Origin of the sequence: Streptomyces sp. AJS327 (genome assembly GCF_013450295.1) — a bacterium.
In the GTDB taxonomy this organism is placed as follows: Bacteria; Actinomycetota; Actinomycetes; order Streptomycetales; family Streptomycetaceae; genus Streptomyces.
Genome location: NZ_SKBR01000003.1, coordinates 288,358 through 403,700 on the forward strand (window position 1 = coordinate 288,358; position 115,343 = coordinate 403,700).

At 72.8% G+C, this 115,343-nt stretch carries 86 protein-coding genes, 1 pseudogene and 1 riboswitch (1 of these 88 running past the window's edge); of the genes and pseudogenes, 33 read left to right on the forward strand and 54 right to left on the reverse strand.

Features of this window, described 5'->3' with window-relative positions; translation table 11 throughout:
• Nucleotides 1-104 precede the first annotated feature (104 nt).
• The 5 genes from E0L36_RS18630 to E0L36_RS18650 all read right to left on the reverse strand — a co-directional run bounded on the left by E0L36_RS18630 (nucleotide 105) and on the right by E0L36_RS18650 (nucleotide 9,836).
• On the reverse strand, nucleotides 105-1,253 hold the full coding sequence (locus E0L36_RS18630) for an anti-sigma factor (RefSeq protein WP_180930265.1): 1,149 nt from the start codon (nucleotides 1,251-1,253) through the stop codon (nucleotides 105-107).
• Nucleotides 1,250-1,981, reverse strand: coding sequence for an RNA polymerase sigma factor SigM (gene sigM / locus E0L36_RS18635; protein WP_308416831.1), 732 nt, complete (start codon nucleotides 1,979-1,981; stop codon nucleotides 1,250-1,252). Before sigM ends, E0L36_RS18630 begins: the two co-directional genes overlap by 4 nt.
• Nucleotides 1,982-2,045: 64 nt before the next feature.
• Entirely contained in the window at nucleotides 2,046-4,073 is a 2,028-nt protein-coding gene (locus E0L36_RS18640) for a hypothetical protein (RefSeq protein WP_374705572.1), read from the reverse strand.
• Between the two features lie 325 nt (nucleotides 4,074-4,398).
• The gene (gene murJ, locus E0L36_RS18645) at nucleotides 4,399-6,972 is read right to left on the reverse strand and encodes a murein biosynthesis integral membrane protein MurJ (RefSeq protein WP_180930267.1); all 2,574 of its coding nucleotides are present in this window, start codon (nucleotides 6,970-6,972) and stop codon (nucleotides 4,399-4,401) included.
• 35 nt (nucleotides 6,973-7,007) lie between these two features.
• Nucleotides 7,008-9,836 carry a DUF6049 family protein gene (locus E0L36_RS18650; RefSeq protein ID WP_180930268.1) on the reverse strand — a complete coding sequence of 943 codons (2,829 nt, stop codon included), beginning with the start codon at nucleotides 9,834-9,836 and terminating at the stop codon, nucleotides 7,008-7,010.
• 198 nt (nucleotides 9,837-10,034) lie between these two features.
• On the opposite strand from E0L36_RS18650, the gene E0L36_RS18655 reads away from it, so the two are divergent.
• On the forward strand, nucleotides 10,035-11,543 hold the full coding sequence (locus E0L36_RS18655; protein ID WP_219636986.1) for a CCA tRNA nucleotidyltransferase: 1,509 nt from the start codon (nucleotides 10,035-10,037) through the stop codon (nucleotides 11,541-11,543).
• A 68-nt stretch (nucleotides 11,544-11,611) separates the two neighbouring features.
• Here the strand turns inward: E0L36_RS18655 and E0L36_RS18660 are convergent, their stop codons facing one another.
• From E0L36_RS18660 to E0L36_RS18670, 3 genes are all read right to left on the reverse strand, one after another.
• The gene (locus E0L36_RS18660; RefSeq protein ID WP_180930269.1) at nucleotides 11,612-12,943 is read right to left on the reverse strand and encodes an MFS transporter; all 1,332 of its coding nucleotides are present in this window, start codon (nucleotides 12,941-12,943) and stop codon (nucleotides 11,612-11,614) included.
• 49 nt (nucleotides 12,944-12,992) lie between these two features.
• Nucleotides 12,993-14,501 carry a glycosyltransferase family 87 protein gene (locus E0L36_RS18665; protein ID WP_180930270.1) on the reverse strand — a complete coding sequence of 503 codons (1,509 nt, stop codon included), beginning with the start codon at nucleotides 14,499-14,501 and terminating at the stop codon, nucleotides 12,993-12,995.
• A gap of 190 nt (nucleotides 14,502-14,691) precedes the next feature.
• Complete coding sequence (locus E0L36_RS18670) at nucleotides 14,692-17,406, reverse strand: transglycosylase domain-containing protein (protein WP_180930271.1); 2,715 nt, start codon at nucleotides 17,404-17,406, stop codon at nucleotides 14,692-14,694.
• A gap of 507 nt (nucleotides 17,407-17,913) precedes the next feature.
• Here E0L36_RS18670 and E0L36_RS18675 point away from each other — a divergent pair.
• Together E0L36_RS18675 and E0L36_RS18680 are read left to right on the forward strand one after the other, a co-directional pair.
• Nucleotides 17,914-18,636, forward strand: coding sequence for a PadR family transcriptional regulator (locus E0L36_RS18675; protein ID WP_180930272.1), 723 nt, complete (start codon nucleotides 17,914-17,916; stop codon nucleotides 18,634-18,636).
• 50 nt (nucleotides 18,637-18,686) lie between these two features.
• The gene (locus E0L36_RS18680; RefSeq protein ID WP_180930273.1) at nucleotides 18,687-19,769 is read left to right on the forward strand and encodes an inositol-3-phosphate synthase; all 1,083 of its coding nucleotides are present in this window, start codon (nucleotides 18,687-18,689) and stop codon (nucleotides 19,767-19,769) included.
• A gap of 238 nt (nucleotides 19,770-20,007) precedes the next feature.
• Here E0L36_RS18680 and E0L36_RS18685 read toward each other — a convergent pair whose 3' ends face one another.
• The 3 genes from E0L36_RS18685 to E0L36_RS18695 all read right to left on the reverse strand — a co-directional run bounded on the left by E0L36_RS18685 (nucleotide 20,008) and on the right by E0L36_RS18695 (nucleotide 22,917).
• Complete coding sequence (locus E0L36_RS18685) at nucleotides 20,008-21,039, reverse strand: alanine racemase (RefSeq protein ID WP_180930274.1); 1,032 nt, start codon at nucleotides 21,037-21,039, stop codon at nucleotides 20,008-20,010.
• Nucleotides 21,040-21,123: 84 nt separating this feature from the next.
• Nucleotides 21,124-22,242 carry a peptidoglycan bridge formation glycyltransferase FemA/FemB family protein gene (locus E0L36_RS18690; protein WP_180930275.1) on the reverse strand — a complete coding sequence of 373 codons (1,119 nt, stop codon included), beginning with the start codon at nucleotides 22,240-22,242 and terminating at the stop codon, nucleotides 21,124-21,126.
• Between the two features lie 327 nt (nucleotides 22,243-22,569).
• Entirely contained in the window at nucleotides 22,570-22,917 is a 348-nt protein-coding gene (locus E0L36_RS18695) for a hypothetical protein (protein ID WP_258016330.1), read from the reverse strand.
• Nucleotides 22,918-23,272: 355 nt separating this feature from the next.
• On the opposite strand from E0L36_RS18695, the gene rpsF reads away from it, so the two are divergent.
• From rpsF to rplI, 4 genes are all read left to right on the forward strand, one after another.
• Nucleotides 23,273-23,563 carry a 30S ribosomal protein S6 gene (gene rpsF / locus E0L36_RS18700; protein ID WP_180930276.1) on the forward strand — a complete coding sequence of 97 codons (291 nt, stop codon included), beginning with the start codon at nucleotides 23,273-23,275 and terminating at the stop codon, nucleotides 23,561-23,563.
• Between the two features lie 122 nt (nucleotides 23,564-23,685).
• Entirely contained in the window at nucleotides 23,686-24,258 is a 573-nt protein-coding gene (locus E0L36_RS18705) for a single-stranded DNA-binding protein (RefSeq protein WP_180930277.1), read from the forward strand.
• 46 nt (nucleotides 24,259-24,304) lie between these two features.
• Nucleotides 24,305-24,541: a 30S ribosomal protein S18 gene (gene rpsR, locus E0L36_RS18710; RefSeq protein ID WP_003978893.1), complete on the forward strand. Its 237-nt coding sequence runs from the start codon at nucleotides 24,305-24,307 to the stop codon at nucleotides 24,539-24,541.
• 16 nt (nucleotides 24,542-24,557) lie between these two features.
• Complete coding sequence (gene rplI, locus E0L36_RS18715; RefSeq protein ID WP_180930278.1) at nucleotides 24,558-25,004, forward strand: 50S ribosomal protein L9; 447 nt, start codon at nucleotides 24,558-24,560, stop codon at nucleotides 25,002-25,004.
• 158 nt (nucleotides 25,005-25,162) lie between these two features.
• Here the strand turns inward: rplI and E0L36_RS18720 are convergent, their stop codons facing one another.
• A complete protein-coding gene (locus tag E0L36_RS18720; RefSeq protein ID WP_180930279.1) occupies nucleotides 25,163-26,491 on the reverse strand; it encodes an MATE family efflux transporter in 1,329 nt (442 codons plus the stop codon).
• Nucleotides 26,492-27,377: 886 nt separating this feature from the next.
• On the opposite strand from E0L36_RS18720, the gene E0L36_RS18725 reads away from it, so the two are divergent.
• Nucleotides 27,378-31,148 (forward strand): replicative DNA helicase, encoded by a 3,771-nt coding sequence (locus E0L36_RS18725; RefSeq protein ID WP_219636889.1) that lies wholly within the window; start codon nucleotides 27,378-27,380, stop codon nucleotides 31,146-31,148.
• 54 nt (nucleotides 31,149-31,202) lie between these two features.
• Here the strand turns inward: E0L36_RS18725 and E0L36_RS18730 are convergent, their stop codons facing one another.
• The gene (locus E0L36_RS18730) at nucleotides 31,203-31,769 is read right to left on the reverse strand and encodes an ABATE domain-containing protein (RefSeq protein WP_180930281.1); all 567 of its coding nucleotides are present in this window, start codon (nucleotides 31,767-31,769) and stop codon (nucleotides 31,203-31,205) included.
• 82 nt (nucleotides 31,770-31,851) lie between these two features.
• Between E0L36_RS18730 and E0L36_RS18735 the strand changes: the two genes are divergently transcribed.
• The 3 genes from E0L36_RS18735 to E0L36_RS18745 all read left to right on the forward strand — a co-directional run bounded on the left by E0L36_RS18735 (nucleotide 31,852) and on the right by E0L36_RS18745 (nucleotide 34,214).
• Nucleotides 31,852-32,538, forward strand: coding sequence for a haloacid dehalogenase type II (locus E0L36_RS18735; RefSeq protein WP_180930282.1), 687 nt, complete (start codon nucleotides 31,852-31,854; stop codon nucleotides 32,536-32,538).
• A 162-nt stretch (nucleotides 32,539-32,700) separates the two neighbouring features.
• Entirely contained in the window at nucleotides 32,701-32,844 is a 144-nt protein-coding gene (locus E0L36_RS18740) for a hypothetical protein (RefSeq protein ID WP_180930283.1), read from the forward strand.
• Nucleotides 32,841-34,214: an MFS transporter gene (locus E0L36_RS18745; RefSeq protein WP_180930284.1), complete on the forward strand. Its 1,374-nt coding sequence runs from the start codon at nucleotides 32,841-32,843 to the stop codon at nucleotides 34,212-34,214. Before E0L36_RS18740 ends, E0L36_RS18745 begins: the two co-directional genes overlap by 4 nt.
• 221 nt (nucleotides 34,215-34,435) lie before the next feature.
• On the opposite strand, the gene E0L36_RS18750 is transcribed toward E0L36_RS18745, so the two are convergent.
• Both E0L36_RS18750 and E0L36_RS18755 read right to left on the reverse strand, forming a co-directional pair.
• Nucleotides 34,436-35,314 carry a MerR family transcriptional regulator gene (locus tag E0L36_RS18750; RefSeq protein WP_180930285.1) on the reverse strand — a complete coding sequence of 293 codons (879 nt, stop codon included), beginning with the start codon at nucleotides 35,312-35,314 and terminating at the stop codon, nucleotides 34,436-34,438.
• Nucleotides 35,315-35,472: 158 nt separating this feature from the next.
• Nucleotides 35,473-35,964, reverse strand: a complete 492-nt coding sequence (locus tag E0L36_RS18755; RefSeq protein WP_180930286.1) for a VOC family protein — start codon at nucleotides 35,962-35,964, stop codon at nucleotides 35,473-35,475.
• A 256-nt stretch (nucleotides 35,965-36,220) separates the two neighbouring features.
• Between E0L36_RS18755 and E0L36_RS18760 the strand changes: the two genes are divergently transcribed.
• The 3 genes from E0L36_RS18760 (at nucleotide 36,221) to E0L36_RS27790 (ending at nucleotide 40,652) form a co-directional block, all read left to right on the forward strand.
• On the forward strand, nucleotides 36,221-36,619 hold the full coding sequence (locus E0L36_RS18760) for a PadR family transcriptional regulator (RefSeq protein ID WP_374705557.1): 399 nt from the start codon (nucleotides 36,221-36,223) through the stop codon (nucleotides 36,617-36,619).
• Nucleotides 36,616-37,326 carry a hypothetical protein gene (locus E0L36_RS28290; RefSeq protein ID WP_180930287.1) on the forward strand — a complete coding sequence of 237 codons (711 nt, stop codon included), beginning with the start codon at nucleotides 36,616-36,618 and terminating at the stop codon, nucleotides 37,324-37,326. The genes E0L36_RS18760 and E0L36_RS28290 overlap by 4 nt, the downstream gene beginning before the upstream one ends.
• Before the next feature lie 554 nt (nucleotides 37,327-37,880).
• Entirely contained in the window at nucleotides 37,881-40,652 is a 2,772-nt protein-coding gene (locus tag E0L36_RS27790; RefSeq protein WP_180930288.1) for a serine/threonine-protein kinase, read from the forward strand.
• Between the two features lie 85 nt (nucleotides 40,653-40,737).
• Here E0L36_RS27790 and E0L36_RS18775 read toward each other — a convergent pair whose 3' ends face one another.
• From E0L36_RS18775 to E0L36_RS18815, 9 genes are all read right to left on the reverse strand, one after another.
• Nucleotides 40,738-41,919 (reverse strand): GNAT family N-acetyltransferase, encoded by a 1,182-nt coding sequence (locus tag E0L36_RS18775; RefSeq protein ID WP_180930289.1) that lies wholly within the window; start codon nucleotides 41,917-41,919, stop codon nucleotides 40,738-40,740.
• The gene (locus tag E0L36_RS18780; RefSeq protein ID WP_180930290.1) at nucleotides 41,912-43,426 is read right to left on the reverse strand and encodes an MFS transporter; all 1,515 of its coding nucleotides are present in this window, start codon (nucleotides 43,424-43,426) and stop codon (nucleotides 41,912-41,914) included. The genes E0L36_RS18775 and E0L36_RS18780 overlap by 8 nt, the downstream gene beginning before the upstream one ends.
• A complete protein-coding gene (locus tag E0L36_RS18785) occupies nucleotides 43,423-44,658 on the reverse strand; it encodes an ATP-grasp domain-containing protein (protein ID WP_180930291.1) in 1,236 nt (411 codons plus the stop codon). The genes E0L36_RS18780 and E0L36_RS18785 overlap by 4 nt, the downstream gene beginning before the upstream one ends.
• Nucleotides 44,658-48,032 carry a non-ribosomal peptide synthetase gene (locus tag E0L36_RS18790; RefSeq protein WP_180930292.1) on the reverse strand — a complete coding sequence of 1,125 codons (3,375 nt, stop codon included), beginning with the start codon at nucleotides 48,030-48,032 and terminating at the stop codon, nucleotides 44,658-44,660. Before E0L36_RS18790 ends, E0L36_RS18785 begins: the two co-directional genes overlap by 1 nt.
• Nucleotides 48,033-48,171: 139 nt before the next feature.
• Entirely contained in the window at nucleotides 48,172-49,203 is a 1,032-nt protein-coding gene (locus E0L36_RS18795) for a hypothetical protein (protein WP_180930293.1), read from the reverse strand.
• Nucleotides 49,204-49,473: 270 nt separating this feature from the next.
• Nucleotides 49,474-50,592 carry an NAD(P)/FAD-dependent oxidoreductase gene (locus E0L36_RS18800; RefSeq protein ID WP_180930294.1) on the reverse strand — a complete coding sequence of 373 codons (1,119 nt, stop codon included), beginning with the start codon at nucleotides 50,590-50,592 and terminating at the stop codon, nucleotides 49,474-49,476.
• 254 nt (nucleotides 50,593-50,846) lie between these two features.
• Nucleotides 50,847-51,725, reverse strand: coding sequence for an RNA polymerase sigma-70 factor (locus E0L36_RS18805; RefSeq protein ID WP_180930295.1), 879 nt, complete (start codon nucleotides 51,723-51,725; stop codon nucleotides 50,847-50,849).
• Nucleotides 51,726-52,359: 634 nt separating this feature from the next.
• Nucleotides 52,360-52,548, reverse strand: coding sequence for a hypothetical protein (locus tag E0L36_RS18810; protein ID WP_180930296.1), 189 nt, complete (start codon nucleotides 52,546-52,548; stop codon nucleotides 52,360-52,362).
• A 448-nt stretch (nucleotides 52,549-52,996) separates the two neighbouring features.
• Nucleotides 52,997-53,482 carry a GNAT family N-acetyltransferase gene (locus E0L36_RS18815; RefSeq protein WP_258016331.1) on the reverse strand — a complete coding sequence of 162 codons (486 nt, stop codon included), beginning with the start codon at nucleotides 53,480-53,482 and terminating at the stop codon, nucleotides 52,997-52,999.
• Between the two features lie 322 nt (nucleotides 53,483-53,804).
• Between E0L36_RS18815 and E0L36_RS18820 the strand changes: the two genes are divergently transcribed.
• The 3 genes from E0L36_RS18820 (at nucleotide 53,805) to E0L36_RS28535 (ending at nucleotide 58,642) form a co-directional block, all read left to right on the forward strand.
• Complete coding sequence (locus E0L36_RS18820) at nucleotides 53,805-54,482, forward strand: HAD family phosphatase (protein ID WP_180930297.1); 678 nt, start codon at nucleotides 53,805-53,807, stop codon at nucleotides 54,480-54,482.
• Nucleotides 54,483-54,680: 198 nt separating this feature from the next.
• Nucleotides 54,681-56,399, forward strand: coding sequence for a globin domain-containing protein (locus E0L36_RS18825; protein ID WP_180930298.1), 1,719 nt, complete (start codon nucleotides 54,681-54,683; stop codon nucleotides 56,397-56,399).
• Between the two features lie 29 nt (nucleotides 56,400-56,428).
• Nucleotides 56,429-58,642 carry a pyridoxamine 5'-phosphate oxidase family protein gene (locus tag E0L36_RS28535; protein WP_374705558.1) on the forward strand — a complete coding sequence of 738 codons (2,214 nt, stop codon included), beginning with the start codon at nucleotides 56,429-56,431 and terminating at the stop codon, nucleotides 58,640-58,642.
• Nucleotides 58,643-58,672: 30 nt separating this feature from the next.
• Here E0L36_RS28535 and E0L36_RS18835 read toward each other — a convergent pair whose 3' ends face one another.
• The 3 genes from E0L36_RS18835 to thiC all read right to left on the reverse strand — a co-directional run bounded on the left by E0L36_RS18835 (nucleotide 58,673) and on the right by thiC (nucleotide 62,396).
• On the reverse strand, nucleotides 58,673-59,275 hold the full coding sequence (locus E0L36_RS18835; protein ID WP_180930299.1) for an NUDIX domain-containing protein: 603 nt from the start codon (nucleotides 59,273-59,275) through the stop codon (nucleotides 58,673-58,675).
• A gap of 573 nt (nucleotides 59,276-59,848) precedes the next feature.
• Nucleotides 59,849-60,193: a hypothetical protein gene (locus tag E0L36_RS18840; protein ID WP_180930300.1), complete on the reverse strand. Its 345-nt coding sequence runs from the start codon at nucleotides 60,191-60,193 to the stop codon at nucleotides 59,849-59,851.
• Between the two features lie 268 nt (nucleotides 60,194-60,461).
• A complete protein-coding gene (thiC, locus tag E0L36_RS18845) occupies nucleotides 60,462-62,396 on the reverse strand; it encodes a phosphomethylpyrimidine synthase ThiC (protein WP_258016332.1) in 1,935 nt (644 codons plus the stop codon).
• Nucleotides 62,389-62,528, reverse strand: a riboswitch (TPP riboswitch). Its footprint overlaps the gene before it by 8 nt.
• Before the next feature lie 768 nt (nucleotides 62,529-63,296).
• Here thiC and E0L36_RS18855 point away from each other — a divergent pair.
• Nucleotides 63,297-64,733 (forward strand): YibE/F family protein, encoded by a 1,437-nt coding sequence (locus E0L36_RS18855; RefSeq protein ID WP_180930800.1) that lies wholly within the window; start codon nucleotides 63,297-63,299, stop codon nucleotides 64,731-64,733.
• Here E0L36_RS18855 and E0L36_RS18860 read toward each other — a convergent pair.
• Together E0L36_RS18860 and E0L36_RS18865 are read right to left on the reverse strand one after the other, a co-directional pair.
• A complete protein-coding gene (locus E0L36_RS18860; protein WP_180930301.1) occupies nucleotides 64,696-64,926 on the reverse strand; it encodes a DUF5326 family protein in 231 nt (76 codons plus the stop codon). The two genes, E0L36_RS18855 and E0L36_RS18860, sit on opposite strands and share 38 nt — an antisense overlap.
• Nucleotides 64,927-65,459: 533 nt before the next feature.
• Entirely contained in the window at nucleotides 65,460-65,777 is a 318-nt protein-coding gene (locus E0L36_RS18865; protein ID WP_180930302.1) for a cupin domain-containing protein, read from the reverse strand.
• Between the two features lie 50 nt (nucleotides 65,778-65,827).
• On the opposite strand from E0L36_RS18865, the gene E0L36_RS18870 reads away from it, so the two are divergent.
• Entirely contained in the window at nucleotides 65,828-66,205 is a 378-nt protein-coding gene (locus E0L36_RS18870; protein WP_180930303.1) for a phage holin family protein, read from the forward strand.
• 381 nt (nucleotides 66,206-66,586) lie between these two features.
• On the opposite strand, the gene E0L36_RS18875 is transcribed toward E0L36_RS18870, so the two are convergent.
• Nucleotides 66,587-67,186 (reverse strand): TIGR03086 family metal-binding protein, encoded by a 600-nt coding sequence (locus E0L36_RS18875; RefSeq protein ID WP_180930304.1) that lies wholly within the window; start codon nucleotides 67,184-67,186, stop codon nucleotides 66,587-66,589.
• A gap of 72 nt (nucleotides 67,187-67,258) precedes the next feature.
• Entirely contained in the window at nucleotides 67,259-67,693 is a 435-nt protein-coding gene (locus E0L36_RS18880; RefSeq protein ID WP_180930305.1) for a hypothetical protein, read from the reverse strand.
• A 107-nt stretch (nucleotides 67,694-67,800) separates the two neighbouring features.
• Between E0L36_RS18880 and fabI the strand changes: the two genes are divergently transcribed.
• Nucleotides 67,801-68,580, forward strand: a complete 780-nt coding sequence (gene fabI / locus E0L36_RS18885) for an enoyl-ACP reductase FabI (protein ID WP_180930306.1) — start codon at nucleotides 67,801-67,803, stop codon at nucleotides 68,578-68,580.
• A gap of 138 nt (nucleotides 68,581-68,718) precedes the next feature.
• Here the strand turns inward: fabI and E0L36_RS18890 are convergent, their stop codons facing one another.
• From E0L36_RS18890 to E0L36_RS18905, 4 genes are all read right to left on the reverse strand, one after another.
• Entirely contained in the window at nucleotides 68,719-69,144 is a 426-nt protein-coding gene (locus E0L36_RS18890) for a hypothetical protein (protein WP_180930307.1), read from the reverse strand.
• Between the two features lie 67 nt (nucleotides 69,145-69,211).
• Complete coding sequence (locus E0L36_RS18895; protein ID WP_180930308.1) at nucleotides 69,212-69,721, reverse strand: hypothetical protein; 510 nt, start codon at nucleotides 69,719-69,721, stop codon at nucleotides 69,212-69,214.
• Nucleotides 69,688-70,119 (reverse strand): hypothetical protein, encoded by a 432-nt coding sequence (locus E0L36_RS18900; RefSeq protein ID WP_180930309.1) that lies wholly within the window; start codon nucleotides 70,117-70,119, stop codon nucleotides 69,688-69,690. Before E0L36_RS18900 ends, E0L36_RS18895 begins: the two co-directional genes overlap by 34 nt.
• 838 nt (nucleotides 70,120-70,957) lie before the next feature.
• Nucleotides 70,958-72,064, reverse strand: coding sequence for a YafY family protein (locus E0L36_RS18905; RefSeq protein ID WP_180930310.1), 1,107 nt, complete (start codon nucleotides 72,062-72,064; stop codon nucleotides 70,958-70,960).
• A gap of 103 nt (nucleotides 72,065-72,167) precedes the next feature.
• Between E0L36_RS18905 and E0L36_RS18910 the strand changes: the two genes are divergently transcribed.
• A complete protein-coding gene (locus E0L36_RS18910; protein WP_180930311.1) occupies nucleotides 72,168-72,722 on the forward strand; it encodes a DUF3224 domain-containing protein in 555 nt (184 codons plus the stop codon).
• 109 nt (nucleotides 72,723-72,831) lie between these two features.
• Here E0L36_RS18910 and E0L36_RS18915 read toward each other — a convergent pair whose 3' ends face one another.
• Together E0L36_RS18915 and htpX are read right to left on the reverse strand one after the other, a co-directional pair.
• Complete coding sequence (locus tag E0L36_RS18915; protein WP_180930312.1) at nucleotides 72,832-73,419, reverse strand: hypothetical protein; 588 nt, start codon at nucleotides 73,417-73,419, stop codon at nucleotides 72,832-72,834.
• 162 nt (nucleotides 73,420-73,581) lie between these two features.
• Nucleotides 73,582-74,475: a zinc metalloprotease HtpX gene (gene htpX / locus E0L36_RS18920; protein WP_180930313.1), complete on the reverse strand. Its 894-nt coding sequence runs from the start codon at nucleotides 74,473-74,475 to the stop codon at nucleotides 73,582-73,584.
• 677 nt (nucleotides 74,476-75,152) lie between these two features.
• On the opposite strand from htpX, the gene E0L36_RS18925 reads away from it, so the two are divergent.
• Nucleotides 75,153-76,253: an HAD hydrolase family protein gene (locus E0L36_RS18925; RefSeq protein ID WP_180930314.1), complete on the forward strand. Its 1,101-nt coding sequence runs from the start codon at nucleotides 75,153-75,155 to the stop codon at nucleotides 76,251-76,253.
• A gap of 102 nt (nucleotides 76,254-76,355) precedes the next feature.
• Here the strand turns inward: E0L36_RS18925 and cydD are convergent, their stop codons facing one another.
• The 4 genes from cydD to hisC all read right to left on the reverse strand — a co-directional run bounded on the left by cydD (nucleotide 76,356) and on the right by hisC (nucleotide 84,570).
• Nucleotides 76,356-80,120, reverse strand: coding sequence for a thiol reductant ABC exporter subunit CydD (gene cydD / locus E0L36_RS18930; protein WP_180930315.1), 3,765 nt, complete (start codon nucleotides 80,118-80,120; stop codon nucleotides 76,356-76,358).
• 10 nt (nucleotides 80,121-80,130) lie between these two features.
• Nucleotides 80,131-81,291, reverse strand: a complete 1,161-nt coding sequence (gene cydB / locus E0L36_RS18935; protein ID WP_180930316.1) for a cytochrome d ubiquinol oxidase subunit II — start codon at nucleotides 81,289-81,291, stop codon at nucleotides 80,131-80,133.
• 40 nt (nucleotides 81,292-81,331) lie between these two features.
• Nucleotides 81,332-82,849, reverse strand: coding sequence for a cytochrome ubiquinol oxidase subunit I (locus E0L36_RS18940; protein ID WP_180930317.1), 1,518 nt, complete (start codon nucleotides 82,847-82,849; stop codon nucleotides 81,332-81,334).
• Between the two features lie 626 nt (nucleotides 82,850-83,475).
• Nucleotides 83,476-84,570 (reverse strand): histidinol-phosphate transaminase, encoded by a 1,095-nt coding sequence (hisC, locus tag E0L36_RS18945; RefSeq protein ID WP_180930318.1) that lies wholly within the window; start codon nucleotides 84,568-84,570, stop codon nucleotides 83,476-83,478.
• Nucleotides 84,571-85,541: 971 nt separating this feature from the next.
• Between hisC and E0L36_RS18950 the strand changes: the two genes are divergently transcribed.
• The 5 genes from E0L36_RS18950 to E0L36_RS18970 all read left to right on the forward strand — a co-directional run bounded on the left by E0L36_RS18950 (nucleotide 85,542) and on the right by E0L36_RS18970 (nucleotide 92,581).
• On the forward strand, nucleotides 85,542-86,675 hold the full coding sequence (locus E0L36_RS18950; protein WP_180930319.1) for a LacI family DNA-binding transcriptional regulator: 1,134 nt from the start codon (nucleotides 85,542-85,544) through the stop codon (nucleotides 86,673-86,675).
• A 1,257-nt stretch (nucleotides 86,676-87,932) separates the two neighbouring features.
• The gene (locus E0L36_RS27800; RefSeq protein ID WP_308416833.1) at nucleotides 87,933-89,066 is read left to right on the forward strand and encodes a metallophosphoesterase; all 1,134 of its coding nucleotides are present in this window, start codon (nucleotides 87,933-87,935) and stop codon (nucleotides 89,064-89,066) included.
• Between the two features lie 207 nt (nucleotides 89,067-89,273).
• Nucleotides 89,274-90,452 carry a hypothetical protein gene (locus E0L36_RS18960; RefSeq protein ID WP_180930320.1) on the forward strand — a complete coding sequence of 393 codons (1,179 nt, stop codon included), beginning with the start codon at nucleotides 89,274-89,276 and terminating at the stop codon, nucleotides 90,450-90,452.
• Between the two features lie 359 nt (nucleotides 90,453-90,811).
• Complete coding sequence (locus E0L36_RS18965) at nucleotides 90,812-92,005, forward strand: hypothetical protein (RefSeq protein WP_180930321.1); 1,194 nt, start codon at nucleotides 90,812-90,814, stop codon at nucleotides 92,003-92,005.
• 48 nt (nucleotides 92,006-92,053) lie between these two features.
• Nucleotides 92,054-92,581, forward strand: a complete 528-nt coding sequence (locus tag E0L36_RS18970) for a DinB family protein (protein WP_180930322.1) — start codon at nucleotides 92,054-92,056, stop codon at nucleotides 92,579-92,581.
• 65 nt (nucleotides 92,582-92,646) lie between these two features.
• Here the strand turns inward: E0L36_RS18970 and E0L36_RS18975 are convergent, their stop codons facing one another.
• The gene (locus tag E0L36_RS18975; RefSeq protein ID WP_180930323.1) at nucleotides 92,647-94,011 is read right to left on the reverse strand and encodes a cystathionine gamma-lyase; all 1,365 of its coding nucleotides are present in this window, start codon (nucleotides 94,009-94,011) and stop codon (nucleotides 92,647-92,649) included.
• 221 nt (nucleotides 94,012-94,232) lie between these two features.
• On the opposite strand from E0L36_RS18975, the gene hemC reads away from it, so the two are divergent.
• Nucleotides 94,233-95,168: a hydroxymethylbilane synthase gene (hemC, locus tag E0L36_RS18980; RefSeq protein ID WP_180930324.1), complete on the forward strand. Its 936-nt coding sequence runs from the start codon at nucleotides 94,233-94,235 to the stop codon at nucleotides 95,166-95,168.
• A gap of 120 nt (nucleotides 95,169-95,288) precedes the next feature.
• Here hemC and E0L36_RS18985 read toward each other — a convergent pair whose 3' ends face one another.
• Both E0L36_RS18985 and E0L36_RS18990 read right to left on the reverse strand, forming a co-directional pair.
• Nucleotides 95,289-96,203 (reverse strand): hypothetical protein, encoded by a 915-nt coding sequence (locus E0L36_RS18985; RefSeq protein WP_180930325.1) that lies wholly within the window; start codon nucleotides 96,201-96,203, stop codon nucleotides 95,289-95,291.
• 415 nt (nucleotides 96,204-96,618) lie between these two features.
• Nucleotides 96,619-96,945, reverse strand: a complete 327-nt coding sequence (locus tag E0L36_RS18990) for a hypothetical protein (protein ID WP_180930326.1) — start codon at nucleotides 96,943-96,945, stop codon at nucleotides 96,619-96,621.
• Between the two features lie 370 nt (nucleotides 96,946-97,315).
• Between E0L36_RS18990 and E0L36_RS18995 the strand changes: the two genes are divergently transcribed.
• From E0L36_RS18995 to E0L36_RS19010, 4 genes and pseudogenes are all read left to right on the forward strand, one after another.
• Entirely contained in the window at nucleotides 97,316-98,164 is an 849-nt protein-coding gene (locus E0L36_RS18995) for a helix-turn-helix transcriptional regulator (protein WP_180930327.1), read from the forward strand.
• On the forward strand, nucleotides 98,139-98,351 hold the full coding sequence (locus E0L36_RS19000; protein WP_180930328.1) for a DUF397 domain-containing protein: 213 nt from the start codon (nucleotides 98,139-98,141) through the stop codon (nucleotides 98,349-98,351). The genes E0L36_RS18995 and E0L36_RS19000 overlap by 26 nt, the downstream gene beginning before the upstream one ends.
• A 115-nt stretch (nucleotides 98,352-98,466) precedes the next feature.
• Nucleotides 98,467-98,691, forward strand: a complete 225-nt coding sequence (locus E0L36_RS19005; RefSeq protein WP_180930329.1) for a DUF397 domain-containing protein — start codon at nucleotides 98,467-98,469, stop codon at nucleotides 98,689-98,691.
• A gap of 13 nt (nucleotides 98,692-98,704) precedes the next feature.
• Nucleotides 98,705-99,223, forward strand: a pseudogene (locus E0L36_RS19010) (class I SAM-dependent methyltransferase); the annotation flags it as partial.
• 34 nt (nucleotides 99,224-99,257) lie between these two features.
• On the opposite strand, the gene E0L36_RS19015 reads toward E0L36_RS19010, so the two are convergent.
• The 10 genes from E0L36_RS19015 to E0L36_RS19060 form a co-directional block, all read right to left on the reverse strand.
• A complete protein-coding gene (locus tag E0L36_RS19015; protein WP_180930331.1) occupies nucleotides 99,258-100,322 on the reverse strand; it encodes a Gfo/Idh/MocA family protein in 1,065 nt (354 codons plus the stop codon).
• 4 nt (nucleotides 100,323-100,326) lie between these two features.
• Complete coding sequence (locus E0L36_RS19020) at nucleotides 100,327-102,117, reverse strand: B12-binding domain-containing radical SAM protein (protein WP_180930332.1); 1,791 nt, start codon at nucleotides 102,115-102,117, stop codon at nucleotides 100,327-100,329.
• Nucleotides 102,118-102,194: 77 nt separating this feature from the next.
• Nucleotides 102,195-103,925, reverse strand: a complete 1,731-nt coding sequence (locus E0L36_RS19025) for a B12-binding domain-containing radical SAM protein (RefSeq protein ID WP_180930333.1) — start codon at nucleotides 103,923-103,925, stop codon at nucleotides 102,195-102,197.
• Between the two features lie 2 nt (nucleotides 103,926-103,927).
• A complete protein-coding gene (locus E0L36_RS19030) occupies nucleotides 103,928-106,246 on the reverse strand; it encodes a beta-ketoacyl synthase N-terminal-like domain-containing protein (RefSeq protein WP_180930334.1) in 2,319 nt (772 codons plus the stop codon).
• Nucleotides 106,243-107,481 carry a glycosyltransferase gene (locus tag E0L36_RS19035; RefSeq protein WP_180930335.1) on the reverse strand — a complete coding sequence of 413 codons (1,239 nt, stop codon included), beginning with the start codon at nucleotides 107,479-107,481 and terminating at the stop codon, nucleotides 106,243-106,245. The genes E0L36_RS19030 and E0L36_RS19035 overlap by 4 nt, the downstream gene beginning before the upstream one ends.
• A 216-nt stretch (nucleotides 107,482-107,697) precedes the next feature.
• Entirely contained in the window at nucleotides 107,698-107,985 is a 288-nt protein-coding gene (locus E0L36_RS19040; RefSeq protein WP_180930336.1) for an acyl carrier protein, read from the reverse strand.
• A 188-nt stretch (nucleotides 107,986-108,173) separates the two neighbouring features.
• Complete coding sequence (locus E0L36_RS19045; protein ID WP_180930337.1) at nucleotides 108,174-110,081, reverse strand: KedN5 family methylcobalamin-dependent radical SAM C-methyltransferase; 1,908 nt, start codon at nucleotides 110,079-110,081, stop codon at nucleotides 108,174-108,176.
• Between the two features lie 128 nt (nucleotides 110,082-110,209).
• On the reverse strand, nucleotides 110,210-110,701 hold the full coding sequence (locus tag E0L36_RS19050) for a glutathione peroxidase (protein ID WP_180930338.1): 492 nt from the start codon (nucleotides 110,699-110,701) through the stop codon (nucleotides 110,210-110,212).
• A 156-nt stretch (nucleotides 110,702-110,857) separates the two neighbouring features.
• On the reverse strand, nucleotides 110,858-112,153 hold the full coding sequence (locus E0L36_RS19055; RefSeq protein WP_180930339.1) for a DegT/DnrJ/EryC1/StrS aminotransferase family protein: 1,296 nt from the start codon (nucleotides 112,151-112,153) through the stop codon (nucleotides 110,858-110,860).
• Complete coding sequence (locus E0L36_RS19060) at nucleotides 112,150-113,955, reverse strand: carbamoyltransferase C-terminal domain-containing protein (protein ID WP_180930340.1); 1,806 nt, start codon at nucleotides 113,953-113,955, stop codon at nucleotides 112,150-112,152. Before E0L36_RS19060 ends, E0L36_RS19055 begins: the two co-directional genes overlap by 4 nt.
• Nucleotides 113,956-114,234: 279 nt before the next feature.
• On the opposite strand from E0L36_RS19060, the gene E0L36_RS19065 reads away from it, so the two are divergent.
• Nucleotides 114,235-115,343 carry the 5' portion of a radical SAM protein gene (locus tag E0L36_RS19065; RefSeq protein WP_258016333.1) on the forward strand. It continues 19 nt past the right edge of the window, so the window shows 1,109 of its 1,128 coding nt (coding positions 1-1,109); its start codon is at nucleotides 114,235-114,237; the stop codon falls past the right edge of the window.

Genomic DNA, 115,343 nt, shown 5'->3' on the forward strand with positions numbered 1-115,343 from the left:
TGCCGACTGCATTCCGGGGGCTGCTCGAAGCGTTCACCCCGTCTAACGGATCCTACGGGCCATACATTCCCTCCGGGGGTATATGGTCCTGCGGAAATCCTGAATCAGCGGCGATCGAAGGTGCGCTTCACCAGAAGCTTGCCGGGTGCTCCCGGGTCGGTGCAGGCCGAGATGAGGTACGCGTCGACGCGGCGGTCGTCCACTTTCTGGCCCTCGCCGGAGGGGCGGTGGGGCAGCACCAGGAGGAAGCCGGTGTCGTCTCCGTGTGACGCGTTTCGCTCGAAGGCGAGCGGGGTGTCCGAGCGTCCGGCCCCGTCCAGAACGCACTGCGGAGCGGCCGCGAGCCGGGTGGATCCCTCGTGATTGTCCTCGGCGGGACTGCTCTGCCGGGTGTCGATGTCCTCGGAGGGCTGGGAGGCCTCCCGGCCTGACCCGTTCGAGAGCAGAGACCGGACCTCGCGTTCCAGGGCGGCATCGTGATTCACCTCGTCGGCCGCTGCGTCCGGAGCGTCTGAGGCGGCTTCGGGGACCGGCGAGGAGTTCAGCGTCGCCATGAGCGCACCCCCGAGCCCGAGCAGGGCCAGGGCGCCCGCCGAGGTGAGGATGACGCTCCACCGGCGACGTGATCGACGCGTGGGACGACCCGGCCCAGTGCTCCCCCGGGGGCGTCCCGCCGGACGGTCAGCCGCACTCCGCCGTGGAGCGAGCGCGTCGGTTTCCGGCGTGGGCGCTGTTTCACGTGAAACGGCGAAGTCGTCCGAGGTGGTCGTGCCGGGGAGTTCGGAGGACAGCGAAGGCGCGTCCGCGGTGGACGACGGGGTGTGGCCCTCCGAGGTGATCTGCTGTGTGACGCCCGGTGTTTCACGTGAAACCGGAGAGTCGGTGATCTCCCCAGGCGCTGGTTCGGCGGCCAGGGCAACGTTGATCCGGTCCGCGATATCGGACGGCATCGGCGGCGGCTCGGGTAGGTCGCCCAGCGCGAGGCTGATCTCCGTGAGAGCGGAGCGCGTCTCCTCGCACGGCTGGCAGCAGGCCAGGTGCGCGCGCACCTGTTCGGAGCGGGGCGAGGGGAGCAGGTCTTCCGTGTAGTCGGAGATCTCGTCGATCTCGGGGTGCTGGTGGACGTCCCCGCCGAGAGAGACGTCTGACGGCTGAGAGGTGGGGGTGCTGGCAGGTCCGGCCGATTCCTCTGGGCTCTCCGATCCGGAGGGTGGCTCGGGAGGTACGTCGGATGAGGACGGTGTGGATGTCACGACTGCGGCCCTCCCTTCACTGCTCCCGACTCCCCGATGTCATCGGCGTTGCCTCTCGCGGATGGGACGGATGTCCCTCGAATCCGGTTCCTTCCCTCGGTGCTCCCCGGTTTCTCCGCGGCGTTCCGTTCCGGCCGGAGATGGCTGAGGAGCGGCAGTAGCCGTGCGCGGCCCCGGGCGCACCTGCTCTTGACCGTGCCGACGGCGGTGCCGAGTACCTGTGCCGCTTCGGCGACCGGATAGCCCTGCATGTCGACCAGGACGAGCGCTGCGCGTTGGTCCACCGGCAACTCCGTGAGCGCGGCGATCAACTGCCGGTGGAGATCCTGCCGTTCCGCGGGGGCGGCGGCCGACTCCTGGGGTTCCAGGAGCTGGTCGAGTCGCTCGGTGTCGTCGGTCAGGGAGGTGCGGCGGGTGGCTGCCTTCCGGGCCCGGTCGAGGCAGGCGTTGACGGTGATGCGGTGCAGCCAGGTGGTGACGGCTGACTGGCCGCGGAAGGTGTGGGCGGAGCGGAACGCGGAGACCAGGGCGTCCTGGACGGCGTCGGCGGCCTCTTCCCGGTCGCTGAGGGTGCGGAGGGCGACCGCCCAGAGCCGATCCCGGTGGCGGCGCACGATCTCCCCGAAGGCGTCACGCTCGCCGTTGACATGGCGAGCGAGCAGTTCGCGGTCAGTGGCCTCCACCAGGCTCTGCCCATGCGGTGCGGGGAGCGCCGTCTCCTCGCTCACCGCGCCCCTCCCGTCCGCTCGGCCCGCCGTGGGCGTTGGCCCGTGGCGTTGCCCCTGATCTGGTTCAGCTGGAGACCTCTATCTGAGTGATCCGCCCACGGTAGTCGCCGTTCTCCGTGAGGGGGAGCTTGGTGAGCCACACCAGCGCGTACTGGGTTTTGACCGGCTTCTTGGGCTTCAGGGAGACGCGTTCGCCGGAGCCGCTGGTCACCTTCGAGAATCCGCTCAGGGAAGTCGGCATGCCGGTGGCGCTCTCCGGGGCGGCCCGCAGATCGGCGGAGGTCCGGCCCATGAAGGTGACCTTGACCTCGCTGACCTTCTGGAGCTTGCCGAGATCCAGGATCAGGCCGACGCCCGACTTGAGGTTCCCGAAGTTGGGCTGGCCGTAGTACTTGCTGGTGAGCCAGTAGGTGTCGGACTTGCCGTCGATCGCGTCGCCGACGCCCTCGGGGTTCTCTCCCCCGTCGGAGCCCTCCGGGTCGAAGTCCTTCACTCCAGCGATCTTGACGGGCTTCCCCTTGGGCGCTTCTCCCTTGCCCTGGGTCGGCCCCGGCTTCTCGGGCTGGGAGTCGCCCTTGAGGAGCGCGTCCGCGATCTGCCAGCTGCCCAGGCCGAGCGCGACGATCAGCAGAGCGGAGACGCCCCACTTGAGGATGCGGCCGGTACGTCCGGGGAGCGTCGGGGGCGCCGTTGGTTCGCCACCGTGGTGAGGTGCGGTGCCGTGTGGGGCGGTCGGCGCCCCTCCGGGGCCGTAGGCGCCCTGCTGGAAGGTGGTGCGGTGGTAGGGCGGCGGGGCGGTGTAGGCGGGCTCGGGCGGGCGGATGCGCGGGATCGCGGAGACGGCCTTGGCCAGCTCCTCCGGTGTGGCGCAGGGCTGTTCGTGGCGGGAGGCGGTGGCGCCCTCGTTGATGAGCGCGCGCATGGCGAGGTCGGAGAGCCCACGGTGGACGCCGGCCCGGACCTGCTCGGGCGCGACCAGCGTGCCCTTGGCGAGGGTGCCGACGCCGGGGAGTCCGTAGGCGTCCTCGTCGTACGGCCAGCGAGTGGTCAGCGCGGCGTAGAGCAGCGCGCCGATCGCCTCGGTGTCGACGCGTGACGGATCCTCGCTGGTCACCCCGCGCAGGGCGGCGTTCACCGCGAGGCCGCGAACGCGGTACTGGCCCATGCCGGTGCGCAGCACGGTGGTGGGGTTGAGGCGCAGGTGGGCGAGCCCTTCGCGGTGTGCCGCGGAGAGCGCCTGGGAGAGCTGGCTGACGAGCTGGTACGCCTCGTGGGAGGGGAGCGGCCCCTCGGCGAGCAGTTCGCTGAGCGGGGTGGCGTCGGGCAGCCACTCGTGGACGATCTGGACGAGGCCGTTCTCCTCCACGGCGTCCAGAACCTGCACGAAGCGAGGATCGCCGAGGAGCGCGGTGGAGCGAGCGGCGGAGAGCACGCCGCGTGCCCTGGGGTGTTTGGCGGACAGCAGGTGGATGCCGACGGCCCGGCGCAGCTTCTCGTCGACCGCTCGCCAGCTGCTGAAGCCGTCCAGCCGGGTCAGGCACTCCTCAAGGCGGTAGCGGCGGTTGAGCTTGTGGCCGCTGTGCAGCTCCGGCGGTTCGGGGATGGCCTGCTGTCCGGTGGTCTCGCCGCGAGCGGGGCGTCCGGCGTCGCGGGTGGTGTCCTCGCCGGTTCTGGAGGTGGTGGCCTCGGAGGTCTCGGCGGGCGACGACCCGGGGGCGGTCTCACCGGGTGCGGTGGACGCGTCGGCGTCCTTCTTCGGCTGTTCCTCGGTGAGTTCGGCGGACTCGGTCGCTTCGACGGACTCGGCGGGTTCCGTGTCCGTCGACTCGTCGCTGTCGGCGGGGGCGGAGACGCTGCCCTGTCGGGACGCGTCCCCGGTGGCCTCGGAGCCTCGGGCCGGGGAGGTCTCTGTCTCGCCGCCGAGGGTGGGCTCGGTGTCACCGTCGGTGAGAGTAGATCCGCTGTCGGCGGGCTGCTCCGATCCGGTGAGGGGGATCGGGTCGGTACCGGGGGTGTGGGGTGACTCGGGGGGGTCCGGATGGGCGGTGGTGGGCTGCTCTTCGGCCTGCTCAGCCGGGGAGGAGGCGCCCACCGCCGTCTGCTCGCCGTTGCGCTCGCGCCCGTCCGTCCCACCGTCGGTCGTGGCCCCGCCCGGGGCTTCGCGTCCCCCGGGGTTCTCCGGCGCGGTCAGCTGTTCGCTGCCCGAATCGCCGGACTCGGCCACGTCGACAGCAGCTGTGCTCCGTTCCGCCACTGTCGTTCCTGCCTCCCCATCCGTTGCAGCCATCCGTGAAACAGGCTGAGACAATTGTGCCCACAGACCGCCGCTATGCACGACACACAGTGGCGGCCCCGGGTTGTACGAGGTGGTGCGAGGGGTGCGTCACACGGACGACGGGCCTCGCGAACCGGAAGCCCTAGCGTCCGAGACGGGCGCGCACCATGCCGAGCATCGCCGTCATCTCCTCGATCCGCATGCGCTTCGCCGCTAGGACGAAAACCACGGCCAACGAGATCCCTCCGCCGATCAGCGCCGCCGAGGAGCCGAGGAATCCGCTGCCCAGCGCCTGTGTGATGCCCCAGGCGGCGGCGCCAGCGGCGAGGGCCGCCGGAACGCTGGCCCCGGCCAGCCGTACGTAGGTGCGCAACACCCGGGGGCCGTCGAGGTCGCCGCCGAGGTCCCGGCTGAGCCGTCGCCAGGCGATGCCGACGCCGATCAGGTAGGCGAGGCCGTAGGAGGCCGCCATGCCGACGACCGCCCAGCGGGCGGGCAGCATCAGGTAACAGAGGGCGGAGGCCGCCGCGTTGACGGCGGCGACGATCACCGTGTTGAAGAACGGGGTGCGGGTGTCCTCGTAGGCGTAGAACGCTCGCAGCACCACGTACTGCACGGAGAAGGGGATCAGCCCGACGCCGAAGGCCATCAGGGTGTAGCCCATGGCCTGGGCCTGGTCGAGTCCGGAGGAGCCGTAGATGAAGGTACACATCGGGATGCCGAGGGCGACCAGGCCGAAGGCGATCGGCACGATCGCGACCGCGGAGTTCCGCAGACCGTGCGAGATGTCGTCGCGGACGGCTCCGGTGTCCCCGTCGTGCGCGGCCCGGGCCAGGCGGGGGAGCAGCGCCGCCATCACCGAGACGGTGATGATCGACTGCGGCATGTTCCAGATGAGTTGGGCCTGGGTGTAGGCGGTGTACCCGGTACCGGCGAAGCCCGCGTCGGCCGCCGCCGCGCCGGAGGCGGTCGAGAGCTGGGTGACGACGACCACTCCGGCCTGGTTGGCGAGGACGAAGAGGATGGTCCACTTGGCGAGCTTCGCGGCCTTGCCGAGGCCGTGGCCGCGCCAGTCGAACCGGGGCCGCACCCGGAAGCCGGTGGCGCGCAGGTAGGGGATCATCGCCAGCGACTGGACGATGAGGCCGAGTAGCGTGCCGACGCCGAGGAGCCGGACACCCTCCGGGGGGATGGAGGAGACCGTCATCCGGGAGTCGCCGGAGGTGCCGTACACCCAGAGGAAGAGGCCGATGGTGGTGATGATGACGATGTTGTTGAGGACCGGCGTCCACATCATCGCGCCGAACCGGCCGCGGGCGTTGAGGATCTGGCCCATCACCACGTGGATCCCCATGAAGAAGATCGACGGTACGCAGTAGCGGATGAAGGTGATGGTCACTTCGCTGGCGGCGGCGTTGTTGGCCAGCGGCATCGACATCATCGGCAGCAGGACGGGCGCGGCGAAGACCGCCGCCAGGGCCAGCACTCCGAGGATCACCGCGACCAGCGTCAGCAGGCGGTTGGCGTAGGCCTCACCGCCGTCCTCGTCCTCCTTCATGGCCCGCACCAGTTGGGGCACGAAGACCGAGTTGAGCCCGCCGCCGACGGTCAGGATGTAGATCATCGTCGGCAGGGTGATGGCGGTGGTGTACGAGTCGCCCAGCATCGCGGCGCCCAGCGCCGAGACGATCATGGCGGATCGGACGAACCCGGTGAGCCGGGACACCATGGTGCCCGCCGCCATGATGGCGCTGGACTTCAGCAGCCCGCCGCCGCCGGACGAGGCGGAGGGCGGCGGCTCCTCCGGCTCCCCGCGGGCGTCGTCCGACGCGGACGGTCCGGGCGGCCCCGGCGGCGTGGGGGGCGGGACCGGCGGGGTGCCGACCGGCCCTCCGGGGGGCACCGGGCCGGTCCCGGCGCCGGTCGGCCACTGCTGTCCGGGGTGGCCGGGCTGCCCCTGCGCCTGCCCCGGATACGCCGCGGGGTGTCCCGGGTGGCCGGGCCCGCCGGGCTGTTCCGCGTACGCGTCGGGCTGCCCGGGCTGTCGTGGGTACCGCTGACCGGGCTGGCCGTACGGCGGCTGGTCCGGGAAGGGCTGGCCGGGGGGCGCCGCGTAGCCCTGCTGTGGCTGCTGGCCGGGGGTCTGTGCGGGGCCGGGGTAGGGCGAGTATCCCCACTGGTCGTGCGGGGACTGGGGGGCCTGTCCCGGATGCGCCGTGGGGTGGGTGGGTCCGGGCGGGGGCTGGTACGGCCCGGGCGCGGGAGGCTGCGCGGGCTGGCCCTGGTCGCGGAAGAGGTGCGCGAACGCGTCGTCCTGACCCGCCGGGCCGCTGGGTGTGTGGCGGGGTCCGGTTCCCCGGGGCGAACTGAGCGCCCCGTCCGTTCCGAGGTACTGGGTGTCGTCGGACCGTGGACCGTACGGGTCGGGCTGACCGGCGGGGTCCGGCTGGCCGTGGGGGCCGGGCTGCTGGTACGGCCCGAGGTACTCCGGTGCTCCCGGCACGGGCGGGTGCTGCGGGGACGCCGGTCCGGGGCCCGGCTGGTTCGGGTAGCCGGGCACCTGGCCGTAGGGGTCGGGCTGGCCGGGGTACTGGGGCGAGGGCGTGTGGGGCTGATACGGATCGGCCGGGTAGCCGTCCCCCCGGTACGGGTCGTCCGGCTGGTACGGGCCCTCCTCGGGCCTCTGACGCCGGTCGCCGTCGTACGGCGCGTTCATCGCAACCTACCCCTGCCCCTGCTCGGCCAGCTGACTCAACGGTCTACCTTCTCACCCGGGCCGGAGGGCGTGTCGCTTTCCCCGCCGGTGTCGTCACCGCCCCCGGACGTATCAGTCGTACCGGACGGGTTCGTGGCCTCGTCGGTGGGGTGGGCCACCTCGGAGGCGTTCTGGTCTGGGTTCCGCGGGTTCTCCGGGTTCGTACCGCTCTGTCGCGCGGGGGGAGGTCCGGACGCACCGGAGTCCGGACCGGCCGCCCGGTCACCGGACGCGGAGCCGGAGGCAGCCGGCGGAGCGGGGCGTTCCGAGGACGTCGACGGTCCGGAGGGGGTAGCCGGTTCCCCGGTGTCCGCGGCCGCGCGCTCCCCGTCGCCGGGTTCGGCGCCTCCGCCCTTCCCGGGGGCGCTCGCGTCGTCGGTCTCCGCGGAGTCGGACGCGTCTTCGGGACTGTCAGAGGTGTCGGCGTTCTCAGGGCTATCGGCGTTCAGCGGGGCGTCCGGGTCGGGGGCCGCTCCGCGCCGCTTGCGCTGGGTGTACATCCGGATTCCGGCGAGGACCACCAGCAGCACTCCGCCGGAGATCACGAGCAGCACCGTGGAGGTGATCGAGGTGACCTTCACCTTGAACTCCATCGGCTGCCCGTAAGGCTCCCCGTCCTTGGTGTAGAGCTGCGCCACCACCGTCGCGCGGCCGTTGGCCTTCGCCGTGGTCTCGAACTTCACCGACTGGCTGTGCCCGCCGTCCACCACCACCGGCTGCGGTTCGCCGACCTCCAAACCGATCCGGCGGCTGGAACTGAGTCGCAGCTCCAGCCCGTCGACCCGTTGCACCAGGTTGTTCTGCACGGTGACGGGGATGGTGGCGCTGCGCCCGGAGAGGGTGATGTCGGACTTCTTGATCAGGCGGACCTTCCGGACCAGCCCGAGCAGGTAGTCCCGCACGGATTCGCGGTACTCCGCGGCGGCGGCTGGCGAGTCCCGCCAGGAGGTGGACATGGTGCGGTGTATGGCGGTGCCGAAGGGGGTCACCACGCGGTCGTCCCGGGAGAGGATGACCTTGAAGTCGTCCAGGGTGGCGCGGGTCCGGCGGACCTCCTCGAAGGCCCGGGTCGGCAGTTCGCGTGCGCGGAGCGCCGCGGGATAGGCCCGGGCGGACGGAACGCGCCGGTTGGCCCGGGGGTCGGGCTTGGCCCGCGCGGTCTGGGCGAGGCTGGCGTGGGAGGTCCAGCGGCCACTCTCGTCCAGGGTGCGGATGGCGACCGCCATGGCCTGCGCCTGGGAGACGGTCGGCATACGCTGCGGCGCGACCAGGAGGTTGCGCCGCTGCGACGGATCCTGCGCGGCGATCACCTGGGCCTGTGCCAGGAACCGCTGGATCGCGCTGGTGGACCGCCCGGCTCGGGACATGTCCCCCTCGAACGCCTTGGACAGGTTGGCATCGGCCACGACGGCGGTGTTCCCGCCCCCGATCGGCCGGGGGGCGCTCGGAGTGTAGGGCAGGCCCCGGTCCTGCACGCTGTCGCTGCGCGCGATGACGTGGTGGGCCCCGGCGGAGGTGGCGACATCGACGATCGAGGAGTCCACCGCGCCGTCCACCGGCCAGGCGAAGTCCGTACTGGCCTCGGTCTCCAGCACCGTCTCCACGGTCCTGGCCGCCAGTTCGGTGGCGGGGCCCAGGCTGCTGAGGGCGTCCCGCACGCCCTTCCCGCGGTGCGCGAGGGAGGCCAGGTCCGGGTCGGCGAAGGGCAGCGCGACGACCTCGGGCGCGGCCCCCTTCGCCGTGGACCCCTCGCCGGGCTCCGGCGCCACCGCCCGCTGGAGGTCCCGCAGCCACTCCTTGGCGTGCTGCTGTGCGGTGCCCTCGGTGGTGCCACCGCCCTTCTTCCGCACTCGGTAGGGCTTGGTCATCATGTCGACGGCGGCCAGCAGGTCGGGGTCGACGACCCAGGTGACGGGCAGCTCACGGCCGAGCGTCACGAGCTGCTGGAGCCGGCCGCCCGGGGCGATCTGCCGGGCCAGGCTGTCGTCGAGGAAGACGGGGGTCTGCTGCTCGTCGGACTCGGTGCGCGCGGTGAGGTGGGAGTCGGAGATCAGCGGCCAGAGATAGGTGAGCTTGGCCCGCTTCTTGACCGCGCCGCGCTGCCAGGGGAGGAAGGACCGCTCGATGCCCAGCACCTGGTCGTAGGGGCGGGCCCGGGTCTTCCCGGTCAGCGAGACGCTGAGCTGGTACACCCCGTTCCGGTCCAGCTTCAGCGCGCTGACCGGCACCTCCAGCCGGAAGGTGCGGGAGATGCCCGGCCGCATCCCGGCGACCCGCACCGAGTGCTTCCGGCTGATCTCCGTGCCGTCCACTCCGGGGACGAAGTCCCGGCGCTTGGCGACGTGTTCCACCGCGCTGCGGGTGGTGAGCGGTGGGCCGACGCGCAGCCCGATCCGCCCGCCGCTGATCGTCGCCGCGCTCTTGTTGGTGACGGTTCCGGAGATGGTGAGGGTGTCGCCCGGTTCCGGTGCGGTCGGAGCGAGGTCGCTCAGCGAGAGGTCCGCCGAGCGGGAGCCGGTGGGCGCGGCGGAGGGGGCTGACGGGGCCGCGGACCGTGCCGCTCCCGTGGCGGCGGCGCTGACGGCGTGGGAGACGCCGCTCGCGCTGGCGCTGGTGGTGCCGCCCGTGGTGGCGGCTGGCCGCGCGGAGGCGCTGGTCGCGGGCAGGGCGGTCAGGGCGGCGGCGAGTAGCGGGAGGACGGTGCGGAGCGCGGTCCGCCTCCGTCGTAGTCGACGGCCTGGGACAGCCGTCGCGGGGTGGGCTTCTCCCGGGCCGCCTCGGCTGGGAGGGGCCGGAACCGCCGGAGTGTCAGCCGCCTCGGGCACGCGTTCGTCCGTCCCGTCGTCGTGTCGTGGTGCAGGGGCGTCCGGCGGCTGGCTGTCCGCCGTATCAGATCCCTGATGGTAACGAGGGGCCGAGGGCCGATGTGCCGCGGCGTGCCCCACGCGTCTCCGCGGGGCCGGGCTCCGGTGGTGACCGGGCGTGGACCCAGTGTGCGGGGTGGCAACGTACCCTTTGCTGTCGTGCCGAACGCCAAGAGTGACAGCCCGCAGACGCAGTCAGCCAACGAGCAGCTCAGCGCCGCGCAACGGCGTGGAGTGAGTGAGCTGCTCCGTGTCTCCCCGGTCGCCGACGAGCTGGCCCGCCGCTTCGAGGCGGCCGGTTTCCAGCTGGCGTTGGTCGGTGGTTCGGTACGGGACGCGCTGCTGGGGCGGCTCGGCAACGACCTGGACTTCACCACGGACGCCCGTCCGGAGCAGGTGCTGCGGCTCGTGCGGCCGTGGGCGGACGCGGTGTGGGACGTGGGGATCGCGTTCGGCACCGTGGGCTGCAAGAAGCAGGTACGGGAGGAGGGGACGGAGCAGGACTTCCTCCTGGAAATCACTACGTACCGGGCGGAGTCCTACGATCGGGACTCCCGTAAGCCGGAGGTGGCCTATGGCGACTCGATCGAGGCCGATCTCGCCCGCCGGGACTTCACCGTCAACGCGATGGCCGTGGCGCTGCCCGGCAAGACCTTCATCGACCCACACGGGGGGCTGGAGGATCTCGCCCGCCGGGAACTGCGCACCCCCGGCACCCCGGAGGAGTCCTTCTCGGACGATCCGCTGCGGATGATGCGCGCGGCGCGCTTCGCCGCGCAGTTGGACTTCGCGGTGGTCGAGGACGTCTTCCGGGCGATGCGCGAGATGGCGGACCGGATCAGCATCGTCTCCGCGGAGCGGGTGCGGGACGAGCTGAACAAGCTGATCCTGTCGCCCCATCCGCGGAAGGGGCTGCGCCTGCTGGTGGACTCCGGTCTCGCCGAGCGGGTGCTGCCCGAGCTGTCCGCCCTGCGGCTGGAGCGGGACGAACACCACCGGCACAAGGACGTGTACGAGCACACGCTGACGGTGCTGGAGCAGGCGATGGACCTGGAGGCCCCGGCGGGCGAACCGGGGGGCGGTCCGGACCTGACCCTGCGGCTGGCGGCGCTGCTGCACGACATCGGCAAGCCGCGGACGCGTCGCTTCGAGAAGGACGGGCGGGTCTCCTTTCACCACCACGAGGTGGTGGGCGCGAAGATGACCAAGAAGCGGATGACGGCACTCAAGTATTCCGGGGAGCTGGTGAAGGACGTGAGCCGACTCGTGGAGCTGCATCTGCGCTTCCACGGGTACGGCACCGGCGAGTGGACCGACTCCGCCGTGCGCCGCTACGTACGGGACGCCGGTCCGGTCCTGGACCGGCTCCACAAGCTGACCCGCTCGGACTGCACCACCCGGAACAAGCGACGGGCCAACGCGCTCTCCCGCGCCTACGACGGGCTGGAGGAGCGGATCGCGCGGCTCAAGGAGCAGGAGGAGCTGGACGCGATCCGCCCGGATCTGAACGGCAACGACATCATGGAGGTCCTGGAGGTGCCGCCCGGCCCGGTGGTGGGCGCGGCCTACCAGTTCCTGCTGGAACTCCGGCTGGAGCGCGGGCCGATGGAGCGAGAGGACGCCGTCGAGGCGCTCCGGCAGTGGTGGGCGGCGCGCGAGCGGGACTGATGGGCGGAGCACTCCGGGATGTTTCTTCCTGCCGGGTGCCCGACGTGGGTGCCCGGGAGGGCTTCGGGTTACGGAGCGGCGGTGTCCGGCGCTTCGTTAGCGGGTGTTTCACGTGAAACGGCGGCGCGGGAACGCCTCGTGACGAGAAGGGCCAGGGCGGTCCCGGCGTACAGCAGCGCCACGGTGATCACCAGGGGCACCGAGCGGCCGTCCGGAGGCAGTATCAGCGCGGCGACCCCGGCGGCGGCGACGAACGCCACGTTGAACAGCATGTCGTAGAGGGCGAAGACGCGGCCCCGGAAGGCGTCGTCCACCGTGGTCTGCACGGTGGTGTCGGTAGCGATCTTCGAGCCTTGTGTCACCAAACCCAGGACGAAGGCGGCCACCATCATCGGCGCCGCGGCGAAGGGCAGGGCCAGCGCGGGCTCCAGGAGCGCGGGCGCCGCCGCGCACAGCGTGAGCCACCCGAAGGCGCCGAACCGCTGCACTATCCAGGGCGTGATGACGGCGGCGACGAAGAAGCCGAACCCGGAGATGGTGACGGCGAGCCCCAGCAGCCCGATCCCGCCCTCGGGGTCCTCGCCGTCCGACCAGGCGTACCGGCAGAGCATCAGCAGCAGCACGGTCAGGGCGCCGTAGCAGAACCGCATCATCGACATCGCGGCCAGCGAGTGGGCCGCGGGGCGGCGCTCTCCGAGGTGCCGGAGTCCGGCGAGGAGTCCGCGGGCGGTGCTGGCGACCGCCGCCAGCACCCGGGGCTGTACCTGGCGTGCGTCCGGCCCGAGTTGGTCGGCGGTCATCCGGAGTGCCGAGAGTCCCGCGAGGAGGTAGAGCGCCGCGCCCGTGGCCACCACCGCCGCGTCGGCGGCCCGTCCGCCGGAGGGGCCGATGAACCGCACCGCGAACGCCACCCCGCCGCCCGCGGTGGCGGCCAGGGTTCCGGCGGTGGGCGAGAGGGAGTTGGCGATGACCAGCCGCTCCTCGTCCACCACTCGCGGGAGCGAGGCGGAGAGCCCGGCGAGGATGAACCGGTTGACGGCGGTGACGGAGAGCGCGGAGAGGTAGAACAGCCACTCCGGAACGGCGCCCAGCACCAGTGCGGCGGTGCCCAGGGCGAGTAGTGCCCGCAGCAGGTTGCCGAAGAGCAGCACCTGGCGTCGCCGCCACCGGTCGAGGAGCACTCCGGCGAAGGGGCCGAGCAGTGAGTACGGGAGCAGCAGGACGGCCATGGCGGAGGCGATCGCGGCGGGGGAGGTCTCCTTCTCCGGGGAGAACACCACGTAGGTCGCGAGGGCCACCTGGTAGACGCCGTCCGCGAGTTGGGAGAGCAGCCGGACGGTGAGGAGCCGCTGGAAGCCGGGGAAGCGCAGCAGGGTCCGGAGATCACGTACGACAGCCATCGGCCAGCCTCACAGGGTTGGCGCCGTTTCACGTGAAACAGCGCTCAGTTCACGGTCGTCCCCACCGCACGTGGGTCTCCTTGGGCGGGGACGTGGTGCCGTAGGGAGGCGGCGGTGTGCTCCTCCGGTCGGTGCCGGGGGTGCTGAGGACGAAGGTGTCGGGTGCGCGGTCCAGGACGCCGCCCGCCGGATCGTCGGAGCCGTCCTGACGGACCGGGTCGTACTCCGGCAGCAGCGCGTCGCGCACTATCAGAGCACACAGGTAGAGGGTGCCGAGCAGGTGGGCGACGATCACCACGTGGTAGCCCTCGGGAGGCAGCCCCTGGTGCTTGTCGCCGCCCTGGGTGTAGGCGATGTACATCCAGACACCCAGGAAGTACAGACACTCGCAGGCCTGCCAGATGAGCATGTCGCGCCACTTGGGGCGGGCCAGCACCGCGAGCGGGATCAGCCAGAGCACATACTGCGGTGAGTAGACCTTGTTGGTGAGGATGAAGAGCGCGACGACCAGGAAGGCCAGCTGGGCCAGCCGGGGGCGGCGCGGTGCGGCCAGGGCCAGCCAGGCGATCCCGAGACAGCCGACGACCATCAGCGCGGTGGCGATGGTGTTCACGGTGTCGCGATCTAGCTCGCCGTCCCAGCGCTGGTTGATGACGAGCCAGAAGGAGCCGAAGTCGACGCCGCGCTTCTGGCTGAAGGTGTAGAACTTCGCCCAGCCCTGCGGGGCGAGCGCCATCACGGGGACGTTCACCACCGCCCAGGCGACGAGGGCGCCGCCCAGCGCCTGGAAGAAGGCCCGCCAGCGTCCCGCGCGCCAGCAGAGCAGCAGCAACGGCCCCAGGAGCAGCGCCGGGTAGAGCTTCGCGGCGGTGGCGAGGCCGATCAATACCCCGGCGGCGAGCGTCCTGCTCCGGGACCACATCAGTAGGGCGGCCGCGGTGAGTGCCACGGCCAGCAGGTCCCAGTTGATGGTGGCGGTGAGCGCGAGGGCGGGGGCGAGCGCGAGGAGCAGCGCGTCCCAGGGGCGCCGCCGGTGGGTGCGGGCCACGCAGACGGTCATGACCACGGCGCAGACCATCAGCATGCCGGCGTTGACCAGCCAGTAGTGCTGTTGCCGGGCCACGTCCCCGTCCCCGAAGGTCAGCCAGGCGGCGACCTTCATGAACACCCCGGTGAGGACCGGGTATTCGAGGTACTCCATATCGCCGTCCAGGCGGTCGAAGTAGGGGATGAGCCCGTCAGCGAAGCCGCGGCCGCCGAAGAGGTGCGGGATGTCGGAGTAACAGGCGTGCACGTACTGGCTGGTGGGGTCGCCGGAGAACCAGGAGCCGTCGTAGCACGGCAGCTTCTGCACCATCCCGAGGGCGAACATCCCGATCGCCACCAGCACGATCACCCGCACCGGGGACCACCACTGGCCGCCGGTCAGCGCGCGCCGCCCGAGCGGGCCGCCGAGCAGCTCGCTGCCCGCTCGCGCTGTCTGGTCCTCCTCGGTGGGGCGTACGCGGTTCGCCGTCGTGGGGGCGCCGGGCCGGTCGCTGGGGTACGCGCGCGTCATGGGCACATCCTGCCGTACGGCGTCCGCCGTCCGTGCGGCACGGAGCCGGTGCGCGACGGGGCCGGGGCGGGGTCCCTCCACCACTTCGGCCCCGGACTCCAGCTCCCGTGGGGGCTGGGGTCCGGGGCCGGGGTTCAGCGGAGCGGGACCCAGGGGGTTACCGCGTCAGCTCCGGGGGTGTGGGGCGGTGTCATTCCTCGGTGCGCGCGCCCATCGGCCCACCGAATATCCCTCCGTTGTCGTTCCCTCCGTTGCCCGGGCCTCCGTCGGCTCCGCCGTCTCCGCCGCCGCCGTCCTGACCGCCGTTCTGGCCACCGTTGTCGGCTCCGCCGTCTCCGCCGGTCTGCCCCTCGTTCTCCTTGCAGGGGATGTCCCAGTCGGCGCAGGTGTCGGTTGGATCCGGGGTCGGGGAGGGGCTGTCCTCGTCGTCCGACGGGCTCTCGGAGGGCTCGTCGCTGGGCTCCGGCTCCTCGGGAGTGTCGGTGGGGGTGGGCTGTGGGGTGGGGCTGGCGCCGTCGCCGTAGACCTTCTCGCCGATCGGGGTCGGCTCCGGGAACGGCAGCGCCTTTGTGCCCTTGAGCGCGCCGGTCATGTAGGCCGTCCAGATCTCAGCGGGGAAGGAGGCGCCGTGGATCTTCTTCTGGCCGCCGGTGCCGAACATGGAGAGGAACTTGGGGTTCTTCGCCTGGTCGTCGGCCCGCCACATGCCGATGGTCGTGGACAGCTGCGGGGTGTACCCGGAGAACCAGGCCGAGCGGTTGTCGTCGGTGGTGCCGGTCTTGCCCGCCGCCGGGCGGTTGAGGCCCTGGGCGGCCGTGCCGGTGCCCTTCTTGACCACCGTCTCCAGCACGCTCGTCACGTTGTTGGCGACCGCCGGGTCGAAGGCGGGCTTGGTCTCCGCGTCGTGTTCGTAGGGCGGTTCGCCCTCCTTCTCGATGCGGGTGACGGAGTAGGGCTCGGCGGCCATCCCGCTCTTGGCGAAGGTGCCGTAGGCGTTCGCCATCCGGATCGCGCTGGGCGCCGAGGTGCCGAGCGAGAAGGTCGGGGTGAGCGAGGCCATGCTGGCGTCGTCCTTGAGTCCGGCCCGGACCGAGGCCGCCTTCACCTCCTTCAGCCCGACGTCCATCCCGAGCTGGATGAAGGGGGTGTTGACGGAGTGCTGCATCGCGGTGCGGAGGTCGACCTTGCCGTAGTCCTTACCGCCGTCGTTCTTCTGATGCCACTCCTTGCCGTCCTTGTCGTGCCAGATCTCCCCGCGGTAGTCGCGCAGTTTGATCTTGTTGTCGCCGTCGTAGACGCTGGTCGGACTGACCTTCTTGCGTTGGTCCTCGCCCTGGTCCTCCGGCCCGGCGGGGTTGCGCACGCCGTCCTTCATCGCGGCCGCCAGCACGAACGGCTTGAAGGTCGAACCGACCTGGACGCCGGTGTAGTCCGCGTTGTTGTTGAAGTGCTTCGTCGCGTCGCTGCCGCCGTAGATCGCCTGGATCGCTCCGTCGCCCGGCTTCACCGAGGCCCCACCGAACTGGACGTACTTGTCGGTCTTCGGGCGCTTCTTCGCGTCGATGTTGCGCTTCTCCACCGTTTCGACGGCCCGCTTCAGGGCGCCCGTCTTCTTCTTGTCGAAGGTGGTGTAGATCTTGTAGCCGCCCTTGTCGAGCTGCTGCTTGGTGATCCCGGTATCCGGGTTGCTGGTGATGGAGTTGTTCGCCAGCTCCACCATGTAGCCCTTCTGGCCCTTGAGTCCGGTGGCGGGCTTGGGCGGATCCGGGTCGGGGAAGCCCTTGCCGACGTACCGGTCCCGGTCGGACTTGGACATCTTGCCGATCTCGACCTGCCGGTCCAGCGTCCACTTCCAGCGGGCCTTGGCCCGGCTCTCGTTCTTCTCCTTGGTGGCGATGGAGCCGTAGCCGCCGGCCGGGTCGTACAGGTTGGGGCCGTTCAGCACGGCGGAGAGGAACGCGCTCTGGCTCGGGTCGAGTTTGTCGGAGTCGACGCCGTAGTAGGCCTGGGCGGCGGACTGGATACCGTACGCACCGCGGCCGTAGTAGGCGGTGTTGAGGTATCCGGAGAGGATGTCCGGCTTGTCCTCCTTGGCGCCCACCTTTATGGAGATGAACAGCTCCTTGACCTTTCGCGAGACCGTCTGCGAATTGTCCAGGTAGGTGTTCTTCACGTACTGCTGGGTGATGGTGGAACCGGACTGGGTGTCGCCGCCGGTCGCCATCCGCGCGACCGCGCGCGCGATGCCCATCGGGTCAACGCCCTTGTCCTGGTAGAAGGTCTCGTTCTCCGCCGCGATCACCGCCCACTGCATCGACTGCGGGATCTTCGACAGCGGCACGACCTGACGGTTCTCGTCCCCGCCACCGGCCACGGCCATCTGGCTCTTGTCGGACCAGTAGTAGACGTTCTTCTCGGACTTGGCCGCGGCCTGGGCGTCCGGCACCTGCACCATCCACAGCCCGATGCCCACCAGCCCCACCAGCAGCCCCAGGAACGCGACGCAGAGGCCCAGGACCTGTTTCCAGGAGGGCATCCAGCGCCGCATCCCCTGCTTGGTGGAGCGGGGGTAGTCGATCAGCCGCTTCTTCGGGGGCTCCGGGCGTCCGCGTCCGCGCGGGCCTCTGGGTCCCTCCCCGGTGCCTCCGCCGCGCCTGCCGCCGCCTCCGCCTCCACGGGCCCCCCCGGCCCCCGCGCCCGCGGCGACGGACGCCTGCTGCCCGGTGGCGCGGCGCCTTCCGCCGCTTCCTCCCGTTGCGCGGGGCGCCGCCCTGCGGGCTGCTGCGCGGCTGCCGTTCGAGGTCGGTGACGCGCCATGGGACGCCGCCGCTCGGCCGGACGCCGGCGGCTGCTGCGCTGCGCGTCGACCGCGCCCCTGCGGCGGCTTTCGACGGTGCTCGCTCATTGGAACAGCTACTCCTCGGGCAGGCGGTCGTTGCGCCTGAAGGTGGCAGTTGACTTCTGGTCCCCCCGAGTGCGGCAGCTCCGGCTGACCGAATCTGGCCGCACCGCACCCCGGGCGAGGACGTGTGGGCGCCCCGTGTGGTTCCCCGTGGTGGTCTGCACAGCGGACAGACTACGCAGCTCCAAAACCTCCGTGGAGGCACATTCGCCTCAATCGCCGCACAGCGACTGTGACGAATCAGTGATCTGAATCCCTTCCCCCCACCCCCTCTTGTCGGTTGGGGCCTCGGTCTCTATCGTCGAGATGTATCGAGCCGATACATCGGGTTGACCGATCGGATGTCCGGGCCCAACGGCGAGCCCCGGTAGCCAGATCCGGCCGCCCTCCGGCTACCGGCGGGACGGGCAGGTCAGGGGGTATCCCGTCGCCCGGTGCCGGTTCGGCGGCCGGAGCACACCGGACGGGAGCGCGCGGAACGCGTCGGGGATCGTGAGTGGGGAGGCGGAGATGGGCAGGCGCTCCGGAATTCTTGAGTTCGCCGTGCTCGGCCTGCTCCGTGAGTCCCCGATGCACGGGTACGAGTTGCGGAAGCGGCTCAACACCTCGCTGGGCGTCTTCCGCGCCTTCAGTTACGGCTCGCTCTACCCGTGCCTCAAGGCGCTGGTGCAGTGCGGCTGGCTGGTGGAGGAGAGCGGTCCGGAACCACGGGAGACCGCCGGGCAGTCCGCCCAACTCTCCGGCCGCCGGGCGAAGATCGTCTACCGGCTGACGGGCGAGGGCAAGGAGCGGTTCGAGGAGTTGCTCGCCCAGACCGGCCCGGACGCCTGGGAGGACGAGCACTTCGGTATTCGGTTCGCGTTCTTCGGCCAGACCTCACGCGACGTCCGGATGCGGGTCCTGGAGGGGCGGCGCAGCCGACTGGAGGAGCGGCTCGCGAAGATGCGGGCCTCCCTCGCCCGGACCCGTGAGCGGCTGGACGACTACACGCTGGAGCTGCAACGGCACGGCATGGAGTCCGTGGAACGCGAGGTCCGCTGGCTCAACGAGCTGATCGAGAGCGAGCGGGCAGGGCATGACCGCCGGGACGCCGCCGAGGAGTCGGCGGAGTACCGCGCGGAGCAAGCGGGCGGTCAGACCCGGCACCGGGACGCCGATTCCTCGGCGGCTTCCGGGGAGCACTCCCCGGGGGGCACGTCCGGGCCGGATCCGTCCGGTGAGACCGACAAGTGAGCCCCGCAACGAGCGCGGGGCTCGGCGAGAACACACAGGGAGTAACCGGAATGGGTTCGGTTCGCGTAGCCATCGCAGGTGTGGGCAACTGCGCCGCCTCACTGGTGCAGGGCGTCGAGTACTACAAGGACGCCGACCCTGACAGCAGGGTGCCCGGGCTGATGCACGTCCAGTTCGGCGACTACCACGTGCGGGACGTGGAGTTCGTCGCCGCCTTCGACGTGGACGGCAAGAAGGTCGGCCTCGACCTCTCGGACGCCATCGGCGCCAGCGAGAACAACACCATCAAGATCTGTGACGTGCCGCCGAGCGGGGTCCCGGTGCAGCGCGGGCACACCCACGACGGGCTGGGGAAGTACTACCGGCAGACCATCGAGGAGTCGACCGCCGAGCCGGTGGACGTCGTCCAGGTGCTCCGCGACACCCAGGCCGACGTGCTGGTCTGCTACCTGCCGGTGGGCTCGCAGACGGCGGCCGAGTTCTACGCCCAGTGCGCCCTCGACGCGGGGGTGGCCTTCGTCAACGCGCTGCCGGTGTTCATCGCGGGGACCAAGGAGTGGGCGGACAGGTTCACCGCCGCCGGGGTGCCGATCGTCGGTGACGACATCAAGTCCCAGGTGGGCGCGACTATTACGCACCGGGTGATGGCCAAGCTGTTCGAGGACCGGGGCGTCATCCTGGACCGCACGATGCAGCTGAACGTCGGCGGCAACATGGACTTCAAGAACATGCTGGAGCGGGAGCGGCTGGAGTCCAAGAAGATCTCCAAGACCCAGGCGGTCACCTCGCAGATCCCCGACCGGGACCTCGGCGCGGACAACGTGCACATCGGCCCGTCCGACTTCGTGGCCTGGCTGGACGACCGCAAGTGGGCCTACGTCCGCCTGGAGGGCCGGGCGTTCGGCGACGTGCCGCTGAACCTGGAGTACAAGCTGGAGGTCTGGGACTCCCCCAACTCCGCCGGGGTCATCATCGACGCGCTGCGCGCCGCGAAGATCGCCAAGGACCGTGGGATCGGCGGGCCGATCCTCTCCGCGTCCTCGTACTTCATGAAGTCGCCGCCCGTGCAGTACTTCGACGACGAGGCGCGGCGCAACGTCCAGCGCTTCATCGACGGCGAGTCCGAGCGCTGAGCCACCCCGGAGGGGGAACGGCGTCCGGCGGTCCCCGCCGTGAGCGGACCGCCGGACGCTGAGCGCGACTGAGCGCACCCGGACACGGAACGACCGTGTCCGGGTGCGAACTGGCCGTCGTGCGGCCGGAGATGACCGTATGGGGCCGGAGACGACCGTCTCCCGCCGCGAGCCAGCCCGGCGGCGAGCGCCCCGCCGGGCGCTTCACCGCACGCGGCTCAGCGGTGGTGCACGCGGCTCAGCGGTCCACCGCGCGGTCCACCATCGTCGTGGTGTGCCGCAGATGCGCCGTCAGCTCCTCGCCCACGCGCGGCTCCGGAGCGTCCGACGGGACGAACAGGATGGACACCTGCATGTGCGGCGGCTCGGCGAACCACCGCTGCTTACCGCCCCACACGAACGGCGAGAGGTTGCGGTTCACGGTGGCCAGCCCGGCCCGCGCCACGCCCTTGGCGCGCGAGGTCATCCCGTGCAGCGCCTTCGGGGACTCCAGCCCCACCCCGTGCGAGGTGCCGCCCGCGACGACGACCAGCCAGCCGTCGCCGCCCGCCTTCTGCTGGCGGTAGCCGAAGCGGTCCCCCTTCGCGACCGGGGTGACGTCCAGCACCGTGCCCCGGTACTCCGTCGCGTCGTGGTCGCCCAGCCACAGCTGGGTGCCGATCCGCGCGCGGAACCGCGTCTGCGGGAACTGCTGCTGCAACGTGGCGAACTCATCCGGCTTCAGATGGCTGACGAACATCGTGTCCAGCGGCAGCCGGGCCGTGCGCAGCCGGTCCATCCAGCCGATGACCTCCTCCACCGCGTCCGAGCCGTCCGCCCGGTCCAGCGGCAGGTGGATCGCGAAGCCCTCCAGCCGCACCTCCCCGATGGCCGCGTGCAGATGGGGCAGGTCCGCCTCGGTGACGCCGTGCCGCTTCATGCTGCTCATCACCTCGATGACCACCCGGGCCCGGCGCATCAGTCCCAGCCCCTCGACCGAGGAGACCGAGCGGATCGCGCGGTCCGGGAGCGGCACCGGCTCCTCGTCCCGGCGGTACGGGGTCAGGACCAGCAGGTCACCGCTGAAGTAGTCCTTGATCCGCGCCGCCTCGTACGTCGTCCCCACGGCGAGCACGTCGGAGCCGAAACGGGTGGCCTCCTCCGCGAGCCGCTCGTGGCCGAACCCGTAGCCGTTGCCCTTGCAGACCGGGACGATGCCGGGGAACTGCTGGAGCACCGACTGCTGGTGCGCCCGCCAACGAGTGGTGTCGACGTAGAGGGTGAGCGCCATGGCCGGTACGCAACCTTTCCTGTGGGATGTGGACGGGGGCGCACCACCCGCCGGGGCGGCGCACGCCGCCCGGCGATGCGGTGCTCAGCGCCGCGACATGTAGATGTCGAGCGCCTTGTGCAGGAGCTTGTTCAGCGGGAAGTCCCACTCACCGAGGTACTCGGCGGCCTCTCCGCCCGTACCCACCTTGAACTGGATCAGACCGAAGAGGTGGTCGTTCTCGTCCAGCGAGTCGCTGATGCCCCGCAGGTCGTAGACGTTCGCCCCGAGCGCGTAGGCGTCCTGGAGCATCCGCCACTGCATGGCGTTCGACGGCCGGACCTCCCGCTTGTGGTTGGCCGAGGCGCCGTACGAATACCAGACGTGCCGGCCGACCACCAACATCGTGGCCGCCGCGATGCGTTCGCCCTCGTGTTCCGCGAAGTAGAGCCGCATCCGGTTCGGGTCCTCGGCGTTCAGCACCCGGAACATCCGCTCGAAGTACGCCTTCGGCCGCGGGCGGAACCGGTCCCGCTCGGCGGTGATCTCGTACAGCCGCTGCCAGTCGTCCAGGTCCTGCGGTCCGCCCTGGACCACCCGGACCCCCGCCTTGTCGGCCTTCTTGATGTTGCGGCGCCACAGCTGGTTGAAGCCCTTGTGCACCTCGTCCAGCGACCGCTCCTGCAGCGGCACCTGGAAGACGTAGCGCGGCTGGACGTCCCCGAAGCCCGCGCCGCCGTCCTCGCCCTGCTGCCAGCCCATGCGGCGCAGGCGGTCCGACACCTCGAAGGCCCGCGGCTCGATGTGAGTGGCCTCGACGTCGCGCAGCCGCTTGACGTCCGGGCTCTGGATGCCCCGCTTGATCGCGGCGGCGTCCCAGCGGCGGATCACCACCGGGGGGCCCATCTTCACCGAGAAGGCGCCCTGTTGCTTGAGGTGCGCCAGCATCGGCTGGAGCCAGTCCTCCAGGTTCGGCGCGTACCAGTTGATGACCGGCCCCTCGGGGAGGTACGCCAGGTACCGCTTTACCTTGGGCAGTTGCCGGTAGAGCACCAGCCCGGCGCCGACCATCCGCCCCTCGGTGTCGAACCAGCCCAGACTCTCCGACCGCCACTCGCTCTTGACGTCCGCCCAGGCGGGCACCTGACAGTGGCTGGCCGACGGCAGGCTCTGGATATAGGCCAGATGCTGCTCACGGCTGACGGTCCTCAGGGTCAGACTCATGCGGGACGCTCCTCCGGCGAGCTCAGGCGGTTGGGGCACCCCCAGGCCCACTTCTGGGGGAGGCTCGCCGGGCAGCCTACTGCGCAGCGGCGGGCCTCGTTCGGGGTGCCCGGCAGCCGCCCCGTCCCGCGGGACGGTCGTCACGGTGCGGGGGCGCCCGCGCCGGATCGTGGAGAGGGCGGAGACGGGGGCGCGTGGACGAGCGCGGGGAGCGGGTCCGCCACCGAGTGGCCCCGGCCGGTCACCGAGCGCCCCGGAACCGGGACGTCCGAGGCCGGGGCGCCCGCGCGGCGGGGCGCCCCGGCCGGACCCGGCGGCCGGTCCGGGTCAGAACACCAGGCCGCCGTGGGCCATGGCGAGATAGAAGCCGACGGCCGAGGCGCCGAGCCCGATGATCAGGACGAAGCGCTCCCCCGTGGTCGCGGAGATCATCTGGCCCCAGGCCCCGGTGAGGATGCCCACCAGGCCCGTCCAGCCGCTGATCACGTGGAGACCGGGCCACAGCGCCGTGACGAAGGCCACCACGCCCAGGAGCAGGGTCGCCGCGGCGAAGGAGTTCTCGACCGGGTGACTGCGGCCGTCGGTGTTGAGCAGCGCGCGGGGGTTGAGGGTGTGCGGGAACTGCTGTCCGTGTGCCCGGGAGCGGGGGGCTCCCTGGTGTGCTGGCTGTGCCATTCGGCACCTCCTGACAGAGGCGGCGCATTATGGCGCCGCGCACGGCTTAGATGTCCAGGTTGCGGCGACAACCTCCCGGATTTCAACCGGACGGCGGCGGGGAGGTAGGCTGTCGCGTCTGCGTCGTCTCATGGGTCACTCCGAGCCCCCGTCGTACGAGCCCGGCCGCACGAGTACACGAGTACCCGTGCGTACGCACTCCGTCCGACGGTCCCCGTGACCACGTGCTCACCGCATGTGTCACGGCTGTCGCCCGGCGGGTCCCCGGACCCGGCCCACGGCACGACGCGTACGCATACGACCCTCCTGCCACGGAACGCCCGTGGCCGCTGAGTCCAGAGGAGGTGGGTTCCACATGCGTCACTACGAGGTCATGGTGATCCTCGACCCGGAGCTGGAGGAGCGCGCTGTCTCCCCGCTGATCGAGAACTTCCTTTCCGTCGTCCGCGGTGGCGGCGGCAAGGTCGAGAAGATCGACACCTGGGGCCGTCGCCGTCTCTCCTACGAGATCAAGAAGAAGCCCGAGGGGATCTACTCCGTCATCGACCTCCAGGCCGAGCCCTCGGTGGTCAAGGAACTCGACCGCCAGATGAACCTGAACGAGTCGGTTCTGCGGACCAAGGTCCTCCGCCCCGTCGGCCGTTGAGCGTTCCCGCTCGACGGATGACGACAGGCAACGCGTAGCACCCGCACTTCCGCGCTTCTCCCGTGCCGTCCGGTACGGGCGGTGCCACCACAGCAGCACGCAGTACCGCTGAGAGGTTCCCCATGGCAGGCGAGACCGTCATCACGGTCGTCGGCAATCTCGTCGACGACCCCGAGCTGCGCTTCACCCCGTCCGGAGCGGCGGTCGCGAAGTTCCGCGTCGCGTCCACTCCGCGCACCTTCGACCGGCAGACCAACGAGTGGAAGGACGGCGAGAGCCTGTTCCTGACCTGCTCGGTCTGGCGGCAGGCCGCGGAGAACGTCGCCGAGTCGCTCACCAAGGGCGTGCGGGTCGTCGTGCAGGGCCGTCTGAAGCAGCGTTCGTACGAGGACCGCGAGGGCATCAAGCGCACGGTCTACGAGCTGGACGTTGACGAGGTCGGTGCCAGCCTCCGCAACGCAACCGCGAAGGTCACCAAGACCACCGGCCGTGGTGGTCAGGGCGGCGGCTTCGGCGGCGGTGGCGGCGGCTGGGGCGGCCAGGGTGGCGGTCCGCAGCAGGGGGGTGCCCCCGGCGGTGACCCGTGGGCCACCGGCGGTCCGGCCGGTGGCGGCCAGGGCGGCGGCGGTGGCGGCTGGGGCGGTGCCCCCGGCGGCGGCGGTGGCGGCGGCTACTCGGACGAGCCGCCCTTCTAGGGCGCGCTCACAGCTGCACACTTCTTGAACTTTCTGGAGAGAGACAATGGCGAAGCCGCCTGCTCGCAAGCCTAAGAAGAAGGTTTGCGTGTTCTGCAAGGAGAAGATCTCCTACGTCGACTACAAGGACACGAACCTGCTGCGGAAGTTCATTTCCGACCGTGGCAAGATCCGTGCCCGCCGGGTCACCGGCAACTGCACCCAGCACCAGCGGGACGTCGCGACGGCCGTGAAGAACAGCCGCGAGATGGCTCTGCTGCCCTACACCTCGACCGCTCGCTAAGGAAGGATGACGACTCATGAAGATCATCCTTAAGCAGGAGGTCACCGGCCTCGGAGCGGCGGGCGACGTCGTCGAGGTGAAGGACGGGTACGCCCGGAACTACCTGCTCCCGCGTGGGTTCGCGATCAGCTGGACCAAGGGCGGCGAGAAGGACGTGGCGCAGATCCGCCGCGCCCGCCGACTGCACGAGATCGCCACGATCGAGCAGGCCAACGAGGTGCGTGGGCAGCTTGAGGGCGTCAAGGTGAAGCTCGGTGTGCGCGCGGGTGACCAGGGCCGTCTATTCGGCTCCGTGACCCCGGCGGACATCGCGCAGGCCATCAAGGACTCCGGCGGTCCCTCGGTGGACAAGCGCCGGATCGAGCTGGTCTCGCCGATCAAGACTCTGGGCTCGCACCAGGTCTCGGTGCGGCTGCACCCCGAGGTCGACGCGAAGGTCGACATCGAGGTCGCCGCCGCCTGACGCCCGCTCCGCGCGGCCGGTCGGCCGTGCGGACGCGCGCGTACGGCGTGCCGAACTCCGTGGCCCGCCCCTTTCGAGGGGCGGGCCACAGCCGTGTCGTCTCCTTTCCGGAGCGCGGCGGCGGAGCCGGGCGGTGGGAGCCGGGTGCCGGGGCCGGGTCAGCGGGTGGCGCCGGAGATCACCCAGCGGCCGGAGCGGGCCCGGAGCCAGAGCGTCACGAGCCGGACCGACATCATCAGCCCGGCGAAGCTCAGCCAGAGCGCCGCGAGTCCGCCGCCCAGCGCGGGTACGGCCAGCGCCACCGGGGCGAAGACGGCCAGCGTGACGAGCATCGCCCCGGCGAGGTACGGGCCGTCCCCCGCGCCCATCAGCACGCCGTCCAGGACGAAGACCACCCCCGCGATGGGCTGGGTGACGGCGACGACCAGCAGTACCGCGGTCAGTTCGTCGAGGACCGCCCGGTCACTGGTGAACAGCGGCATGAACAGCGGGCGGGAGGCGATGACCAGCAGCCCGAGCACGATGCCGGAGGCGACGCCCCACTGGACCATGCGGCGGCAGATCGCGCGGGCCCCGGACTCGTCCCCGGCGCCCAGGTACCGGCCGATGATCGCCTGGCCCGCGATGGCGATGGCGTCCAGCGCGAAGCTCAGCAGCGTCCAGAGGGTCAGGGTGATCTGGTGGGCGGCGATCTGCGCGTCCCCGAGGCGGGCGGCGACCGCGGTGGCGATCATGAGCACCGCGCGCAGTGAGAGCGTGCGGACCAGCAGCGGCGCCCCGGCCTGTGCGCAGGCGCGGATCCCCGCGGCGTCCGGGCGCAGATCCACGCCGTGCCGGGTGGCCCCGCGGATCACCACGCGGAGGTAGACGGCGGCCATCCCGCACTGGGCGAGCACGGTGCCCCAGGCGGAACCGGCGACGCCGAAGCCCAGGCCGTACACCAGCACCACGTTGAGCAGCACGTTGGCGGAGAAGCCGGCGATGGCGACGTAGAGCGGGGTCCTGGTGTCCTGGAGTCCGCGCAACACCCCGGTGGCCGCGAGCACCACCAGCATCGCGGGGATGCCGAGCGCGCTGATCCGCAGGTAGGTGACCGCGTGCGGGGCGGCGGACGAGGAGGCGCCGAAGAGGTCGACCAGCGCGGGCGCGGTCGGCAGGAGGACGGTGACGACGGCGGCGCCGAGCAGCAGCGCCAGCCAGATGCCGGAGACGCCCTGGCGGAGGGCGGAGGGCAGGTCGCCCGCACCGACCCGGCGGGCGACGGCCGAGGTGGTGGCGTAGGCGAGGAAGACGAAGATGTTCACGCCGGTCTGGAGCAGCGCGGCGGCGACGCCGAGTCCGGCGAGGTGGGCGGTGCCGAGGTGACCGATGATCGCGCTGTCGGCCATCAGGAAGAGGGGTTCCGCGACGAGCGCGCCGAAGGCCGGGAGGGCGAGCGCGATGATCTCGCGATCGTGTCGGCGCACACTCGGCGCGGCAGCAGTCATACGTTCGATTCAAGCATCCACAAGTAATGAGCACAATGCAATGTGGTCTATTACATTCGGTGGTGGGGGCGTTGGGGGGCGGTGCGGCCGACGGCCGGAACCGACGAGGGGGAAACTCGTCCCCGGATTTTTTCCCCGCACAGGCGGTGGACGCTGTTTCCGCAGATCAGCGGGTGTCCTCGGGAGTTGGTGAGAACTTCTCCACAGTACTGTCCCCCGGCTCGTGCACAGCTTTCCCCGGGTTGTCCACAGGGTGCGGCGCGGTATCCACAGATGCTCACCGGGCCCTGTGGATAACACAGTTGGTGGAACCCCGTCCGCCGCCTACCGTAGTCAGGCGCCCCCGGCGTATCGCCGCCCGTCTCCCGTCCCAGCGGGACACGGCGCACCGCCAGCGGAGCACCGGCCCGGCGCCGTTCGCCGGGTGGGCTGAAGCGTCAGGAGCACCCTGGAACACCAGGGCCGTCGGGAACAGGCCGCCGGCCCGGACAGCCCGTCGGGACCGGCGGCCATCCGTACGGATGGACCCGTTCGGTGCGGAGGACTCGTTCGACAGACCGGTTCTGGCGGAGCGCGCCGCTGGACGGCCGTGTCAGAGCGGGCCGAGAGACTGTGCCGTAGGCCGGCGGGGCCACCCGCGGTGGATACGTCCGTGCCGCGGCGCCGGAGGAAGGAGGGGGCGGTGACTCAGCAGCCCGAGCACGTCGAGGATTTCTGGGCTCCGGAGTTCAGCCCCGAGCCGCGCTTCCCCAGCGCCCGGCGTCGTTCCCAGGACCGTTTCGACGGCGACCCGGAGACGCACGAGCGCGGTGGCGAGGGCGGCACGGGCGGCTTCGAACGGGTGCCGCCGCAGGACCTGGAGGCCGAGCAGTCGGTGCTCGGCGGCATGCTGCTGTCCAAGGACGCCATCGCCGACGTGGTCGAGGTGATCAAGGGCCACGACTTCTACCGTCCGGCACACGAGACGATCTACCAGGCCATCCTCGACCTCTACGCCAAGGGCGAGCCCGCCGACCCGATCACCGTGGCCGCCGAACTCACCAAGCGCGGTGAGATCACCCGCGTCGGCGGCCCGGGGTACGTCCAGGGCCTGGTGCAGACCGTTCCGACGGCCGCCAACGCCGAGTACTACGCCGAGATCGTCCACGAACGGGCGGTGCTGCGCCGCCTGGTGGAGGCCGGAACCCGGATCACGCAGATGGGATACGCGGCGGACGGCGATGTGGACGACATCGTCAACACCGCGCAGGCCGAGATCTACGCGGTCACCGAGCAGCGCACCACCGAGGACTACCTGCCGCTGGGCGACATCATGGAGGGCGCGCTCGACGAGATCGAGGCGATCGGCTCCCGCAGCGGGCAGATGACGGGCGTACCCACCGGCTTCACCGACCTCGACTCGCTGACCAACGGCCTGCACCCGGGCCAGATGGTGGTGGTCGCCGCGCGCCCCGCGATGGGCAAGGCGCTCGCCCTCGACACCCCGCTCCCCACCCCGGCCGGGTGGACGACGATGGGCGAGGTCCGCGTCGGCGCGGAGCTGCTGGACGCCACCGGCCGCCCCACCCGGGTCACGGCCGCGACCCCCGTCCTCGACGGCCGCCCCTGCTATGAGCTGACCTTCTCCGACGGCAGCGTCCTCCTCGCGGACGCCGAGCACCAGTGGACGGGCTGGTGCGCCGACTTCCCCGGGGCCCACCCCCCGCGCTGGGCGGCGGAGACGGCCCCGTCCGCTGCCGTGCCGGGGCCCGAGGGCCCGGCGGGCAGCCTGACCCGGACGACGGAGTGGCTGGCGGCCAACCTGCGCGCGGGCGGCCCGGACTTCGCGATTCCGGCGGCCGAACCGCTGGTGGGCGAGGCGGTGGCGCTGCCAGCCGACCCCTATCTGCTGGGTGCCCTGCTCGGGGGCGCACCACGCGTCCTCGCGCCCGCCCCCGTCCCGGCCTCCGCGCCCGTCCCGGCCTCCGTCCCCGCGCCGTCCCGGGAACGTGCCCCCGTCAGCGAGTTGGCCCCCGTCCAGGGAAGCCCGTCCGCCGTGGAGCCCGTTCCCGTCCCGGAGTCCGGGGAGCCGGGGGCGGGGTGGCCGTCCGGGGAGTCCGTGCTGCGCTGCGCCGTGGGTGACGAGCGGGCGCTGGGCGAGGAGTTGACGGCGGCCGGGGCGGAGGTGCGTCCCCTGGGACCGGGACGGCTCGGCGTCCGGGCCGGGCGCGGCGGCGCCAGCGCCGGGCGGGCGCTGGAGCGGGCGGCGCGTGGCGGGTGGCCGGAGGGCTGGTCGCGCGGCGCCTTCCCGCAGCGGCTGGCGCTGGCCCAGGGCATGGTCGACGCGGCCGGTGAGGTGGACGCCACGGGCGCTGTCCGCCTCACCCACGCCGACCGGCGGGTCGTTGAACGCTTCCGGGAGCTGATGGCCGGGCTGGGCTGTGTGCCCCGGTTGCGCCGGGCGCCGTCGGGGTCCGGGCGGCGGACGGCCGGGGGCTGGGAGGTGCGGGTTCCCGCGCGGCTTCCGCTGGCCCGGCTGCCGCGTAAGGCGCTGGCGGCGCGCACCGACTGGGGCTGGGCCGAGACGGGCCGCACGGTCACCGGGGCGCGCCAGGTGCCGAGTGTGCCGGTGCGCTGTGTGCAGGTGGACAACCCGGCCCGGCTGTACCTCGCGGGCCGGACGATGATCCCCACCCACAACAGCACGCTGGCCCTGGACTTCGCGCGGGCCTGCTCGATCAAGCACAGCATGCCGAGCGTCATCTTCTCTCTGGAGATGGGGCGGAACGAGATCGCGATGCGGCTGCTCTCCGCCGAGGCGCGGGTGGCCCTGCACCACATGCGGTCCGGCTCGATGACGGACGACGACTGGACGCGGCTGGCCCGGCAGATGCCGGGGGTCACGGACGCCCCGCTGTACATCGACGACTCCCCGAACCTGTCGATGATGGAGATCCGCGCCAAGTGCCGCCGCCTCAAGCAGCGCAACGACCTGCACCTGATCGTCATCGACTACCTCCAGCTGATGCAGTCGGGCGGATCGCGCCGTCCGGAGAGCCGTCAGCAGGAGGTGTCGGAGATGTCCCGGAACCTCAAGCTGCTGGCGAAGGAGCTGGAGGTTCCGGTGGTGGCGCTCTCGCAGCTGAACCGAGGCCCGGAGCAGCGCACCGACAAGAAGCCCATGGTCTCCGACCTGCGCGAATCGGGGTGCATGACGGCTGACACCACGCTCCTGCGCGCGGACACCGGGGCGCCCGTCACCTTCACTGAGCTGCTGGAGAACGGGCATGAGGGCGTGCTCGTGTGGTCCCTGGACGAGCACCGGCGGATGGTTCCGGCGCCGGTCACGAACGTCTTCCCGTCCGGCACGAAACCGGCCTACCGTCTGCGGCTCGCCTCCGGTCGTGAGGTGAAGGCGACCGCCAACCACCCGTTCCTGACCTTCGGCGGGTGGACGCCCCTGGGCGACCTCGACGTCGGGGCGCGGGTCGCCGTCCCCCGGGTCACCCGCGCACCCGTCGGAGCGGGGTTGGGCTGGTCGCGGCTCCGTATCGGCCTGCTCGCCCACCTCATCGGAGATGGCCGCGTACTGCGGAAGCAGCCCGTCCACTACACCTCGAACGACGAGGCCAACCTGGACTTCGTCGAGGCGGCGGCCCAGGCGGAGTTCGCCATCACGCCCCGCCGGGTCCAGCGGGAGACGCGGTGGCACAGCTACCTGCCCGCACCGCACGGGTGCGCGCACGGCAAGCGCGATCCGCTGCACGCGTGGTTCGCCGAACTCGGAATCGAGGATCTGCGGTCCTTCGACAAGCGGATTCCCGACGTGCTGTACCGCGCCAGCGACGACGAGGTCGCCACGTTCCTCCGGCACCTGTGGGCCACGGACGGCAGCGTCTGGCTCCCGGAACAGGGCGAGAAGTCCGGCCCCCGGGTCCACTACTCCACGTCCAGCCGTCCGCTCGCCGACGGCGTCGCACGCCTCCTCTCCCGTTTCGGGATCGTCGCGAGAATCAGGAAGGTCACCAAGCCGGGGTACGACAAGCCCGGCTATCAGGTGGACGTCTCGGGCGGACCGAGTATGCGTGCCTTCTGCCAGCACATCGGGGTTCACGGGCGGCGCGGGGAGTCCGTCGCCCGGCTCCGGGCCGAACTCGACAGCCGGGCGGTCGACCCGAACGTCGACTCCATCCCCCGTGAGGTGTGGAGCATGGTCAAGGCCGAACGCGTCCGGGCGGGACTCACCGAGCGCCAGTTCCAGGCCGCCATCGGCGCGAACCACCGCGGCACCGCCCTCTATGAGACCTGCGTGTCGCGGGAGCGCCTGAGCCGGTGCGCGGAGGTTCTCGACTCCGAGCTGCTGCGATCCGTCGCCGCCGATGACGTGTTCTGGGATCGGGTGGTGGAGATCGAACCCCTGGGCGAACAACCGGTCTACGACGCGACGGTGAAGGGCACGCACAACTTCATCGCCGACGGCATCGCCGCCCACAACTCCATCGAACAGGACGCCGACCTCGTCATCCTGCTGCACCGGGAGGACGCCTACGAGAAGGAGTCACCCCGCGCCGGTGAGGCGGACCTGATCGTCGCGAAGCACCGTAACGGCCCCACGGCCACCATCACCGTCGCCTTCCAGGGCCACTACTCCCGCTTCATGGACATGGCCCAGACCTGAGCCTCCGTCGCGCCGCCGTGGGTGGTGTGGCCGGGGTTCGGCGGTGGGGATCTCTCAGGGTGCCCGCTCGGGGGTACGGCCCTCGGCGGCGGCCCGTCGGCGCGCGCGGTAGGCGGCTGCCTTGACGCGGTTGCCGCACGCCTCCATCCCGCACCAGGTGCGCCGGGCGCCGCGCGACCGGTCGAGGTAGACGCGGGTGCAGTCGGCGCGGCCGCACTCCTTGAGGTGGGCGTGGGGGTCGGCGAGCACGGCGATGCCTCTTCGGGCGATGTGGGAGAGGGCCGCGCGCAGGTCTCCGGACAGGTGCAGCCCGGCGTCGCTGAGCTGGACGCCCGGCACCGGTCCGGCGGCCATGGCGTTGACGACGCGGAGGCTGTCCGGTGCGAAGGGCTGGCCGCGCACGCGGTCGAGCGCGAGCGTGTAGACCGCCTCGCGCAGCGACAGCGCGGAGTCGAAGGTCGCGGGGTCGGCGGTGACGGCGGCGGGCAGTTCCTCGCAGGCGGCGACCCAGCGTTCCAGGTCGGCGGGTGTGGCCAGGAGGTCCACCGGCTCGTCGCGGCGAGAGCCCACGGTGGCGGCCAGATCGAGGGCCGGGTTGCCGCTCACGAACGCGAAATCCACGTGACCATCTTGACCGGTGACGCAGCCGGTGACAAGGTCGTCACCTGTTGAACAGGTGACGCACAGGTGCGGGGGAGAGCGCATGGACGAGATCCGCCATATCGACGTCGTCGTCTTCGACGTCCTCGGAACACTGGTCGACGAGCCCGGTGGACTCCGCGCGGCGATCCGTGAGGCGGTGCCCGCATCCGACGACGCCTCCGTCGAGGCGCTGCTCACGCTGTGGCGGGAGCACGTCGCGCTCCAGCAACAGCGGATCGCGAGCGGCCGCCGGGCGTACGCCAGCACCGAGGTCATCGACGCCGAAGCCGCCCGGCGGGTGGCCGACCACGCCGGAGTGGACGAGCCCGCGACCCTCGCCCGGCTGGCCACGGCGGGTCAGCGGCTGTCCCCCTGGGACGACTCGGTCGCCGCTCTGGAGCGGTTCGCGCGGCGGTTTCCCGTTCTGGGACTCTCCAACGCGAGCCGGACCGCGCTGCCGCGCCTCAACGCATACGCCGGGCTGCGCTGGCACCAGGCCCTGTCCGCCGAGTCCGCCCTGGCCTACAAACCGGCTCCGGAGGTCTACCAGCTGGCCCTCGACACGGCCGGATGCCCGCCCGAGCGCGTGCTGATGGTGGCGGCGCACGCCTGGGACCTGCGCGGGGCCCGGGAGCGTGGCATGCGGACCGCCCACGTCCCGCGACCGGCCGGTGATCCGCCGAGCCGTCCCGACGACTGCGAGCTGCGGTTCGACAGTCTGGACGCGCTCCTCGCCGCGCTGGGCTGAGGCCCGCCGGGAGGACGGGACCGGTCCGGGCTCTCCGGCTGCGGAGGCCGAACCCGCCGGTATCGAGGGGGCGTTGGCGGACGGGTCATCGTGCGCGCTGAGCGGGCTGTGACGGTACCTAAATGAGCGGACGGTACGACCTTGCGTCGTTAGGTTGTCGTCGTGACATCCACCGACCGCACCGCGCCGCCCGCCGCCGAGCTGGACGGCGGGATTCAGCACCCGCTGACCGCCGTGGTCGAGAAGCCGCGGACGGCGCTGGAGCGGCGGCGCGTCCGTGATCACTTCGTCGAGTCCCCGGCATGAGGGGGCCGCTCCGACTCCTCGACGTCCGCCCGCTGCGCACCAGCGTGTCCTTCCGCGACCTGTGGATCAGCACCTCGGCCTCCCAACTCGCCAGCCAGCTGGCCATGGTGACGGTGCTGGCCCAGGTCTGGGAGCTGACCGGGAGTCCCCTGGGCACCGGCGTCCTCGGGCTGGCGACGGGCCTGCCGACGCTGCTGTTCGGGCTGGTCGGCGGCGCGCTGGCGGACACCGTCGACCGCCGCGCGCTGGTGTGGGCGACCACTCTGGGCCAGCTGCTGTCGGCCGCGGGGCTCTGCGTCCAGGCGCTGGCGGACAGCCGGAGCGTGGCCCTGCTGCTCGGGCTGGTCGTGCTCGGGGCCGCCTGCGGCGCCCTGGGTGCTCCGGCACGGCGCACCTTCCCGGTCCGGCTGCTGCCGACCGACCAGGTCGCCTCCGGGCTCGCGCTCACCAGTCTCTCCTTCCAGGCGGCGATGCTGCTGGGGCCCGCGGTGGCCGGACTGGTCATCGCCCGCTGGGACTTCGCCGCCGCCTACGCCGGACAGACCGGGGCCCTTGTGCTCGCGATGATCACGCTGGTCCGGCTTCCGTCCGCGCGGCCGGGCGAGACCACGGCAGGCCCGGACGGGGCGGCGGCGGACGGGGAGGCGAAGGTCCCCGGCTCGGGCGGCAAGGCCACCTCGGCGGGCGGCAGGCGGCGCGCGGAACGCGGCGGCTGGGGCGTCGTCGGGCGCCGTCCTACGCTCTGGGGCTCGATGGCCGCCGACCTGTCCGCGACGCTGCTGGCCATGCCGGTCGCGCTCTTCCCCCTGGTCAACGAGGCCCGGTTCGGGGGGAGTCCGGGGACCCTCGGGCTGTTCCTCTCGGCCGTCGCGACGGGTGGGATCGTGGCCGGGCTGCTCTCCGGGACGGTGACCCGCCGACGCCGGGCCGGGCTGGTCCAGCTGATGGCGGCGAGCGTCTGGGGGCTGGCGCTGGCCGGGTTCGGGCTGGGCGGCCCGCTGTGGCTGGCGCTCGGCTGCCTGGTGGTGGCGGGCGCGGCGGACACCGTCTCGGTGATCACACGCAGCGCCCTCGTGCAGCTGGAGACGCCGGACGCCTACCGGGGCCGGGTCAGCTCCGTCGACTACGTGATCGGGGTCGCGGGCCCCGAGCTGGGCAACTTCCGCGGCGGGCTGGTGGCTTCGGTCAGCTCCGCCTCCGTGGCCCTGGTTGGTGGGGGTCTCTCGGCCACGCTGGCGATCGCGGCCGTCGCCGTGGCCAACCCGGAACTGCGTGGCTACCGCTCCCCGGTCCCCGCGCGGTCCCCCGAGGGGGCGTCCCCTCCACCGCCCGAGGCGGACGATACGGCCCCGGCCACGGTCACCCCCTGAGAAAGGGAGGCCGGGCGTGCGGGCGAAGGGGAGGGCGATGTTTCACGTGGAACATTGCCCCTCCCGGGCCGCGCTCCCTCCCGGGCCGCGCCCGGCTCGGGAGTCGGAGCCCTCCGGCGCCCCCGGTACCCTCCGACGTGCCGGTGCCCCCGGAGCACGGAGGCCGTCTGAGCACGGGTCCACCGCCCCCTGGTTCGCGCCGACGACCGGCCCGGCGGCGGCTACTCCCAGCGTGCGGTGTGTGGACTGACGCCGTGCGCCCGGGCGTTGGCGTCGATCGCGTCCCGCAGCCAGCGCGCGAGGCCCGGGGCGAGCCCGTCGTAGTAGTCGGCGAACCGGGGGTCCTCGACGAACATCCGGCCCAGGCACACCTGCATCGCGTGGGTGCAGTCGAAGTAGCCGGACATCAGTAGACGGTGCCGCTCCGCCAGACCCCGGGCCTCCTCGGAGCCCGGGGGAAGCCCGGATCGCTTGGCGGCGACGAGTTCGGTGTGCAGCGCCTCGGTGGTGGCGGCGACCTCCCGCCACTCCTCGGGGGTGCGCTGAGCGGCCCGCTCGGCGTACTGGGCCCACTGGGCGGTGCCGCCCCAGCGCTCCGCGGCCTCCTCGACCCGGGAGGGCTGCCAGTCGGCGCCGAAGATCTCGACCTGCTGCTCCGGGGTCAGCCGCAGCCCCGCGTCCGAGGTCTCCAGCATGCGGTCCACCGTGTCCAGCGTCGACTGGAGCTGGGTGAGGCGTTCCGCCAGCTGAGCGCGCTGACGGCGCAGGTGCTCGCGCGGCTCGGTGTCCGGGTCGTCGAGCAGCCGCCCGATCTCGGCCAGTGGGAAGCCGAGTTCGCGGTAGACGAGGACCCGGAAGAGCCGGGTGATGTCCTCGTGCGCGTACACCCGGTAGCCGCCGCCGGTGCGTTCTCCGGGGCGTACCAGCCCCACCGCGTCCCAGTGGTGCAGCGTCTTCACGCTGACGCCGAGGAGCGCGGCGGCGCGGCCGACCGTCAGACCGCCGGAACGGGGCCGGCCGTCGTCCGCTGCCTCGTCGTCCACCGCTTCGGTGTACACCGCTTCGGCGTCCGGTGTCGGCCGGGGGGTCTCGCTGCTCATCGGTCGAGTGTCGCGCACTCGGACGGGGCCTTGCCGCGCGCGCTCGCCGGGACCGTGCGGGGCGGCGGGGGCGACTGACCGGAGGCGGGCGGCCACGCCGGGCCACGGGATGGCCCGGGTGTGGTCCGTCGACGGCGGCCGCCACGCCTCGGTCCTTCTCATGACGCCGGGATGGTGAAGCCCACGGAGCGCAGGTCGTCCGCGAGGGCGCTGTCCGGGTCGATCGGCCGGGCCGCCGTCAGGACGACCCGCGTGTTCTCGGGCGTGACGACGGTCAGTTCGACGGAGTTCCACGGCTTCTCCTCGGGGGCGCTCACGCACCCGGGCACCAACTCCGCGCAGCGGGCCGCGGTTTCGTCGATCTCACGGAGGACGCAGGCGATGTTGACGCTCAGCGAGGATGCCGTGGCCGCCGCCTCGCCGGGGACGAGGAGCACGTCCTGGAAGGCCCAGCGGCGCAGGTGGGTCACCTGGCCGGGGATGGTGAACAGGTCGATGAACCCGAGGCCCCGGGTCCAGAAGTCGACCGAGGCGGCGAGGTCGTCGGTCGGCACGATGCAGAACATCGGCATGCCGTAGAACCCCCGGTAGATCTCCGGGGGCGTCGCGTCGAGGGCGGGCAGGGGGACGGGGCTGGTGAACTCGTTCATGCCCCGGATCGTCAAGGCTCCCGTCGGGTCAGGGTCAAGCCGGTCGGCGTGGGACCTCTGACCGCCCGGGCCGCGCGTCCGGTGTCGCACGAGGGCACGAGGGCGCGCGGATGCCGGGTGCCGGGTGCCGGGGGGCGGGCGGCGGACGGCGGTGGCGGGTGGTGACGGGGGCCGGGGTCGAGGGCGGACGGGAAGCCCTCGGAACGGTGGGACGGGCCATCGGGCCGGACAGGCACTGCCAGGTAGCGTGTCAGGCGTGGAACCGGCGGGCGGGCGGGACAGCGCCCGTGACGTGAGCAAGGTGGAAAGCCAACTACGCAAGGACGTAAGGGAGTTCTGCGTGCTGGCCCCGCTGCGTGACCGGCTCCGGTACGCCGTCGAGCCGCTGGGCGAACTCGGGAACAGCGGGGCGCTGGCGACCGGCCAGGGCACCGTGTACCCGCTGCTCGCGCGGCTGCGCGGGGACGCACTCGTCGCCACCGACAGGCGGGAGTCACCCTCCGGGCCGCCGCCCCGGCGCTACTACGCGCTGACCGGGACGGGCCGGGCCGCGCTCACGGAGTGCGAGCGGATCCGGCCCGGATTCCGGGACGCCGTCGACCAGTTTCTCGCGCCGGACGAGCGGCGCGACCAGGACATCGGAGGAACCGCGTGAAGGCCGCCGAGCGCACGGAGATCCAGAACTACCTCGCGGCGGTCGAGCGTGAAGCCTCGGCCCTCGCCCCGGAGCGCCGCCAGGAACTGCGCGCCGACCTCGCCGAGCACATTGAGGCGGCACTCGACGAACGGCCGGACGCGGTCGAGGAGGTGCTGCGGGAACTCGGTGACCCGCGCACCATCGTGGCGACGGTGCTCCGCGAGACCGGGGCGCCCTCCGGCGCCGCCGAGGAGCCGGACGCCGACGCCATCCCCGCGACCCCCGCGACCCCCACGACCCCCGAGGCCCCCGAGAACCCCGCGCCCGGCAAGGACGCCGGGACCTCCCCGGCGGCGGCGTCCCAGGTGGCTGGCTCGGTGGCTGGCCCGGCGGCCGGGCCGACGGCCGGGTCGAAGGACGGGCGGGAGATCCCGCCGCTGGCGGTGGTGCTCGCGCTGGCGCTGGCCTTTCCGCTGGCGATCGTCTGGGTGCCGCTCGGGGCGCTCGCGCGGCTCGCCGGACTGGTGCTGCTGTGGGTCTCGCCCCGCTGGGCGACGTGGCAGAAGGCCGTCGGCACCCTGCTGACCTTCGTGGGGCCCGTGGTGCTGGCGATGCTCGCGTACTTCGTCGACCCGGGCGGGCTGACGCCGCAACGTCTGCTCGCCACCGCCGAGTTGGCGTTCCCGGTGCTCGGCGCGATCTGGCTGTGGCGCGCGCGCCGCTGAGCCGCTGAGCAGTTGAGCCGCCGGGCGGTGGGTTCGGCGGGGTGCTCCGCGCCGGGCGGCCGGCAGCGTTCCGCCACCCGTGGTCGTCGCGAACGAGGCTGCCACACACTGCGGTTGGGGCACGGCGCCACCCTGCTCCGGGTGCCGCGCGAACACCGCGCCGCCCTCCGTCCGGTGAGGGAGGTCGCACGCCCGGCGGGCCCGGCGCGCGGCCGGTGGGGAGGCCGGGGTGGGGTGAGACGACGGCGGCGCGAGCCTGGTCGGTGGGTACGTGCTGTGTCAGGATGCTCACGGAGCAGGACCGGAGGCGGGAGCGGAGACCGCCATGCCACCCAACTTCCCTGTGTACAACGAAGATTGGGGATGGGCTCCGGACAGGCGGGCGGAACCAACGGTAGCGGTGGACTCGTCCCCCACCGTGTCCGCACTGGTGCTGGCTCCGCTCTCCGTACTCTCCCGTGACGTCCGGGAGCCACCGGGGGCGGACGCTCAGCCTCCGCGGCCCGGGCGGGTTCCGCCGCCCGGTGTGGAGGCTCGGGGGAGGGTGGTAGGGCATGGCAGGCATGAGGATCCGGCTGCTGGAGGGCGACGACCCGGAACGGCTCGGCGCGTACCGGCTGCTCGGCCGCCTGGGCGTGGGCGGCATGGGCCGGATCTACCTGGCGCGGTCGACCGTGGACGGTTCGCTGGTGGCGGTGAAGACGCTGCTTGCCGAGGGCGAGGTCAGCGCGGTCGACCGGCGCCGGTTCACCCGAGAGGTGGCACTCGCGCGGCGGATCGACAGCGACCGGACGGCCCGGGTGCTCGCCGCCGCGCCGGAGGCCGAACGGCCGTGGATGGCCATCGAGTTCATCGCCGCCCCTTCGCTGGCCGAACTGGTGCGCGACGCCGGGCCGTTGAAGAACCGCGCGGTGCGCTGGATCGCGGCGGGCGTCGCGGAGGCGCTGGTGCTCCTGCACCGCGAGGACGTCTTCCACCGGGACCTCAAGCCGCAGAACATCATGCTGCCCGCCACCGGCCCACGCGTCATCGACTTCGGGATCTCGCACGCGCGGGACGTCACCCAGACCACGCTCACCCTGGGCACCATCGCGTTCGTCTCGCCGGAGCAGGCGCGCGGTGAGAACTCCACCGCGAAGTCGGATGTCTACTCGCTGGGCGCGACCCTCTTCTACCTGGCCGTGGGCCGTCCGCCCTACCAGGAGAACGTCGAGACGCTGCGGCTGCTCACGCTCGTACAGCAGGGGGAGGTCGACCTCACCGGGCTGCCCAGACGGCTCGCGCCGCTCATCCGGCCCTGTCTGGCTCTTGACCCCGAACACCGCCCGGAACCTGGGGAGTTGCTGCGTCAGTCGGCCAGCCTGCTGGAGGGCACCGCGAGTTCGCGGCAGGCCGCGCACTGGCTTCCGCCGGAGTGGGTGACCCTGATCGACACCTACGCGGAGCAGGGGCGGACGCTCCGCGAGGAGGGCGGCGCGGAGGCCGTCACGGTGGTGCGGGAGACGCCGCCACCGCCACCGGGTACCGGACCGACCCGCGAGTACACCGACGTTCTGCCGCCGGAGGCGCGAGGGCAGGACGGACCGACGGTGCCACGGGGCGACGCGGGCCAACGAGCCGCCACCGGGGGCGCCGGTGCTACCGGCGAGACGGGAACCACGGCCGACACGGGGGCCACCGGCGATACGGGAACCCCCGGAGACGCCGGAGAGCGGGCGCGCGCGGAGCGCGAGCGGCGGGGCGACGGTGAGCGGCGGGACGCTCCGGAAGGTAACGGGAACCAGGGTGCGGGCGGCCCGAGACCGGGACGCCGACGGGGTGAACAGCAGTGGGCTGGCTCGTCGTTCGGTGGGCGTGCGGGATCCGGGCAGTTCCGGAACGCCGACGACGTCGACCGGGGGAACGCGCAGGCCCGGGCGCGGCAGCTGCGTGAGGAGCGGCAGGAGCGGCGCCGTCTGGAACGGGAGCAACTGGAGCGCGAGCAGCGGGAACGCGCGGAGCGGGAGCGCGAGGCACGGCGCGGGACGAGCGCCGACTCCGGGCCAGGGACCGGGAGTTCCGGATCCCCGCGGTCCACGGGTCCGACAGGACCGTCAGGACGCTCCGGCGGATCCTCATCGGGTTCGGGCTCGCGTTCCGGTCAGGGTTCGGGCTCCGGTTCCGGGCAGGGCTCCGGATCGTCACGGGGAGCTTCGGGCAACTCCTCGGCCCGCGCGGGCTCTTCGGGTCGTTCGTCGTCCCGTGGCGGAACCTCCAACGGCGGGACTTCCGGGCGTGGACGGGCCAACGCCGGGGCTTCCGGGCGGGGAGACACCAACGGCGATGCGGCCGGGGGCGGTTCGTCGCGGGGCACCGGTGGGCGGGGCGGTTCCTCCGGTTCCTCGTCGCGGAGTGCGACGCGGAGAGGGGCGGGCTCCAGCGGCTCGTCCCGTGGGTCCTCGTCCTCCTCCGGCGGTTCGCCGTCCTCCTCCCGGACCCCCGCCACGCCGTCGAGGCCGTCCACGGGCGGTTCCGGCGGGGGCGGGGCGGGCGTGGCGCTGGTGGTGCTGCTGGCTATCGCGGTGATCCTCTGGCAGCCGTGGAACCAGGACAGCGCGGGCTCCGAGGCGGGTGACTCCGGGGGGACGTCGTCCTCCACCTCCACCAGCGGCAGCGGGACCGCCTCCTCCAGCGGCACGTCGGCCGGGATGTCCACCGGCGGCTCCAGCGACGGCGGCGGTTCCACCGGGGGGACCTCCTCCAGCGGTTCGACGGGTGGGTCAACCGGAGACGCGGCCGACACCGACCGGGACACGCCTGAGCCGCCCCGTCCCGACGCCACCACGCGGGCGTTCCAGCGGGTGTCGGTCGGTGACTGCCTGCCGGTGTACGACACCGGGCGGGGCGGCAACTCGTTCGACTGGAGCGCCAGTCGGCCGCCGCCGTCGGTTCCCTGTTCCAGTGGGCGGGCGATCGTCCGGGTGAGCGGCACCGGGAGTTCGTCCTGTCCCTCGGGGACGGGCAAGGGCAGTTGGAGCCACTACTCCTCCAGCACGCGGGAGACCATCCGGCTCTGCCTGACCCGCGTCTTCCACGAGCGGTACTGCGTGCTGGCCACGCAGTCCGGGGACAGCATCACCCTCGGTTCGATGACCAGCGTGGACTGTCGGCGGAGCCGGGTACCGAAGCCGTACAACCAGATCATGCATATCACCGGGGTCTACCGGGCTCCGGCGGGCGCCGACGCCAGCAACTGCCGCCGGGCGCAGGGCGATCAGACGCGGTACTGGTCTTGGACGGTGAACGACGGCCAGACCCTGCTCTGCACCACCGTCTTCCGGGGCTGACGCCGCACGGCCGGCGCTGACCTCGCTCGAACGGGACGGGCACCGGGTGGCCTCGAACGGGACGGGCACCGGGTGGTGGGGACGCTCAGTCTGCCGCCAACGCCTCGCGCAACGCGTCGAGTTCGGCGTCGGTCCGGGTGCGGAGTGCGGCGGCGTCCCGGTCGAGCAGTCCGAACGCGAGCCGTTCGGCGGGCACGTCCTCGACTCCACCACGGCGGGCGCCGTCCGGGTGGCCGCCGTCGGCGGTGGGGAGGGTGGAGACGGCCCAGAGGGGGCGAACTCCCGCACCCCGGCGGCACTTCGCCTCGTAGGAGCCCTTGCCGAGGTGGAGGCGGGTGAGGCCGTGTTCCTGGCAGTAGCGGACGGGTGCGTGGACGGCCAGTTCGGCGTACTCCCCCGCGCCACGCAGCCGCTCGTAGGCGAACCCGACGACGCGGACGGTGAGTTCGCTGCCGTGGCGGTAGGCCAGCGAGAAGCCGACGGGCCGATCGGGATCGGCCGGGTCGAGTGCGAGGAAGACCACGGAGCGCGCGTCCAGGTGCTCGGCCTGCCGCTGGAGCAGGTCTGTCATCTGTCCGGGGGAGTGGTCGTGCCCGTACTTGCGCTGGACGTTGGAGAGCAACGGACCCAACTGAGTGATCCACGGCTGGAGATGGGATTGCTCGGTCCGCAGTCCGCTTCCGGCGTAGCGCTGGATCTCGCGGCGTACGTGGGTGCGGCGCTGGGCGCTGTGCAGCGTGCCGAGGTACGCGTCCAGGCCGCCGTCCGGGACCTCCAGCAGGCAGTCGGCGCCGATCAGCCGGGCGTGGGGCCGCCAGGCGCGGGTGGCGGCCAGCACCCGGGCGGCGTCCGGTCCGGTCAGATAGGGCCACCACCAGTGGCCCCCGGCTCGGGGTTCGAGCTCCAGCGCGCCGCGCACCAGCCGCGCAAGCGGATCCCCGTCGCCGCTGAACGGACCGGTGGTGCCGGGTGGTTCGGGCGCCAGGGGGGCGCTGAGGTAGCCGCGTCGACCGCCGAGGGTGAGCGCGGGGCCCTCGGGGACGCCGGGCAGCATCCGGTGGGCGAGGTAGCCGCCGTTGACCTCGTGTTCCGTCCAGTGCGCGCTGAGCGCGGCGGTGCCGGGCAGGCAGAGGTAGTGGGAGCGGGCGAGTCCGTCGGTGTCGGCGAACCGCAGCCAGGGCGCCCCGGCGTAGAAGGTGTGCGGGCGCGCGAGGTGCTCCCAGCCGGGGAGTTCGGTGGGATCGCTGGCGTACCGGGGCTCAGACATGGGGGCTCCGCTGGTCGTGCTGGCTGCGCTGGTCGTACTGGCTGTGGCGGCCGTGTGGGTCGTGCTCGGCCGGTCGCGCGGTCCCGTCCGTGCCCTCCGGTCCAACGGGCTCGGCCTTCCCCAACTGGCCGGGCCGCGCGACTGGTTGCCCAGCGCGGTCGCGGTCTTCCCGCTGTTCCCGCTGTTCCCGGGTTTCTCGGTCTTCTCGGGCTTCTCGGCCGTCCCGGGTTTCCCGGTGTCCCGGGGCGGGTTCGGGGAGTTCGGTGGGCGGGGTCTGCCGGAGCCGGTGGCGTTCCACGGCGCGGACGGAGGGGCGGGTGAGCCCGGCGGCCAGGGCGAAGAGGGCGGCGAGCCCCACCCAGCCCCAGGGTCCGGCAGCGATGACCACACCGGTCACCAGGGCGGGACCGGCGATGCGCTGCCCGCTCAGGCTGAGGCCGAAGACGGCGAGGTAGGTGCCGTGGCGTCCCTCCGGCGCGTGCTGGTGGGAGAGTTCCCAGCCGCCGATGGACTGGCTGAGTTCGCCGAGGGTGAGCAGCACGCAGCCGAGCAGCAGCAGCGTGGAGGCCGCCAGCGGTGGGGTGTTGGCCACCAGGGCCAGCAACAGGCAGCAAGCGGCCAGGAACACCCCACTCGTCCGGAGGACGCGCGCGGGGCCACCGGGGTCGGACACCCGCCGGGACAGGGGGACTTGGAGGATGACGACGAGCACGGTGTTGATGAAGGTGAGGAGGGGCACCAGCCCGACCGGCACGCTGCCGGTCCGCAGGGCCCACAGCGGCAGCCCCACCGACAGCAGCGTCACGTGCAGGCACAGCACGCCGTTGAGGAGGGTGAGCAGGCCGTACCGCCAGTCCCGGAACTCCCGTACGCCGCGCAGAAGTCCGGGCCTGACCGCGTGGATCCGCTGCGGGGGGCTCATGCGCAGCAGCAGCGCCACGGAGGGGACGACCAGCGCCGCGTAGCCCAGCATGAGCAGCCGGAAGGTCCAGGTGGAGTCGGCGGCCAGCAGGGGCGCGGCGAGCAACGCCCCTGCGGAGAAGCCTAGGTTGCGGACGGTCTGGATGATGGCGCGGGTGCGGGGGCGGTCGCCCGGCCCGGACACCGAGGCGACGACTGCCTGGATGACCGGCGGGGTCGCGCCGTCGGCCACGGCGAGGGCGGAGGCGACGATGGTGAACGGCACCGGGCCGGTGGTGAACGCCAGGGCCACCAGCCAGGCGATCCGCCACAGTTGGAGCCCGGCCAGCACGCGGGGCGCGCTCCACTGGTCGGTGAGCGCGCCGACCGGCACGGTGGCCACCAGCCCGACGAGCGCGGAGAGCGTCAGGGCCAGGCCGACTTCGGTGGTGCTGAGTCCCACCGAGCGGACGAAGAAGACCGCCGACCCGGCGAGGAACAGACCGGTGCCGACGGAGCTGACGAACGAGGTGAAGGCGAAGGTGCGGGCGGCGGCGGTGCTGGGCACGTAGTCCCGGAGGGAGACGCGCGGTCGGCCACCGTTCACCGGGAGCCGTCCACGGGTTTGGTGCGCAGCGTGAAGCGACCCGCCAACTCAGCGAGCAGGCCGTCCACTTCGGCGTCCGTGGCGACCTCGGCGTGCACGAAGCCGGTTGCCGAGGCGGAGTACAGCTCCTCGGGGACGAGGTCACCGACGGCGTGCAGCATGCGCACCGACCGCACCCCCGGCAGGGCCGACAGCTCGGCCGCCGGGGTGAGTTCGGTGATGACGCCGGGCCGTACGGGCAGCAGCACGTTGAGGGTGTGGGTGGTGGACTCCGGTCGTGCCACCGGGAGTTCGGACGGCAGGCTGAGGGAGAAGCGGACGTGGGTGTCCCACAGGTCGACGCCGTACCGGTGCTCGATCATGTCGGGGATGGGGCCACCGGCCGGGCGGCAGGCGATCTCGGAGAGCAGGGTGCCCCCGTCGGCGGTGCGGAAGACCTCCAGGTGGGTGACGCCGTCCTCCAGGCCGAGCGCGGTGACGGCCCGGCGGTGCAGCTCCAGGAGTTCGGCGCGCTCGGGGTGGTCGCCGGGCAGCAGGCGGGACCCGGTCAGCGCTCCCGGACGGCCGAGGGGCGGTCCGAAGTACCGGGAGACACAGGCGAACCGGGGTTCGCCGCGCTCAACGACCGCGTCACAGTGGTACTCGGCGGCCATCGGCACGAACTCCTCCACGAGCAGCGGAGTTCCGGCGGGCAGGGCCCGGTCGGCGGCCAGGTACCGCTCCAGCGCCTCCGGTCCCTCGACCACGGCGACGCCCTTGCTGCCGCCGCCGAAGGCCGGTTTGACCACGCAGGGCCAGCCGAGTTCGGCGGCGGCCGCCCGGGCCTGCCGGGGGCTGTGCGCCGCCACGTACGGCGCCAACGACAGCCCGGCGGTGGCGAGTCGGCGCTTCATGGCGAGTTTGTTGGTGAAGCGCCCGACCGTCTCGGTGCCGGGACCGGGCAGCCCGTAGTAGGAGCGGACGTATCCGGCGGCGGGCAGCCCCGTCTCGTAGGGTGCGAGGACCGCGTCGGCGGGCCGCCGCGCGAACAGCCGGGCTGCGGCCCGCCGTACGGCCTCCGGATCGTTGACGTCCCGCACGGTGGCGACGGCGGTGTCGGGTCCGTAGTCGTGCACGTGTCCGTATTCGGTGACCACGCTCAACTCACCGATGGCGGGGTGCTGGAGGAGCGCGGGAGACGGGCGGCGGGGCCTGCTGCACACGAGCAGGACGTGGAGCGGCGGCTGCGGCATCAGACGGTCCCCTCCCCCTTCAGACCGGAGCGTAGTTCGTCCAGGAAGACCTCGCGCAGCCACTCCAGACGCGGGCGGTCCAACAGGCCCTGGCGGGTGTGCAGATCAAGGGCGAGCGCCTCCTCGCCGCAGCGACGCAGGTATCCCATCAGGTCGAACTTGACCTCGCAGCCGAGGTCCCGGTGGGCGGCGGTGGCCAGGCTGTCGCGCTGCCCGGCGGGGGTGTCCACGAGGGAGACGAAGACGGTGGTGAGCGGGAACCGGTCGTCGTCGCGCGCGGCGCCGATGTCCTCCATCACCTGGTCGTACTGGTAGTCCTGGTGTTCCATCGCGGCCAGGGTGCGGTCCTGGAGCAGCCGGACCAGCCCGTCGAACGAGGCCGTCTCCCCCCGCCGGTGCCGGATCCCGACGAGCGAGATGAAGTTCCCGATGAGCGACTGAACTTCGGGTCGGGCGCGTCCCGCCGCCGGGGTGCCGACCACCAGGTCGTCGCGGGCGAACAGCCGGTGGGCCGCGTTGACGTACGCCGCGAAGCAGACGGAGAAGGCGGTGACGCCGTGGGTACGGCAGTATCCGCCGACCTCCTCCAGCAGCTCGGCGGGGACGGGGAACTGGTACGCGGTACCGCGCGCGGGCTGCCGCACGCCGGGCAGGTCGGGCAGCAACGGGCGGTCGTACGGCTCCGCGAAGACCCGCCGCCAGTGGTCCCGGGCGGCGAGGCTGTGTCCGGCGGGCCGTTCGGCACACCACCGGATGTAGTCCCGGTAGGAGATGGGGAGTTGGGGCAGCGGCGGGCTGGGGTGTGCGGGTGGGTGGGGCGCGGTGTCGGTCGCGGCTCCGGTGTCTTGCTGGGCTTCGGTGGGGACGCCGGGGTGGTGCGGGCCGAGCAGCCGGTGCAGTTCGTCACGGAGCAGCCCCTGGCTGTGGCCGTCGGACACCATGTGGTGCACCGTCCACAGCAGGGTGGACCGCGCACCGTGGTGCCGGATCAGGGTGGCCCGGAAGAGCGGCCAGCGGGCGATGTCGATCGGGGAGTTGGCCTCGGCCACGCGCATCTCCTCGATGCGGGCGCTCTGTTCGGCCTCCGGCAGCTCCCGCAGGTCCACGTCGCCGACGGTGACCCGCACGGCGTCCAACGGCACGAAGTGCTGGGCCAGTTCGTCGCCCTCGCCGTCGGTGTCGCCCTCCCCCGCTCCGTCGCCCTCGACGCGGACGAAGTGGCCGCGCAGCGCGTCGTGCCGGGCGACGACGCGGCTGAGCGCGTCCCGCGCGCCGTCGGCCTCGGTGCCGTCCGGGAGTGGGAACAGCGCGGGCATGTTGCTCCACGAGCGGTTCACTCGCGGCAGGTAGACGGCGCGGTACCGGCGTTGTTGCGGCGACAGCCCCGTCACGGCGGGCTGTTCGGACTCCGGCCGGTGCGGGATGGGCTCCGGCTGGTCGGGCGCGCGGCCGCGTAGCGCCGTGGCGAGCGCGCGGGGCGTGCGCAGCCGGTAGACCTCGCTCAGCTCCAACCTCCGGCCGGTGGCCGTGAGCAGTTCGACGGTGAGCACCGCCGCGTCCAGCGAGGTGCCGCCGTACTCGAAGAAGTCCGCCTCGTCGGTGGCCGTGGGGTCGGCCAGCACTCGCCGGAAGACCTCCAACGCGGCGGCGTCGAACGGTTCATACGCTCCGGTGGCGTCATGCGGTGCGATGCCGTCAAGCGGTGTGGTGGTGCCGTGCGGCGCGGCCGGGGCGTGCGGGGCCGACGGGGTGTGCGGTGCCTCCGTTCCGTCCGGGGGGAGGGGTAGCGCGGCGCGGTCGACCTTTCCGTTGGCGGTGAGGGGGAGTTGGGCGAGGCGCCGCAGCACGGACGGTAGTTGCGCGGCGGGCAGCCGCTCGGCCAGCCACTGCCGCACCTCCTCCACGCCAGTGGTATCGGGTGCGGCGTAGACGCAGGCGAGGTAGGGGGCACCGTCGGCCCGCCGCCGGGGCACCACCACCGCGTCGTGCACGGCGGGGTGCGCGCGGAGCGCGGCCGCGACGCCCTCGGGCTCGACCCGGTTGCCGTTGATCTTCACCTGGAAGTCCACCCGGCCGGTCAGCCGCAACTCCCCGTCCGGGCCGAGGTGTCCCACGTCGCCGGTTCGGTACCAGAGGGGGCCGCCGTGCGGGCCGTCGTCGTCACCGTCCGCCGTGGCCCCTCCGCTCGCCGCGCCGTTCGCCGCTGCCGGGCCGGGTACCGCTGGCGGGGCGGGCGGGGCTGTCGCCGCCTCCGCGAGGTACGGAGCGCCGGGGTCGGGGACGAAGCGGGTCCGCTGCTCCTCCGGCGCGTTGAGGTAGCCGTGTGACCGGTGGGGGGTGCGGATCCAGACCTCACCGTCGACCAGCCGCACCTCGGTGCCGGGCAGCGGGCGGCCGACGGGCTGGACGCCGGGCACCGGCTCCGTCACCTCCCGCCAGAACTTCGCCAGCGTGGTCTCGGTCGGGCCGTACAGGTTGACCACGCGGCCGCCGCCCGTGCGCTGTCGCCACCGCCAGACGAGGGTGTCCGTCAGCGGCTCCCCCGCGAAGAAGGTCAGTCGTGGTGCGACGTCCGTCGAACCGAGGGTGGTTGGGGCGGTCGGGGCGGGCGTGGCGGCCGCCGGAGGCGGCTCGGCGGTGGAGAGCCAGCGCGCGGCGAGCGAGGGCACCGCGTGCAGCACGGTGATCCGCTCCCGCCGCAGCCAGCCGGTCACCCCGCCCGCGCGGGTGGCCACGTCGACGGGCGGTACGCAGAGGGTGGCTCCGGCGATGAGCGGGGTGAACAGCTCCCGCAGCACCACGTCGAAGGAGACGCCGGTGAGTTGGGCGATCCGGTCGCCCGGCCCGATCGTGAACCGCTCGCGCTGCCAGTGGACGAAGTGGGCCAGCCCGGACCAGCGCCCCAGTACCGCCTTGGGGCGGGCCGTGGTGCCGGAGGTGAAGAACACGTACCCGCCAGGGGCGTCCGGCTGGCCTCCGCCGTCCGCCGGTCGGTCTTCGGCGCCCTCGGGGGATGGAGTCGGGTTCGGCGGGGTGAGGGGGGACAGGTGGTGACCGTCCTGGTCGACGCGGAGCGTCGCGTCGGCGCCGCTGTCCGCGAGCATCAACGTGCGTCGGGCGGCGGGGAGTTCGGGGTCGATGGTGACCAGCCGCGCGCCCGACCGGGCGACGGCGAGCACCGCGACCACCCAGGCGGCCCCCCGCCCGCCGGTGACGGCGACGGTACTGGCGCCCAACGCGGCGACCGCGTCGCTCAGTTCACCGGAGGCGGCGTGCAGTTCCCGGTAGCTGAGGGACCCTTCGGGGCTCTCGACCGCGACGGCGTCGGGATGTGCCTGGACGGCCTCATCGACCAGTTCGGTCAGCGTTGCCATGTGTTCCGCTTTCTGCCGCGAGTCCTTCGGTGTCTCCGCCGCCTGTGCCTCGTGCCGCGTGTGCCTGAGCGCGGGCACACCGCCGTGCCGGTGCGGCGCCGTCCGGTCCGCTGGACGCACACGGACCGGACGGCGGTTGTCAGCCGTTCACCAGATGACTGGTACCCGCGATGAGGTGTCGCCGGTGCGGCTCGACGTCGTCGACGTTGACGGTCTTGATGATCCAGCGGTTGCGCAGCGCGTCGGGGTCACGGACGGTCACGACCTCCTTGGCGTGCACGGTGTGGTTGTTGTAGGTGATGACGAAGTCGCCAGGACCGACGAACACCCGCTGTTTGAGGGCGTGCAGGGTCTCGGTGACCTTCGGGACGAGAGCCCTGGCGCGGTCGGTCACGCCCTCCGTGCGGTTCTCGAAGTACCGCAGGTCGTCCTCCCCTCCGATGATCGGGTGCCGCTCGGCCTCGCCCAGTTCGAGTGAGCCGCCCATCACGGTGAGGTCGTCGAAGGGGGTGTGGAACTCGGGGGAGCGCAGGATCTCCAGCTCCTCCTCGGTGAACGAGCCGATGACGTCGACGTTCCGGACGAAGGAGGTGTACACCTCGTTCTCCGGGGTGCTGCGCATACCCACCATGTACACCTCGTCGGGCCGGACGAAGTGGTTCGCGAGATCCTTGTGGAAGTGGATGCGGTCCAGCGCCTTCTGCGACTGGGTGGAGCGCATGGACCTCTTGGGATGGATGTCCTGGAAGACGTCGCCGTCGTTGACGTTGCGGTACCCGATGGCCGGTGTATCCGCCAGCAGTGCGAAGAGCGCGAGGAATCCCTCGGCGACGAAGGTTTTCTTGAGTTCGTACTTGGACTTGACCGGCTCGTCGAAGTCGAATAACGGAACGTCGTGGTCGTACGGCACGTTCTTGAGTAGGACGACGGGTTCGGCGCTACGGTCGCGGTCCGCGAGGGAGTCCACGTACTCCCGGAAACGATGGGGAACCATCCCTTCCGCGATCAGCTGTCCGACCTGGAACCTGTGGGCCTCGTACAGTCGGTAGGGATTGGCGTTGACGGTAAGGAGCGCTTTTTCGAGTTCGGTGCGCTCCGCCTCGGTGAAGGTGAATTCCGGAGTGATCTGCCATTCCGCTCCGGAACCACGGGCGTTCGTGTCGCCGGGCATTCTGGACCTCCGAGATCATCGGTAGGGGAAGGCCATTGAATAGTCGCCGACCGCACGTCGTCCCGGTGGATGGATTCCGGATGATGTGACGCAGGTCACGTGGTTGTTCGGTCGGGGTGGGCGCCGATGGCGGGATTCCCCGGCGGAGCGTCGTCCCCGAGCCGGGCCTGGGCTGGGCCGAGCCGGGACTGGGCCGGTCCGTGCGAGGGGCCCGGGGCCTGGGCCGGGCCGCCACCTCCCCTGTGGGTGGCGGCCCGGCGGTTCTGGGGGTCAGCGGGAGGCGAGACGGGCCAGCCCTGGTCGGCGCTGCGCCGTCAGCGCGCCCCGCACGATCAGCTCCTTGACCAGCGCGGCGGCCCGTCCCGTCAGCACCATCCGCTCCACGGGACTGTCGTCCGCCCGGACGTACTGCACGAGCGCGTCCCGGCGGCCCAGGCTGACGCACCGCGTGACGAACCGGTGCCGCAGGGCCCGGGGTTCGGCGCCCGCCGCGCGGTCCGCGACCACCCGCGACAGGTGGCCCGCTGAGGGCACCGCCACCGCGCAGGCCATACGCAGGTGATGGCCGTCGGGGGAGCACGCCAGCGCGGCGTCCCCGACCGCGTACACCTCCGGGTGGGAGAGCGAGCGCAGCGTCCAGTCGACGAGCATCCGCCCGTCCTCGTGCACCGCGAAGCCCGCCTCGCGCGCCAGTTCCGGCGCCCGGAAGCCGGTCGCCCACACCACCGTGTCCGCGTCCAGCAGCGTGCCGTCCGCCAACCGCACCCCGTCCGGCCGCACTTCGACGACCCGTGTGTGCTCGTGGAGCTGGACGCGCAGTCGGGCGAAGGTGCGTCGCAGGTGGCGGGTGCCGCGCCGCGACAGGCCCGCGCCGAGGTGCCCGCCGGTGACCAGCCGCACGCTCAACTCCGGGTGCGACTCGGCCAGTTCGGAGGCCGCCTCGATGCCGGTCAGTCCCCCGCCCACCACCGTGACGCGCTCGGTGACCGCCAGCCGCTCCCGTAGGCGCTCCGCGTCCTCCGCCACGGCGAGCGGGTACGCGTGCTCGGCGGCGCCCGGCGCGCCGTTCGGGTTCCCTGAGCTGCCCAGCGCGTAGATCAGGGTGTCGTAGGCGAGCGAGGTGCCGTCCGCCAACCGCACCTCGCGGTCCTCCGGCTGGATCGCGACGACCCGGCCGATCACGAGGCGCACCGGCGCCTCGCCGAGCAGTTCCACGAGCGGCCGTCGCCGCACCCGCTGCCCGGCGGCGACCTGGTGCAGCCGGACGCGTTCGGTGAAGTGCGCGTCGGCGTTCACCAGGGTCACGCGCGTGCCGCGCTGTTCGGCCACCAGCTTGGCCGTCGCCAGTCCGCCGTACCCGGCGCCCACCACCACGACATGCCTCGGCATCTCCCGTTCCCTCCCGCAGGCGTGAGCTGACACAGGGATGACCGGAGACGCCCCGCCGGACGTGACACGGAGCGGGTGAGAGCTGGGTCACATGGTGGCGGTGTGGGCTCGTTGGTCGAACGGGGCGCGGTGGGCGTGGGGTTGCTGAACCCCCGGGTGGGGGTGGGTGGTTGGGGTTTTCCTCCCGGGGCGTGGGGCGGGGCGGAGTCGGTTCGGTGTGGCGTCAGGTCGGTGTAGGTCAGGCGGGTGTGGTGTCAGGTCAGTTGGGAGCTGACGAAGGCCAGCTTGTCCGGGTTGACGACGGTGCGTACCGCGGTCAGCCGGTCGCCCACCACCTCGCAGCAGGAGACCGCGGCCAGCGTGCCCCCCTCCTGCCACACCACGATCGCCGGGCCGCCGTTGACCTGCCGCACCTCGAACTCCATCCCGGCGGCGAGGCGGCTCCCGAGGAGCCTGGCCAGCAGCGCCGCGACCCGGTCCGCCCCGAACACCGGGACGCGCGAGGCGGCCCCCTTGCCGCCGCCGTCGGCCCAGGCCCCGGCGTCGGTCGCGAGCAGCCGCTCCAGCCCGTCGACGTCCCCCTCCAGGGCGGCGGCGAGGAAGCGCTGGACGATCTCCGCGCCGCGCTCCGGGTCCGCCTCGAAGCGCTGCCGGTCCTGGCGCAGGTGCTGCCGCGCCCGCCGGTACAGCTGGCGGACCCGCGCCTCGTTGGCGTCGAGCACCTCCGCGATCTCGGCGTGGGTGTAGCCGAACGCCTCGCGCAGCACGAACGCGGCGCGTTCCGGGGGCGTCAGCCGCTCCAGCAGCATCAGGACCCCGACCGAGACGGAGTCCCGCTGTTCCACCGTCTCCAGCGGTCCCAGGGGGTCGCCCTCGGTCAGGACCGGTTCCGGCAGCCAGGGGCCGACGTACCGCTCGCGCCGCGCGCGGGCCGATGTGAGGTGGGTGAGGCAGAGGTTGGTGACCACCTTGGTGAGCCAGGCGGCGGGCACCTCCACCGGGCCGCTCCGCGCCCACCGCAGGTAGCTCTCCTGCACCACGTCCTCGGCCTCGGCCGCCTCGCCGAGCATCCGGTAGGCCAGCCCGAACAGCCGCCCCCGGTTGGCCTCGAACACCCCGAGCTGGTCCTCCACGGTGCGTCCCTCCCCCTCCGGCCGTCACACGGCGCCGGTGACTCCGGGCCGTGCACGGCGGGTTCCCTGCGCATGACGGTAACTCGACGGGGTGTGCGGGGTGTTGGCGGTTCGTTGTGGGCGGGTGTCTGTGGGGGTTGGCGGGTGGCGGTCCGTTGTGGGCGGTTACACGGCTGGCGGGTCGCCGGTGTGCCGGGTGGTGCCGGTCGCCGGGCGGCTCTCGCACGCCGGTGGTGGGGTGTGTCCCCGTCCGCCCGGTGGTTCGGGGCGCGCCCGCCGCGTGCGCGACTACGTCGCTCCCGCCACGTGCGCTTCCGACCGTGGTCGACAACACCCCGCTGGGCGGATGGGGGTGGGTGGTCCGGCGCGCGGTCAGACGAGGTCGGAGAGCGTGCGGACGGTGTCGGTGTCGACCCATTCGGGGAGGTGCCGCAGCGCCACGTCCACCGGCTCCGCGGTCAACTCCGGTGTGGCTCCGCTCGGATGCCGCAGTACGTTCCGCAGCGGGACGGTCCAGTCCTCGTCCGGTACGGGCCAGGGGTCCCCGCGCTGGGCGTAGGCCGGGGCGATCAGACGCTCCTTGAGCTGCCCGGCGTCGGGGGCGTCCAGTACCGCCTGCCCCGAGCGGGCACGGTCATCGTTGGCTTCGTGATGTCAGGGCGTCCAGCAGGGAGTTGGGGATGTCGGGACGAGTGTCGGCGAGTTCGCGGAGGGAGTCGGTGATGCGGGAGGTCGAGCGTGTGGTCGTCGGCGGGAGGAACGCGGCCAGCCGTCGCGCCTCGTCCCACGCGCCCACGGCGAGGTAGCACTCCAGGAGCCGCACGGTCGTGCCGAGCGCGTACCCGGCGTGCGCGCCGCGCGTGGGATCGTCCGCGCGCTCCAGTACGGGGATGGCGCCCGCGTGATCCCCGACGACGCAGCGGACGCGGCCCTCCTGCCGGTCGATGGACGATCAGACGGCGGCACAACGCGTCGATGGCGGCGGCCAGTTCGGACGCCGGGACGTTCGTCAGCGGGGCGGCGTCCGGGTGGTGTGACGGGGAGGCGCGGCGAGGCGGCGTCATGTCTCCCATGGAAGCACCGCACACCGACTCCTCAGCCGCTCCACCCTCGCCGCGGGCGCGCCCAGGCGCGGGCGGGGATGGCCGGTGACACCTACGGCACCATCGAGCGGCGGACGTACGGATCCGCTCGGCTGATCCCGGTGGAGGGGGCGCCCGTTCGGACGTGTGGCGCCGATTTCGGGGGCGTACGGGGTTGGTTGAGAAGGCTCAGAGGGGGAGGGTGAAGCCGAGGGCGGAGGCTTCGAAGCCGAGGCGCTCGTAGAAGCGGTGGGTGTCGAGGCGGGTGGCGTCGGTGGTCAGCTCGATCAGGTCGCAACCCTGCCGCCGGGACTCGGTGACGGCCCACTCGACGAGCCGGGTGCCGAGCCCCGCGCCGCGTGCCTCGGCGCTGACGTGGACGGCCTCCAGCACGGAGCGGGCGGCGCCACGGCGGGAGAGGCCGGGGACGACGGTGAGCTGGAGGGTGCCGAGGACGCCGTCCGGTCCGTCGGCGACCATCAGGTGCTGTTTGGGGTCGGCGGTGACCCGGTCGAAGGCGGCGCGGTAGGCGCCGGGATCGGCGGGCGTCTCCTCCGCCGCGCCGAGCTGGTCGTCCGCGAGGAGCGCCACGATGGCCGGAAGGTCCTCGACCGTGGCGTAACGCATAGTGAGCGGCGGGGAGGGTGTCTCGACGGGTGGCGGTGTGCTGCTCATGGTGGGAAGCCTACTCCCAGGGGTTTCTGGAGGGTTGGGGGTGGACCCGGTGAATGTCTGTGTTCTGCACGGTTGTTGCTCTGGGTGATCAACTTCCGGTTCCGGGTGGGCCGTTCCGCTGGTGACGCCCGGTTTTCGGTCACCCTCGTGTCGGGGGTGCCGGTACGGCCTCGGGGGCGGTCTCCGGGGTGTGGCGGGGGTCACGTGGTGGTGTGGTCGCGGGGGTGGGAGGGGTGCGAGGGGTGGGCCGGGGTGCTGGTGCGGGGTGGGGGGGAGTCACGTCCGCTCCCTCCGTGCGCGGCGCGCCCCTACGATCGGGGCCATGACCTCTTCACTGACGCGGCCCCGGCTGCATCTCTTCGATCTCGACGGGACGCTGATCCGTGGCTCCGCCGCCGCCGTGGAGATCTCCCGGCAGCTCGGCGTCGAGCGGGAGATCGCCGAACTCGAACGCGGCTTCGCGGCCCGCGAGATGACCGCGCCCGAGTTCGCGCTGCGCGCCTGCGAGGTCTGGCACCAGTTGGTGGAGGAACACGTCGACGCCGCGTTCACCGGTGCGCCCTGGCTGTCCGGTATCCGGGAGGTGTGGGCCGGTATCCGGGAGCGCGGTGACCACTGCGCGGTGATCTCGCTCTCCCCGCACTTCTTCGTCCGCCGTCTGCTCGACTGGGGCCTGGACGCCGCGCACGGTTCGGTGTGGCCGGAGGTCGCGCCGCGGGTCCCCGGCGCGCGTTCGGTGTATCCCAGCGAACCGCTGGATCCCAGCGGGATTCTCTCCGGTCCGGACAAAGTGCGAATCGCGGACGAACTGTGCGGGAAATTCGGGCTTTCGCGGTCGGACTGCGTGGCCTATGGCGACTCGATGTCGGATGTCGACCTTTTCTCCACGGTTCCGGTATCAGTCGCCGTCAACGCGGACCAGCACGTGAGCGGGCTCGCTTCGCACCAGTACACCGGTGGCGATCTCCGCGAGGCATATCAACTCGTCGGTGAGCGATAGCAGTTACCCCGTGTGTTCCGAATTGCGGAATCCCGGGGAACCGGGCGTGGGGCTTGTGTCGAGGGACCACAACGGTATGGTCGGGTCCGCATCGCGGAGCGAGGAATCCGTGGTCCACGTCACGGGAGTGAATTACCGGCACGCACGCACTGCGAGCGTGCGCACACAGTACGGAAGTTCTTCGAGGCGAGGCAGACCATGACCACCACGTCGTCCGACAACGGGGCGCCCGCCGCGGATGGCGACGGCGAAGACACCGGCGGCAGGGGGTGGTTCACCCCGGCCGCCGACCAACGTGGCGTGCCGGAGACGGCCGCCACCGGCGCCCCGCCCGCGCCGGACGGCGGTCGGCCGTCGGTGCTGCCCCGGCAGCCCATCCGTCCGGTCGGCTCCAGCGCCGCCCGCTCCCGCACCGCGCCCCCCGCCGCCTCCGGGCCGGGCCCCGCCTCCGCCGAGGGCCCGCCGCCCCCCGCCGCCTCCGGCTTTGCCGCCCACCCCGGCGCGCCGGGGCAGCCCGGCGCCGCCCCCGGGACGCGCGGCGGCGAACCCGAGCCGGTGCACGAGCGGCTGGCGCCCCGCCCCGGCGGCCAGGCGCCCCCGCCGGGTTCGGCCCCGGCCTCCGGTGGCGCTTCCGCCGGTGCCCCGGGCGCACCACCCGTGGCTTCCGGCGCGCCCCCGGCGGGCGGCGTGGGGCAGACCGTCCCGGAGGCCCCGGGCGGGCCGCTCGGCGCCGGGGGCGCCTCGCTGCCCGGTGGCCCGGTCGCGTCCGTGCGGGAGCCGTCCCGCGACGCGCTGCTGATCCGCCGCACCATGCAGGAGGTCGAGCCGGTCGCGCACGCGGTGACCGCCTACTTCTACGCCCTGCTGTTCGTGGAGCACCCGCATCTGCGAGATCTGTTCCCCGCGTCCATGGACGCCCAGCGCGACCGGCTTTTCCGGGCGCTGCTCACCGCCGTCCAGCTGATCGACGAGAAGGACCGGCTGCACGAGTACCTGGCCGGTCTGGGCCGCGGCCACCGCAAGTACGGGACGCGGTCCGACCACTACCCGGCGGTCGGGGAGTGCCTGATCGGGGCGCTCACCCAGTACGCGCCGAACAGCTGGGACGCGGAGACCGAGAACGCCTGGGTACGGGCGTACACCGAGATCTCCCAGATCATGATCGACTCCGCCGCCGAGGACGAGATGCGCTCCCCGGCCTGGTGGAACGCGGAGATCGTCGCCCACGAGCGGCGCACCCCGCACATCGCGGTGATCTCCGTCCGCCCCGACCAGCCCTACCCCTTCCGGGCGGGCCAGTACACCAGCATCGAGACGCCCTGGTGGCCACGGGTGTGGCGGCACTACTCCTTCGCCTCCCCACCCCGTTCGGACGGGCTGCTCACCTTCCACGTCAAGGCGGTGGCCGCCGGCTGGGTCTCCACCGCGCTGGTGCAGCGGGCCAGGCCGGGCGACGTGCTCCGGCTCGGCCCCGCGGCGGGCTCGATGACCGTGGACCACTCCGCGGACTCCGGGCTGGTCTGCCTGGGGGGCGGCACCGGCATCGCGCCGATCAGGGCGCTCGTGCAGGACGTGGTGGAGCACGCCCGCCCCCGTCCCGTCGAGGTCTTCTTCGGCGTCCGCCACGACGAGGACCTGTACGACCTGGAGACGCTGCGGGAACTCGCCGCGCGGAACAGCTGGCTCACCGTCCGCTCGGTCGTCGCCCTGGGCACGCGCGAGCCGGGACCGCATGTGATCTCCGGTGAACTGACAGACGCGGTACGGCAGTTCGGACCGTGGCCGACCTGTGACGGCTACCTCTCCGGACCGCCCGGAATGGTGCGCGGCGGGATGGACGTCCTCGTGGCCTCCGGGATTCCCGCCCACCGCATCCGGCACGACTCCATAGAAGAGCTGGTCGTCACCGGGGACTAGCCCCGGAGACCAGCGGAAGGGACAGCGGCGTGGCAGCAGCGGACTCCGGAGCGCCCACCGGACGGGAGCGCGCGGGAGGCAGCCGGCCCCCGGCCAGCGCTCCGTACGAGCCGGTCGCCGCGGAGGATCCGCCAGGCGCGCCGAACTCCCGTGCCGCGGCCCCGCGTTCGCCGGACGGCCGGTACCGGGCGGCCCACGCCCCCGCCGAGGGGCACCGGGAGCACCCCGATGGGCCACCGCACGCCGCCGCGCACGCCGAGCGGCCCGGCAGCGCGGGAGAGCACCGGCTCCAGGAGCGGCTCGGCAGCACCAAACGCGCCGACCGCTTCTACGACGAGCAGGTGCTCGACCATCTCAACGAGCGCATGCGGGAGTTCACCGACCAGCAGGAGATGTTCTTCCTCGCCACCTCGGACGGGAACGGCGAGTGCGACAGCAGCTTCCGCGCGGGACCCCCGGGATTCCTGCGGGTCCTGGACGAACACACCCTCGTCTACCCGGAGTACCGGGGGAACGGGGTCCACGCCAGCCTGGGCAACATCCAGGAGAACCCGCACCTGGGCATCCTGATGATCGACTTCATCCGGGCACGTATCGGTCTGCACGTCAACGGCCGCGCCCGGATCGTGGAGGACGCCGAACTGCGCGCCGCCCACCCGGACCTGCCACAGGACCCGGTGCCCGGCCGCCGCGCCGAGCTGTGGGTGGAGGTGACCGTCGAGGAGGCGTACCTGCACTGCGCCAAGCACATTCCGCACCTCCAGAAGGTCACCAGGCACAACGCCCGGGACTGGGGCACCGACGACTACAAGCGCAAGGGCGGCGACTTCTTCGGCGCCGCCCGCGCCGCCCGCCAGCGTGGGCAGGCGGACTGGCGCGACCAGCCCCGTCCGCAGGAGCCCCCGGCCGCGCCCGACCCGCACCACGACCCGGCCGCCCCCGCCCGGCCCGGACGGCACGCGGCGCCCGCGCCCGAAGCGCAGCCCGCGCCCGGTGCCCGCCCGGTGCCCTCCGTCAGCCCGCCGATCCCGGTCGCGAACGGCCACGCGGCGCCCACCGGCCCCGCGCACGGCCACCCCGTCGAGGGACACCCCGCAGCCGACGGACACGGCGTGCCGGTGGGTGGGGCGCCGACGGCCGGTCCCCCGGCCGGTGAGACGCGCCAGACCAGTGTCCAGCGGCCCGCGCGGGCGGCCGGTGCCCCGTCGGCCAGCGCCCAACAGCCCACCGCTCAGCGGCGGGAGGCCAGGCGGACCGACGAGCGGCCGTCCGTCGACCGCGCCGCGTACACCGTCTCGGTGCCGGACGGGCACCTCGTCCCGCTGCCCGACGCCCACGCCCCGGTGCCCTTCGTACCCGCGCCGGTGCCGGACGTCTCCGGCGCCCCGGCGGGTGGCGCCCACCCCGTGCCCGGCACCGTCCCGGACGGACCGGGGGGCGGCCCGGCCCCCGACGCGGCCTACGAACTCCCGCCCGGCACGGGCGAGTCCGGGTCGCGGACGGCCGGATGGGAACCGGCCCTGGCCGAGTCCGCCGGGCCCCACCACTCCGTGCCACCCGCCCGACGGGGCGGCTCCGCGCCGGACGTCGAGCCCACCACTCTCGAACTGAGCACCGTCTCCCCGGCCACGCGGGAGCCACAGCGCGACGGCGCTACACGCGGGGCACGTTCAGCGCGTACCGCCACCGCCTCCGGTGTCTCCTCCACGATGCGGATCGCCACCCTCCCCAACGCCCCCGGAACGGCGGACGGTTCGGGGACGGACGGCCAGCGGGGCCAGGTACGGCAGCCCGGACGCCGCGGCGACCCGGAGACCGGCCATCCGGGGACGGACGTGCTGAACGGCCGTGTGGTGCGGACCGGTTCGACGCCACCCGACTCCCCCTTCGGCGAACTGGGCGGTCCGGACTGCGTGTTCGGCACCCAGCCGCCCCATGTGGAGGGACACCCCGGTGAACCGGCCGCACCCGGTCACGCCTCCGCTCACCCCCGGGGGAGCGGAGGCCGGACGGCCTCGGGCGCGGTCAACGGGGCCTCCGGCGCCATCGCGGCTCGTGGCGCCCTGCTCTCCGGGGTACCCACGCCGCCGCACGGCGTCCCCCCGTACGACCCCTCGGCCGGTCCGCCGGAGGACTCGGCTGACGTCACCGCCTGGCGCGAGCAGGCCGAGCGCGCGCTGGCCGAGGCGCACCGCCGCGAGGGCGAGGGTGGAGAGCCGCCGTTCCAGGGCTGGTTCGGCTGACCGCCGGGTTCCGAGCGGCGGCCGGGCGCGTCAGCTGAGGTCGGGGGCGAGGAGCGCCAGCACCCCTTCGATGTTGGCGTCCAGATAGCGCCGCAGCGAGGGCGGCACCACCTCGACGGAGGCGACGCCCGCGCGGGTGAACGGGACGCTCACGATCTCGTACTCGCCACACGGCTCCTCGACCTCCGGGCCGTGCCGCAACGACGGGTCCATGGACGCGAGTCGGCAGACGAAGAAGTGCTGCACCTTCACGCCGGGCGCGCTCCCGCCCGGCGGGGCGTGCTCCCCTCCGGCGGCCCCCGGCCGGTCGTCCCGGTCGCCGGGGCTCTGATCACCGGGGCTCCGGCCACCGGGACCGGGCGGGTCCTCATGGTGTTCGACGGTGTCGACGAAGGCGGGGACCACATCGGTGATCTTGGCGCCCAGTTCCTCGTCCACCTCGCGGTGCAGGGCCTCGATCACCGTCCGGTCCACTCCCGGCTCGACCCCGCCGCCGGGGGTGATCCAGTAGGGCTCGCGGCCCGGTTTGGTGCGCTTGATGAGGATCATGCGGGGCGGACGCGCCTCGCCCGGATCACCGTCGAGCAGGATGGCGCGTGCGGTGCGCTTGACCACTGGTCGTTCGTCGGCCATGGGTGAGTCTCGCCTGCGGGACACGCGGTCAAACCAGGACAGGTGCTCCGGTCGGGTACATGCCGCCGCCGAACGGGGTGAGGTGGGGGTCGGGGGCCGTGGGCCGCACGGTGGCGTCCGGGGCGGTCGCGCGTTCCGATCGTGAAGGCGAACATGGACCAACAGACCCCGCATTAGCCGCAATTACCCGCGTAGACCGGCGTTTGCGGTGCCGCTGGCACATTATTCGTCGAATGAGTTCCGGATTTGTGATTGGATGCTGACGTAGGGTCAACTACCCTTGTAGAGACGCGAGTTCGGAGCCCGTCGGGTCTGGCCCGATGCTCCGTCGCGCACCGGCCCTCGCCGTGGCCGAACGGTCCCGAAGGGCGCCATGCGGCCGGCTGTCGGACGGTTCAGCCGACGGTAGGCGAACCGGCCGTGGTCGGCTTGAGGCATGAGGGGGGAGCCTCAAGCCGACCTGTGCCCACTCACGCCCCCTGACCGGACGTCCACCGTGCCCGTGGTGCGGATCGCGGCGGCCGCGCGGATCGTCCGAGCCGCCAACCCTCGCGTCCCGCCCGTCGGTTCGGCTCAGGACCCGGCAAGGGCCTCGCGGAGCGCCTCAGCCAGGTGCTCCCGCGCGACGGCCAGGGAACGGGGAGGCTCGATGACCCAGTCGACCAGCACCGTGATCACCCCGTCCTCGTTCCGCAGGACCACGTCCCCGGTGCGGCGGAACGCGGCGACCCGCTCGCGGACCCGCTGACGCCGCGCCGGGTCCAGTCCCGCGCAACCGGTGGTGTCGAGGCGGAGTTCGGTGGTGAACCCGCCCAGGCCGGGGTCGGCCCGGCCGACCGCCGGGTCTCGTGGGAGCCGCCACCGCAGCTCGTCCTCGGGGATGCTGACCGACGCGTCAACGCGCAGTTCGTCTGGCATCCCCCCATGCTCACACGCGCGCCCCGCCCCCAACGAAGCCCCGTCGACCGCACCCCGCGACCACCAGTGGCGGTGAGGGCCGGCCCGGAGGGGGTGCGGATGTCCGAGGCTGAGGCCCGCGGATCACCGCCTGGTCGGAGGGCGGAGGCCCATCTTGTCCCGGGGACTGGTGGGTTGGCGGGCTGTGGGGCTGTGGGGTGGCGGGTTCGGGTGAAGTGGCGGGTGGGGGAGGCCGGTTGGTCGGCCGCCCCCACCCGCCGTGCGGCGGTCAGTCGGCCAGCGGGAGGTAGACGCGGTTGCCCGAAGCCGCGAACTCCCGTGACTTCTCCAGCATTCCGGCCTCGATCTCCGCCTCACTGAGCGCTTCCGCGCCCTCCGGACCGAACCGCTCGGTGATGTCGTGGCTGATCCTCATCGAGCAGAACTTCGGCCCGCACATGGAGCAGAAGTGCGCCGTCTTGGCGGGCTCGGCGGGCAGGGTGGCGTCGTGGTAGGCGCGGGCGGTGTCCGGGTCGAGCGCCAGGTTGAACTGGTCCTCCCAGCGGAACTCGAAGCGCGCGTCGGAGAGCGCGTCGTCCCAGTCGGCCGCGCCGGGATGGCCCTTGGCGACGTCGGCGGCGTGCGCGGCGATCTTGTAGGTGATGACGCCGGTCTTCACGTCGTCCCGGTCGGGCAGGCCGAGGTGTTCCTTCGGGGTGACGTAGCAGAGCATCGCGGTGCCCCACCAGCCGATCATCGCCGCGCCGATACCGCTGGTGATGTGGTCGTAGGCGGGCGCGATGTCCGTGGTCAGCGGGCCGAGCGTGTAGAAGGGGGCGCCGTCGCAGACCTCCTGCTGCCGGTCGACGTTCTCCTTGATCTTGTGCATCGGGACGTGCCCCGGACCCTCCACCATGGTCTGCACGGACCGCTCGCGCGCGATCCGGGTCAGCTCGCCGAGCGTCTCCAACTCGGCGAACTGCGCCTCGTCGTTGGCGTCCGCGAGGGATCCGGGGCGCAGCCCGTCCCCGAGCGAGAAGGTGACGTCGTAGGCGCGCAGGAGGTCGCAGAGTTCCCCGAAGTGCGTGTACAGGAAGCTCTCCTGGTGGTGGGCCAGGCACCAGGCGGCCATGATCGAGCCGCCTCGGGAGACGATGCCGGTCTTGCGGCGCGCGGTGAGCGGTACGTGGCGCAGCCGCACCCCGGCGTGCACCGTCATGTAGTCGACGCCCTGTTCGCACTGCTCGATCACGGTGTCCCGGTAGATCTCCCAGCTCAGCTCCTCCGCCCGGCCACCGGTCTTCTCCAGCGCCTGGTAGAGCGGGACGGTGCCGATCGGCACCGGGGAGTTGCGGAGGATCCACTCCCGGGTGGTGTGGATGTCGCGGCCGGTGGAGAGGTCCATCACCGTGTCGGCGCCCCAGCGGGTGGCCCAGGTCATCTTCTCCACCTCCTCCTCGATGGAGGAGGTCACGGCGGAGTTGCCGATGTTGGCGTTCACCTTCACGAGGAAGTTCCGCCCGATGACCATCGGTTCGGACTCCGGGTGGTTGATGTTGGCGGGCAGGACGGCCCGTCCGGCGGCGATCTCCGCGCGGACGAACTCGGGCGTGCGGTTCTCGCGCAGCGCCACGTACTCCATCTCCGGGGTGATCTCCCCGCGTTGGGCGTACGCGAGCTGGGTGACCGCGAGGCGGCCCCCGAACGGCCCGGCCCCCGTCGTCGCGCCGACGACCCCGGCGGCTCCCCCGGCCTCCGCGTGCGCCGGACGCCCGGCGGCTCGCGGACCCTCGGCCGCCGATATCCCGGACGGGAAAGCGGACTCAACCGGCCCCGCCCCGGGGGTGGTTCGGGCGCGGCGCGGGACGCGGGGGCGTCCGGGGAAGACCGTGTCCAGGTCGCGGGCGCCACCGCGCGGCGCGGTGTGCTTCAGCCCGTCGTCCTCCGGCCGGACCGTGCGGCCCGGGTACTCCTCGGTGTCCCCGCGCTGGACGATCCAGTTCTCGCGGAGCGGTGCGAGACCCCGGCGGACGTCGGTCTCGACCCGCGGGTCGGTGTACGGCCCCGAGGTGTCGTAGAGCACCACGTCGGTGCCGTTGGTGAGATGGACCCGGCGGACGGGCACCCGGATGTCCGGGCGCGATCCGCGCAGATGGTCCTTGTGTGAGCCGATGGGCCGCCGCGGCTCATCATCGGCGTGCGGATGTACGTCGTGCGTGGTCATATGACCCACTCCCTACGCCGGCATTACCCGGTACCAGGTTCGGCGGTCGGCGCGGCCGTTGCCGGTACCCGTGGGGGTACGGCGGTCAGCGCCCTCTCAGCCCCGTGCCCGGAGCTCCCGCGATGTGCGAAACAGACGAGATTGCCCTCCCACGCTAACGGCACACTGCCGGAGCTGAACAGGGCACCCATCGGTTCTTGCGATGATCGGGCGGTGACTCCGATTCCAGAGCAGCCCGCACCCGGCGAGGGCCAGGGACCGCACGACGGCGAGGCGTGGGGCGGTTACCGGCAGCCGGGAGGCTGGCCGCCCGACGCCGCCCCGCTCCCCGGGGCCGGACCGCCCCACCCCGGCACCGCCGCGCCCCGTACCGGTCCGGGCGCGCCACCTCCCGGGACGCCCGGCGGGCCGCCCTGGCCGGACGGGAGCACCGGCCCCGGCCACGATCCGGCCGCCGGTCCCGGTTACGCCCCGGCGCCCGGCGGCTCGCCCAACTCCGGGGCGTACGCCGCCGGTACGGGCGCGTACGGCCCCGGCCCCGGCGGGCCGGGGGGCGTTGACGCGGAGGGGCGCGCGGTCCGGGGCGGCCAGCCGGGACAGCGTCCCGGTCCTCCCGGCCCCGGCCCCCGTCACGGCCCAGGCCCAGACCCGGAGCACGGCCTTCGCGGGGGCGGGCCGGGGACGCCCGGCACCGGGCCCCCCGAGCGGGGCCGCCGTGGCCGCCGCTCCCCCGGCGAGCCCGGAGCGCGCCCCGCCGGACCCCCGCCCACCGGAAGCGCAAGCGGTACCGGAAGCGGTACCGATCCCGGGAACGGCCACGGCCACGGCCACGGCCACGGCCACGGCCACGGCCAGGGGCACGGCCACGGACACGGGCCCGCCGCGCCGGTCTCCCGGCATCTGCGGAAGGTCATCGCGGCGGTGCTGATCCCGTTCGCGGTGGCGGTGCTCGGCGGGCTGATCGCGCTCTGGCCGGGCGGCCTGCCCGGGCAGGACAAGGAGGCCAGCGGGCTGGGCTACGACCGGCCCACGTTCGCGGCGAAGGTCGTCAAGCTGGAGCAGGTGGACTGCCGGGAGGTCAACGCGCAGCAGCCACCGCCCCAGCAGGACGGGGGCGGCGCGCAGCCCCAACCGCCCGGCGGAGGCGGGGAGAACGGCGCGGGGAGCGGCGGGGCGAACGGCGCGGGGAAGGAACCCGGGGAGGGGTCGGGCGGAAGCTGCCGGAAGGCCGAGATCGAGGTCACCGAGGGCAAGGACAGCGGCCACACCTTCGTCGAGGTCGTCACCCCGCAGTCCACCCGCACCTTCGACGTCGGCCAGGAGGTGGTGGTCGCCTACGCGGAGAAGGCGCCCCGGGAACTCCAGTACAGCGTCATCGACGCCAATCGGGAGCTGCCGATGGTGCTGTTGGCGGCGCTGTTCGCGGTGGTGGTCGTGCTCGTCGGGCGGCTGCGCGGAGTCCTGGCGCTCGTCGGCCTGGTGGTGAGCTTCGGGGTGCTCACGCTGTTCATCCTGCCCGCCATACTCCAGGGCTCGAACCCCCTGGTGGTGGCGGTGGTCGGGGGCAGCGCCATCATGCTCGCGACGCTCTACCTGTGCCACGGGCTCTCCGCCCGGACGTCCGTGGCCGTGCTCGGCACCCTGGTCTCGCTGCTGCTGATCGGGCTGCTCGGCTCGTTCTTCATCGGCTGGGGGCGGCTGACCGGCGACACCGACGACCAGACCGCGCTGGTGCACGGCCTCTATCCGGACATCGAGATCCAGGGGCTGTTGCTGGCCGGGGTGCTGATCGGCTCGCTCGGAGTGCTTGACGACGTGACGGTCACCCAGACCTCGGCGGTCTGGGAGCTGAAGGAGGCCGATCCGGGCGCCAGTTGGCGGACGCTCTACGGTTCGGCGATGCGCATCGGCCGGGACCACATCGCCTCGGTGGTCAACACCCTGGTGCTGGCCTACGCGGGGGCCGCGCTGCCGCTGCTGCTGCTCTTCTCCATCGCCCAGAGCGGGGTGGGGACGGTCGCGACCAGCGAGGTGGTGGCGGAGGAGATCGTCCGCACGCTGGTCGGCTCGATCGGCCTCGTTGTCTCGGTGCCGGTCACGACGCTGCTGGCGGTGCTGGTGGTGACCGCGGACCGGCGCCGGAGGGACCTGCCGGGGCCGGCGGGTGCCGTGCCCGGACCCGGCGGCACGAACCGACCCGGTGGCGCCGGCCGCGCCGCCGCTGCCGCGCCTTCGGCGGGAGCCCGGCAGGAGGCGGTGCCCGCCGGAGACGGCGCCGGAAGCGGAACGTCCGCCCCGGTCACCAGCCGCCGCGGGAGGAGGAGGAAGACGAGGTGAACCGCCGCACCAGGTAGACGAGTCCGCCGACGAGGGCGACGAACACCAGCACCTTGAAAAGCAGGCCGACCACGAACTGCAACAGGCTGACGATCAGGCCACCGAAGATGGCGAGGGCGATCACCGGGATCGCTATCCACTTCACCCACCACGGCAGGCTGCTGAGAATTCCCTTGGCGTCCGAGGTGTCCATGTCTCCCTGCTCCGATCCCGCACCTTCCCGCAGGAGTGCGTCTGGCGTGGCGATCCGCGCGGTCGTGTCCGCTCCCGGCGTCCGCCGATGCTCACGGCTGTCGTTTTCGCTTTCGATGCTAGAGCCGACCGTCGCGCGATGGGGCGGCCGTGGCCCCCCTTCTCCCCTGACCCACCCCCTACGTGACCCTGAGTCCCCGCCTCCCCCCGGAGGCCCGGCCCCGATCCGCCCCGATCCGCGTCCGGCCGCGCCGCGCCGTTCCGGAGCACCCCGATCGCCCGGACCGGTTCGGATCGGTTCGGGGCACGCCGGATCAGTTCGGGCCCGGGGATCGGTTCGGACCAGGGCCAGACCAGGACAGACCTCACCGGGATCGCTTCGGGTCGGTTCAGGTCGGCCGGGGCCGGGTCTTCGGGAGAGGTGTGCGTGTCGCTGCCCGGCGGCCGTGCGGGGTCCACGGCGGGAGGACGCGGACTCGCGGGCGCGGTGCCGGAGGGACGGTGGTGGCGGGCCCGGCCGGGCCGGTGGCGGCCTCAGCCCTCGGGCGGCGCGAAGACCACCATCACCCGCAGGTCCTCGGTGATGTGGTGGAAGCGGTGCGGAACGCCCGCGGGGACGAAGACCACGCTGCCCCGCGCGACGGACGTGGTCTCGTCACCCACGGTCAGCGCGGCCCGGCCGCTCACCACGAAGTAGACCTCGTCCTGCCGGTGGGGGCGCTGTGGGTCGGTCGACCCGCGTTCCAGCGCGTACAGCCCGACGGACATGTGCTGTGCGCGGAGGAACTGGAGGTAGGCGCCGTCGTGCGCGGCCCGCTCCGCGTCCAGTTCGTCCAGACGGAACGCCTTCACCCTGACCCACCCCTTGCGCCTCTGACGACGGTTTCTGGAACGATCTCAGTATGACGAACTTCCTCATCAAGACGCTCGCCAACGCCGGCGCGCTCGCCGTGGCGATCTGGCTGCTCAGCGGCATCACGCTGAGCGGCGGGAGCACCGGCACGAAGACGCTCAGCCTGATCCTGGTCGCCCTGATCTTCGGGCTCGTGAACGTCGTGGTCAAGCCGATCGTCCGGCTGTTCTCGCTGCCGCTGCTGATCCTCACGCTGGGCCTGTTCACCCTGGTGATCAACGCCCTGATGCTGATGCTGACCTCGTGGCTCGCGGACAAGGTGGACCTGAGCTTCCACGTGGACGGTTTCGGGGTGGCGCTGATCGGCGGTCTGATCATCTCGATCGTGTCCTGGGCGCTGAACATGCTGCTCCCGGACCGGGACTGACCTGAGCGCGACCGATTCCGGCCCGGTGTACGAACCCGACAGAACCGGCTCAGACTGGCTCCGACCGGGACTGGCCGGGACCGACTCGGTCGGGAGTGCTTCCGGACGGGCCGCGCCGGGGTGGAACCCCGTACCGGAGCCCGGACCGGCCCCGCACGGGGCGCGTACGTGCGGGGCCGGACCGGGACCCACCGGGGGCCCGGCCCCCGAGACCTTCGCGGCCCCCGAAACCCCGCCGGGGGGGGGGCAGTGGCCGGTGAGACCGGCGCCTCCGCATCGGTGAGGCGGGGCGGAGGACGCGGAGGCCGGGGCCGCCGCGACGGGAGCCTGGGCCCGGACCCGGCCCACCGCGGGGCGACCGGTGGCCTGGTGTCGCCGGAGCTACCGGCGGGGCGGGATCCAGTCCGGTGAACGGCCCACCAGCGCCAGGGTCTGGTCGAGGGGGTCTGCCCCCGGCGCGGGGGTGAGGCTCGGCGCGAAGAGGGCGTTCGGTCCCAGTCGGCTCTCGTCGTTCGGTACCTGCTGGGCGACGGCGAGCACCGCGCCGTGCAGTTCGCCGGGGAGCTTCAGCTCGGTGCCGAGCGTCCTGGCGAGGTCCCAGCCGTGGACCACGTAGTCCAGGAAGTGGAAGCCCACGGCCATCCGCCCCGGGAAGGTGATCGCCCGGGTGATCTCGGGGATCTGGAACTCCCGCTCCAGCACGCCGGGTTCGGCGAAGGCCGCCAGCACCGTCTCGGCGGCGGCGCGGTAGGCGCCCAGCGGATCGTCGCCCAGCGCGCGGTCCTCCCAGACGCTCGCCTCGCCCCCGTCTCCGCGCGCGGCGGCGGCGAATCCGTGGTGCTGTCCCGCCATGTGGGAGAGCAGCTGGCCGAGCGTCCAGTCGGCGCAGGGGGTGGGCGCCGTGAGGTCCGTGAGGTCGTGCTCCGAGGCCAGGCGGACCGTCTCCAGGACGGCGGTCTTGTCGAACTCCAGCAGGTCCATGGTGTCTCTCCCTTGAGACCGTGTGTCAGTGCGGGGTTCCGGCGCCGCGTACGGTGCGGTGCCGGGGTGCGGCTACCCGGTCGGGGAGAGCCGTGCGGGGGAGTGCCCGGATCGGGCGCCCGCTATCTCCGGTTCGTCCGCGTCATCCGCCTCGCTCGCCTCGGGGGTCTCGTCCGCCGTGCCCCGCTCGCCGGTCGTCCGGGGTTCGCCCGCCCTGGCGCGCCCCGCTCCGGCCCCGGCCCGGTCTCCGGAAACGGAACCGGAACCGGAACCGGAAACAGGACCGGAATCGGCCGTCGTGCTGGCGGGAGCCGTGCTGGACCCGGAGCTGCCAGCGGAACCGGAGACGCCGCTGGCTCCGGACGTGGTGGCGGGCCCGGGCGCGCTCGGTGGGTGCTCGTCGGGGAACAGCCGCTCGTCGATGAGCCGGTCGAGCTCGTCCTTGAAGCGCTGGTTCGGACCGTCCCGACGCGGGCCGTCGCCGGACGGGTGCGGAGTAGGCGCCATGGTGTCCTCTCATGCGCGGGCGGAGCGTAGCGACGAGCATAAAAAAGGGCGAACGGTCGTGCTAGTATCCGCGCGGTATTGGCCGATTTCCGCTGGGGGGCGGGGACATGGGCGGACTGCTCGCGGGGAAACGGGTGCTGGTCACCGGCGTTCTCATGGAATCGTCCATCGCCTTCCACACCGCGCGGCTGGCGCAGCGGGAGGGGGCCGAGGCGGTGCTCACCGGTTACGGGCGGATGGGCCTCGTCGAACGCGTCGCGGCGCGGCTGCCCGATCCGGCCCCGGTGCTCGAACTCGACGTACGCGACCCGGCGCACCTCGCCGACCTCGTCCCACGCGTCCGTGAACTCCTCGGTGCGGACGCCCGGTTGGACGGTGCCGTGCACTCGATCGCCTTCGCTCCGCCGGACGCGCTGGGCGGCGGCTTCCTGAACACCCCCTGGGAGTCGGTGGCCACCGCGCTGGAGGTGTCGGCCTACTCGCTGCGCTCGCTCGCCCACGCGGTGCTGCCGCTGATGCGGGAGCGGGGCGGTGCCCTCGTCGGGCTCGACTTCGACTCGCGGATCGCCTGGCCCGCCTACGACTGGATGGGCGTCGCCAAGGCGGCGCTGGAGTCCACCTCGCGGTACGTCGCCCGCGAGGTGGGCGCGCACCGTGTCCGCTGCAACCTGGTGGCGGCAGGGCCCGTACGGACCACGGCGGCCCGCTCCATCCCGGGCTTCGACCTCTTCCGTGAGGTGTGGGAGGAGCGGGCGCCGCTCGGCTGGGACGTGCGGGACCCGGAGCCCGCGGCCCGCGCGGTGACGGCGCTGCTCTCCGACTGGTTCCCGAAGACCACCGGCGAGATCGTGCACGTGGACGGCGGCGTCCACGCCGTCGGCGGCTGATCCCGCGCGCCTCGTCCCGCGCGCCTCGGGGGCCACGGAAGGCCGTTGGGACGGGGTGCGCGGCGACGTCCGGGCGGCCGCTCGGGGCGGTCGCCCGGACGTCGCCCGGGGGGACGGGGGTTGAGGATGGTCCGATTCTCAGGTGGCGAAGTACCGTGACCAGCCACTGCACTTGGCCTTCTTCGTCCACGAGGTGCAGACCTTGACGCGGACGGACAGGCCCTCCGGATAGTTCTTGTCCACCGTCCGGTGCCGCTTCCCCTTGCTGCTGTACTCCTTCTTGGAGTGCCCCTTGACGTGCACGATCGCCCTCGTCCAGCGGTTGTTCTGATACCGGTCGAGGATCTTGATCTTGTCGCCCTTCTCGACGTACGTCACCTGCGTCACGTTCGACCCAGAGCTGCGGCAGAAGGCGGCCGGCTGGGTCGACACCGTCTCGCAGGTGGTCTTCCTCGGCTGCGGTGTCCCGTTCCCCGGGGCCGCGATCGCGGGCACGGTGAGGAGTGTGGGCACCATCAGGGCACCGGCGCAGGCCGCCACGGTGCGTTTTCCCTTGGCGTTCATGGGCGTTGTCTCCCCTCAGCGGGTGCGCCGGCCGGTAACTACCGGCCGGCGCGCCCGCGTTGAGCGATCAGGTGAAGGACCACCTGCTCCAGCCGGAGCACTTCGCCTTCTTGCTGAAGGAGGTGCACGCCTTGATGCGCACCATCCGGTTCTCGCGGAAGTTCTGGTTGATGACCCGCATGGTCTTGCCCTTGCTGCTGTAGGTCCTGACCTTGTACCCCTCGACCTTGAGCAGCACCTTGGTGGACCGTCCGTTGCTGTAGTGGTCCAGGACGCTGACGTCGTCCCCGTCGGGGTCGAACCAGGCGAAGGTCCGGATCTTCTTGGACTTCGCGCATCCGGCGGTGATGCTGGGCGTCGGGCGCGTGTAGCAGCGCGTCTTCTTCGCCTCCGTGAGCGGCCCCGCGAGCGGTCCCGCCGTGGTCCGCTGGTGGGAGGTCTCCTGGGCGGTGGCGGAGCCCGCGGTGACGGCGAGCCCGCCGGTGGTCACGGCCAGCGCGCAGGCGGTGGCGGCGAACTTCCCGGCGGTCGCGGTGCGGTGGCTCATGTCCGCCCCCAGCCGCTCCAGCCGGAGCACTTGGCCTTCTTGCTGAAGGAGGTGCACACCATGATGCGGACCTTCTTGCCCTCGGTGTAGTTCCGGTCAACGATCCTGCGTGCCTTGCCCTTGCTGGAGAAGGTCGCCTTCCCGCTGCCCTTGACGTGGAGCACCACCTTCGTCGACCGGCCGTTCCTGAAGCGGTCGACGATGTCGATCTTGTCGCCCCTCTCGACGTAGGCGGCCTGGGTGCGCCCCTTGGAGGCGGACCCGCACCGCGCGTACGGACCTGTGTACCGCTCGCAGACGGTCGAGGCATTCCGTGCCGTCGGCTCCGAACTCGTCCCGGTCTGGGCGGCGTTGGCGCCCGTCGCCAGGCCGCCGCTTGCGATCAGTGCGGCGCAGGCGTAGGCCGCCGCCTTCTGTGATGTGCGCATTCAGGGACTCCCCCTTCGTCGTACCGCCGGTCGGGGCGGTACCCCTCCGTGTCCCCGTGTTCGCCTCGGGGACGGCAGGTACAGCGTGCACGGTGATCCTGGGGTGTTCCAGGACTTTCGGGCATACCCGAAAGTCCCTACCGGACAACCACGAAGCGGAATCTGACGGCATCGCACGGGAGTTCGCGGGGTCACGGGTGTGACGAGCGGGTCTCCCGCGTCGCGGTGGGCCGTCGTCCGGTCGTCGCGAGCCGTGACCGGTGGCGGTGGTGCTCGTGCGGTGGACGGGCGTCCGGCGTCGGCCGACCCGTCGTCGAGGGGCGCCGGGTGGGCTCATGGGGCGCGAATGGACGCTCGTGCGCGTCGAGTTCGCGAGGTGGAGCCGGGGCGGGGGTGGTGTGCGTCGCGTCGTCCGGCCAACTCCCTTGGTGTCACGAGCCGCTGAGGCCGAACAACGTCAACTCAGAGTGACCGGAAGGTGGCGTACAGCGACCAACTGTGTCTAAGCTGACTCCCGTCCCGGTCGGAGACTTCTGGCACTCCGGCAAGGACCGCACCTCGCACCACGTGTGCGGAGCCAGACGCGACCCCCGCGTCCGCGATCGCGTCCGTGAGCCCTTCTCCCCCGGGGGGCTCACGGACGCTTTCGTGTACCCGGTGCCGGTGCCGGTGCCGGTGCCGGTACCGGGTCACGGTGGCCGGTTCCGGCGGGTGCCTGGCGCGGTGTCCTGCGGCGGCCAGTCTCCGCTGGTGAACTGGGTGTTCGGTGGAGAGCGGCCCCCGCGGCCCGTTCCGTCCGCTGTCCGCTGTCGGCCGTTCCGCCGTCGTTCGTCCGGGGTCAGGCTCGTGGGGTGAGTGGTCCCGCGCGGTAGCGGGTGGCGAGCGCGGCGACGGTCTCGGCCAGTGCCTCGCGGAGCGCGGGCGGGCCCAGCACCTCGACCTCCACGCCGAGCCGGAGCAGATCCCCGACGGCTATGTGCCGTGACTCCACGGGCAGTTGGACCTCCGCCCAGCCGTCGGGGCCGGGCGGGTCCGCGTGGTCCAGGGCCAGGGCACCGACCGCCCCGAACAGCATCGGCAGCAGCCGCTGTCCCCGGGACGAGAGGCGGATGTGCGCGGTGTCCTGGTGGAGTTGGGCCTCCAGACGGCGAGTGGACTCCGTCCAGTGGGCGGCCAGGTCGAACCCGGTGGGGCGGTCGAAGGTCGCGCCGGTCGGTTCGGCGGCGAGGAGCCGCGCTATCCGGTAGGTCCGCACCGGGGGAGCGTCGTCGTTCGGCGAACTCCGATGCGGGTCCGTCCCGTTGCCGGGTTCGTGGGCTGGTGCGTGGGCTGGTTCGTCGGTTGGTGCGGCGGACTGGCCGGGGCCGGGAGCGGGACGTGGGGCGGGGGTGGCGACGAGGTACCAGATCCCGCCCTTGAGGACGACGCCGAGCGGCCGGAGGTCCCGGTGGACCTCGCCCCGCCAGCGCCGGTAGTGCACGCGCAACTCCCTCTGGTCCCAGACGGCTTGGGCCACGGTCGCGAGATGGGGCAGCCGCTCGGCCCCACGGAACCAGCCGGGGGCGTCCAGGTGGAAGCGCTCCTGGATATGCCGGGTGCGCTCGGCGAGGGCGTTCGGCAGGGCGGCCTGGAGTTTGAGCTGGGCGGTGGTGAGCGCGGCGCCGAGGCCCAGCTCGCGCGCCGGTCCCGGGACGCCGGTGAGGAAGAGCGATCCGGCCTCGGCGTCGGTGAGCCCGGTGAGCCGGGTGCGGTAGCCGTCCATCAGCCGGTAGCCGCCCTCGGGCCCGCGCTCCGCCCGTACGGGGACGCCGGAGGCGCTGAGCGCCTCGACGTCCCGGTAGACGGTGCGGACGGAGACCTCCAGCTCGGCGGCGAGCTGGGGCGCGGTCATCCGCTCGCGGTTCTGCAACAGCAGGAGCAGGGAGAGCAGTCGGTCGGCGCGCATGACGCCATTGTGCGCCGTACCTGTCAGAAGGTGTCAGGTACGGCGATCAGGCTGGTCAGAGCGCCGGGCGGAGAGGCCGCACGGCGAGTGAGAGAGGCGAGCCATGTCCGAGACCCGTACCGTCCGAGCCGAAGCCGTCACCGCGCCCACCGCCGAGTCCGGTGCCGGGACCAGCACCGCGTCCGCCACCGAGCCCGCGTCCGCCACCGAGCCGGGGGCCGTCCGCACCGGCGGGCGCTTCGGGTACGCCGACTGGCGGGAGACGGTGCTCGGCTCCGAGGAGGCCCGTCCGAGGATGGCCCACGCCTCGGTCGTGAACAGTTTCCGCGGCGGCATCGTGGCGCCGGACACCACCTGCGAGTACAGCATCGTCTACGTCGACGAGCCCACGGGGGACGACCGGGTCGCGGGGGCGACCGGGACCTTCACCGGGATGCAGCGCTTCGTGGGCCAACTCGACGGGCGCGAGGGGAGTTTCGTGGTCGAGGAGCGGGGCGGTTTCGACGCGGAGTCCACGGTCAGCTGCCGTTTCGAGGTGGTTTCCGGCTCCGGCACGGGGGCGCTCACCGGGCTGCGGGGCACCGGCGAGTTCGTGGCCCGGCACGGTGAGCGGTCCATCGCCTACACCTTCGACTACACCCTGCCGACGGCCGGTTGACGACCGACGACCAGCCGTCCCGCCGCATCGCCGACCCGTTGGCCTCTCGGGCTGGCGTGGCCGGAGGGTCGGGACGGGGGCGGTGACCTCGGGGTGGCGGTGGCCAGGGTCAGAGGCCGGGGGCGCCCCAGACGGGGAACCAGCGGGAGAGGTCCTTCTCCAGGGGCAGTTCCTTGGAGAGCAGTCCGCGCACCTGGAGCTCCAGCGCGTTGTCGCGCTTCTCGGTGGCGCCGGGGAGCGGGGCGAACGGGTAGAAGCTGCCCCGCTTGTAGAGGTAGACGAGGGCCAGTGTGCGGTCCCCCTCCGGCTCGTCGAACTCCACGAGGGAGCAGAGCAGTTGGGGTCCGAACCCGGCCTCCGTGAGCAGGGAGTTCACGGCGTGCAGATCGGTGACGAGGGACGAGGTGTCGCCGCGCTCCTGCCGGGCGAGCAGCCAGGTGTACCCGTACTCGTCCTGCGTGAACTCGACGGGGATACCGCCGCTTTCCACGTCGGTGTTCAGCAACTCCCGTACCTCGTGCTGGAGCTGGATGAAGGCTCCGCCCTCGACGCTGGCGAAGCAGACCGCGCCCACCCCGGTGGGTTCGAGGCCCACCCCCGCCTTCAGCGTCAACGCCGCTGAGGGCAGGGAGAACAGCTGGTCGAGGTCGGGGCGGGCCGGTTTGCTGCGGCCCAGGATCGAGTCGAGGAAACCCACGGGAATCCCTGCCTTTCGTCCGGTGGAGGGGCCAGGCCCCCGGTGGAGGGGAGGTCGTCAGTGGCGGAGGGCTCCCACCCGCGACGGCGGAAGGGGGCGGAAACGGGGGGGGGAGGGATCGGGGACGGGAGGCGGGACGGACGGGCGGCCGGGCGCGGTTCCTCACTGGCCGAGCTGGCTGGATATCCGCCCGAGCTGGTCGAGGCGGCGCTCCAGCGGCGGGTGGGAGGAGAGCAGCGTTGCCATGCTCTGCCCGGAGAGGGCGGGCACGAAGTAGAAGGCGTTGAACGGCTCGGCCTGCCGCAGGTCCCGGGTGGGGATGCGCGACATCTCGCCGCTGATCTTCGTCAGCGCGGCGCCGAGCGCCGAGGGCCTCCCGGTCAGCAGGGCGCCCGCGCGGTCGGCGGACAGCTCGCGGTAGCGGGAGAGCAGCCGGGTCAGCAGGAAGCTGATGACGTAGACGACGACGCTGATCAGCGGGATCAGCAGAAGCAGCAGGTTCGCGTTGTTGTCCCGGGAGCGCCCCAGGCCGCTGAAGAGCGCGACCCGGGTCATCAGCCCGGCCAGCACGCCGAGGAACGAGGCGATCGTCATCACCGCGACGTCCCGGTGCGCGACGTGCGACAGCTCGTGCGCGAGCACGCCCTCCAGCTCCTCGGGTTCGAGCCTGCGCAGCAGGCCGGTCGTCGCGCACACCATGGAGTTGCGCTGGTTTCGGCCGGTGGCGAAGGCGTTCGGCACGTCGGTGTCCGCGATGGCCACCCGGGGTTTGGGCATGTTGGCCAGCGCGCAGAGCCGGTCGACGGCGCCGTGCAGTTCGGGGGCCTGGGCGGGGGTGACCTCCCGGGCGCCCATGCTGAAGGCCGCGATCCGGTCGCTGAACCAGAACTGCGCGACGAACAGCCCGCCCGCGAACACCAGGATCAGCGGCCAGGCCCGGCCCAGCACCGCGATGAGCACGCCCACGAAGACCACGTAGAGCAGCCCGATCAGGAACATGGTGGTCACCATGCGGCGGGTCAGTCCCCGGTCGGGGGCGAAGCGGGTGCGCGCCATGGGGCTCTCCTCGGAACGGATCGGCGACGGTCGGCGACGGGCTGTTCCGCCGATGGCTCCGGACCAACCCGTCGCGGTCCCGCCGGGCCTCCCGGGACGGAGACCGTCTCTCCTGGTCAGCGGGGTGGAAGGTCGTCCGTGGCCATCGGTCTCGGCCCTTGCCACGGTCCGTCTCCCAGCTCCGCCCGACGGCCGGTGGCTTTCGGATCGGCCTCCGCTCCTCTCTACTCTCCTCTATACGGCATAAAGGGACGCTATGGAGTACTGAGGGGCGAACTACCGCGATAACGACACGGAGCGCGCGGGTCCGGTCACTCCGCGCGAGCGTCCGCACGCTCGGTCACCGAGCGCGCGCGGTACGGGGAGGCCGGGCGGAATCGTGCGGAGTCGCGTGGGGCGGTCGCTGTGCGGGCCGCACGGCGGGGCCGGCCGGGCGGGTTCCGGGGCGGCTGGCGCGTGGTGGAGGAGGTGGGGAGCCGCGTCCCGGACGTACGTCTCCGCACCTCTGTTCTGATATGCGTCAGGATGGAGCCGTGACTCACCCGTCTTCCCACCCCGCCCCGGACCCGTCACCGGCCCTGTCCGCCACCCCGCTCCCCCGCTCCCCGGCGCCCGCCCCGGGATCGCCCACGCCCGGGCCGTCCGCGCCCGGCGGTCCCCGTGCCCACACCAGCCCGGTGGTTCCGCCCGGTGGAGTGGCGCGGCCCCGGCTGATCGCGACCGATCTGGACGGCACCCTGCTGCGGGACGACCACACGGTGTCCCCGCGCACCCTGGCCGCGCTCGCGGCGGCGGAGGTCGCGGGGATCGAGGTGTTCTTCGTCACGGGGCGCCCGCCCCGCTGGATGGACGTCGTCAGCCGCCACGTCCATGAGCACGGGCTCGCGATCTGCGGCAACGGCGCCGCCCTCGTGGACCTCCGTGGGGGCGGCCGTGTCGTGGAGCTGCGACCCCTGGGCGAGCCCGAGGCGCTGACGGTGGTGCACGCGCTGCGCGCGGCGATGCCCGGGGTGACCTTCGCCGTCGAGCGGGTCAGCGGCATCCGGTACGAGCCCGGCTACCCGCCGTTCTTCGCGGACCCGGCGCACGTCTTCACCCCCGTCGAGCAGCTCCTCGCCACCGAGACGACGGCCACCCACCCGGGCGGCACGCTTCCGGGCGCCGCGGCTCCCTCGACACCGGCCCTCGCGGAGACGGATGCGCGGTCGGGCCCGGCCGCCACCCCCCTCCGCGACGCGGCACCCCGTGAGGCGGTGTCCGACGACGCGGCAACCGGTGCCGTGCCGGACGTGGAGGCCGACGCCGTGCTGGAGGCCGCGGCCGACGGGGGCGGTGCGGCGGCCGAGCGCGCGGCGCGCGGTCCCGTTCCCGCCGAGGGGAGCGTCCACCTCCACGGCGCCGGGTACGACGGGGTGTTGAAGCTGCTCGCCTACCATCCGGAGCTGGAACCGGACGAGTTCCTGGAGCTGGCACGTCAAGTGGCGGGCGCGCACGCAGAGTTCACCCGGTCCAGCGAGATGTCGTTCCTGGAGATCAGCGGGCGCGGCGTCAGCAAGGCCAGCACCCTCGCGGACTGCTGCGCCGAGCGCGGCATCCGACCCGAGGAGGTCGTCGCCTTCGGGGACATGCCCAACGATCTGGCGATGCTGAGCTGGGCCGGTACCTCCTACGCCATGGCCAACGCCCATCCCCTGGTGCGCCGTTCGACCACCCACCAGGCCGCCTCCAACCAGGAGGACGGCGTGGCCCAGGTCATCGAGTCCCTGCTGCCCCGCTGACCCACCGCCACCGCCCCGGCCTCTGGTGCCCGGGCATCCCGGCCCCCAGGCATCCTCGCCCTCGCCCTCGGTGCCTCGGCCCGTCCGGTCCGTGCGGCCGTCTCACGCGACCGGCGCGCGGGGGCCCAGCTGCCGGGTGTCCGGTCGGCGGGGCTCCCGCTCCGGGGCCGGTCCACGTGGCCCCGGCCCGTCCGGTTCCGGAGGGGCGGCGACGGCCGCCTCGCGGTCCAGCATCGCGCGGAATGGCCCCTCGGATGCGGCGAGTTCGCGGTACGTCCCGCGTTGCGCGGTCCGGCCCGAGCGGTCCAGGACGATCACCTCGTCCACCGTGGAGAGCCCCTGGAGACGGTGGGTGATCAGCACCGTGGTGCGGCCCTCCGTCGCCGCCAGCAGGTCGGCGGTGAGCGCGTCCGCCGTGGGCAGGTCCAGGTGCTCGGCCGGTTCGTCCAGGACCAGCACGGGGAAGTCCGCGAGGAGCGCCCGGGCGAGGGCGAGCCGCTGCCGCTGCCCCCCGGACAGCCGGGCGCCGTGCTCCCCGACGTCCGTGTCCAGCCCCTCCGGCAGGGTGCCGACCCAGTCGTCGAGCCGTGCGGCGGCCAGCGCGGCGCGCAGCTCCGCGTCCCCGGCGGTGGGGCGTGCCAGCCGCAGGTTCTCCCGGAGCGTGCTGTCGAAGAGGTGCGCGTCCTGGGCGCAGAGCCCGACGAACCGGCGGACCGCGTCCGAGGGGAGCCGTCCGGCGGGCACCCCGCCGAGCAGGTAGGTGCCGTCCTCCGGGTCGAGGAAGCGCAACAGGGCGTGCGCCAGCGTGGTCTTGCCGGAACCCGAGGGGCCGAGCACCGCGACCCGCCGACCCGGCTCCAGCTCCAGGCTGAAGTCCCGTAGTGCCGGGGCGGGTTGATCGGGGTGGCGGACGGTCAGCCCGCGCACCGAGAGCGGGAACGGAGAGACGGGCGGCTCCGCCGCGCCAGTGGTCCGCGTCAACGCACCGGTGTGGCCCGGCCGGAGGGACGAACCCTCCGACGCGTCCTCCGGAGCGGTCAACGACCGGCCGCTGTCCTGGGGTTCGGTGATCGGGTCGGGCGCGTCCAGCACCTCCCGTACGCGCTCCGCCGAGCGGCGGGTGCGCTGGCGCTGCTGGACGGCGAGCGGCAGACCCGTGACGGCCTCGAAGGCGGCGAGCGCGGTGAGCACCGCGGCCGCCAGCCACACCCCCTCCAGCTGGCCGTTCGCGACGGCGGTGACCCCCACCCAGGCCACGGCGGTCACCGTCAGTCCGGCGGTGAGGGCGCTGAGCCCGGCGGCCAGGCCGGTCAGCGCCGAGGAGCGGGCGGCGAGCCCAGTGAGCTGGGCGTCGGCGGCGCCCGCCGTCCGCATCCGGGCGCCGAGCGCGCCGTAGACGGTCAACTCCGCGGTGCCGGTGAGCAGATCGAGTACGCGGGTACCCAGGTCGCCGCGGAGGGGGGCGAGTCGGCCCTCGGTACGGCGGGAGAGCCGCGCGGTCAGCGCGGGTACGCCGACACCGGCGAGCAGCAGCCCGACGGCGAGCAGCGCCCCGGCCTCGGGCAGCAGCCAGCCGGTGAACCCGACGGCCGCGAGGCTGACGACGAGCGCGGCGGCGGCGGGCAACAGCCAGCGCAGGAAGTAGTCCTGGAGCGCCTCGACGTCCCGCACCAGCCGGGTGAGCAGATCGCCGTCCCGGCTGCCCCGCAGCCCGGCGGGCGCGAGCCGCTCCAGCCGCCGGTAGACGTGGACGCGCAGGTCGGCCAGGACGCGCAGGGCCGCGTCGTGGGAGACGAGGCGCTCGCCGTAGCGGAAGACCGCCCGTCCGATACCGAAGGCGCGGGTCAGGGTGACGGCCACCATCAGGTAGAGCACCGGGGGCTGTTCGGCGGCGCGGGAGATCAACCAGCCCGAGGTCGCCATCAACGCGACGCCGCTGCCCAGCGCGAGGGCCCCGAGCAGCAGCGCCAGCGCCAGACGGCCCCGCAACGGGCGTGCGGCGGCGCGGACCTGGGCCAGCGGACCGCCCACACGTCCGTCCCCGTCGGCGGTTCCGTCCCCGCTCGCGTCCCCGCTCTTGGCGGGGTCCGTGTCGGCCTTCCGGGAAGCGGCACGGGCGTCCGCGCCCGCGCCTGGGTCCGGGTCCGCGCCCGTCCCCGCGTCCGCCGTCGCCTCCGCCAACGTGCCCGCGCGCACCGGCCCGTTCGCGTCCGGGACGGGGGGTGTGGCGGGCGCGAGGCGCACGACGCGGTCGGCGATCCCGAGCAGTGCGGGACGGTGCGCGACGAGCAACACCGTGCGCCCGGCGGCGAGTCGGCGGACGGCGTCCACCACGGCGGCCTCGGTGGCGCCGTCCAGTGCGGCGGTCGCCTCGTCGAGTACCAGAAGCGGCCGGTCGGCGAGGAACGCCCGGGCCAGCGCCACCCGTTGGCGCTGACCAGCGGAGAGACCGGCGCCGCGCTCGCCCAGCACCGTCGTGGGGGAGACATCCTCGGCGGCCGCCTGCCGCAGCGCCTCCGCGACCTCCGGGTCGCTCGCGGTGGGCCGGGCGAGCCGCACGTTGTCCGCGACGGTCCCGGCGAACAGCCCCGGTCGTTGCGGCAGCCAGGCGATCTGCCGGTGCCAGGAGGCCGGGTCGATCGCGGCCAGGTCCGTGCCGTCCACCAACACCCGCCCGGCAGCCGGTTGTTCGAAGCCAAGGACGGTGTTGAGCAGCGTGGTCTTGCCCGCACCCGAGGGGCCGACCAGGGCGACGGTCTCCCCGGGATGGACGGTGAGGCTGGTACGGGACAGCGAGTCGAGGTCCCGGCCCGGGTGCCGGACGGTGACGCCGTCCAGGGTGAGCGGCGCGAACCGTACGTCGGGAGCGGGCAGTTGGGCGGTGCCGTCCTGCCGCGCGCCGCCCCGGCGCGGCGGAGCCTCCAGCACGTCGAAGACCTGCCCGGCGGCGGCCAGCCCCTCGGCCGCCGCGTGGTACTGGGCGCCGACCTGCCGCAGCGGCAGGTACGCCTCGGGCGCGAGGATCAGCACCACCAGCCCGGTGCGCAGGTCGAGTTCGCCGTGCACCAGCCGCATTCCGATGCTGACGGCGACGAGGGCGACGGAGATGGTGGCGAGCAGTTCCAGCGCGAAGGAGGACAGGAAGGCGAGCCGCAGGGTGCGCAGGGTGGCGCGCCGGTAGTCGGCGGTGACGGCGCGGATTCCGGCGGCCTGCGCCCCGGACCGTCCGAAGACCTTCAGGGTGGGCAGCCCGGCGACGACGTCCAGGAAGTGCCCGGAGAGCCGGGAGAGTTGACGCCACCGCCGGTCCATGTGGGCCTGGGTGGCCCAGCCGATCAGCGTCATGAAGACGGGGATGAGCGGCAGGGTGCCCGCGATGATGGCGGCGGAGATCCAGTCGGCTCCGACGACGCGGGCCAGTACCGCGACGGGTACCACCACGGCCAGCCCGAGTTGGGGCAGGTAGCGGGCGAAGTAGTCGTCCAGCGCGTCGATGCCCCGGGTGGCGAGGGTGGCCAGTTCGCCGGTGCGCTGCTGGCTGAGCCAGCCGGGTCCGAGCGCGGTGGCGTGCGTCAGCAGACGGGTGCGCAGCTCCGACTTGACGGCGGCGCTGCTGCGGTGCGCGGCGAGTTCGGTCAGCCAGGAGACCAGCGCGCGGCCGAGCGAGACGGCGGCGAGCAGCAGCAGCGGCTCGCGCAGCTCCCCGGCGTCCGCGCCCTCGTCGACGGCGCGGACCACGATCTCGGCGATCAGTGTCGCCTGGGCGATGACGAGGAGCGCGCCGAGCAGCCCGAGCGCCACGGAGGCCGCCAGGAAGCCCCGGGTCGCGCGGGCGTACCGGAGCAGACGCGGATCGACGGGTCGCACGGCGCCTCCCTCAGTTCCGCCGTCGGCCTGGGTTGTCGTCCCCGGCGGTCCCGGCGGTCCCGGTCCCGGACGCGCCGGGTCGCCCGGCGGTGGCGCCCGCACCGTCGGCCGGGGCGCCGGCCCGCGCGGGGGCGGGAACGGGGAGGGCCGGGGCGGGGGTGGCGGCGCCGTGCGCTGGGGGCGCGAGGTGGTGCACGCCGATGCGCCGGCTGAACACCCAGTACGTCCAGCCCTGGTACAGCACGACGAGCGGGGTGGCGATCCCCGCGCACCAGGTCATGATCGTCAGCGTGTACGGGCTGGAGGAGGCGTTCTCCACGGTGAGGCTCCACTCCGGGCGCAGCGTGGAGGGCATCACGTCCGGGAACAGCGCGAGGAACAGCGTCGCCACGGCCGCCGCGATGGTCACCCCGGAGTAGCCGAACGACCAGCCCTCGCGTCCGGCCACGTTGGAGCCGAGCGCGGCCAGCAGCGCGGCCACCGCGAGGAGCAGGGTGAGCAGGCTGGCCGTGTTCCCGTCCCGCAGCTGCGTCCAGCTGAGGAAGACCGCCGCGAACAGCGCCGTCAGGGCGCCGAGCGCGGTGGCGAGACGGCGCGCCCGCAGCCGGATGTCGCCGACCGTCTTGAGAGCCGTGAAGACCGCGCCGTGGAAGGTGAAGAGGGTCAGTGTGGTGGCGCCGCCCAGCAGGGCGTAGGGGCCGAGCAGGTCGAGCAGCGTTCCGGCGAACTCCTTGTCCGCGTCGATCGGCACCCCGCGCACGATGTTCGCGAAGGCCACTCCCCACAGGAACGCGGGGAGCAGCGAGGTCCAGAAGATCGCCCACTCCCAGTTCCGTTGCCAGCGCTCCTCCTCGCGCTTGGCCCGGTACTCGAAGGCGACGCCCCGGACGATCAGGCAGAGCAGGATGGCGAGCAGCGGCAGGTAGAAGCCGGAGAAGAGGGTGGCGTACCACTCGGGGAAGGCGGCGAAGGTCGCGCCGCCCGCCGCGAGCAGCCACACCTCGTTCCCGTCCCAGACGGGCCCGATGGTGTTGATCAGCACGCGTCGCTCGGGCCGGTCGCGGGCGAGCAGCCGGGTGAGGACGCCGACGCCGAAGTCGAAGCCCTCCAGGAAGAAGTAGCCGGTCCACAGGACGGCGATCAGGACGAACCAGAGGGTGTGCAGTTCCATGGCGGCACGCGCTCCTCTCAGGGCACGGGGTGGGTGGGGGTCAGTACGAGAAGGCCATGGGGCGGTCCGGGTCGCGGTCCCCGCCGATCCGGGTGGGTGGCGAGAGGTCGTCCTCGGACAGTTCGGGCGGGCCCGCCTTCACGTACTTCGCCAGCAGCCGTACCTCGATGACGGCGAGCGCCGCGTACAGCAGGGTGTAGACGGAGAGCGAGATGATCACTTCGGTCTGCGAGACGCCGGGGGAGACGGCGGAGGCGGTGGGCAGCACTCCGTAGACCACCCAGGGCTGGCGGCCCATCTCGGTGAAGATCCAGCCGAAGGCGTTGGCGATCAGCGGGAACGCCATGGTCAGCAGCGCCAGCCGCCAGTAGCAGCGGGTCAGGGTGGGGCCGAGTTCGCGGGTGCGGGTCAGCGCGAGCCGGGGCACCTCCTCGGCGGTGGTCCGCAGCCCGGGCGCGCGCCAGAAGGAGGTGCGGGTCAGCCAGAGCCCGATCGCGCCGAGCGCGAGGGAGACCATGCCGAAGCCCATCATGGCGCGGAACGACCAGTAGGCGACGGGGATGTTGGGCCGGTAGTCGTCCAGTCCGACGGTGTCCCTGTACCGCTCTCGCAGCTGCTCGTTGGTGTCGTTGATGCCGGGCACCGACTCGCTGAAGTTGTCGTGCGCGAGGAAGGAGAGCAGCCCGGGCACCTCGACGGCGACCGAGTTGTGGCCCTTGTCCACGTCGCCGTAGGCGAAGAGGGAGAAGGGCGCGGGCGCCTCGGTGTCCCACAGCGCCTCGGCGGCTGCCATCTTCATCGGCTGCTGCTCGTACATGATCTTGCCGAGCCGGTCGCCGCTGACGACGGTGAGCGCGCCCGCGACGACCATCGTGATCAGCCCCAGCCGGAGCGAGGTGCGCATCACGGGGATGTGCCGACGGCGTATGAGGTGGTACGCGGCGATGCCGACCATGAAGGCCGCGCCGGTCAGGAAGGCGGCGGTGATCGCGTGGAAGAACTGCGCGACGGCGGTGTTCTGGGTCAGCACCAGCCAGATGTCGGTCAGTTCGGCCCGTCCGGCCTCCTCGTTGATCCGGTAGCCGACCGGGTGCTGCATCCAGGAGTTCGCGGCCAGGATGAAGTAGGCGGACAGGATGGTGCCGATCGCCACCATCCAGATCGTCGCCAGGTGCAGCTTCTGCGGCAGCCTGTCCCAGCCGAAGATCCACAGCCCGATGAAGGTCGACTCGAAGAAGAAGGCGATCAGGGCCTCGAAGGCCAGCGGCGCACCGAAGACGTCCCCGACGAACCGGGAGTAGTCCGACCAGTTCATCCCGAACTGGAACTCCTGGAGGATGCCGGTGACCACCCCCATCGCGATGTTGATCAGGAAGAGCTTGCCCCAGAACTTGGTGGCCCGGAGGTACTTCTCCTTGCCCGTCCGCACCCACGCCGTCTGGAGCCCGGCGACGAGGGACGCCAGGGAGATCGTCAGGGGGACGAACAGGAAGTGGTAGACGGTCGTGATGCCGAACTGCCAACGCGCCAGGGTCTCCGGCGCCAGAGCTAGATCCACGGGGCTCTCCTTAGGCCGCGCGCCGTTCCGCCCGCTCCCGATGCCGATGCTCACCGGATATCGCCGGATATGAACGCACACCGAGGGCGGTCGTGAATGAATTCACATTCACAAGCAGCAGTATGGCCCACCCCGGATTCGGACATACGGGCGGGGGTGCCCTCCCGTGCGCAAGCCCCCGACAGCCGGACGGAACGGACGCGAGGCCTTCTCCGAACTTCCCGCCCCCACGCGGGATTCCGGCTCCCGCTCGCGCCCCGCTCGCCCCTCCCGTCCGCGCCGGTGATCACTTCGCGAGCCCGCCCGGGCCGCGAGTCATCACGGAGAGAAGTGTGAAGTAGCGGAGTGTGACGAGCGTGACGAGGAGGTGGCGGGCGAGCCCGACACCGAGCCGTGAGCGGAGACGCGGCGGCCCGAAGCCAGGGGAGGAACCGGGATAAACCGGAGGAACGAGAGAAACCGAAGGCTCCGGGCGGGCGGCGGCGGTCGGCCGCGGCGCCGGGCGTGCCGGAGCGGCGCCGGGGTGCGCCGGAGGCTCCGGACTTCCGGAGAAGGGTGCGCGGACCGACGGGTGCCGGTCCGCGCGGAAGAGCGGAGGGTGGGCGCTGGTGAGGGCTGGGGGTCGGTCAGCGGGCGTCGGCGGGGAGGCTCGCGCGGTAGCTGGCCGCGGCCTTGAGGAAGAGGTCGTTCGCCTCCGTCTCCGCCACCGTCACCCGCATCCCCTCACCGGCGAAGGGGCGCACGATCACTCCGGCCCGCTCGCAGATCTCCGCGAACTCCGTGGTCCGGTCACCGAGCCGCAGCCAGACGAAGTTGGCCTGCGACACCGGCACCGTCCAGCCCTGCGCGGTGAGTTCGGCGTGCACCCGGGTCCGCTCCGCGACCAGCGCGTCCACCCGCTCCAGCAGCGCCTCCTCGTTGCTCAGCGAGGCGACCGCCGCGTCCTGCGCGAGCTGGCTCACCCCGAACGGCACGGCGGTCTTGCGGAGCGCGGCGGCCACCGGCTCGTGCGCCACGGCGAAGCCGACCCGCAGCCCGGCCAGGCCGTACGCCTTGGAGAAGGTGCGCAGCACGCAGACGTTGGGGCGGTCCCGGTACAGCTCGATGCCGTCCACCACCCGCTCGTCGCGGACGAACTCGCGGTACGCCTCGTCCAGCACCACCAGCACGTCGGTGGGGACACGGTCGAGGAACCGCTCCAGTTCGGCGCGGCCGAGGGCGGCGCCGGTGGGGTTGTTGGGGTTGCAGACGAAGATGAGCCGGGTGCGGTCGGTGATCGCCTCCGCCATCGCGTCCAGGTCGTGCTCCTCGTCCGGGGTGAGCGGCACCTGGATCGAGGTGGCACCGGAGATCTGGGTGATGATCGGGTACGCCTCGAAGGAGCGCCAGGCGTAGATCACTTCGTCGCCCGGACCCGCCGTGGCCTGGAGCAGCTGCTGTGCGACGCCGACCGAGCCGGTGCCGGTGGCCAGGTGCTCGGCCGGTACGTCGAAGCGCCGCGCCAGTTCGGCTATCAGCCCGGTGCAGGCCATGTCCGGATAGCGGTTGAAGGCGGTGGCGGCGCCGGTGACGGACTCCAGCACTCCAGGCAGCGGCGGGTAGGGGTTCTCGTTCGACGACAGCTTGTAGGAGACCGGTCCACCGGCCGCCGCGGGCTTGCCTGGCTTGTACGCCGGAATGCCGTTGAGTGCCTCGCGCAACCTCGGGGTGTTCTCGCTCACCACTGTCCTCTGTCCTCCTTGACCGCGGCCCGGCCCGGCCAGCGTGTTCCGCTGCCCCGCCGGAGCGACTGAAGCGTTTGGCTTGTCTGGTGTGTCCGATGTCACTGGGTTCCCGGAGACGGATCTTCGGGTGTCCGGTCGTTCCGGGCCCACGCGCTGGTCCGTGCTGGCCGGTGCGGGACCGGTCCGGTCCGCGCCGCCCTGGTGATCTGTTCTGGCCGTTTCCGTATGGTGCTGCGCTGTTCCGTTTCGCGGTCGTCCGCGCCGTACGGGTGCGGACGCCGGTCCGGTGTCCGGCACCCTCGCGGTGGCGGTGTTGGCGGTCGTTCCTGGTCGTGGCCGGTCGCTTACGGTCGGGTCCGGCTGTTCGGCCGGTTCGGGGTGTCCGCGGTGGTGTCCGGTCTCTCCGGTGGTCTCCGGTGCATGGTGCCCGCTGTGGAGCCTGGCCGGAACCCGCCCTTATCGACGCTTACTTACCGTTATCATCCGTTACTCGCTGCTTTCTCCTTGCTGGCCTCGCTGGCCAGAGGGTTCCCCTTGGCCGTTCCACCGTGTTCCCCCGTTGTCCCCCGTTGTCCTCCGTCCCGCCCGCCGCGCCGTCGGTCCCGTCGTTCCCTCCCCGGTGGTCTTCCGGGCTCGGGCGGGCTGACGCGGCGGTGCCGCCAATACTCTTCACCCTAAGAGGATTCCGGCCGTGGGCGTATGGGGCGTTCTGTGATCTGTCCCGTCCGCTGTCGCGCCGTGGTGGGCGCGGGAGCGCGCGTCGCTCGTGCGAGTGAGATACGAGTGGGCTCGGGGCCCGGGAAACCACCGCGCGCCTCCCCGGTGATCCGTCCCTTTTCCCGGGAGTCCCTGCAAGTTCCCGTCTTTCCATGGTCGTCGGGCGGGAAAGCTCTTGCAGAATCGTGACTTCCGTCGACCGGCTCGAGGTGCCTGGCACCGGTGGTTCGCGGGCCTACGATCGGGTCGCCATGACAGCAGAGAAGCATCAGGTGAGCCGCGCGCCGAAGCCTCGCGCGACCCGGACCGGAAGCCGCCAGAGCGGACGGGCGGGTATTCGTGACGTCGCCGCGGCGGCTGGTGTCTCCATCACGACTGTCTCCGACGCCCTGAACGGCAAGGGGCGGCTCCCCGACACCACCCGCAGCCACGTCCGTGAGGTGGCCGACCGCCTCGGCTACCGCCCGTCGGCCGCCGCCCGCACCCTCCGTACCGGGAAGTCCGGGCTGATCGGCCTGACGGTCACCACGTACGGCGAAGAACCGTTCACCTTCACGGAGTTCGCGTACTTCGCCGAGATGGCCCGGGCCGCGACCTCCGCCGCCCTCGACCGGGGCTACGCGCTGGTCATCCTGCCCGCGACCTCCCTGCACAGCCCCTTCGACGTCTGGTCGAACGTCGCGCTGGACGGCACCGTCGTCATCGACCCCTCGGACCAGGACCCGGTCGTCAAGGAGCTGGTGGGCTCCGGGTTGCCCGTCGTCTCGGACGGGCGGCCGAGCGGGGCGCTGCCGGTCACCGCCTGGGTGGACAACGACCACGAGGCGGCCGTCACGGGGCTGCTCGACCACCTCGCCGACGCCGGGGCCCGCCGGATCGGCCTGCTGACCGGTACCAGCACCGACACCTACACCCGGCTGTCGACCTCGGCCTATTTGGACTGGTGCCGTCGCGCCGGGCAGGACCCGGTCTACGAGTGCTATCCCGCGCACGATCCGTGCGCCGGTGCCGTCGCGGCAGACCGGCTGCTGGCCCGCCCCGACCGTCCGGACGCGGTGTACGGCCTCTTCGACCCGAACGGCACCGACCTGCTGGCCGCCGCCCGCCGGTACGGCCTGCGGGTGCCGGAGGACCTGCTGTTGGTGTGCTGTAGCGAGTCCACGGTCTACGCCACCACCGAACCCCCGATCACGACGCTCTCCCTCAAGCCGGGCCGGATCGGCAGCACCGTCATCCAGTTGCTGATCGACGCGATCGAGGGGGTGGACACCGGCCAGCCCGTGCGTCAGGTGATGCCGACCGACCTGATCGTCCGTACCTCCTCACAGCGGCGTCAGCCGTCCAGCAGGGTCGTCCAGCCCCCGCGCACCCCGCCCGCCGAGTGACCCCGGGCCGGTTCCGCGACCGCGGTCCTCGGCGGGAGTCCCGACGCGCCCGCACCGCGCCCGAGTTCGCCCGCCGTCGCCCCTGAGCCGTTCCCCGCCGGGGGAGCCGCTCGCCGCGAAGGACCGCGCCGCCGCCCAGTTGGCTGGCGGCGTCGCCTCGGGGCGGGGCGCGAGGATCTCGCGGAGAGCGGAGAGCGGAGAGCGGAGAGCGGAGAGCGGAGAGCGGACAGCCCGGCCGGGTCCCGGGTTCGGTTCCGGGTTTCGGGGGTGCCGCGGGTTTCGGCGGTCACGCGGGCTGTGGCGCGGGACCGGACGGGGCGGCGCGGATCCCGGGGGCTGAGAGCTGTCCGACAGCGGGCCGAGGCCCGGGAGTTGGGGTGGCGGCGACCCGCCGTGGCGCGGCGGGCCCGGCCGGTGGACCATGGGGCGGCGACGGCGTCGCGGGTCCGGCGGCGGCGGGCGTCGCGAGACGGTACGACGGCGTCGCGGGCCGGACAGCGGGCCGGACGGCGGGCGGGAGCCGGAGAATTCCGGAGGAATTCACCTCGGGTTGCCCCAGCCCGTCAAATGGCACCCCCCAGGTGCGTCGCACGTCGGGACCGGCGTTCCTATGATGGGCGGGCGACATCGGGACCGGCTCCCGACCTGGGAGTCCCGCCAGACCGACAGGTGCGGGCGGAGGTCCGACAGATGCACGGCGGCGGCGCGATGGTGGAGGGGTCGATGACTCAGGGGGCCGGTCAGGGACCCGACGTATGGCACGGCGGGGTGAGAGCGCACGGCGCGCGTACGGGACCGGGCGCCGAACCGGAACGCGCGGTCCCCTCGCCTGGCGCGGCGCCCGAAGGCGCCCCGGCTCGGGGCGGTACGCCGTCGCCGCAGGCCACCGGGGGCGAACGCGAGGTTCCAGCGGGGCCGTCGGGGCTGCCGCGACCGTCGGCCCCGGCTCCGACCGGAGCCGACGGCCGACTGCCGGACGACACCCTGGCGCTGCACCAGCGCGCCCCCCGGCCCGCGCGGGGCGGGCAGCCGGAGGCGCGGAATCCGGGCCAGCGCGATCCCGCGCACTCCGCCCGCACCGCGCCGCCCCCGCACCCCGCCGCACCGACTCGTGCCACGGCGGGCCCGTCCGCCACGGGCCGCCCGTCCGCCACGCGCCCCACCCCTCCTTCCGTTCCTTCTCCCCCTTCAGTTCCCTCAGTTCCCTCTGTTCCCGCCGTCTCCTCCGGGGCGCCGGTTCCCGGGGCGTCCGCCGCGGTGCCGTCTCCCGCCGGGCCGTCGGCGGCGGGCGTTTCCTCCCCGCGGGGCGCGGGAGCGGGGGCCACGGGTCAGGCTCCGGCTCGCCCCGGCGCTGCCTACCCCCCGGCGGGTGCGCCGGATCCGCAGACGGCCCCCGCTCCGCCCGCGCACGCGCCGGGGGCGCACCCGGGGAGCCCGGCGTCCGAGGAGCTGCCCGAGTACACCCCGACCAAGCGCGATATGCCCGTCATCGGGGCGGGCGCGGCACCGCGTGAGCCGACCCTCGTCGACCTCCCGGGGCAGGCGACCGCCCAGGCGGCGGCCCGGCAGGACGGGGACGGCCCGCTGTACGTCGTCGGTGACGTGCACGGCTATCTGGACGAGCTGCGCGCCGCGCTGGCGGCCGTCGGGATCATCGACGCGGAGGACCACTGGATCGCGGGCAACGCCCGGCTGTGGTTCCTCGGCGACTTCACCGACCGGGGGCCGGACGGGGTCGGCGTCATCGAGCTGGTGATGCAGCTCTCCGCCGAGGCGGCGGCGGCCGGGGGCTACTGCAAGGCGCTGATGGGCAACCACGAACTGCTCCTGATCGGGGCGAAGCGGTTCGGGGACACCCCGGTCAACTCCGGTGCGGGGACGGCGTCGTTCCAGGCCGCGTGGCTGCTCAACGGCGGTCAGCGCACCGACATGGAGCGGCTGCGCGACCACCACGTGCAGTGGATGGCGCGGCTGGACGCGATGGCCCTGGCCGACGGGCACCTGCTGGTGCACTCCGACGCGACCTGCTACCTGGAGTACGGCGACACCATCGAGGCCGTCAACGACGCGGTCACCGTGGCGCTCCAGGAGTCGGACGCGGACGTCACCTGGGACCTGTTCCGCAAGTTCACCAAGCGGTTCGCCTTCCGGGACGAGACCACCGGGGTGGACACCGTCCGCGAACTGCTGGGCGCCTTCGGCGGCGAGCGGATCGTGCACGGCCACAGTCCCATCCCGTACCTGCTGGGCGAGGTCGGCAGCGAGGACGACGACAGTGGCCCCGACGTCACCGGCCCGCACATCTACGCGGACGGGCTGGCCATCGCCATGGACGGCGGAGTGACCATGGCCGGAAAGCTGCTCGTCACCCAACTCCCGCTCGCGGAATAACAGGTTCAGGCGCGGAATCCCGGGAAGGCGTCTCCACGGCGGACACAGCGTGGGCGCGCCTGCCCGGTCCCGCTGACGGTAGTTTTCCGGCGGTTCCCTGTCACGGGTGCCGGAAGCCCCCTACCATCAGCTCTCCGTACGTGCACGCTCCACTGTCACCTGCCCTGCCCGTCGTCCGGCCACCACGGCCCTACGGAGCATCGGGGGATGCACATGAACAGCGCTCCGCACCTGCTGCCTGAAGACCGGCCCGAGTTCGAGCGGGCCGTGGACGCCGCGCTGCGCGCCGAGCCCCGTCCGCCGGGGAACGCGTCCGCCCAGGACCGGCCCGGCACCGAGGAGTTGCGGGCCATGGCGCTCGGCGCCACCGTCGCGATCGCGGCCTGCGCCGCCGTCGAGTACCAGCGGTTCGTCCGGCTGCGCGCGGAGTGGCGGGAGACCGCCGGGCACGGAGGGGACGCCACCAACGAGGCCCTGACGGCGGCCGGTTCGGGTACCAGAGCCGGAACGGGCGGGCCGGACGGGGCCGTTGCCACGCCGGATCGCTCCCCGGACTCCTCCCCGGGCGGCTTCCCTGGGACGGACGGCACCGGAGTCGGCGACGGCGCGGAGACCGGCGGCCGTTCGGGAAGCGGCGGCGGCACGCGAAGCGGCGACTCCGGGGACGGGACCGCGGCCGGACGCCAACTGGCGGGTACGGCCGCGACGGAGAGCCCACGACGGGACCAGGACGCCACGCCAGAGCACGGGTTGGGCGGTGAGCCGGGAGCGTACGGGCAGCCGGGGGTTCGGAGCGGGACGCTCGGGGACGGGCTGGCGGAGAGCGCGGGCGCCGGGGTCACCGCCGTCGTCTCCGTGCTGGCCCCGGTGCTCGCGGGCACCGCCGCCCTGATCTTCCTGCTGATCGGCTACGCGCTGCTGCTGGTCAGCCCCGAACCGGCCATGGCGGCCCCGATCCGCACGGCGGGCTGGGCGTTCGCCGCCATGGCGGCCGCCGCCGCGCTGATCTCCATGGCCGCCGTCTGGCGGAGCGCGCTGCGCAACGGCTCCCGCTCCGTCCGCGCCCCGGGCCGCGTCACGGGCGACGGCGCACGGCGAACGCCCGCCGCGCAGCGGCCGGTCGGGCCGCGCGCGGAGACGCGTCAGCCGCTCTCCGAGCAGGTCGCGGAGGCGCGGGACGCCTGGCGGGAGGCGCTGGTGGAGCGCGGCATCGTCCCCTTCCTCCGGGAGGCGGCCGACGCCCGGAACCAGGGGCGGCCGCCCGCCACTCCGCCGCCCGAGCAGCGCACCCCGCAACTGGGCTACTCACACCCGGGGTTCTCCAGTCGCGCGCCCGCCGAGACCCCGATCGCGGACACCGAGGAGGAGCGCCGCCGCTCCGGGTGACCGGGCCGAACCGGACGCCCACCGCGCGGACCCGGTCGGACGCCGACCCGGGAGGGGCGCGGACGGGTACGGGGACACCAGAGCGGACGCGGGACCGGGGTGAGGGGCGGACGCGCGGGCGGTTCGTCGTGTGGATCCGCGCCCGGCGCGCGCGAGCCCGATGGAACCATCCGTCGCGCTCCCGCGTGCCTCCCCGCGACAGCCCGACGTCGCGGCCCGGCGCCGCCGCACGACCCGGCGGTACCGCGATGTCGCGGGCCGCGCTCCCCCGCCGTGGTCGGCGACCCGGTCGGGCGGCCACCCGGCGGATCGGCGGCGGCTCACCGACCGGCGGCACCCTTCGACGGAAGGAACGGCCCATGGACCCGACGCGGCGACCGGAGAGCGGGGCGGTGCCCGGGAACAACCCGCAGCGTCCGGCGGCGGACCGGACCGCGCGATGGCCGGTGCCGAGTCGCGACGGCACCCAACCGGGCCTGCTCGTCTGCTCGTTCGGGGTGCTGCGCCGCCGGTGGCGGGTGCTGCTCCGCGAGGCGTTCCGCGTCGCCGGCTGGTGTCTGCTGGCGGCCCTGACGCTGACCGTCGTGGCCTTCCTCCTGGCCTGGCCGAGCTTCAGCGACATGTGGGAGGGGGCGCTGACCGCCCGCCGGATGGAGGACTCGTACACGCCGGACGGCAGCGGTGTCTGGCTCGTCCTCCTTCTCACCCTGCCGCTGTACCTGCTGCTCCTGGGGCTCGGCCGCGCCGCCTCGCAACTCGTCTGCGCCCGGGCCGTCGCCACGGACCTCGCGGGCGGTCCGGACGACGCCGGGGGTGGCCCGGACGACGCCGGGGCCTCCGGCGCGGGCCGTGGACGCGCCCGGACCGGCGGTGCTCGTCCGGGAGTTGGGGACGGCGCCGGGGACGGTCAGCGCGCGCGGCTCGCCCTGGTCGGCCGGACCCATGTGCTGCGCGGGGTGAGCGTGGGGATTCCGCTCGTCTGCGGGCTGCTGATCTCCCTCGCGCTCGCCTCCACCGTGGCGCCCGTCGTACCGGACCCCGTCTCCGGCGCGGTGTGGGTGTTCGCGCCGGTGCTGGGCGTCCTGCCCGCACTGGCGCTCGGCCTCGGGCTGCTCCTCGCCCCGGCCGCCGCCGCCACGGACGGCCTGGCCCCGGTGGACGCGCTGCACCGCTCCTGGTCGCTGGTGTGGCGGCGGACGGCCCGGGGCGGGACGGTGTGGCCGCGCCTCGGCGCCCTCGCGCTCTCCCTGGGCCTGCTCACCGCCGGACTCCTGCTGGTCGTACGGGAGTTGGCGGGCGCGTCGCGCGACGGCGTCAGGTCCGCCGTCCTGTCGCTGGTCACCGAGAACACCTATGTCGCGGACGCCGCCGGGGCCCTCGCGCCGCTCGCGGTCGCCCTGACCGTCAGCGCCGCCGTGACGCTGCCGCTCGCGCACCTCGTGCTCGCCGTGCTCTACCGGCGGCTCGGGGCGGACGGGCGGTCCACGGCGGGCGCCGGGCCCGGGACGCCCGGGCGCGCCGGATCCGCGCCGCCGCCCGTACCGCCGGTCTGAGCTGGGCGTCCCTCTGGGCGGCGACCGGGCCTCTGCCATGATCAGGCCATGACGATGACACCCGAGAGCCGTCCGATGCCGCCGCTCAGCGCCGACGAACGCGCCACGCTGGAGGGCTGGCTGGACTTCCACCGCGCCACCCTGGAGCTGAAGTGCGTGGGGCTGGACGACCAGCAGGCGCGCACCGCCGCCGCGGAGCCCTCCACCATGACGCTGCTCGGCCTCGTCCAGCACCTGGCCGAGATGGAACGCTTCTGGTTCCAGCGGGTGTTCGCCGTGCGGGACGTGCCGTCGCTGTACGGGGACGACAGCGACGAGGGCTTCGAACTCGTCCCCGGCCGGGGGCTGGACGAGGCGCTGACCACCTGGCGCGCCGAGGTCGAGGAGGCCCGGAAGGCGATCGCCGGGGCCGAGTTGGACGCCCTCGGCCGGTTCCCGTCGGAGGAGGCGGAGGCGGTCGGCGCTCCCGGGGCCTCGCTGCGCTGGATCCTGGTCCACATGATCGAGGAGTACGCCCGGCACAACGGCCACGCCGACCTGCTCCGGGAGCGCGTGGACGGCACCACCGGCGCCTGACCCTCCGGCCCCGTCCCCGGCCGTCCAAGTGCCCCGGCCCCAGGCCCCTTCCCGTCCGGCGGGGGTCAGGTGGGCGGGGGCAGGGGGTGGTGACTGCCGTGGTGTGGCGGGAGGTTGGCGCCGCTCGGGGGCGCGGGGTGCGGGGGGTGGGTGGCGGCGGCGTCGAGCGCCTGGCGCAGATCGGCCACCAGGTCCGCCGGGTCCTCCACTCCGACGGACAGCCGGACGAAACCCTCCGGGACCGCGTCGCCGCCCCAGCGGCCACGCCGTTCGGCGGTCGAGCGGACGCCGCCGAAGCTGGTCGCGCTGTCCACGAACCGCAGGGCGGCGAGGAAGCGTTCGGCGAACTCCAGGTCCGGGAGCGTGAAGGAGACCACACAGCCGAAGCGGCGCATCTGCCGTACGGCCCGCGCGTGTCCGGGATCGCCCGGCAGCCCGGGGTGCCGGACGTCCGAGACCTCCGGCCGCAGCTCCAACGCCTCCGCCACGGCGAGGGCGTTGGCGGCCTGCCGGGCGGTACGCACGTCCAGGGTGGCCAGCGAGCGGTGGGCCAGCCACGCCTCCATCGGACCCGGAATCGCGCCGATCGTCTTCCGCCACTGCCGTACCGAGTCCGCCAACTCCCGGTTCCGGCAGACCACATAGCCGAGCAGCACGTCGCCGTGCCCGGTCAGCGCCTTCGTCCCGCTGGCGACGGCGAAGTCGGCGCCGAGCGCGAGGGGGCGCTGACCGAGCGGGGTGGCGAGGGTGTTGTCGACGGCGACCAGCGCACCCGCGCGCCGCGCCGCCTCGGTGAGCCGCCGGATGTCGCAGACGTCCAGGACCGGGTTGCTCGGGGACTCGATCCACAGCAGTCGTGCCCCGTCCAGCAGGGGCAGTTGGGCCTCCTCGGCGGTGGGCGCGGTGTGCACGGTGACGCCGAAGCCCTCCAGCCGTTCGCGGAGCGCGGGCAGCAACTGGTAGCCGTCGGAGGGGAGTACCGCCGTGTCGCCCTGCCGCAGCTGGGAGAAGAGCACGGCCGACAACGCCGCCATCCCGGAGGCGAAGACCACACACTCCGGCTGCTCCCCATCCGGGCCGGACTCGCCCGGGAGTTCGCCGGTCGGGGAGCCGGTCGGCGTGCCGGTCGCGGGAGCCTCGGTTGAGCCGGGGACCTCCAGTTCCAGGATGGCCCGCTCCAGCGCCGTCCACGTCGGGTTGGCGTCCCGCCCGTACGAGTACGGGGCGCCCTCCACGGCGCCCGGCAGGTGGTAGTGCGCGGCGAACGCCGGTCCGGGGAGGGAGGGCGTGTAGGCCAGCGACTCCGGAAGCCCCGCCCGGGTGACCCGGGTGCCGTCCCGCGACCCGCCCGGAACGGCCCCTTCGGCCCCTTGGGCCGGCTGCGGCCGGTCGCTCCGTGGGGGGCGCTCGCCGCCGTCCGCGTCCGTCATGTCCGCCCGTCCTCTCCGCCCCGCCGTGCCCGTCGTATCGCCACTGACCAGCGTAGACCCGCGGCTGCCCGGCTCCGGTGCGGCGTACGGCGGGGTGGCGGGCGCGCCTCCGGGACCGGCGAGCGCCGCCCCCGGGGCGGGCGAGCGCGGCTCGGTGGACGGCGGGTGAGGCGGGGTATCCGTGGTCAACGGCCCCCGTGTGACGGGCTATCGTGAGGCACATGTCGGACCCTGAGTTCATCCGCATCGTCACCCGGGACTCCCCCATGGCGCTGGCGCAGGTGCGGCGGGTCCGCACCGCGCTGGCCGAACTCCTCCCCGGCACCCGTACCGAGGTCGTGCCGGTGAAGACCACCGGCGACCGGTGGATGGGCAGCCTCTCCGAGGTGGACGGCAAGGGGGCCTTCACCAAGGAGGTCGACGCGGCCCTGCTCGCCGGTGCGGCAGACCTCGCGGTGCACTGCGTCAAGGACGTACCGGCCGACCGGCCGCTGCCCGCCGGAACGACCTTCGCCGCCTACCTGGAGCGCGACGACATCCGGGACGCGCTGATCGACCCGGCCGGGCGCACCCTGGCGCAGCTGCCCCCGGGGACGCGGATCGGCACCTCCTCGGTGCGCCGCGTGGCCCAACTCGCCGCCTCCTACCCGCATCTGGAGTGCGTCCCGATGCGCGGGAACGCCAACCGGCGGATGGAGAAGATGGCGGCGGGCGAGGCGGACGCGCTGCTGCTGGCCGTCGCGGGCCTGGAGCGCATCGACCGTACCGACGTCATCTCCGAGGTGCTGCCGGTCGAGACGGTGATGCCGCCGATCGGTGCGGGCATCCTCGTCCTCCAGTGCCGGGAGGGCGACACCGAACTGATCGACGCCGTCAGCGGGTTGGGCCATCCGGCGACCTACCGGGAGGCCACCGCCGAGCGGATGCTGCTGCACGTGCTCCAGGGCCACTGCAACTCGCCCATCGCCGGGTACGCGCGCACCGAGGGCAACGGCGAACTCTCCCTGCGCGCCTCCGTGTTCACCCCCGACGGAAAGACGGTGCTGAACGCGCACGAGTGGGCCGGACGGCTCGACCCGGCGACCCTGGGCACCTCCGTGGCCGTGGCCCTGCTCCGGCAGGGCGCCCGCGAACTGATCGACGAGATCCCCCACTGAACCACCGGGGAGGCCGGGACGCCGACGGGTCGACGTCGCCCCAGGCGGCGCGCTGCCCGCGTGACCCTCCGGTGGCGCGGGCACCGCGTTCTCGGTTCGGCCGACGGACTGAGGGACCCGTCAGCCGAGTTGGAGGAGGCCCCAGCCGTACTGGATGGCGGAGCCGTCCACGCGGACGGGGTGGCCCGGCGGCAGTGGGGTGGTGGGGAGCGGAGGGATGTCTATCCGGCTCCAGTCGAAGGAGTCGTCCGCGTTCCGGGCCAGCGCCTCCAGGTTGATGGTGCTCACCCGCTCCCCGGCCGTGTGTACCGACAGTTCGTAGATGCGGAACGCGGAGAGTTCCGCGAACCAGTACTCGCAGGCCCAGCGCAGCTCCTCGGCGTCCGCGACGACCAGTCGCTCCCGGCCGCCGGACGATCCGCTCCAGAAGTCGCCCTGGACCAGGTAGTGGCTGTACCCGCCGGAGGTGAAGGCCGCCGCCGGGACGTCCCGCAGGGCCGCGAGTCCGGCACGTGCCGCCGGATGGGCGGGATGCGCGGCCAGGACGCGTTCGTACAGCTCGGTGGCCTCACGGCGCTTGCGCGCCAACTCCAGCCGCACCTCGGCTAGTTCGATCGACTTCGGGTCGCGGGCCTGGACGGCGGCCTGGTCCGCGCCGGAGCCGTCGCCGGAGCCACACGGGTCCGAGCGGTCCAACGGGCGGTGGGTGCCGGAGACATGGCCGATGTCCGGGCCGCGCGGGTCCGTGGGCGGCTGGAGGCCGTCCAGTTCCCCCAACTCGTCGGGCTCCAACTCACGGGCGAACGCCGAGTAGATCAGGTCCATCTGCTGCACGAGGCGGGCGGCGAGGAGTACGGCGGACTCGGGGTCGTCCGGGCGGGCGGCCAGCGCTTCGCTCAGCTCGACCTCCCCGGGCCAGCGCTGCTTGTCCACCGGCAACAGGCAGAGCAGGCGCCCCAACTCCCGCTTGGCGTCCACGTCTCCAGCCTCGGCCGCTCGGCAGACCGCGTCCACCCGTTGTTCCACCGTCCCCATGACGGGGAATCGTACGGGGCGTCCGGCGGGGCGGTCGCGGCAGTACGCCAGCCGAGACGCCGCACGTCACACGCGTGCTCGTCAACTGGACCAGCCCACAGCTGAGTTGCCGGGTGCAAAGCGGAGGGGGCCGGGCCTCGCGCCGGGGCTCCGGCGGGCCCCCGGCGCCCCTCCCCCGGACCCCGGAACGAGCCCTCCGCCACGACCTCACGGAGCCCGCCCGCCCCCGGCCCCGCCCGCCCCCGCCCCCGGCCCCGCCCGTCGCGGGTCCGCTGGCGCGGGCGTGCGTCCCGAGGTGTGCGGTTCGGGCGTGCGTTCCGAGGTGTGCGCGGCGTGACCGCCCCCGCCGGAACGGTGGGAGAACCGGTGTCAGGTCACCGGCGGGGGCGGGGTCTCGGCTCGGCGGAGCCTCAGCTCACTCGTACCGCTCCCAGGTGTGGCCGCCCCGGTGGTCCGAGGGCAGCCAGCAGGCATCGTCCCGCCCGGGGCTGCTCGACGGGCAGTAGCCGAAGCGCTGGACGTCGATGTCCCGGCCCCAGCCCGCCCAGGTGAGCCACACCGCGCCGCCGTCCCTCGCCACGTCCAAGTCCCGTAGCAGGGCGATGTGTTGGCCGTACGGGTGGCGGTCCAGTTCGCAGTAGACCATGTCCGGAATCTCGTCTTCCTCGGCCGGTCCGTTCGGGAAGTCGAGAGCGGCGGCTCGCATCTTCAGGGGCACGTCCAGCCAATGGCTGCATGTCATGGGGGGGGGTTTCTCCTCTCGCTGGTCCGGTGGCTGGCCGCGGTCGCGGCGGTGGGGAGTAGCCCGGTCTCGGGCGGGCGGTCGGCGCGTGGACATCGGGGCGCTGAGGCGTGCTCCGGGGGTGCACCGGGCGTACGTGCTCTGCCGTGCACGCCCCTCCGCAGGCACGTCCATCCCCGTGCGCCGTCCGGTTCGCGCCGTGCTCCCTGGGCGTTCGCCGCTTCGTGGTCATTACTACCGTTTCGTACGTCGTGGACGTTCGTCTCACGTGCTCTGCGTGACTACTCACTCACACCATGGCTTCGAAACACGTACGCTCAACAGGTCTGGCGCCATTCCAAAGGACTGAGCAAGCCGGGGAGTTGAAGTAATGGCCGAGGAAACCGAGCAGGAACGGCAGCCCGCGAACGGCGCCGCGTACTTCGGGGCGGAGGTAAAGGCGCTCCGGGAAGCGCTGGGACTTTCGCAGGGAAAGTTCGCGGACCAGTTGCACTACCAGCAGGCACAGGTAAGCAAGGTGGAGAACGGCACCGTACTGGCCTCGGAGGCTTTCGCGGAGGCCATAGACCGGGTGGCCGGTACGCCGGGGGTGTATACCCGCCTCCGCGCCAAGCTCAGCAAACAGGGGCACCCCGAATGGTTCATCCCCTATCTGGAGCTGGAAAAGACCGCGTCGACGGTCGAGGACTATTCAAACGCCTTTGTTATGGGCGCGCTTCAGACGGCGGAGTATGCCCAGGCCCTTTTCCGGGCGGGGCACCTCCGGGACTCGGATGAGCAGATCAAGAGGCGGGTCGAGGTGCGGATGCGGCGCCAGGAGATCCTGGACCGGGAGGCTCCGCCGCTGCTCTGGGTGATCCTCCACGAGGCGGTGCTGCGGACGGTGGTCGGCAGCCGGGCCGTGATGGTGGCGCAGTTGGAGCACCTGCTCAGGAAGGCGGCCAGCCCGCACGTCCTGCTTCAGGTCCTGCCGTTCGCGGCCGGTGCTCCGGCGTCGGGACTACCGTTTACCCTGCTGACGCAGGCTGACGGGGCGGCCATCCTGTACTCGGAGACCACGGGCCACGGGCACGTGAACGACTCCGCGACGGCCGTGCGGAACTGGGCGGATACGTATGATCGGCTACGCGCTTCGGCCGAGTCCGAGACCCGGTCCCTGCGCCATATCCACTCGATCATGGAGGAGCACGCTCATGAGCAGCATGCCGGAAGCACGTGAGATGCGCTGGGTCAGCAGTTCGTACAGTGACGCTCAGGGAGGCCAGTGCGTCGAGTGGGCGCCGGAACACGCGGTGGCTACGGGGGAGTTCAGGGTGCGGGACAGCAAGGTGGTGGATGGCCCGGAGCTTTCGCTGTCGCGTGCGGGTTTCGCGGGTCTGGTGGAGTTCGCCCGGCGCGAGGGCTGATTGGCTCGTCTTCCGCTTTCGGCTAACTGATGCTGTGTGAAGGCTTGTTGGTGGTGGCCGGGCAGTGGTGTCCGGTCACCACGTCTCGTCCGATCTGTGGTGGAGGAGCACGCTCATGAGCAGCATGCCGGAGGCACGTGAGATGCGCTGGGTCAGCAGTTCGTACAGCGATGGCCAGGGGGGCAATTGCGTCGAGTGGGCGCCGGAACACGCGGTGGCTACGGGGGAGTTCAGGGTGCGGGACAGCAAGGTGGTGGATGGCCCGGAGCTTTCGCTGTCGCGTGCGGGTTTCGCGGGTCTGGTGGAGTTCGCCCGGCGCGAGGGCGCGGAGAGCCGCTGACGCGGTACGTGGCGGGGAGCCCAGGAGCACGCTGGAGATCGGTTGCGGCACCGGCCGCGCCACGGCCTACCTCGCCGGGCAGGGCTGCCGCGCGACAGGGCTGGATCTGTCCCCGGTCATGGTCGGGAAGCTCCGCGAGCGCTGGGGAGCGACGGGGGCGGAGTTCGTACGGGGGGAGGTCCTCGACCATCTCGCCAGCCACGAGGCCACGTACGACGCGATCTACTCCGTGTTCGGGTGTGCGTGGTTCGCTGACCCGCTGCGGCTCTTCCCGCTCGTCCGTGAACGGCTCACCGGGAACGGCCGGTTCGTGTTCTCCCAGCCCCCGGCCATTCCCGGCGCCTACGGCCCGCAGGGCATGTACAAGGGCGGGTTCACCGGGCCCGCGATGTTCACTTACCGCTACAGCTTCCGGCCCCCGGTGTGGGAGCGGCTGCTGACCCGGGCCGGGTTCCGGACCGCCGAGGCGACCGTGATCGACGCGCCCGAGCCCGGGCACATCCCGACGCTGCTGGTCACCGCCGCCGTGTGAACTCCGCACCCGGCAACGGCCGCCCGTCCTGTGGCTAGGGGAAGGGCTGGGCGTGGGCGTAGGCGGTCTCCACGAGGGTCTGGAGGCGGAGGGCGTCCCGCGCGGGGACGACGCCGGGCGGGGCCTGCGGATCGGGCCGGGGCCCCGGGGCGTGGGGCTGGCCAGTGGTGTGGGCGCCGAAGTAGTGGGTGATGGCGGCGAGTTCGGGGTGGGGTTCGGTGGCCTCCAGCACGGTGTCGTCGGGCAGGTGGAGTTGGCCCCGGCGGAAGTCGAGGGTGTGGTCGCCGTCGCGGGTGCGTACGGTCAGCGTCATGCCGAGGCGCCGGCTGGCGCGGTCGACGCGGAGCAACGCGGGTACCCCGTCGAAGTCCAGCTCCAGTTCCGCGCGTTCCTCCACCTCGGGGGAGTCGACGCGGCAGGAACGGAGCCGGGGCTCACCGAAGAGGGTGAGCAGCGGGTCGAGGGCGTGCGGGCCGAGGTCGAGCAGCGCGCCGCCGCCCGCCCGCCGCGCGTCCCCGTACCAGGGGGTGCAGGCGCGCCAGAGGCGGTCGCCCGCGGTGTGGAAGGTGAAGGTGACCTCCCGCGCCCCGGAGGCCGTCAACTCCCGGAGTGGGACCAGGAGTTCGTGGAAGCGGTAGGGCAGGTTGACCCCGAGCAGCCGGTCGGCGGCGGGGTGTTCGGCCAGGCGCCGGGCCGCCCCGGCGGTGTCCGCGAGGGGTTTCTCGCAGAGCACCGCGACTCCGGCGTCCAGCGCGGCGAGGACCGGTTCGGTGTGCGCGTCGTTCGGGGTGCACACGCTGACCAGGTCGGGTCGCGCCTCCTCCAGCAGCCGTTTGACGGAGGTCCCGGTCCAGGCGCCGGGGTGGTCCGCGAGGGCCCCGGCGGCCCGTTGGGGGTCGGTGTCCACGCCGCCGACGGGCTGAACGGCCGGAAGGGCCGCCGCCACCGGGAGGTGGTAGCGCTGGAAGACCCGGCCGCAGCCGATCCCGGCGAACCGTACGGTCCGCGTGGGGGCCGGGGACCCGGCCGACGACGGCGGCCGGGACGGTGCGGGCGGGGGCGCCGACCGCCCGGGGGCCGGGGGCTGTTCGGGGGTCACCTGCTCAACTCCTGACCTGGACGCGGGCGTTGTCACCACAGGCCCGGGCCGCCGCGAGGGCGAAGTCCGGGAAGGTGCAGCCGAGATGCCGACGGTCGTACTCGTCGACCAGGGCCCGGAGTTCGGTCTCCAGCCGGGCCGCGAGGTCGGGTGGGTCCTCGTCGGCGAGGAGCAGCCCGAGGTTGAGGAAGGCGATCAGCAGCTCCGTGAGGTCCTGGTCCCAGCGGCGCAGCTGGCGCAGCATCGGGCGCGGGTCCTCGGCTGGTTGGGCGCTCCCGGCGGCCGCCGTCCCCTCGGGGGAGGCGCCGCCGGCGGCGTGCCCGGAGCGCCGGTGGCGTACGGCGTCCGCGATGCCCTGGGCGAGGAAGGGGACCTCGTTCTCCTTGCGGTCGTTGATGTCGGCGGACACCGCGCTCCAGGCGGTCCACAGGTCCTCGATCCGGCGGTCCGAGAGCCGGTACTCGCGGCGGGCGGTGCGCAGGATCTCCCAGGTGGGCCCCTCCAGGCCCGGGTTGGGGGGCTCGTCGTACGCCTTGGCCTTGTCGTAGATCTCGGTGCCGCGCAGCGCGATGGCCCGGTTGATGAGGAAGAACGGGTTCTCGCTCTCGTGGACCTGGGCGGCCACGATGAACTTCAGGTTCTCCCACAGCTCGTCCAGGGTGGTGCCCGGTTCGATCATGATCCAGCCGGGTTCCAGCTCGATGCGCTCCTGCCGGAACAGGCGGGCGGCGTCGAAGTTGTAGTCGACGGTGGTGCCCTTGCGGAAGCGCTTCATCACCCCGGGCGCGCCGCTCTCCATGCCGAGCAGCGCCAGGTCCATCCCGGCGCGGCGCAGGGTGCGCAGCGCCTCGCGGTCGATGAGTCCCGTGTCGACGCGGAACTCGCAGTGGAAGTTGATTTTGAGGTCGCGGCGCAGCACCTCCTCGGCGAAGCCGACGGCGTGGTGGTAGCCGTCCTGGAAGGCGCCGCCGAAGTTGTCGTCGTTGAACCAGAGGAAGCGGGTGCCGAAGTCCCGTTGCAGGAACTCGATCTCGTCCACGGCGTCCTCGATGGGCCGCACCCGCCAGGGGCCGTCCACCACCCCGGGCTGCCGGGGCGCGTAGCAGAAGGTGCACTTGGCGTGGCAGCCCCGGCTGGTGTACGTCGAGGCGCGCGGGGTGGGGATGCCAACGGCCCGGTGGTGGGCCAGCAGGTCCCGGCCGGGCCAGGGAACGGTGGCGAGGTCGGGGAGTTCGGGCGGGCCGCTGGTGCGGACCTTGCCGTCGCTCCAGTAGTAGAGGCCGCGCACGGTGCGCCAGTCGCGTCCGGCGGCGAGGGCCTCCATCAGCCGCTGCACGGTGAGTTCGCCCTCGCCGAAGGCCACGCAGTCGGCCTCCGGGATGCGTTCGGCGATCAGCTTGGCGTTGTACGTGCAGAAGGCGCCGCCGATCGCCACGAACACGGCGGGGTCGGCGGCCCGGACGCAGCGCAACAGCCGTACGGCGTCCACGATGTGCAGGTCGTACATGATGCTGATGCCGACGAAGCTGGGCCGTTCCCGGCGGATGAGGTCCGTGATCATCTCGTCGCTCGGGTTCCTGCCGTGCAGGTTGAGCGCCGTCACCTGGTAGCCGTTGCCGCGTAACTGGCCCGCGATACAGGCCACTCCGAGGTTCTCCCGGACGCGCTTGTAGAACAGGCGCATCGCGGGGTCGAGTCGCAGGTACTCCTCGTCGTTGATGAGGACGTTCTGGTTGTTGAGGCTCGCGGCACCGGTGGGTATCTCGCGCGGCGTCAACAGGACCACGTCGGACATGGCGTTCCCTTCCTCTCCCGGCAACCCGGCCCGGGCGCGCGGCCCGCTCCGCCGCCGCACGTCCGGGGCCGCCGGATTCAGCCGGCCACTGCTTCCCGTTCGGCGCAGAGCCGCTTGGCGTGCTCCACGAACTCGACGTAGGTGCGGCCCAGATGGTCGCGGTCGTACCGCTCGACCATCGCCCGCAACTCCTCCTCCAGCCGCTCTCCGAGCCGCGGCCCGCCCTCGTCCCCCCGCAGCAGCGCGTGGTTGAGGAAGGCGATCAGCAGCACCGGCAGATCGGCCACCCAGCCGCGCAGACTGCTCAGCAGCGGCCGTAGGCCCTCGCTGCCGCGCGCCCGGCGCGTCCGGGTGGCGTCGACGATGAGCTGCGCGACGAACGGCAGCTCCTCCTTGCGGTCGCTGACCTCGGCGGACACCGCGCTCCAGGCGTGCCAGATCGCCTCGACCCGCTCGTCCACCACCCGGTAGTCGCGGCGGGCCTCGCTGAGGACGGCGCCCGCGGGCCCGTCCACCCCGGATATCTCGGGCGGCAGCGGGTCCGCAATCTTGTCGTACATCTCGGTGCCGCGGAGCGCGATGGCCCGGCTGACGAAGGAGAACGGGTTCTCGCTCACCGCGATCCCGGTGGCGACGATGAACTGGAGGTTCTCCCACAGCTCGTCGACGGTGGACCCCGGATCGATCATGATCCAGCCGGGTTCCAGCTCGATCCGCTCCTCCTGGAACAGCCGCGCCGCGTCGGTGTTGTAGTCGATGGTGGTGCCCTTGCGGATCCGCTTGGCCATGCTGGGCGAGCCCGTCTCCATGCCGAGCAGCGCGGAGGCCATCCCGGCGCGGCGCAGGGTGCGCAGCGCCTCGCGGTCGATGAGCCCGGTGTCGACGCGGAACTCGCAGTGGAAGTTGATACGCACGTCGCGCCGGAGCAGCTCCTCGGCGAAGCCGACGGCGTGGTGGTAGCCGTCCTGGAAGGCGCCACCGAAGTTGTCGTCGTTGAACCAGAGGAAGCGGGTGCCGAAGTCCCGTTGCAGGAACTCGATCTCGTCCACCACGTCGATCGGGGACCGCACCCGCCACGCCTGGCCCGCGACAGCGCCGGGGGCGCGCGGCACGTAGCAGAAGGTGCACTTGGCGTGGCAGCCCCGGCTGGTGTACGTCGAGGCCACCGGCGTGCGGATGCCCTGCGCCCGGTGGTTGACGAGCACGTCCCGCGCGGGCCAGGCCGCCGCGTTGAGGTCCGGGAGCTTCGGCGGGCCGCTGCTGCGCACCCGGTCGCCCCGCCAGTAGTAGATGCCCGGGACGGTGCGCCAGTCGCGTCCCGCGGCGAGCGCGTCCATCAGTCCCTGCACGGTGAGTTCGCCCTCGCCGAAGGCCACGCAGTCGGCCTCCGGGATGCGTTCGGCGATGAACTTGGCGTTGTACGTGCAGAAGGCGCCGCCGATCGCCACGAACACGGCGGGGTCGGCGGCCCGGACGCAGCGCAACAGCCGTACGGCGTCCACGATGTGCAGGTCGTACATGATGCTGATGCCCACGAAGCTGGGTCGCTCCCGGCGGACGAGGTCGGTGATGACCTCGTCGCTCGGGTTCCTGCCGTGCAGGTTCAGCGCCCGCACGGAGTAGCCGGAGGACCGTAACTGGCCCGCGATACAGGCCAGTCCGAGGTTCTCCCGCACCTTCTCGTAGAACAGCCGCATGGCCGGATCGAGTTTCAGGTACTCCTCGTCGTTGATGAGGACGTTCTGGTTGTTGATGCTGGCGAATCCGGTCAGAATCTCGCGTGGCGTCAGCAGCACCACGTCCGCCATAGCTACTCCCTTCCCGCTGCGTCGAACGCCCCGCCGGGTGTCCCGCGCGGTCGCCCCGGTCCTGGTCCGCGTGCGCCGCCTCCGGCCCCAACTCGCCTTCCTGGCCGGGGACTCGCCGCTTCGTGCCGCGCGTGCGCGTTCTGTGTCACCGCCGCGCCGGGTGGCTCCCCGGGAGGCGCCGTGGACGGCTCCCCGGGAGGCGACGCGGCTGCCTTCGCGGGTGCCGACCCACCGTCCTTCGCACCAGCATGCACCGCATGACCCGAATTGCGGGATGGCCGTGCGTCCGCGATGTATGTCCGGTCGTGTGGGCCGGTGCCGGTATGGGTGTCCGTATGGGTCTCGCCCGGTGGCGGGGGCGCGGCGGCGCCGCCGGACCGCGCGGTGGCGGGGCCCGGCCCGATGCCCCTACCGGCGCCGACGCCGGTGCGCGGGCTCGCGGCGGCGGCCGACGGGGCGGTGGAGGTGCGGGGGTGGGGCGGGCGGACGGTGGGGCGGGTCAGCACCGCCGCCGCGTTGTTGCCCCCGAAGCCGAAGTTGCTGACCAGCACCGACCGCAGCCCGGGCAGCGGCTCGGGCGCGCGCGGCAGCCGCACCCGGCGGGTGGGCAGCGGCGTCTCCAGCCCCGGGGTGCCCGGTGCCACTCCCTCCCGCAGCGCGCGGACGGCCGCCGCGACCGCCGGGAACAGCGCGGCGTGCAGCAGATGCCCCGCCCCGCCCTTGTACGAGCTGACCGGCGGCCGGTGGCTCCAGCCCCGCTCGGCGCCCAGCTGGTCCAGCGCCAGCAGCTCCGCCTCGTCGCCCTGCCGGGTGCCCGGCGCGTGCCCGCACACCGCGTCGGGGGCCCGCAGCCCCGCCATGTCCAGCGCCAGCCGCATGCAGGTGGCGCCCAGTCCGGCGTTCAGCGCGGTGGTGCCCGCACCGCCCACCCGGCAGGCGACGCCCGCCAGTTGGGCCGCCGGTACGTGTCCCCGGTCCGCCGCCCGCTCGGCCGTCTCCAGCACCAGCACCCCGGCGCCCTCCCCGATGACAACCCCGCCGCGCCGCTCGTCGAAGGGGCGCGCCCCGGTGGTGGAGGTGGCGCGCAGCACGTCCAGGGTGGCGAAGTCGTAGACGTTCAGCGCGGACACCCCGATCAGCAGCACGGTGTCCACCAGCCCGCTCAGCAGCCACTCGCGTCCCATGGCCAGGCCGAAGGCGCCGGTGGCGCAGGCGTGGGCGAGGAGCGCGCGGTTCCCGGGGGGCACCGGCAGCCCGTCGTCGTCGCCCGCCGGGCCGAGCGCGATCTCCGCGACGCCCGGCTCCCCGGCGACCGTGGGCAGATGCGGTACGACCCCGGCGTGCACCACCAACGTGCGGGCGAGGCAGGGGACATGGGAACCATCCCGGCTGTCCCGCCCAGGGCCGTCTCCTCCGGGGTCGTCTCCTCCGGGGTCGGTCAGTCCGGCGTCGGCCAGGGCCTCGGCGCGGGCGCGGGCCACCAGCGTGTGGCGTACCGGTTCGCCCGCCGAGGGGCGGATCGGGGTCTCGCAGGCGGTGGAGGCCCGGAAGCGGTCCGTGCCGAAGCGGGTGACGGGGCCCTGGGCGACCCGTCCGGCGAGCAGCCCGTGCCAGAAGGCGTCCACCCCGTCGCCCAGCGCCGTCACCAGCCCGACGCCGGACACCACCACGGGTCCCTCCGGGGCTGACGCACTCCCCTCCCGCCCCTGTTCCGGGGGGAGTTGGGGCCGCCGATCCGGGGGGAGGTGGGGCGCCGGAGCGGGTTCGGCTCCGGAGACGGGCGCCTCGGTGGTCGCGGGCGCGGCGGCGGGGGTGAGATGGCCCGGGGCGGCTACGGGGAGCGCGCTGACCCGGTAGCCGTGCCCGTCCGGGAGCGCGGTCAGCGCGCAGACGACGACGCCCCGGTGCAGGCCCCGGGCGACGCTCGCGCGCGCCCAGCGCAGCGCCTGCGGGAGCGCGGTGTCCGGACTGATGAGGACGTAGCCGGGTCCGGTCCACCGACCCTGGAGTGCGAACTCCTGGAGCAGCTGGGCCGGTTCGGGGTCCATGGAGAAGGAGGGCCGGATGCGGCGGCCGCCCGCCTCGGCGTCGGCGCAGCGCCGTACGTACCGTGCGGTCGTAGTGGCGCTGTAGTCGGTGGCCGCGAGCAGGATGGGGGCCACGGAGCCCGCGTCGGGGGACAGTTGGGCGAGTGCGGCGCCGAGCACGGTGGTGGTGGTGCCGCCCAGCGCGCTCTCTCCGGCCTCGTCCGCGCACCAGCTGCCCTCCCACACACCGGAGTTGGCGCCGGGCCTGGTTGGGGGAGCGGGGACGGCGGTCATCCGGTGGTCCCCGGCCGTGCGGCGCCGTTCGGGGTGGGGAGCGGGGCGGCGGCCCAACCAGCGGGTGTACGTGCTGGGTTGGCGGCGCGTGACCGGTCCGGGGCGGCGGGACGGCCGCTGCCGGTGGCCTGCCCGGTGGCCTGCTCCGTGGCCTGCCCGGCGTCGGCGGTCCGCCCGGTGCGCGGGGTCTGGCCGGTGCCGGTGGCCTGTTCGGGGTCGTGGGGCGTGGCCGGGCTGGTGTGCGGGCGGGGGACGCGGTGGGACAGGAGGGCGGCCAGCTCCGCGAGTTCCATCCGGCCGAGGAGGAAGGCGCCGACCCGCTCCAGCGCGGGGTCGCCGTGGCGTTCGGCCACCAGCCGCCAGAACCTCGGGAGCGTCTCGGTCACCCGGCGGCGGGCGGTGGGCAGGTGGTAGCCGGTGGCGTCGATCATCTGGAAGGAGCATCCGGACGCGGCGAGGCGGAGCCCCAACTCCAGGTCCTCGCCGCCCCACAGGGTGCCGTAGCTCGCGTCGAACCGTCCGGCCCGCTCGAAGTCCGCCCGCCAGAGGCTGGTGTTGGTGCCGACGCAGGAGAGCCAGGCCAGCGCGCGGTACTCCGGTGTCTCCACCGCCTTCCGCGCGACGCGTTCGATGAACGAGCGGCGCGGCCCGAACCGTGGCGCCTCCCGGCTGAGGTCGGCGGCCTCGGAGGGGCCGATGGAGCGTCCGCGCGCACCCACCAACCGGGCGGCCAGCACCTCCGGTTCGGGCGTGAGCGTGAAGGCGGAGAGGTCGGTGATCCGGCCGTGGACGACGCCGCCGGACGCGGTGCCGCCGTTGGGCGGGGGCGCTCCCGGCTGGTGGCCGGGCGTCCGCGAACGGACCGCCTCGGCGTGGGCGGCCAGGTGGGCGGCGAGTAGTCCCGGGGCGGCCACGGTGTCGTCGTCCAGGAAGAACAGCAGGTCCTCTTGGGCGAGTTCGGCTCCGACGTTCCGGGCGTGCGCGACGCCCCGTCCGCCGCTGTCCGCCACCTGGAGGCGCAGCCCGTCGGGGAGGACGGCCAGCACCTCGTCCACTACCCGTCGGTCGGGGGCGTCGTTCACCAGCACCACGTCGAACCGCCCCTCGGGCAACCGCTGTTCGCGGAGTGCGGCGAGGGTGAGCAGCAGCCGCGTGGTGCGTGCCCTGGTGGGGATGACCACGCTGAGCGAGGTGGGGGAGCGTGCGCTGCGGGTGTGGTTGACAGGACGGTCCACGGGGCGCCTCTCTGGCGTGCGACGTCGGGTGCGCGGAGGGTGCTTGGTGCCGTGGTGCGCGTGCCGTGCGGGTGCGGTGCGTGCGATGCCCGCGGTGCTTGGTGCCGTACCTCCGTACGGTGCTGACGCCCGGCTCCGGTGTCCGGCGTCAGCGTCCGGCTCCGGTGGTGGTCGCCCAACACCCGGTGCGTGGAACGGAGTCGCGGCGGTGGTGCGTCAGCTGGAGGGGCTGCCGCTGACCTTCTGCTGGAGGATGTAGGTGGCGAGTCCGTCGATGGAGAACAGGGTCTCCTCGGTCAGGTCCTCGTCCTCGAAGACGACCTCGAACTTCTCCTCCAGGATCAGCAGGTACTCCAGGGCGTCGAGGGAGCTGAAGCCGTACCGGTCGATGAGGCTGGTGTCACCCCCCTCTCCGGCGCCCTCCACGGGGGAGGAGTCCTGGCCGGGCTTGGCCATCTCGCCAGCGATCTTGTGGAGTTCCTGGATGAGTTCGGCGCGGTCCATGCGGGTCTCCTTCGCGTTGCGCGGCGCGGGCCGGTGTCCGGGGTGGCCGGGGGCCGGGGCGCCGCTCGGGTCGGTGGAGCTGCCGGGCGGGACGCTCTGGGTCGTACGGAGGCACTTCTCGTCGGGGGGCGGGGGCGCTCCGGGCCGATTGGCCGGGGCGCCCGTGGTCCGCCGGGGGCCGGGCGGGGTCAGTCGGGTACGCGGGCGCGGTGGTCGGTGATCTGCTGTTCGGTCCGCCCTCGGTAGATGTCCATCCGGAAGTAGTGCTGGACGTCGTTCCCGAAGCCGATCCGGTAGTAGAAAGAGGTGGTCACCGGGGCCGGTTCGGCGCTGACGCGCTCGCCTCTGCGGAGCGCCGCGACCAGTTCGGGCACGGGGTAGGCGAAGTCCACGCGCTCGCGCAGGTACCACTGTTCGCCGTGGAGTTCGACGACCGGCAGGTCCTCCTCCGGGCCGGAGCCGTCGGGCAGTGGACGGACCGGCTGGCAGGCCAGGTCGTAGCGGAAGACCTCGTCCAGCAGGGCACGGTGTTCCTCCGGTACCTCGGGCCGCATGGCCTCCCGCCACCAGGAGCGCAGCAGCCCCTTGGTGAGCAGCCGCCACACGTCCGGGTTGACCTGCTCGCTGGCCGAGCCCGTCGGGTCGGCCACGGTGTGCAGGCGGCGGGCGTCCGGATCGGTACTGGACTCCACCCAGTCGGAGAAGCTGAGGATCACCGCGGACTGCTGGATCCCGGCGATCTCGCGGAGCGCCACCCACAGGTTGTGCAGCCAGAGGCTGCGGGCCAGCACGCGGTTCCAGCAGATGAAGCGGAGCATCCGCTCGTTGTCGCGCGGGGTCATGGTGTGGTGGGAGAGCAGGTACTCGAAGTCGTCCTGCTCGCCGCGGACGGTGACCAGGCCGTGCTGTTCGCGCTTGTCGTGGTAGTCGGTGTTGGGCAGGATCATCAGCGGGTGCACGGCGACGAACGGAGTGTGTCGGGACACCCGGTCGTAGCCGGACAGGAACGACTCGACGGTCTCGCCGGGCGCTCCCCAGATGAGTTCGAGGTACGGCGTGATCTCGTGGTCGGTGAGCCAGGAGACCAGGTCCTCCCACTCGTTCAGCCGCATGTTGCGGCGGCCCATGACCTCCAGCACCTGGTCGTCCATGCTCTGGAGGGCGAGGATGAAGGCGCTGTGCATCCCGGCGTCCTTCATCCGCTCCATGATCCGGTAGAAGCCCGCCGACTTGTTCTTCGCCCAGGAGGTCTCCAGCCGCTTCGGGTAGCCGTGGCGGGAGCGGATGCGCAGCAGGTCGTCCAGGAACTCCTCGTCCTGGCGGAGCATTCCGAAGTTGGAGTCGCACAACAGCAGCGACTCCACGCCGTGCCGGGCCAGCAACTCGACCTCCTCACGCAGGCGTTCGCGGGAGAAGGCGCGCATTTTCTGTCCGGTGGCGCCGCCCCAGTAGCAGAAGCCGCACTTGTAGGGGCAGCCCCGGTTGGTCTCCATCAGCGCGTAGTCGTAGGCGAACCGGCCGTCGGCGCGGGTGAGGGGGATGGCTCCGGAGAGGATCGGGGAGGGCAGCGCGTCGAGGTCGTCGAGGCGGGGGCGTTCGGCGGTGGTGTGGACGCCGCCGCCCGGCTCCCGGAAGGAGACGCCCGCGATGCCGTGCAGCGCGGAGGGTTCGGCGCCGTCGAGGCGGGCGTGCATCAGCTCGGTGAAGACCTGTTCGCCCTCGCCGTTCACCACCACGTCGACCTGCGGGAACATTCCGAAGACGCGGTCGGCCTGGTGGGCCACGTGGTTGCCGCCGAAGACCACCCAGCCGCGCGGGTTGATCTGCTTGAAGGTCTCCGCGAGGGAGCCGAACGCCCGGTGGTTCCAGCCGAGCACGGAGGCGCACAGGACGTCCGGGGCGCCGTCGCGGAACAGGTCGCGGCTCATCGCCGACAGCCGTGTGTCCCCCGGGTAGTTGCGGATGGTGAAGTCCATCGCTCGCCGGAGGCGGGGATCCGCCTCGGCGTTCGCCTTGAGGTAGCCGACGGCCAGGGGCATGGAGGCGGCGGAGCTGCCCCACACGCCCTGCTGTAACAGGACCACACGAGTCTTCATCGAACTCCCTGTCGTACGACGGCGGATGGACCGCCGTCCCTCTCCGCCACTCCGCGTCCGCGCTGGGCGCGGAGTGGTCCCGCGCCCCGGGCCCCGCCGAACGGGCCCCGGAGCACGGCGCGTTGGGCTCAGCCCGCGGCGATCCCCGCCTCGATGCGGGCCACCACCTCCGGGTCGTCGGGGGCTGTACGGGGCCGGAACCTGGCCTCGACCTCGCCCCCGGGCGAGATGAGGAACTTCTCGAAGTTCCACTGGACGTCCCCGGCGGTGCCGCTCGCGTCCTCGCTGGCGGTCAGCACCTCGTACAGCGGGTGCCGGGAGGCGCCGTTGACCTCGACCTTCTCGAACATCGGGAAGGTGACGCCGTACGTGGTGGAGCAGAAGCTCCGGATCTCCTCCGCGTCGCCCGGCTCCTGGCCCCCGAACTGGTTACAGGGGAAGCCGAGTACCGCGAAGCCCCGCTCGGCGTACCGCCGGTGCAGCTCCTCCAGCGCGGTGTACTGCGGGGTCAGCCCGCACTGGGAGGCCACGTTGACGATCAGCAGGGTGGTGCCCCGGTACGGGCTCAGGTCGGCGGGCTCACCGCTGAGGGTGCGCAACGGGATGTCGTACAGGCTCATGTGCGTCTCCTGGCGAACAACTGACGGTGGTGGTCCGCGCGTCCGGCGGGCGCGCGGGTCCGTACCGGCTGGAGGCCGGCGGACCGGTGACCGGGGGCGCATACGGCGGTGGTGGCCGCCGCGCCGCCCACCCCGGGGAGGACGGCCGCCCCCCGGCTACCGTAGGGACTCCTCCGCGGCCTTGCGGACCGCGCTGGTCAGCCCCTCCACATCCGCCTCGGTCATCGCCGCGCCGAGCCCGACGGTGACCGAGCGGCCGATGATCCCCTCACTCGTCCGCATCCGGGGCGGCCGCTCCCAGCGCACGCCCCAGGCGGTGCGCCCGTCGCGGACGGCCGGATTGGAGGTGACCGTCCGCCCCTGGTACAGGGTGTGCGCGGGGACGCCCTCGGCGTGCAGCGCGGCGGTGAACCGGCGGGCCTGGAGCCGCGAGCCGAGCAGCGCCGTCAGGTCGCCGCCCGAGCCCTCCTCGTCCGGCAGTTGGCGCCACTCCAGCGGCAGGTCGGAGACGGACGCGCGCACCCGCCGCGCCACCTCGCGCAGCCGCCGGTTCATCCCGTCCAGCCGGTCGAGTTGGACGGTGAGGATCGCCCCGGCCAGCTCCGTCATCCGCAGGTTGCAGCCGAGGAACGGGGCGACCTCCGCCTCCCCCTCGGGCTCCGGACCGCCCCGGCCCGGCCCGCGCGAGGTGCTGAACTGACCGCCCTGGTCCTGGAACCGGACGACCCGCTGGTGGGCGGCGGCGTCCCGCAGGGTGACCGCGCCGCCCTCGCCCGCGGTGAGGTTCTTGTCCTGCTGGAAGCTGAACGCCCCGGCGTCGCCCAGCGAACCGGCCGGGCGGCCCCGGTAGTTGACTCCGGCGGCCTGCGCGGCGTCCTCCACGACCCGCAGCCCGTGCCGCTCCGCGACGCGCAGCAGCGGATCCATGTCCGCCGCCGCGTTGTTGAGGTGGACGGGCAGCACGCCCCAGGTCCGCTCGGTGACGGCGCTCTCCAGCGCGGCCGGGTCGAGGGTGAGGCTGTCGTCGATGTCGGCGAAGACCGGGACGCCGCGCGCCGCGACCACCGCGCTGACGCTGCCGACGAAGGTGACCGCCGGGATCACCACCTCGGCGCCCTCCGGGATGCCGAGCCCCACCAGCGCGGCGGTCAGCGCGGCGGTGCCGGAGGAGACGCCGACCGCGTACGGGCAGCCGGTCCGCTCGGCGAACGCCGCCTCGAACGCGTCGACATGGCGCGGCGCGCGCGGCCCGTAGTAGCGGAACAGGGAGCGGGAGCGCAGGACTTCGACGGCGGCCTCGACCTCCCGTTCGTCCCAGAGGGCCAGCGCCCGGGACGGTTCGTACCGCCACCCGCCGTCCGGCGGGGCGCCACCGGGGGTGGCCGGTGCGGTGGGGGAGGCGGCCCGGGTGGGGTGCCGGTTGTCCGGTGACGCGGGGTCCGGTTCGGTCATCGGGCGCCGTCCCCCTCACTGACCCCGCCGTCCGCGGAGCCGTCGCCGTCCGGTGCCGGATCGTCTGTTACCGCATCGTCTGTCGAAGCGCTTTCGGACATAGGGGCGTTGGCGGTGCCGATGGCGCTGTCCAGTTCGGCGGCGCTGTGGCCCACCAGGAAGTCCTCCAGGAAGAGGTAGTCGAGCTTGCTGGAGCCGAAGAAGGCCAGCGCCTCCTCCGGGGTCTCCACGATCGGCTCCCCGCGGTCGTTGAAGGAGGTGTTGAGCACCACCGGGGTGGAGGTCAACTCCTCGAAGCGGGCGACGAGTTCGTAGAACGGCCCGTTGGCCTCCGGGGTGAGGGTCTGCACCCGCGCGGTGCCGTCGACGTGGGTGATGGCCGGGACCTCGGACTGCTTCTCCTCCCGCACGGGCGCGACGATCAGCATGAACGGCGACTCGATGTCCAGGTCGAAGTACTCGGGGGCCCGGTGGGCGAGCACCGCCGGGGCGAACGGGCGGAACCACTCGCGGTGCTTCACCTTGCTGTTGAGGATGTCCTTCATCTCGGCGCGGCGCGGGTCGGCCAGGATGCTGCGGTGCCCGAGCGCGCGGGGACCGAACTCCGAACCCCCGGTGAACCAGCCCAACAGAGCGCCGCCCGGCAGGAGTTCGGCGGCCAACTGGGCCGGTCGCGCCACCCGGCGGTAGGGCAGCCCGGACTCCTCCAGCGCCGACCGGAGACGCTTCGTGGGGTAGGAGCGGCCGAGGTAGCTGTGCCGCTGCACGCCGCGCGCGGTGCGCGTCGCGCGGGGGCGCGGCCGCTCACCGAGGACGTGGTAGCCGTAGTAGGCGCAGCCGACCGCGCAGCCGTTGTCGCCCGCGGCGGGCTGCGCGAACACGTCGGTGAACGGGGTCTCCCGCAGAATCCGGCCGTTCGCCACGGAGTTGAGCACGATGCCGCCCGCCAGGCAGAGGCGGGTCAGACCGGTCTCGGAGTGCAGCCAGCGCGCCGCGTGCAGCAGCGCCGTCTCCAGCAACTCCTGTGCCGCCCAGGCCAGATCGGCGCCGCGCGCGAAGAGTTCGTCTCCCTCCAGGCCCTCCAGCGCCCGCTCGACGAAGTCCAGCAGACCACCGTCCTTGAGGTGCAGCGCGTAGCGGCCCTCGGGCAGCAGGTCGAGGTAGCGGTGGAAGACGGAGCGGTAGCGGTCGCCGCCGTAGGGCGCGAGGCCCATCGTCTTGCCGTCCTCGGTGAGGTACCAGGCGCCCTCCTCGTAGAGGGTGAAGCCGATGGCGCGGCTGACCGCCTTGTACATGAACCCGAGCGAGTGGTCACTGTCCCCGGCCTGGTAGACGCGGTGGGCCCGCAGTCCGTCGGTGGACCAGTTGGTGCCGTACACCTTGGAGAGTTCGGTGATCTCCACCCCGTCGCCGACCGACATGGTCATCGTCTCCACGCCGTGCCCGTCGATGAGGCTGCCCGCGCCGTCGGTCACCAGGATCGCGGCGGTGGGGAAGGGGGAGGGGTGGAACGCGCTGGCGGCGTGCGCCAGATGGTGTCTGATCAGCGTGGTCCGGCTGCGGAACGGGAAGTAGCAGGTCGGGAGGAGGGTGTCGTCCGCGACGATCGCCCCGAGGCCGTCCAGCCGCGCTCCCCGGGTCTCCAGGCAGTATCGCCAGTCGCGGTTGGCCATTGAGTTGACGTTGACAGCGTACTTGCGCCGTGTTAATCGCTCTTCTTCGATACCGACGCTGATTTCGCCGTTCTCGACCAGGCAGGCCGAGAAGTCGTGATTGGAACCGCCGAGCCCAAGAGCGAGCATGCGCCGTCCCTAACTCTGGTGTGAATGGGGGATGATGACGCGCGGCCGGTAACGCTACACGCGCTGCCGGGTCACGGTCCAGGGTGCCTACAACGACCTCCCCAGGTCCAGAGCGCCCGGGCAAACGGACAGTTCTGGCCAGTTTCCGACGGAGATGCGGCGGACTCGAAACCGCCCCCTTTCCCGGGGGGTTGCCTCGTTGACCGGCTGAGCTGAGGAAACCTACACTTCCAGCCGAAGTCCGAGCCAGCGCACGTAGCTACCGGAATGGTGATGAGCATGGCGCTGAAGAACGACTTTCGTGCCGCGATGTTCGCGCGACGCGACAGCCAGGATCGCCTCAAACTCCTCATGAATGACATGGTCATCGAGGAGCAGCTCTGTCAGATGCGGTGCTCATACTGCCTGACCGAGGATTTCAACCTCCTGATGAACGTGCCGGACGCCCGGCTCCGGCTGACCACCGACCGCCGCGCCGACTGGCACCAGGTCCTCGCCTCCTACCACGCCTCCGTGGACAGCCCGATCATGCGCCTCAGCGGCGGCGAGTTCTTCTGGCTCAAGGGGTCGACCGAGTTCGTCGCCGAATGCAGCAGCATGTACGAGGTGGTTCAGGTAATCACCAACGGGGTGTTCCTCACCCCGCAGCGACTCGAAAAGCTCGCGGAACTCGGAAACGTCCAGCTGTGCCTCTCGCTCGACGGGCACACCCTGGCGATGAACGACCACCGTCTCCCGCCGAAACAGCACAAGCTTTTCGACGTCATCATGCGGAATCTCGACAACGCCGCGAAGATGGGAATTCCCATCGAGATCCAGTCGGTGCTCAGTGACAAGAACGCCGACGGTCAGGCCGACTTCGCCCGTTTCCTGCTCGACAACTACGGCGAAGGCGTCATGCTCTATTTCTTCCCGGTGCGCGGGGACAACAAGGACAGCCTCGCCCCGCCGCTCGGGGACCACTTCGCCGAACTCCTCGACCGCTACGACGAGCTGGAGACCGTCCTTCCGCCCCGCCCGTTCGTCGAGCTGATCGGCGCCCAGCTGCGCACCGGGGAACGTACGCTGCGCTGCTTCGCCACCGCCACGATGGTCCAGCTGTTCGGGCAGGGCGACGTCTCCTGCTGCCCCTACGCCTGGCTCAGCCCGATGGGCAACATCCAGGAGCAACCCACGCTGATCCACGAGCAGTTCGGCAAGCACCAGCACTACGACATGTTCATGCAGCCACGGCCGCGCTTCCCGTACTGCAAGAGCTGCACCGGCCCCATCGATGTCGTCAACCTCTATCTCATGGGTGAGATATCCGAAACGGAGATCGCCCGGTGCGCCCCCTATGCCGGACCAGCGGCCCTCGCCCGGCTCCGTGAACTCAAAGCAGCGTTTGA

Coding starts and splice junctions, on each gene's coding strand:
- murJ (WP_180930267.1), bottom strand. CDS start 6,972: ATGAACGCGCCGTACGACGGCGACCGGCGTCAGAGGCCCGAGGAGGGC.
- E0L36_RS18660 (WP_180930269.1), bottom strand. CDS start 12,943: ATGGCTGTCGTACGTGATCTCCGGACCCTGCTGCGCTTCCCCGGCTTC.
- E0L36_RS18665 (WP_180930270.1), bottom strand. CDS start 14,501: ATGACGCGCGCGTACCCCAGCGACCGGCCCGGCGCCCCCACGACGGCG.
- E0L36_RS18670 (WP_180930271.1), bottom strand. CDS start 17,406: ATGAGCGAGCACCGTCGAAAGCCGCCGCAGGGGCGCGGTCGACGCGCA.
- E0L36_RS18675 (WP_180930272.1), top strand. CDS start 17,914: ATGGGCAGGCGCTCCGGAATTCTTGAGTTCGCCGTGCTCGGCCTGCTC.
- E0L36_RS18680 (WP_180930273.1), top strand. CDS start 18,687: ATGGGTTCGGTTCGCGTAGCCATCGCAGGTGTGGGCAACTGCGCCGCC.
- E0L36_RS18685 (WP_180930274.1), bottom strand. CDS start 21,039: ATGGCGCTCACCCTCTACGTCGACACCACTCGTTGGCGGGCGCACCAG.
- E0L36_RS18690 (WP_180930275.1), bottom strand. CDS start 22,242: ATGAGTCTGACCCTGAGGACCGTCAGCCGTGAGCAGCATCTGGCCTAT.
- E0L36_RS18695 (WP_258016330.1), bottom strand. CDS start 22,917: ATGGCACAGCCAGCACACCAGGGAGCCCCCCGCTCCCGGGCACACGGA.
- rpsF (WP_180930276.1), top strand. CDS start 23,273: ATGCGTCACTACGAGGTCATGGTGATCCTCGACCCGGAGCTGGAGGAG.
- E0L36_RS18705 (WP_180930277.1), top strand. CDS start 23,686: ATGGCAGGCGAGACCGTCATCACGGTCGTCGGCAATCTCGTCGACGAC.
- rpsR (WP_003978893.1), top strand. CDS start 24,305: ATGGCGAAGCCGCCTGCTCGCAAGCCTAAGAAGAAGGTTTGCGTGTTC.
- rplI (WP_180930278.1), top strand. CDS start 24,558: ATGAAGATCATCCTTAAGCAGGAGGTCACCGGCCTCGGAGCGGCGGGC.
- E0L36_RS18720 (WP_180930279.1), bottom strand. CDS start 26,491: ATGACTGCTGCCGCGCCGAGTGTGCGCCGACACGATCGCGAGATCATC.
- E0L36_RS18725 (WP_219636889.1), top strand. CDS start 27,378: ATGCTGCTGTCCAAGGACGCCATCGCCGACGTGGTCGAGGTGATCAAG.
- E0L36_RS18735 (WP_180930282.1), top strand. CDS start 31,852: ATGGACGAGATCCGCCATATCGACGTCGTCGTCTTCGACGTCCTCGGA.
- E0L36_RS18745 (WP_180930284.1), top strand. CDS start 32,841: ATGAGGGGGCCGCTCCGACTCCTCGACGTCCGCCCGCTGCGCACCAGC.
- E0L36_RS18750 (WP_180930285.1), bottom strand. CDS start 35,314: ATGAGCAGCGAGACCCCCCGGCCGACACCGGACGCCGAAGCGGTGTAC.
- E0L36_RS18755 (WP_180930286.1), bottom strand. CDS start 35,964: ATGAACGAGTTCACCAGCCCCGTCCCCCTGCCCGCCCTCGACGCGACG.
- E0L36_RS27790 (WP_180930288.1), top strand. CDS start 37,881: ATGGCAGGCATGAGGATCCGGCTGCTGGAGGGCGACGACCCGGAACGG.
- E0L36_RS18775 (WP_180930289.1), bottom strand. CDS start 41,919: ATGTCTGAGCCCCGGTACGCCAGCGATCCCACCGAACTCCCCGGCTGG.
- E0L36_RS18785 (WP_180930291.1), bottom strand. CDS start 44,658: ATGCCGCAGCCGCCGCTCCACGTCCTGCTCGTGTGCAGCAGGCCCCGC.
- E0L36_RS18790 (WP_180930292.1), bottom strand. CDS start 48,032: ATGGCAACGCTGACCGAACTGGTCGATGAGGCCGTCCAGGCACATCCC.
- E0L36_RS18795 (WP_180930293.1), bottom strand. CDS start 49,203: ATGCCCGGCGACACGAACGCCCGTGGTTCCGGAGCGGAATGGCAGATC.
- E0L36_RS18800 (WP_180930294.1), bottom strand. CDS start 50,592: ATGCCGAGGCATGTCGTGGTGGTGGGCGCCGGGTACGGCGGACTGGCG.
- E0L36_RS18815 (WP_258016331.1), bottom strand. CDS start 53,482: ATGAGCAGCACACCGCCACCCGTCGAGACACCCTCCCCGCCGCTCACT.
- E0L36_RS18820 (WP_180930297.1), top strand. CDS start 53,805: ATGACCTCTTCACTGACGCGGCCCCGGCTGCATCTCTTCGATCTCGAC.
- E0L36_RS18825 (WP_180930298.1), top strand. CDS start 54,681: ATGACCACCACGTCGTCCGACAACGGGGCGCCCGCCGCGGATGGCGAC.
- E0L36_RS18835 (WP_180930299.1), bottom strand. CDS start 59,275: ATGGCCGACGAACGACCAGTGGTCAAGCGCACCGCACGCGCCATCCTG.
- E0L36_RS18840 (WP_180930300.1), bottom strand. CDS start 60,193: ATGCCAGACGAACTGCGCGTTGACGCGTCGGTCAGCATCCCCGAGGAC.
- thiC (WP_258016332.1), bottom strand. CDS start 62,396: ATGACCACGCACGACGTACATCCGCACGCCGATGATGAGCCGCGGCGG.
- E0L36_RS18860 (WP_180930301.1), bottom strand. CDS start 64,926: ATGGACACCTCGGACGCCAAGGGAATTCTCAGCAGCCTGCCGTGGTGG.
- E0L36_RS18870 (WP_180930303.1), top strand. CDS start 65,828: ATGACGAACTTCCTCATCAAGACGCTCGCCAACGCCGGCGCGCTCGCC.
- E0L36_RS18875 (WP_180930304.1), bottom strand. CDS start 67,186: ATGGACCTGCTGGAGTTCGACAAGACCGCCGTCCTGGAGACGGTCCGC.
- E0L36_RS18880 (WP_180930305.1), bottom strand. CDS start 67,693: ATGGCGCCTACTCCGCACCCGTCCGGCGACGGCCCGCGTCGGGACGGT.
- fabI (WP_180930306.1), top strand. CDS start 67,801: ATGGGCGGACTGCTCGCGGGGAAACGGGTGCTGGTCACCGGCGTTCTC.
- E0L36_RS18890 (WP_180930307.1), bottom strand. CDS start 69,144: ATGAACGCCAAGGGAAAACGCACCGTGGCGGCCTGCGCCGGTGCCCTG.
- E0L36_RS18900 (WP_180930309.1), bottom strand. CDS start 70,119: ATGCGCACATCACAGAAGGCGGCGGCCTACGCCTGCGCCGCACTGATC.
- E0L36_RS18905 (WP_180930310.1), bottom strand. CDS start 72,064: ATGCGCGCCGACCGACTGCTCTCCCTGCTCCTGCTGTTGCAGAACCGC.
- E0L36_RS18910 (WP_180930311.1), top strand. CDS start 72,168: ATGTCCGAGACCCGTACCGTCCGAGCCGAAGCCGTCACCGCGCCCACC.
- htpX (WP_180930313.1), bottom strand. CDS start 74,475: ATGGCGCGCACCCGCTTCGCCCCCGACCGGGGACTGACCCGCCGCATG.
- cydB (WP_180930316.1), bottom strand. CDS start 81,291: ATGGAACTGCACACCCTCTGGTTCGTCCTGATCGCCGTCCTGTGGACC.
- E0L36_RS18950 (WP_180930319.1), top strand. CDS start 85,542: ATGACAGCAGAGAAGCATCAGGTGAGCCGCGCGCCGAAGCCTCGCGCG.
- E0L36_RS18960 (WP_180930320.1), top strand. CDS start 89,274: ATGCACATGAACAGCGCTCCGCACCTGCTGCCTGAAGACCGGCCCGAG.
- E0L36_RS18965 (WP_180930321.1), top strand. CDS start 90,812: ATGGACCCGACGCGGCGACCGGAGAGCGGGGCGGTGCCCGGGAACAAC.
- E0L36_RS18970 (WP_180930322.1), top strand. CDS start 92,054: ATGACGATGACACCCGAGAGCCGTCCGATGCCGCCGCTCAGCGCCGAC.
- E0L36_RS18975 (WP_180930323.1), bottom strand. CDS start 94,011: ATGACGGACGCGGACGGCGGCGAGCGCCCCCCACGGAGCGACCGGCCG.
- hemC (WP_180930324.1), top strand. CDS start 94,233: ATGTCGGACCCTGAGTTCATCCGCATCGTCACCCGGGACTCCCCCATG.
- E0L36_RS18985 (WP_180930325.1), bottom strand. CDS start 96,203: ATGGGGACGGTGGAACAACGGGTGGACGCGGTCTGCCGAGCGGCCGAG.
- E0L36_RS18990 (WP_180930326.1), bottom strand. CDS start 96,945: ATGACATGCAGCCATTGGCTGGACGTGCCCCTGAAGATGCGAGCCGCC.
- E0L36_RS18995 (WP_180930327.1), top strand. CDS start 97,316: ATGGCCGAGGAAACCGAGCAGGAACGGCAGCCCGCGAACGGCGCCGCG.
- E0L36_RS19000 (WP_180930328.1), top strand. CDS start 98,139: ATGAGCAGCATGCCGGAAGCACGTGAGATGCGCTGGGTCAGCAGTTCG.
- E0L36_RS19005 (WP_180930329.1), top strand. CDS start 98,467: ATGAGCAGCATGCCGGAGGCACGTGAGATGCGCTGGGTCAGCAGTTCG.
- E0L36_RS19020 (WP_180930332.1), bottom strand. CDS start 102,117: ATGTCCGACGTGGTCCTGTTGACGCCGCGCGAGATACCCACCGGTGCC.
- E0L36_RS19025 (WP_180930333.1), bottom strand. CDS start 103,925: ATGGCGGACGTGGTGCTGCTGACGCCACGCGAGATTCTGACCGGATTC.
- E0L36_RS19030 (WP_180930334.1), bottom strand. CDS start 106,246: ATGACCGCCGTCCCCGCTCCCCCAACCAGGCCCGGCGCCAACTCCGGT.
- E0L36_RS19040 (WP_180930336.1), bottom strand. CDS start 107,985: ATGGACCGCGCCGAACTCATCCAGGAACTCCACAAGATCGCTGGCGAG.
- E0L36_RS19045 (WP_180930337.1), bottom strand. CDS start 110,081: ATGAAGACTCGTGTGGTCCTGTTACAGCAGGGCGTGTGGGGCAGCTCC.
- E0L36_RS19050 (WP_180930338.1), bottom strand. CDS start 110,701: ATGAGCCTGTACGACATCCCGTTGCGCACCCTCAGCGGTGAGCCCGCC.
- E0L36_RS19055 (WP_180930339.1), bottom strand. CDS start 112,153: ATGACCGAACCGGACCCCGCGTCACCGGACAACCGGCACCCCACCCGG.
- E0L36_RS19060 (WP_180930340.1), bottom strand. CDS start 113,955: ATGCTCGCTCTTGGGCTCGGCGGTTCCAATCACGACTTCTCGGCCTGC.